General features: G+C 34.7%; 68 protein-coding genes and 1 pseudogene. 36 read left to right on the top strand and 33 right to left on the bottom strand.

Annotated features, from left to right (window positions below; all coding sequences use genetic code 11):
- The 5 genes from ACP6PK_RS17710 to ACP6PK_RS17730 form a co-directional block, all read left to right on the top strand.
- Positions 1–1730, top strand: a 1730-nt coding sequence (locus ACP6PK_RS17710; protein WP_426561290.1) for a DNA polymerase, incomplete at its 5' end; no start/stop codon positions are given.
- Between the two features lie 681 nt (positions 1731–2411).
- A complete protein-coding gene (locus tag ACP6PK_RS17715) occupies positions 2412–2933 on the top strand; it encodes a hypothetical protein (RefSeq protein ID WP_426561292.1) in 522 nt (173 codons plus the stop codon).
- A 531-nt stretch (positions 2934–3464) separates the two neighbouring features.
- Positions 3465–5135, top strand: coding sequence for a sensor histidine kinase (locus ACP6PK_RS17720; RefSeq protein WP_426561294.1), 1671 nt, complete (start codon positions 3465–3467; stop codon positions 5133–5135).
- Positions 5136–5613: 478 nt separating this feature from the next.
- A complete protein-coding gene (clpB, locus tag ACP6PK_RS17725; protein ID WP_426561296.1) occupies positions 5614–8226 on the top strand; it encodes an ATP-dependent chaperone ClpB in 2613 nt (870 codons plus the stop codon).
- A 271-nt stretch (positions 8227–8497) separates the two neighbouring features.
- Positions 8498–9040, top strand: coding sequence for a Uma2 family endonuclease (locus ACP6PK_RS17730; protein ID WP_426561298.1), 543 nt, complete (start codon positions 8498–8500; stop codon positions 9038–9040).
- Positions 9041–9122: 82 nt separating this feature from the next.
- Here the strand turns inward: ACP6PK_RS17730 and ACP6PK_RS17735 are convergent, their stop codons facing one another.
- The gene (locus ACP6PK_RS17735) at positions 9123–9725 is read right to left on the bottom strand and encodes a hypothetical protein (protein ID WP_094676085.1); all 603 of its coding nucleotides are present in this window, start codon (positions 9723–9725) and stop codon (positions 9123–9125) included.
- A gap of 339 nt (positions 9726–10064) precedes the next feature.
- Here ACP6PK_RS17735 and ACP6PK_RS17740 point away from each other — a divergent pair, with 339 nt between their 5' ends.
- Positions 10065–10304: a hypothetical protein gene (locus ACP6PK_RS17740; protein ID WP_426561300.1), complete on the top strand. Its 240-nt coding sequence runs from the start codon at positions 10065–10067 to the stop codon at positions 10302–10304.
- Between the two features lie 225 nt (positions 10305–10529).
- On the opposite strand, the gene ACP6PK_RS17745 is transcribed toward ACP6PK_RS17740, so the two are convergent.
- The 4 genes from ACP6PK_RS17745 to ACP6PK_RS17760 form a co-directional block, all read right to left on the bottom strand.
- Positions 10530–11063, bottom strand: a complete 534-nt coding sequence (locus ACP6PK_RS17745; RefSeq protein ID WP_426561302.1) for a CPBP family glutamic-type intramembrane protease — start codon at positions 11061–11063, stop codon at positions 10530–10532.
- Between the two features lie 40 nt (positions 11064–11103).
- The gene (locus ACP6PK_RS17750; RefSeq protein WP_426561398.1) at positions 11104–11292 is read right to left on the bottom strand and encodes a hypothetical protein; all 189 of its coding nucleotides are present in this window, start codon (positions 11290–11292) and stop codon (positions 11104–11106) included.
- Positions 11293–11310: 18 nt separating this feature from the next.
- Entirely contained in the window at positions 11311–14169 is a 2859-nt protein-coding gene (locus ACP6PK_RS17755) for a HEAT repeat domain-containing protein (protein WP_426561304.1), read from the bottom strand.
- 63 nt (positions 14170–14232) lie between these two features.
- On the bottom strand, positions 14233–14718 hold the full coding sequence (locus tag ACP6PK_RS17760) for a hypothetical protein (RefSeq protein ID WP_426561306.1): 486 nt from the start codon (positions 14716–14718) through the stop codon (positions 14233–14235).
- Positions 14719–15256: 538 nt separating this feature from the next.
- On the opposite strand from ACP6PK_RS17760, the gene ACP6PK_RS17765 reads away from it, so the two are divergent.
- Both ACP6PK_RS17765 and ACP6PK_RS17770 read left to right on the top strand, forming a co-directional pair.
- Positions 15257–16435, top strand: a complete 1179-nt coding sequence (locus tag ACP6PK_RS17765; RefSeq protein ID WP_426561308.1) for an LptF/LptG family permease — start codon at positions 15257–15259, stop codon at positions 16433–16435.
- A gap of 742 nt (positions 16436–17177) precedes the next feature.
- Positions 17178–18977 carry a hypothetical protein gene (locus ACP6PK_RS17770; RefSeq protein WP_426561310.1) on the top strand — a complete coding sequence of 600 codons (1800 nt, stop codon included), beginning with the start codon at positions 17178–17180 and terminating at the stop codon, positions 18975–18977.
- 1042 nt (positions 18978–20019) lie between these two features.
- On the opposite strand, the gene ACP6PK_RS17775 is transcribed toward ACP6PK_RS17770, so the two are convergent.
- Positions 20020–21171, bottom strand: a complete 1152-nt coding sequence (locus tag ACP6PK_RS17775; RefSeq protein ID WP_426561312.1) for a hypothetical protein — start codon at positions 21169–21171, stop codon at positions 20020–20022.
- Between the two features lie 638 nt (positions 21172–21809).
- Between ACP6PK_RS17775 and pgl the strand changes: the two genes are divergently transcribed.
- From pgl to ACP6PK_RS17800, 5 genes are all read left to right on the top strand, one after another.
- The gene (pgl, locus tag ACP6PK_RS17780) at positions 21810–22517 is read left to right on the top strand and encodes a 6-phosphogluconolactonase (protein ID WP_426561314.1); all 708 of its coding nucleotides are present in this window, start codon (positions 21810–21812) and stop codon (positions 22515–22517) included.
- A 255-nt stretch (positions 22518–22772) separates the two neighbouring features.
- Positions 22773–23588, top strand: a complete 816-nt coding sequence (locus ACP6PK_RS17785; protein ID WP_094673533.1) for an FHA domain-containing protein — start codon at positions 22773–22775, stop codon at positions 23586–23588.
- A 332-nt stretch (positions 23589–23920) separates the two neighbouring features.
- Positions 23921–24364 (top strand): FHA domain-containing protein, encoded by a 444-nt coding sequence (locus ACP6PK_RS17790; RefSeq protein ID WP_094673532.1) that lies wholly within the window; start codon positions 23921–23923, stop codon positions 24362–24364.
- 232 nt (positions 24365–24596) lie between these two features.
- Entirely contained in the window at positions 24597–25487 is an 891-nt protein-coding gene (locus ACP6PK_RS17795) for a PRC-barrel domain-containing protein (RefSeq protein WP_426561317.1), read from the top strand.
- 570 nt (positions 25488–26057) lie between these two features.
- Positions 26058–26480: an FHA domain-containing protein gene (locus ACP6PK_RS17800; protein WP_426561319.1), complete on the top strand. Its 423-nt coding sequence runs from the start codon at positions 26058–26060 to the stop codon at positions 26478–26480.
- A 482-nt stretch (positions 26481–26962) separates the two neighbouring features.
- On the opposite strand, the gene ACP6PK_RS17805 is transcribed toward ACP6PK_RS17800, so the two are convergent.
- The 6 genes from ACP6PK_RS17805 to ACP6PK_RS17830 all read right to left on the bottom strand — a co-directional run bounded on the left by ACP6PK_RS17805 (position 26963) and on the right by ACP6PK_RS17830 (position 33500).
- Positions 26963–28213 (bottom strand): DNA cytosine methyltransferase, encoded by a 1251-nt coding sequence (locus tag ACP6PK_RS17805; RefSeq protein ID WP_426561321.1) that lies wholly within the window; start codon positions 28211–28213, stop codon positions 26963–26965.
- Between the two features lie 602 nt (positions 28214–28815).
- Positions 28816–29172: a hypothetical protein gene (locus ACP6PK_RS17810; protein WP_426561323.1), complete on the bottom strand. Its 357-nt coding sequence runs from the start codon at positions 29170–29172 to the stop codon at positions 28816–28818.
- 231 nt (positions 29173–29403) lie between these two features.
- Entirely contained in the window at positions 29404–29661 is a 258-nt protein-coding gene (locus ACP6PK_RS17815) for a hypothetical protein (RefSeq protein ID WP_426561325.1), read from the bottom strand.
- Positions 29662–29870: 209 nt separating this feature from the next.
- Positions 29871–31385 (bottom strand): UDP-N-acetylmuramoyl-L-alanyl-D-glutamate--2,6-diaminopimelate ligase, encoded by a 1515-nt coding sequence (locus ACP6PK_RS17820; protein WP_426561327.1) that lies wholly within the window; start codon positions 31383–31385, stop codon positions 29871–29873.
- A gap of 238 nt (positions 31386–31623) precedes the next feature.
- A complete protein-coding gene (locus ACP6PK_RS17825) occupies positions 31624–31899 on the bottom strand; it encodes a glutaredoxin family protein (RefSeq protein WP_094677753.1) in 276 nt (91 codons plus the stop codon).
- Positions 31900–32765: 866 nt separating this feature from the next.
- Entirely contained in the window at positions 32766–33500 is a 735-nt protein-coding gene (locus tag ACP6PK_RS17830) for a hypothetical protein (protein WP_094677751.1), read from the bottom strand.
- A gap of 2053 nt (positions 33501–35553) precedes the next feature.
- Here ACP6PK_RS17830 and ACP6PK_RS17835 point away from each other — a divergent pair.
- The 4 genes from ACP6PK_RS17835 (at position 35554) to ACP6PK_RS17850 (ending at position 44755) form a co-directional block, all read left to right on the top strand.
- Positions 35554–36924 carry a diguanylate cyclase domain-containing protein gene (locus ACP6PK_RS17835; protein ID WP_426561330.1) on the top strand — a complete coding sequence of 457 codons (1371 nt, stop codon included), beginning with the start codon at positions 35554–35556 and terminating at the stop codon, positions 36922–36924.
- A gap of 845 nt (positions 36925–37769) precedes the next feature.
- Complete coding sequence (locus tag ACP6PK_RS17840) at positions 37770–38834, top strand: ABC transporter substrate-binding protein (protein WP_426561332.1); 1065 nt, start codon at positions 37770–37772, stop codon at positions 38832–38834.
- A complete protein-coding gene (locus ACP6PK_RS17845) occupies positions 38770–40164 on the top strand; it encodes a GGDEF domain-containing protein (RefSeq protein WP_426561334.1) in 1395 nt (464 codons plus the stop codon). The genes ACP6PK_RS17840 and ACP6PK_RS17845 overlap by 65 nt, the downstream gene beginning before the upstream one ends.
- A 307-nt stretch (positions 40165–40471) precedes the next feature.
- Positions 40472–44755, top strand: coding sequence for a PAS domain S-box protein (locus ACP6PK_RS17850; RefSeq protein WP_426561335.1), 4284 nt, complete (start codon positions 40472–40474; stop codon positions 44753–44755).
- A 235-nt stretch (positions 44756–44990) separates the two neighbouring features.
- Here ACP6PK_RS17850 and ACP6PK_RS17855 read toward each other — a convergent pair whose 3' ends face one another.
- Positions 44991–46196: a Coenzyme F420 hydrogenase/dehydrogenase, beta subunit C-terminal domain gene (locus ACP6PK_RS17855; RefSeq protein ID WP_426561337.1), complete on the bottom strand. Its 1206-nt coding sequence runs from the start codon at positions 46194–46196 to the stop codon at positions 44991–44993.
- A gap of 238 nt (positions 46197–46434) precedes the next feature.
- Between ACP6PK_RS17855 and ACP6PK_RS17860 the strand changes: the two genes are divergently transcribed.
- The 6 genes from ACP6PK_RS17860 to ACP6PK_RS17885 all read left to right on the top strand — a co-directional run bounded on the left by ACP6PK_RS17860 (position 46435) and on the right by ACP6PK_RS17885 (position 52773).
- Positions 46435–46650 carry a hypothetical protein gene (locus ACP6PK_RS17860; protein WP_426561339.1) on the top strand — a complete coding sequence of 72 codons (216 nt, stop codon included), beginning with the start codon at positions 46435–46437 and terminating at the stop codon, positions 46648–46650.
- Between the two features lie 311 nt (positions 46651–46961).
- On the top strand, positions 46962–48320 hold the full coding sequence (locus ACP6PK_RS17865; protein WP_426561341.1) for a 16S rRNA (cytosine(967)-C(5))-methyltransferase: 1359 nt from the start codon (positions 46962–46964) through the stop codon (positions 48318–48320).
- Positions 48321–48431: 111 nt separating this feature from the next.
- Positions 48432–48563, top strand: a complete 132-nt coding sequence (locus ACP6PK_RS17870) for a UPF0175 family protein (RefSeq protein WP_426561343.1) — start codon at positions 48432–48434, stop codon at positions 48561–48563.
- A 213-nt stretch (positions 48564–48776) separates the two neighbouring features.
- The gene (locus ACP6PK_RS17875; RefSeq protein ID WP_426561345.1) at positions 48777–49883 is read left to right on the top strand and encodes a hypothetical protein; all 1107 of its coding nucleotides are present in this window, start codon (positions 48777–48779) and stop codon (positions 49881–49883) included.
- Positions 49884–49979: 96 nt separating this feature from the next.
- On the top strand, positions 49980–50747 hold the full coding sequence (locus ACP6PK_RS17880; RefSeq protein WP_426561400.1) for a reverse transcriptase family protein: 768 nt from the start codon (positions 49980–49982) through the stop codon (positions 50745–50747).
- 1066 nt (positions 50748–51813) lie between these two features.
- A complete protein-coding gene (locus ACP6PK_RS17885; RefSeq protein WP_094675301.1) occupies positions 51814–52773 on the top strand; it encodes a 3'(2'),5'-bisphosphate nucleotidase in 960 nt (319 codons plus the stop codon).
- Between the two features lie 251 nt (positions 52774–53024).
- On the opposite strand, the pseudogene ACP6PK_RS17890 reads toward ACP6PK_RS17885, so the two are convergent.
- The 9 genes and pseudogenes from ACP6PK_RS17890 to ACP6PK_RS17930 form a co-directional block, all read right to left on the bottom strand.
- A pseudogene (locus ACP6PK_RS17890) lies at positions 53025–53599 on the bottom strand (Uma2 family endonuclease).
- A 633-nt stretch (positions 53600–54232) separates the two neighbouring features.
- Positions 54233–55402, bottom strand: coding sequence for an NAD(P)/FAD-dependent oxidoreductase (locus tag ACP6PK_RS17895; protein ID WP_426561347.1), 1170 nt, complete (start codon positions 55400–55402; stop codon positions 54233–54235).
- Positions 55403–55804: 402 nt separating this feature from the next.
- On the bottom strand, positions 55805–56248 hold the full coding sequence (gene psbQ / locus ACP6PK_RS17900; protein ID WP_426561349.1) for a photosystem II protein PsbQ: 444 nt from the start codon (positions 56246–56248) through the stop codon (positions 55805–55807).
- Between the two features lie 394 nt (positions 56249–56642).
- Positions 56643–57437: an SDR family NAD(P)-dependent oxidoreductase gene (locus ACP6PK_RS17905; RefSeq protein WP_094671271.1), complete on the bottom strand. Its 795-nt coding sequence runs from the start codon at positions 57435–57437 to the stop codon at positions 56643–56645.
- A gap of 1519 nt (positions 57438–58956) precedes the next feature.
- Complete coding sequence (locus ACP6PK_RS17910; protein WP_426561352.1) at positions 58957–59808, bottom strand: alpha/beta fold hydrolase; 852 nt, start codon at positions 59806–59808, stop codon at positions 58957–58959.
- 114 nt (positions 59809–59922) lie between these two features.
- Positions 59923–61299: a serine/threonine protein kinase gene (locus ACP6PK_RS17915; protein WP_426561354.1), complete on the bottom strand. Its 1377-nt coding sequence runs from the start codon at positions 61297–61299 to the stop codon at positions 59923–59925.
- 217 nt (positions 61300–61516) lie between these two features.
- Complete coding sequence (locus ACP6PK_RS17920; protein WP_426561356.1) at positions 61517–61738, bottom strand: hypothetical protein; 222 nt, start codon at positions 61736–61738, stop codon at positions 61517–61519.
- Positions 61739–61756: 18 nt separating this feature from the next.
- Positions 61757–62770, bottom strand: a complete 1014-nt coding sequence (locus ACP6PK_RS17925; RefSeq protein WP_426561358.1) for a serine/threonine protein kinase — start codon at positions 62768–62770, stop codon at positions 61757–61759.
- 368 nt (positions 62771–63138) lie between these two features.
- On the bottom strand, positions 63139–63372 hold the full coding sequence (locus tag ACP6PK_RS17930) for a hypothetical protein (RefSeq protein WP_094675475.1): 234 nt from the start codon (positions 63370–63372) through the stop codon (positions 63139–63141).
- A gap of 565 nt (positions 63373–63937) precedes the next feature.
- Between ACP6PK_RS17930 and ACP6PK_RS17935 the strand changes: the two genes are divergently transcribed.
- Entirely contained in the window at positions 63938–64519 is a 582-nt protein-coding gene (locus ACP6PK_RS17935; RefSeq protein WP_094675471.1) for a Uma2 family endonuclease, read from the top strand.
- A 613-nt stretch (positions 64520–65132) separates the two neighbouring features.
- Here the strand turns inward: ACP6PK_RS17935 and ACP6PK_RS17940 are convergent.
- The 3 genes from ACP6PK_RS17940 to petC all read right to left on the bottom strand — a co-directional run bounded on the left by ACP6PK_RS17940 (position 65133) and on the right by petC (position 67178).
- Positions 65133–65276, bottom strand: coding sequence for a hypothetical protein (locus ACP6PK_RS17940; RefSeq protein WP_426561360.1), 144 nt, complete (start codon positions 65274–65276; stop codon positions 65133–65135).
- Positions 65277–65529: 253 nt separating this feature from the next.
- On the bottom strand, positions 65530–66507 hold the full coding sequence (petA, locus tag ACP6PK_RS17945) for a cytochrome f (RefSeq protein ID WP_426561362.1): 978 nt from the start codon (positions 66505–66507) through the stop codon (positions 65530–65532).
- A gap of 131 nt (positions 66508–66638) precedes the next feature.
- Positions 66639–67178: a cytochrome b6-f complex iron-sulfur subunit gene (petC, locus tag ACP6PK_RS17950; protein ID WP_426561364.1), complete on the bottom strand. Its 540-nt coding sequence runs from the start codon at positions 67176–67178 to the stop codon at positions 66639–66641.
- 762 nt (positions 67179–67940) lie between these two features.
- Between petC and ACP6PK_RS17955 the strand changes: the two genes are divergently transcribed.
- Positions 67941–68252 carry a DUF3067 family protein gene (locus ACP6PK_RS17955; RefSeq protein WP_426561366.1) on the top strand — a complete coding sequence of 104 codons (312 nt, stop codon included), beginning with the start codon at positions 67941–67943 and terminating at the stop codon, positions 68250–68252.
- A 27-nt stretch (positions 68253–68279) separates the two neighbouring features.
- Here ACP6PK_RS17955 and ACP6PK_RS17960 read toward each other — a convergent pair whose 3' ends face one another.
- Positions 68280–68435, bottom strand: coding sequence for a hypothetical protein (locus ACP6PK_RS17960; RefSeq protein WP_426561368.1), 156 nt, complete (start codon positions 68433–68435; stop codon positions 68280–68282).
- Between the two features lie 1201 nt (positions 68436–69636).
- Here ACP6PK_RS17960 and ACP6PK_RS17965 point away from each other — a divergent pair.
- Both ACP6PK_RS17965 and ACP6PK_RS17970 read left to right on the top strand, forming a co-directional pair.
- Positions 69637–70392, top strand: a complete 756-nt coding sequence (locus ACP6PK_RS17965) for a cyclic nucleotide-binding domain-containing protein (protein ID WP_094675461.1) — start codon at positions 69637–69639, stop codon at positions 70390–70392.
- A 61-nt stretch (positions 70393–70453) separates the two neighbouring features.
- Complete coding sequence (locus ACP6PK_RS17970; RefSeq protein WP_426561371.1) at positions 70454–71929, top strand: mechanosensitive ion channel domain-containing protein; 1476 nt, start codon at positions 70454–70456, stop codon at positions 71927–71929.
- Positions 71930–72756: 827 nt separating this feature from the next.
- On the opposite strand, the gene ACP6PK_RS17975 is transcribed toward ACP6PK_RS17970, so the two are convergent.
- The 4 genes from ACP6PK_RS17975 to tatC all read right to left on the bottom strand — a co-directional run bounded on the left by ACP6PK_RS17975 (position 72757) and on the right by tatC (position 74593).
- Entirely contained in the window at positions 72757–73143 is a 387-nt protein-coding gene (locus ACP6PK_RS17975; protein WP_426561402.1) for a TauD/TfdA family dioxygenase, read from the bottom strand.
- Positions 73144–73152: 9 nt separating this feature from the next.
- Positions 73153–73290 (bottom strand): hypothetical protein, encoded by a 138-nt coding sequence (locus tag ACP6PK_RS17980; RefSeq protein WP_426561373.1) that lies wholly within the window; start codon positions 73288–73290, stop codon positions 73153–73155.
- Between the two features lie 4 nt (positions 73291–73294).
- Positions 73295–73432, bottom strand: coding sequence for a hypothetical protein (locus tag ACP6PK_RS17985; RefSeq protein WP_426561375.1), 138 nt, complete (start codon positions 73430–73432; stop codon positions 73295–73297).
- Between the two features lie 291 nt (positions 73433–73723).
- A complete protein-coding gene (gene tatC, locus ACP6PK_RS17990; RefSeq protein WP_426561377.1) occupies positions 73724–74593 on the bottom strand; it encodes a twin-arginine translocase subunit TatC in 870 nt (289 codons plus the stop codon).
- Between the two features lie 892 nt (positions 74594–75485).
- On the opposite strand from tatC, the gene ACP6PK_RS17995 reads away from it, so the two are divergent.
- A complete protein-coding gene (locus ACP6PK_RS17995) occupies positions 75486–76850 on the top strand; it encodes a CHAT domain-containing protein (RefSeq protein ID WP_426561379.1) in 1365 nt (454 codons plus the stop codon).
- 616 nt (positions 76851–77466) lie between these two features.
- A complete protein-coding gene (locus tag ACP6PK_RS18000; protein ID WP_426561381.1) occupies positions 77467–78015 on the top strand; it encodes a hypothetical protein in 549 nt (182 codons plus the stop codon).
- A 635-nt stretch (positions 78016–78650) separates the two neighbouring features.
- Here ACP6PK_RS18000 and ACP6PK_RS18005 read toward each other — a convergent pair.
- Positions 78651–79646 carry an NAD(P)H-dependent glycerol-3-phosphate dehydrogenase gene (locus ACP6PK_RS18005; RefSeq protein WP_426561383.1) on the bottom strand — a complete coding sequence of 332 codons (996 nt, stop codon included), beginning with the start codon at positions 79644–79646 and terminating at the stop codon, positions 78651–78653.
- Between the two features lie 1882 nt (positions 79647–81528).
- On the opposite strand from ACP6PK_RS18005, the gene ACP6PK_RS18010 reads away from it, so the two are divergent.
- From ACP6PK_RS18010 to ACP6PK_RS18030, 5 genes are all read left to right on the top strand, one after another.
- Positions 81529–81915, top strand: a complete 387-nt coding sequence (locus ACP6PK_RS18010; RefSeq protein WP_426561385.1) for a transposase — start codon at positions 81529–81531, stop codon at positions 81913–81915.
- Positions 81878–82111 carry an IS200/IS605 family accessory protein TnpB-related protein gene (locus ACP6PK_RS18015; RefSeq protein ID WP_426561387.1) on the top strand — a complete coding sequence of 78 codons (234 nt, stop codon included), beginning with the start codon at positions 81878–81880 and terminating at the stop codon, positions 82109–82111. The genes ACP6PK_RS18010 and ACP6PK_RS18015 overlap by 38 nt, the downstream gene beginning before the upstream one ends.
- Positions 82112–82580: 469 nt before the next feature.
- Positions 82581–83090, top strand: coding sequence for a hypothetical protein (locus ACP6PK_RS18020; protein WP_094677483.1), 510 nt, complete (start codon positions 82581–82583; stop codon positions 83088–83090).
- A gap of 680 nt (positions 83091–83770) precedes the next feature.
- Positions 83771–84661, top strand: coding sequence for a hypothetical protein (locus ACP6PK_RS18025; protein WP_426561390.1), 891 nt, complete (start codon positions 83771–83773; stop codon positions 84659–84661).
- A 14-nt stretch (positions 84662–84675) separates the two neighbouring features.
- Complete coding sequence (locus ACP6PK_RS18030; protein WP_094677481.1) at positions 84676–85125, top strand: DUF2996 domain-containing protein; 450 nt, start codon at positions 84676–84678, stop codon at positions 85123–85125.
- Here ACP6PK_RS18030 and ACP6PK_RS18035 read toward each other — a convergent pair.
- Complete coding sequence (locus ACP6PK_RS18035; RefSeq protein WP_426561392.1) at positions 85122–85949, bottom strand: alpha/beta fold hydrolase; 828 nt, start codon at positions 85947–85949, stop codon at positions 85122–85124. The genes ACP6PK_RS18030 and ACP6PK_RS18035 overlap by 4 nt on opposite strands.
- Before the next feature lie 638 nt (positions 85950–86587).
- Positions 86588–86851 (bottom strand): hypothetical protein, encoded by a 264-nt coding sequence (locus ACP6PK_RS18040; protein WP_426561394.1) that lies wholly within the window; start codon positions 86849–86851, stop codon positions 86588–86590.
- Between the two features lie 637 nt (positions 86852–87488).
- Between ACP6PK_RS18040 and metG the strand changes: the two genes are divergently transcribed.
- Positions 87489–89096: a methionine--tRNA ligase gene (gene metG / locus ACP6PK_RS18045; protein WP_426561396.1), complete on the top strand. Its 1608-nt coding sequence runs from the start codon at positions 87489–87491 to the stop codon at positions 89094–89096.
- Positions 89097–89469: 373 nt separating this feature from the next.
- Complete coding sequence (locus tag ACP6PK_RS18050) at positions 89470–90084, top strand: LabA-like NYN domain-containing protein (protein WP_293104224.1); 615 nt, start codon at positions 89470–89472, stop codon at positions 90082–90084.
- Positions 90085–91098 lie beyond the last annotated feature (1014 nt).

Genomic DNA, 91098 nt, shown 5'->3' on the forward strand with positions numbered 1-91098 from the left:
TTTTAGCCGAAATGGAATTTCAGGGAATTAACATTGATATTGAGTCTCTGAAAAAATTATCATCTCAACTGCAAAAAGATGCTCAGAAAAATCAAGTGACTGAGAAATCTTTGTACAAATTATTAGTAAATGTAGAAAAACCTGTAGAATCTGTTTTAGCCGAAATGGAACTTCAAGGAATTAAGATTGATATTGCATCTGTGCAAAAATTATCAAGTCAACTACAAAAAGATGCACAGAAAAATCAACCTCCAGAAAAATCTTTGTACAAATTATTAGTAGATGTAGAACAACCATTAGAATCGGTTTTAGCCGAAATGGAACTTCAGGGAATTAGAATTGATATTGAATATCTCAAAAAATTCTCAATCCAACTGCAAAAAGATTTAGAAGAAATTGAAAAAAGAGCTTGTCAAACTGTCGATAGTCTAACTTTACAAGAACATCTCAAAACAGAAATTCAGAATATAGACCCCAATTCATTTACCAATCAACAAGAATTAAAAAAAGCAATATCCAGCCCTATACTAAAAGCATACATCAGCAAATTATCAAAAGAGCAAAGAGAAAATTTAGCAACTCTTAAAAAACAAATCAATCAAGCAGAAACCAACGACTTATTAAACCTAAACTCACCATCTCAATTAAGCGAACTTCTGTTTGAAATACTCCATCAAAATCAGAAAAAATCTCGAAAAATTAAGACTGGTTACTCCACAGATGTAGTAGTCCTAGAAAAATTACAAACAGAACCAGAACATCACCCCATTATTGATGAAATATTAAATCATCGAACCTTATATAAACTCTTTTCCACTTATGTCGAAGCCATACCAAAATTAGTTCGTTCAGACACTCAAAGAGTACATACAAACTTTAATCAAACTCAAACAGATACAGGGCGTTTATCCTCTTCCGAACCAAACTTACAAAATATTCCCATCGGTACAGAATTTTCTAGGCAAATTCGTCAAGCATTTCTGCCAAAAAAAGATTGGTTATTAGTATCAGCAGATTATTCCCAAATAGAATTAAGAATTTTAGCACATTTGAGTCAAGAACCAGTATTAATAGAATCTTATCAAAATAATCAAGATGTACATACCGTCACAGCAAAACTATTATTTGAAAAAGAGGAAATTTCACCAGAAGAAAGACGAGTTGGTAAAACAATAAACTTTGGCGTAATCTATGGAATGGGAGCGCAAAAATTAGCAAGGTCTGTCAAAATAACAGTCAAAGAAAGTAAACTATTTTTAGAAAGATATAAACAACAATATTCCCAAGTATTTGCCTATTTAGATAACTTGAAAAAACAAGCGATCGCTCAAGGTTATGTAGAAACAATATTAGGTCGTCGGCGTTATTTTGAATTTGAATCTAAAACTCTCCGTGAGCTAAAAGGTAAACAAATAGAAGAGATTAATTTACAGCAATTAAAACTAAGTCAAAATGATGCTCAAATTTTAAGAGCAGCAGCTAATTCGCCAATTCAAGGTTCAAGTGCAGATATTATTAAAATAGCCATGATTAGACTAAATGAAATATTGCAAAATTATCAGACAAAATTATTATTACAAGTACATGATGAATTAGTATTTGAAGTACCACCATTAGAGTCGGAAGAATTGCAACAAGTAATTAAATCTACAATGGAAAATGCAGTAAATTTAAAAGTACCCTTAATAGTAGATATTCATGGAGGTAAAAATTGGATGGAGACTAAATAGAGTCTGTTTAGTTATCAGTTATTAGTAGCTCCTACTTCAGTTGATGAAATAAATATTATTTACCAATGAATAATGGATAATTGATAACTGATAATTAATCCCCAAAAGTTTAAACCCTCTCCTTTTCAATTGATAATACCATGCATGAAAAAAGAATGCTACAAAAAGTGCATCTCTATCAGAGATAGTTAAAAATAGCTGCTAAAAATTCATTATAGACAGCTATATCTATTATTTTCCCTCTTTTATTCAATATTTATTACTTCTTCCTTCTTCCTTCTTCCTTCTTCTCTCTTCCTTGCTTTTACCATTTGTAATAAATATTTATCACCCTTGGTATAATCGCTTGGTATAATAGAGTATTTTCCCTCTTTTATTCAATATTTATTACTTCTTCCTTCTTCCTTCTTCTCTCTTCCTTGCTTCTGCCATTTGTAATAAACATTTATCACGCTTGGTATAATAGATAATTAATAATTGATAATTGATATAACAAGAAAGTTTTCATAATTCATTCTCTATTATTGATTGTTCATTATTTATTATCAATTAATGAATTGTTCTTCATCTCCTCCTCTCCCCATGCTACCCACACTTCCCATCTCGCGATCTTCCCTATTCCCTATTGTTATGTTAGACTCCTGACTGTAGTTGAGCAAAAATTTTTCCTTGGGTAAATCAATGGATACCAAAAAATTAGTTTTAGGTGGAGTTGGTTTTGTATTAGCCAGTGCAATTGTGGCAACTGCTGCCAGTATAGAACTTAGTCTCGAACAAGAACAAGTAATCTGTAAATTGAAAGAGACAGTAGAAGCACAAGAAAAAGCTGGTAAAAAATTGGTATTTTGGCCACTAATTGGAAAAATTAAAGAGAGAGTAGAAGTACCATTTACAGCAAAATTATCTTCTAATACATCTTATACAATCCTAGGAGTATGTGATGATAATTGTAGTGACTTAAATTTAACTCTTAAAAATGAACAAGGTGAAAAAATAGCCAATGATGAAAAAGAAAATGATATTCCAGTAATTTCTTTTACTCCCACGGAAAATAGTGATTATAGGATTACCGCACGACCAGATAAATGTACAACTGAAAAATGTGAATTTGGCATGGTTTTATTTGTACCTAAAAGTGCCGAGTTAGATGTAGCATCCGAGCTACCAGAAGAATTATATCTATTTAAGTTTTGCCAAAAATAAACAACAAATTAGTTCAGGAAAAAGAATTATTTCTGTAAAAATGCTAAATTAATTTTAATCGAACTCAAACTCAAATTATTATACCGAATATCTAACTCTCAAAAATGTGATAATCAGTTACCATAAATGAATCATCCATCACATTCAGAATTCAGCCCTTAGCCCTTAGCCATTAGCTTCATAGTTAAATGAAGTTAACAACTTCTCAGTATAGATTCTACTTTGTTAAAATACCTCTTGGTGGTATGACAACAAAAAAATTTAATTAGGAAGTAATTTTTTTTCTACAATTATCCAGGGTTGAGGGATTGAGAGTTACTCTTGGAAACTAGAGTAGTAAATGTCTTGCAAAAAAGTGCATCTCATGGTAAAGGGGAAAATTATATCAGTATTAACCCCTAGAAGTAATCAAATAATTTCTACTAATCAGGCCGCGTGTGAATATTAGATTAGAATAAAATATACCTATATGATTAGGGCAAAGGAATACCAGAGCAGATGTCATTAACTTCCATATCAAGAAAACAGTCTATGCTCCAGCAAAAAACCGGATCAAAACATTTGCTTGGTAGCATAGGAATCAGAAAAAAAATAGGTTTTGGCTATGCTCTGGCAATCAGTATTGCTACTGTAGGAGTTTTGACAGGGCGAATATTTGAGTTAAATTATAAACATCAAATTAGAACACAAATAGAACAAGCTCAAGAACAAGTAGACTTACTTACAAATCTCACAAAAAAAGTATTAAAAGTTAGTATCCTGCAAAAAGAGTTGCCTAGCTTAATCAATAACCGAACAATTTTAGAAAAAAAAATATCTCTAGAATTATCAAGTTTTTATGAGGTTAATACAATTATTAAACAACTAGAATCGATCCTAGAAACTGAAGATAAAAATCTCAATCAAAACACAGATTATGTTCAGCTTCAAGAATTTATCCAAATCTATGTTAATCCTCTAGAAGTTCATGTTCAGCAATTAGAAAGTTTAATTCAAGAAATTAAACAGATACCACCTCAAACAAAAGTAGAAACTTCATCACTTCCATCACTGAGTAAAATTACTAATAGTGAAGTTGCCATAAAACTAGAAAAATTATCACAAGATTCAGAACAATTAGCTATATTAGCTCATCAGAGAGTAGAAAAAGGATTTAAAGATTATCAAAAAGTAGAAAACTTAGGAATAAAAATATTAATAGCTAGCCTATTACTGTCGGTAATAACTGCAGTAATGATGGCTATCTATACTAGCAAGTCGATCACAACTCCTTTAAAAGTAATAACCAAAGTAGCTGAACAAGTTACAGAAGAAGCTAACTTTGAACTACAACTTCCTGTAACCACAGATGATGAAATAGGAGAATTAACAGTATCCCTGAATGAACTAATTGGTAAGGTAGCAGAATACACAGAGCAACTCCAGGAAGCAAAACTTAAAGCAGAAGCAGCAAACCGTTCTAAAAGTGCTTTTCTAGCTACCATGAGTCACGAACTGCGTACACCCCTCAATGCAATTATTGGGTATAGCGATCTTCTTTATGAGGATGCTATGGAAGAAGGATATGAAGATTTTATGTCCGATCTAGAAAGAATTAAGCTAGCAGGTACACACCTCCTAGAAATGATTAGTGATATATTAGATATTTCTAAAATAGAAGCAGGTCAAGTTACACTTTATTTAGAAAGTATTGAGGTTAATAAGCTAGTTCAAGATGTGGTTGGTACAGCCAAAAATCTTACTGAAAAAAAAGGTAATAAATTCAAATTAGTTTTAGGAAAAAATCTGGGTAATATGTATGCAGATATGCCAAAAGTAAGACAGGTACTGATAAATTTACTGGGTAATGCAGCTAAATTTACAGAGAATGGTTTAATTACACTCCGTGTCGAAAAAGTCAAAAATAAGAAACTAAAAAATAATCAAAATCAAAATTCAGGGTTATTAAATAAAGAACAAAATTACATAGTTTTTCAGGTAATTGATACTGGTATTGGAATGACAGAAGAACAGTTAAAACATATATTTAAACCTTTTACTCAAGCAGATGCTTCTACTACTCGTAGATATGGTGGTACTGGTTTAGGATTAGCAATATGTCAACGTTTATGTGAGAGAATGGGGGCAGAAATTTCTGTAAAAAGTAAGTCTGGAAAAGGTTCGACATTCACTGTTTGGTTTCCTGAAAGGGTAATTATATAGAATTAATAATTAATAATTAATAATTAATAATTGATAATTGAGAATTGAGAGTTAAAAATGAAGGTTTGAGTTATCTAGGAAACAAGGTTTAAGAAAAGGAAAAACTTTAAATATGGTAAATATTTATCCAGCTTTTACACATTCCTATACCAACCGACATGATATAAAGGGGATAAAAAAACAAAAAGCAGTATTTCAAACCTCTCTATTCTAGAAGGTACTGTTAACTGTTTTCGGCTGTCGCCGACATGAATGCGGACGGAGCATTCCGTCAGGAAAAAAGGCAGTTCCGACCCTAGGAGGCTAACTGAAATGACCATTATTTGATTTGGGAAAGATACTAGAAGAAAAGAAAATTAGTGAAATTTGAAATATATCCAAGGGTGAATACCCAATAAAAAAAACGGTTTTTTCTACTAAAATTTATTTATATCTTCAAGTTAAAATTAAAGAAAAACATATAGAAAACCAAAAAATTATGCAGCCAAATAATCCTAACCAATTTACAGAAAAAGCTTGGGAAGCTATATCCCGTACCCCAGACATTGCTAAAACTGCCCAAAATCAACAAATTGAAACTGAACATCTAATGAAAGCTTTGTTAGAACAAAATGGACTGGCAACCAGTCTATTTAATAAAGCAGGAGTTTCAAATTCTAAAGTACAAGAACAAACAGACACCTTTATCAACCGTCAACCAAAAGTCAAAAATACACCCAATAATATTTACTTAGGTCGCAGTCTGGATACCTTATTAGATAATGCCGAAAAATATCGCCAAGAATATAAAGACGAATACATCTCTATCGAACATTTAATACTAGCTTACCTAAAAGACGATCGCTTTGGTAAAAATCTCTATAAAGAATTTAAACTAGATGAAGTAAAGCTCAAAGAAACCATTTCTCAAGTTAGAGGTAATCACAAAGTAACAGATAAAAATCCTGAAGGCAAATATGAAGCGCTGGAAAAATACGGTCGCGACTTGACAGAATTTGCTCGTGAAGGTAAACTTGACCCTGTTATTGGACGCGATGACGAAATTCGACGCACTATTCAAATACTCAGTCGTCGTACAAAAAATAATCCAGTATTAATAGGCGAACCTGGAGTCGGTAAAACAGCGATCGCCGAAGGTCTAGCTCAACGCATCATCGCTGGTGATGTTCCCCAGTCTCTGAAAGAACGCCAACTCATCGCCCTAGATATGGGTGCATTAATTGCTGGTGCTAAATTTAGAGGCGAATTTGAAGAACGTCTGAAAGCTGTTCTCAAAGAAGTTACCGACTCAGACGGTAAAATCATTTTATTTATAGATGAAATTCATACCGTTGTCGGAGCAGGTGCAACCCAAGGTGCAATGGATGCAGGTAACTTACTCAAACCAATGTTAGCTAGAGGAGAACTTAGATGTATCGGTGCGACAACTCTGGACGAGTACCGTAAATACATCGAAAAAGACGCTGCTTTAGAACGTCGTTTCCAACAAGTTTATGTCGATCAACCTAGTGTACCAGATACCATCTCAATTTTACGGGGTCTTAAAGAACGCTATGAAGTACATCACGGTGTGAAAATTTCCGATAGTTCTTTAGTTGCTGCTGCTACTTTATCTACTCGATATATTAGCGATCGCTTCCTCCCAGATAAGGCGATCGACTTAGTAGATGAAGCTGCTGCTAAACTGAAAATGGAAATTACCTCCAAACCAGAAGAACTTGATGAAATAGACCGCAAAATTCTCCAACTAGAAATGGAGAAATTATCACTGCAAAAAGAAAGTGATGCTGCTTCCAAAGAAAGGTTAGAGAGACTAGAAAAAGATTTAGCCAACTTGAAAGAAGGGCAACGTTCTCTTAATGCTCAGTGGGAATCAGAAAAAGGTATCATTGGCAAAATTCAGACTTTCAAAGAAGAAATTGATAAAGTCAATATTGAGATTCAACAAGCAGAACGAAATTATGACCTCAACCGTGCTGCTGAGTTGAAATTTGGTAAACTGATTAACTTGCAAAAACAAGTAGAAGAAGCAGAGGCAAAACTAGAAGCAACTCAAACCAGCGGTCAAACTTTGTTGCGGGAAGAAGTCACAGAAGCTGATATTGCTGAAATTATTTCTAAGTGGACTGGTATTCCCATCAGCAAATTAGTAGAGTCAGAAAAAGAAAAACTACTGCATCTCGAAGAAGAGTTGCATCAGCGAGTTATTGGACAGAATGAAGCAGTGACTGCTGTTTCTGATGCAATTCAGCGATCGCGTGCTGGTTTAGCAGACCCCAACCGTCCAGTTGCTAGTTTCATTTTCTTAGGTCCAACTGGTGTGGGGAAAACAGAGTTAGGAAAAGCATTGGCAGCATATTTATTTGACACCGAAGATGCGATGGTGCGTATTGATATGTCTGAGTATATGGAAAAACACGCTGTGTCTCGTTTAATTGGAGCGCCTCCTGGATATGTTGGTTATGATGAAGGCGGTCAGTTAACTGAAGCTATTCGCCGTCGCCCATATACGGTAATTTTATTTGATGAAATTGAAAAAGCGCACCCCGATGTGTTTAATATTATGCTGCAAATATTGGATGATGGGCGCGTTACTGATGCTCAAGGACACAAGGTTGATTTTAAGAATAGCGTGATTATTATGACAAGTAATATTGGTTCCCAGTATATTTTGGATGTCACTGATGACTATGAGCAAATGCAGCATCGGGTAATGGAAGCTTTGCGTGGTGCTTTCCGCCCAGAATTTCTCAACCGTATTGATGAAACCATTATTTTCCATGGGTTGCAGAAAGAACAATTACGAGAAATTGTGCAGTTGCAAGTTGTGCGTTTAGAGAAGCGGTTAGCTGAACGTAAGATGTCATTGAAGCTTGCTGATGCTGCTGTTAACTTTTTGGCAGATGTTGGGTATGACCCGGTGTATGGCGCAAGACCGTTAAAGCGGGCAATTCAACGGGAGTTGGAAACGCAAATTGCTAAAAGTATTTTGCGGAGTGAATTTAATGATGGTGACACTATTTTTGTGGATGTGGAAAATGAGCGACTTTCGTTGAAGCGGTTGGGTGTAGATTTGGTGAAAGCGAAGTGAAGTCAAAATTCAAAAGTCAAAAGTCAAAAGTAAGATTTTATAGGCTTAAAACTTTGACAATATAGTGATGTCAGGAAATTATTTCACATCTACAGCGTTTTTCATTTCAGTAGACACCAAAGTAGGGACGTTCGCATTTTTGTTATGCAACATCCCTAAAGGGTTATCATTTTTGACTAATAGATATCTCTAAAGATAAAAAATCAAATCAATTCTTTCTTCCTGTTCCCTGTTCCCTGTTCCCTAAAAAAAAGTATGAAAAAATAAATTTATGCAATTACCAACTACTACTAATTCCTTAGACGCTTTTCTCCAACAACCCAACATCGAAACTTCTCCTGCTTGGGAATTTATCCATGGACAACCACAACAAAAACCGATGCCAAGCCTGTTTCATTCCCGCCTCCAGCGCAACCTCGTAAATACCATTAACAATAAAACCCAAGCTTATGAAGCTATTCAAGAACTCCGGTGCATCATTCCTCCCTTATCTCCCGTACCAGATATTGTGGTTGTCAAAAGCGATCGCCTTAGTGATGAAGATGGTCCACCGCAAGGTTCACCCGACTGGATAATTGAAATTCATTCCCCGGATCGACGCACATTAGACCTACAGAACAAAATTCTGCACTGTTTGGGTAACGGGACTCAACTTGCTTGGTTAATTGATATTCAGCGACAGCAAATCTGGGTTTGGGAGAACCAAGAACTACCACTGGTGTTTTCTGGAACTGATATACTGCCGACTCTTGACAATATCTCAGATTTGACAGTGGAAGAAGTAATCGCTATGACTCAACAACGATCAAGCTAGATAGTGGCTAAACGTGGATTTTGCCACAGATACACGGATGATGACAAATAATTAATCCGTTTATCCGTGCCCAAATCTGTGTCTAGTCTTCCTCTTCAACTAATTGAACCAGGTTTTCTAAAGCACCGTAAACCCTGGGAAGATTATCTATAGTAAAATTACCAGAATCTTTGATAAATGTATCTGCTACCAGTTTGCCAAATTGCCATAAGTTACCATCTGTAACTATTCCATAGACTGCCCTTGGGAAGTTATCATTTATTTTTTGTGACGCCAACAACTCGGCTAGACATTGCCCCCAACCTTGTTCAAAATCATTTTTCTTTGCTTCTACAACGATAACAATGGGTTTTTCTAATACTGTTTTACCAAGTTCAGAACGTTGTGAAAAAAGATAGTCTGGTGTTCCTGATAGAGTTTCATCGTAGGAGATACTTTTGCGAATCCAAAATGAATATTTCTGATAATGTTTTTTATATACTTCCCGCAATAGTGGGGAGATTATAATTTCGCTGCGAGATGCTTCTGAGGCAAACAAATCTATGTTTTCTTTGTTAAATTCAAAATCTTTGATAAAAATGTCTGATGGTAATAATTCTTGGTTAACTATGAAGTTCTCTTCAGAGTATTTAATTCTATACTTTTTTTGTACATCGGAGATTGTTTTAAAATCACTAAAAGCCATATTTCAATTCCTCATAATAAATTCTTAAATAAGAAGGCGGGTTTGTCTTTTATATCAAATCCGGTGGCATCGGTGTAATTAGATAGTGAATCTAGGAGTCAGGAGGTAGGGACGTTGCATGCAACGTCCGTACGGAGTCAGGAGAAAAGAGCATTTAGAAAGATTTGCACATTAGCTGGAGATGAAAATTTTTTTATACCGAATTAAGCGGATTTGATATTAGATATTATAATACTTATATTATGTCCATACAAACCCGATTGTTAGTTAAAAACAAAGTAGGGACATTCCATAGAAGATCCCTAGAGGGTTATTATTTTTTACTGAGGTAATATTATTATGTTAGAACAAGTGTTTAATTTAGCTACACAACTTCCTGTTTCTGAACAAATTAGTTTAATTGAAAAAATGATAGTTGAACTTAGGAAAAATAAATCTGCTCAATATTCTTTAATGCCTATAGAAAAGTTACAGTCAGAATTTGCTAAAGATTTAGCAGAGGCAGGATATCAATCAAGAGAGGATATAGTGAATTTAGTACGAGAAGTGAGACAGGAAATTTCACAAGCAAAATTGTAGGGTGTGTTAGACAGCTTAAATTAAGACTATGAAAGGGATTTAGCAATCCGTCGTAACGCACCATTTTAGATGTGTCAGTCCACTACGCAATTCCATTTTTTATGACTAAAACTGTAAAGTCATTGCGACTGGAATGGAGTGGAAAGAAACAATCTCATGGATTAAAGTACAGAATGTTGGGTTTCATTCTTCAACCCAACCTACGCAATTACATCTGATATGATATTAGTTATTCCCATACAATTTTTCTTTACCACCTAACCAATATTGCCAAATCACAACTACTGCCCAATGAATAATTACTGGAACCCACAAACAACCAGTTAATTGATAACCTACTGTACATCCTAAACCTAAAATTCCTGCCAATGTCAAAAAAATTGGTGTCATAAAAGTTGGGTTTCCCTGGGGATGGAAAGTTAGAGCATTTATTGGATGATAAATAATGAATAAAAATAAACTTAACCCTGCCCACAAACACCACACAATAATTGAAACTCTCTCGGTGGGATGAGGCAATAATAAAACTCGAAATATCAGCTCTTCTATTAAAGATGGCATAAAAAATATCACTACCAAGCCCTGAAATAATTCTTTGAGATTCCGAAAACCTCGACTTACTCGCAAAAATCTGGAATTAAAGCCTAATGGTAAGGCGATCGCTCCATAAACTAACAATGTAACCCCTACGACTAACCAATCTTGACTATTCATGGGGCGAGAAGCAAATATTAGACGGTTAATTAAGGTGGAAATCATAGGAAACTGCTCTAAAGTTTATCGAAACACTGCTGTTATATTAGGCGAGTATAAATACTACGACTAATCCTAATAGAAAGCATAACAAGAAAAACAACCAACGAGGTTGTTTTTCTTGAAATGGAGAATGCCAAGCTTGATAAAATTCTGGGTAAGGAAGAGTTTGGGCGCAATTCCAGATTATTTCGTAGCATTTGTTGAAGCGATCTTTGTTAATTAAGTAGCCTATATCTGATAAGTAGTCTTTTCAGGATGTGACGATTTTTGCCATCTGCTCTTCTTCTAAAATTGCCCCTAAGCTTAATGCTGCCATATTGCGAGTATAGTTATCAGAAGTAGACCCCAAAAATTGCACTAAACTATCAATGGCTTTGTGGTTGCCCCTGCCAATTTTCCCTAAGCTTAATGCTGCCATATTGCGAGTATGATCATCAGAAGTAGACCCCAAAAATCGCACTAAACCATCAATAGTTTTCTGACTGCCCTTGCTAATTTTTCCTAAGTTTTCTGCTCCTATATTGCGAGTATAATTATCAGAAGTGGAACCCAAAAATTGCACCAAACCATCAATGGCTTTCTGGTTGCCCATGCAAATTTCCTCTATAATTTCTGCTATTTGTCTGCAAATATGATCGTCAGAAATAGACCCCAAAAACTGCACCAAACCATCAATAGCTTTGTGATTGTATGTACCAATTTTTCCTAATCTTTCTGTTACTTGTCTGCAAATATGATCGTCAGAAGTAGACTCCAACAATCTCAGCAAAGCATTAATCTCTTTCTCATTTCCGGGGTCAATTTTCCCTAAGCTTTCTGCTACTTGTTTGCAAATATGATCATCAGAAGTAGACTCCAACAATCCCAGTAAAGCATTAATCGCTTTCTCATTGCCGGGGTCAATTTTCCCTAAGCTTTCTGCAGCTTGGATGCGAGTATAGTAATCAGAAGTAGACCCCAACAAATGCACCAAACCATCAATGGCTTTCTCATTGCCCATACCAATTTTCCCTAAGCTTTTTGCTGCTTGGATGCGAGCAGGATAATTAGCAGCAGGCCCCAACAAATGCACCAAACCATCAATAGCTTTCTCATTGCCCATACCAATTTTTTCTAAGCTTTCTGCTGCTTCCGTGCGAGTCCAACAATGATAAGTAGACTCCAACAATCCCAGTAAACCATCAATGGCTTTCTCATTGCCCGTGCCAATTTTCCCTAAGATTTGTGCCGCTTGCTTAGGAGTATACTGATCAAAATTAGATCCCAACAATCCCAGTAAACTATCAATGGCTTTCTCATTGCCCATACCAATTATTCCTAAGCTTTCTAGTGCTTTCCTGCGAGTATAGTTATCAGAAGTAGACCCCAACAAATGCACCAAACTATCAATGGCTTTCTCATTGCCGGGGTTACTTTTCCCTAAGCTTTCTGCTGCTTTCCTGCGAGTATAGTGATCAGAAGTAGACCTCAAATTTTGAGTTTCTAGTAAAACATTTGTGGATGCTGCCTTTATTTCTTCAGAATGGTTATTATAACCCATATCAAGCATTTTAGGGACTATTTCATTAGTTTTATTGTAGTCGCTAAGTTCGCCAATTGCATCAGCAGCAATGAGATAAGCCCGATATTTATAAAAACCTTTGATGAAAAAGTTTCTACACCCATCCTGAAAATTAGTTAAGACTTGAATAAATCCTTCTTTCTCTTCCTCCTCCACATCCTCTCGCCCCAACCACAACAAAATTATCTGCTTCCACTGTGGTTCAAAAATTCGATAACGCCTCCCCTTCACAGGTTTATTCTTGTGTTCGCGAGGCAAGAAAAAATCCCAGTGATCGACAGCTACAGCAGCAAAATATTCCTCAAACGTAGCATGAAAAAAAGCATATACCTTTTTCGTGGGTGACTCTGCTGCCACCCCCACATTATTCAGCCATCCAATTTGCAACGCCAGGTAAAACAGAGAATTTTCATCATCAGCATATCCCAATCTCTCAACAATAAAATCCTTCCGCAATCGGAAATGGCCCCCACGAGAGTCAAGATCATCCTTTGCCAACCTGCCCAACCCGCGATCTAGCTCCGGCCGCTTACTTTCCTTAATCGGGAAACGATTAGACTTCCACTGATAAAAATACTCGACAAACTCACGATACAATTCAGCTTTCGTCTCCGGCAAACTTCCTTCATAGAAGTGCCAACGCCAACACAACAGTACCAACCGCAGAGGATTTTGCACCAAATCTCGCACCCGCCCTTTTTCCTCTTTTGCCAACTCCTTCTTTAAGCGATCGCCCTTACTATTCTCAGCCTTTTCAAAAGGCTGCAAAGCTTGCTCTTGCTCCCCCCTTCCCAAGTGGGGTTGGGGGGGATCAAAGGGTTGGGGCGACTCAAACCAATTATCAATAAACTGATGCACCTGCTGAGGATAATCAAAATCCAACAACCGAAAAGTCTCAAAATCAGACAAAGCATTCACATCCGCCTGCCAAACATTCAGACGACAAGTCAACACCACCCGCGCCTTACCCACCCACCCCAAAAGTTGACGAGAAATACTTTGTAAAGTCTGACTGCCAGAAGTAGCAATTTCATCTACCCCATCCAGCAATAACCAGACTCCCCCTGCTTTAAATTGTTCGGTAAAATTATCTTGCACCTTCTGGCGCTGATCTGGAGAAAAAGGCAGCCAAGAATTGAGCAAATAATCCTCAAGACTTCTCAAATTGCCGTCTACAGTCAAATCTGCCAAAGAAACCCACACAGGCAAACCCAACTCTTGCTGCAATATCCAATTCCCAATAGTTTGCAACAGAGTAGTTTTGCCCGCCCCCGGTTCCCCAATTAAAGAAATTCTTTGACCTTGACTTTTACCTTGTTTTTGCTGTAAAATCTCTTTTAAGAAAGTATTGTGGGTAAATCTTTGCTTTTCCTCATATTCGGGTTCATAAAGTTTCGTTCCCTGTTCGGGAGATAACCCATCTTGTTCTCGTTTCTCTGATTTTTTCCGTTCCACCAGTGCCAATGGGACATAAATTTGTTCCCGTCGTTTTTTGGCCTCCTCATCATCGTGAAATAGGGAATTACTGGTTAGTTGATTATTCAGCATTTCCCGACAAATATGTTGCCATTCCTTGAGAGTAAATTCTTTTCCCTGTTCGGGCGAAGTCAGTCAAATGGTAGTTCGTTTGTCAATTTTGTTAATTTTGACTGTGCCACCAACTATCCCATCTTTTCCCATCTCATTTTTTCCAATCGCTATCCCACCTTTTTCCGCCTTAATTTCTTTTACTACTATGTCGGCATTCTTTTCATCTTCCGACTGTAGAGACTTTAACGCTTCTGTAATTTCTTCCACAACCTCAGTCAACTTTGGATGAGGATTTTCCTCTACTGCCGCTGCTAACTCCTGTATTGTTTGCGCCACATCAGCATTAGCTGCTGCCTCCTGCATTTCCAGAAACGCCTGACCATAATCTAAAGGTTGGTCTGGAGCTTTTTCAATAGCTGTCACAGTATCGGGAGATTCTTGTTTCAGACATTTCATCAACTTAGAACTTTTATCCCAGACCACCTGCCCAATATTTTCTCCAGTTTTTTCCAAAGCTTTTGTCCCCAATACAGCAGCTAGCGCCATTGCAATAGTAATAGGGTCCATAATTTTCAGCCTCCTAAAATTGGACTCAGATTAAGTTAATTATTAGATAGTCTTCTAAAATATCCTATTTAATTAGAGCAAATTCAAAACCAACCTACAAAGTTTCAAATAACTATATTGAATAAGAAAAAAATTACCGAAAAATAAAGGTATCAAGCCTCTCCTTTCAAGGAGAAACAAAAAAAATTTTCCTTTTATTCAATCCAATCCGTTTTAGGGAGAGGTAATTATCAATTATCAATTATCAATTATCAATTATCCATTATTGAAGATCGCTTAACCCAAGATTATCAAAAAATTACCCCTGAAGAATACTTAGAAGCAGTCGCAACATCTTGCTCCAGCGATCGACTTTCTTCATCTCCACAATTAACTAAAATCAATTTCCTCTGGCCCACTTTTCAGTTTCGGAACTTTATGATTGAGATTAAGCTAACCTTAGATAATATCCTAAAACATCTATTTTATCAGGGCATAATTAACAGCCAACCTAGCTTTCAATTCTGAATTGTAGAACTTGACCTTAAATCTGAAGTATATGGAGCGTAGTATCTCAAAGTCTTTATTTTTCCTCCACAGATTGGAACCAAAAATTTCAGTCATGGACCGCTACATCATCACAGAATTAATTGGGCCATTCCTCTTTGGTGTAGGATTATTTTCATCTATTGGCATAACAGTGGGGGCAATGTTTGAGTTAGTCCGAAAAGTAACAGAATCTGGACTACCTGTTTCTATTGCCATTCAAGTATTTCTACTCAAAATGCCAGAATTTATTGGTCTGGCATTCCCGATGGCAATGGTACTTGCTACCCTAATGGTTTACAGTCAGATGTCTGGTAATAGTGAGATAGTTGCTCTGCGTAGCTGTGGCATTAGTGTCTATCGAATGGTTATACCTGCGGTCATATTAAGTTTGACTGTAACTGCTTTCAGCTTTGCCCTGAATGAAGTAATTGTACCTAGTGCTAACTATCAAGGCTCTCTCATTCTAGAAAAAACTCTAGACCAAGAAAATCCTCCTTTCAAAGAAAAAAATATTTTCTATCCAGAATTTGGCAAAGTCAAGCAACCAGACGGCAGTCTAGACGATGCACTTACCCGTTTATTCTACGCCGAAAGGTTTGATGGTAAATATATGAAAGGGGTCACTATTTTGGACCGTTCCCAATATGGAGTTGACCAAATTGTGTCCTCCGAATCAGCAACTTGGAACTCAGCGGAAAATATTTGGGACTTATTTAATGGGACAATTTATCTGGTATCTCCAGATGGTTCATATCGTAATATTGTCAAGTTTGACCATCAAAAATTAAAGCTTTCTAGTGCCCCTTTAGATTTAGCAGGAAAAAGACGTACTTACAAACAAATGAATATTGCTCAATCTTATGAATATTTAGACTTAATGCGACTAAGTGGAAATTATCGAAAAGTTGTTAAAACTCAAGTCAGAATTCAACAAAAATTTGCTTTACCATTTGTGTGTTTAGTAATGGGTTTAGTAGGAGCAACTTTAGGAATTAGACCGCAAAGAAGGGCTAATAGAGGTACTAGCTTTGGTATTAGTGTGATAATTATTTTCGGTTATTATTTACTTTCATTTATTACAGGAGCAATGGGGCAAAAAGAAATTTTGACTCCTTTTTTGGCGGGATGGTTACCAAATTTTATAGGTCTTGGAGTAGCAGCATTATTGTTAGTAAGAGCCTCAAGATAATGAATTCAAAATTCAAAAGTCAAAAGTCAAAAGTTAGAATTTTTTTTAACGGGGATTTCTGAAGTTAGAAGTCAAAAGTTATCATTTATATCAAATCCATTAGCAATGAAAGTGTTATCATAAACCGGGTTTGTTGGAGGTAAATTTTAGTATGGTGAGGCATTTAATACAAACCCGGTTTCTATCTTTTTTACACTGATATACCGGGTTTGATATTAGAAGTTAAATTCTTACTTGATTATTTTGATAAAACCAGAAAAAAGACTTAACTGATAACTGATTAATCAGACTGGTTTTTAGACTCAATTATTTTGATAATTCAAAAGTAGAGTTTGCAAATATTGAGTAATTTCAAAATTCAGGGTAATTCAAGTAAAATTTGCCGACGTTTTTATTGTTGAGAAGTAATTTTGTTCATGTCATTTTGTTGATAGAAATAGCACTTAAAGACTCTTATAGCAATCTGCACTTATGTTGTAATATTTTATCGTAGGGGTTTGATTTCCCAACCCAAGCTAAAGAGAGGTTTGGTCTCCAAATCCCTACAGTTTTTTTTCAGAAACCATTTAGGATGAGTATCTCTGAAGAGTATTATTTAAAAGAAATAAAGCCAAAGCCTAGTTATACTAATACTTTTTATTCAAAATTTATAATTATTATAATTTTTCAAAGAAACGATTAACGCCAAACAATAATCAGCAATCATATAATATTTGATAACATCCCTAGTTTATAATAAAATATGTCAAATCCTTTAATATCCAAATCAAAACTCACTAGATTTTTATTGATATTACATCAAAATTTAATCAATCGAAGCTGGATATTTTGGTTGGGTTTAAGTATAGCAGTTGTATTAATTTATGGTATTGAATATCTAAAAGCAGCCTTTGAAACTAACTATATAATCCAAGATGACGCACGCCAACATATATTTTGGATGCGTCGTTTTTTAGATTCGGAATTATTTCCTGAAGACTTAATTGCTGACTATTTTCAGTCAGTAGCACCTTGGGGTTATAAAACTTTTTATTGGTTAATAACATCTCTAGGTATCGACCCAATTTTTTTAGGTAAATTATTACCAATATTTCTGGGATTAATTTCTACAATTTACTGCTTTGGAGTAAGTTTACAAATTTTGCCAATTCCCGCTGTTGGATTTTTTAGTTCATTGATTTTAAATCAAACTTTATGGATGGAAGATGACTTAGTTTCTGCTACTCCCAGAGCATTTTTATATCCACTTTTTTTAGCCTTCTTATATTACTTACTCCGAGGTTCCTTATTTCCTGTTTTAGTAGCGATCGCTCTCCAAGCAGTTTTTTATCCCCACACTGTTTTACTATCACTAACTATCCTAACTATTAGACTCTTCGACTACCATCAAAAGCGGTTAAAATTTACTTCAATTAAATTAAATTATTGGCTTTGGTTAGGAGGAATTATAACTGCTGCAATAATACTTTTACCATACAAATTAACTGCGACTGAATTCGGACCAATTATTACTACTACGGCAGCCAAAATACAACCTATTTTCAATTATGCTGATGGTAAATATGGCAGAGCATTCTTTTTTCATAATAATCCTTTAGTTTTTTGGCTGACAGGACCGAGGAGTGGTATCTTATTTTTAGGATTATTTTCACCAATAGCTATAGCTTCATTACTATTACCTTTTCTACTCAAAAAAGAAAAGTTTCCTCTAGCAAAACAAGTTTCTGACAAAATAGGAATATTAATTCAAATTTTCATAGCATCGGTGGGATTATTTTTCCTAGCTCATATCCTTTTATTTCAGCTTCATTTCCCCAACAGATATATTTACCATAGTATGCGAGTAATAATGCCAATAGCTGCAGGTATTGCTTTGATAATATGGTTGGATAGTTATTTGAAGCAAATTATTTCTCAGCTAGAAGATGGTTTAACTTTCCCACATAAAATATCTATCGGATGTACAACTCTATTATTAGTATTATTCAGTATTGTTCCTTTTTCTCCAGACCTAACCATAGATAATCAATCCTATATTAAAGGCAAAGAAACAGAATTATATGAATATTTATTAGCACAACCTAAAGATACATTAATTGCCTCCATATCCAAAGAATCAAATAATATTCCTAGTTTTGCTCAACGTTCGACATTAGTAGCACAAGAATACAGCTTACCTTATCATACAGGATACTATAGTCAATTTAGTCAAAGAGCCATTGATTTAATTCAGGCTCAATATACTCCTAACCCAGAAGAAGTTAATAATTTTATTCAGAATTATGGGATTAATTTTTGGTTGCTCGATCTAACCGCTTATGATTCTAGATATGTAGCCGATAAAGAATTAATTCGTCAGTATAAATTAACAGATTCAATTGTTTATCAACTAGAGCAAAATCTTATCCCTGCTTTATCAACTACTATGGAAATTTGTACTGTATTAACCAGTAAACGTATAGCACTATTACCAACATCATGTATTAAAAATGAATTGATGAAATTGAGTAATAATAATCCTGAAAATTCTCAAAATATGTGATTGAAATTATCTTTGATTTTATAGGTTGAATACCCCATTATCACTCCTGGTGTCTAAAATTGCTTGGAGTTTAAATCTCCATCGACTTTTTCCTTCTTCCTTATGTATGAAAAATGAATTGATGAAATTGAGTAATAATAATCCTGAAAATTCTCAAAATATGTGATTGAAATTATCTTTGATTTTATAGGTTGAATACCCCATTATCACTCCTGGTGTCTAAAATTGCTTGGAGTTTAAATCTCCATCGACTTTTTCCTTCTTCCTTATGTATGAAAAATGAGTTGATGAAATTGAGTAATAATAATCCTGAAAATCCTCAAAATATGTGATTGAAATTATCTTTGATTTTATGGGTTGAATACCCGATGATCACTCCTGGTTTCTAAAATTGCTTAGGGTTTAATACCATTTCTTAAAAATGTTGCTATGTTTAATTAGGTGGGGTAGGGATTTTGCATACAACCTCCGTATGGGAGTGTGGCAGGTGGTGGGAAGGGACGTTGCACCCAACGTCCGTACACATAAGAATAATTAACATTAACTGGCTAATAATTATCCAAGAATTCTTGGTTGCCTGTGTTAATTAGTTAATAACTGAAGTGTTACCCAAGTACAGCATTTATTTTGGTAATTGGTATAAGTACCCTATCAAGCAATAGGGTTCATATAAGACCAAAACTCATAAACTATGGAACCATTTAGATAAGTTTTCAGACTATAGAACTTTCAAAAAAATCCGTAACTGAGCTGTATTAAATGGAGCTATAGACTCATATACTTTCCTTCTTAATTTCTACAAAAAATCCTTAACTGAACTGTATTTACCCATAAACTTTCTTCTTCTTACTTCTTACCGAATTATTAATTATTAATTATTAATTATTAAATAATTCAGGTTTAAAGCCTCCCCTTGGATAGGGGAAAAAAGTGCTAGGATATTTCCTCATCTTCAATCAAGAGCGGTTTTAACCAGAGGTAATTATCAATTATCAATTATCCATTATCCATTATCCATTAATGAATTATTCCTTCTTCCTTCCTAAAAAGGGTTATGCCAACGCTGGTTATATCCGCGATTATAAAAACTATTATTACGCCTGGAAAAAGGATTATTTGAAGGAGGTTGTGGTAAGCTTTGATTTACCTGATTAGGATTCACTCCATAGTAATATTGCTGTTGTTGATTTTGGGGATATCCTTGATTGTTATAATAGTTAGGCACTCCCCAATTATTCACTCTATTTGCCCTATTTTGATTATTGGCAAAACTACTAGATACTGCTGGTAATGGGGGAAGATTTAGATTAGTAGTTTGTCTTGGAGGAAAATAATTAGACCTTGGTAAATTGGTTGGATTATTTATTTGATTTCTTCCGCCTGATAAATCTGTATAGTAAGGTTTTGGAGGAGTAACATTTATAGTTGAAAAAGGCACACTATAATTGCTTCTTTCCTGAGATTTAGGAATATTAGATGTTGGTCTATTCAAAATAGAAGAAGGTTTAATATCCCTTGGTTTGATTTGAGTTGGGTAGAGGTTAATATTATTTGTTTGAGACTGATAATTTGAGGGAGATTCAGATTTACCTTTGGAACCCAGGTACTCATCCATAGCATTCTGTAGGGTATTGACAGGTTTTTCTGTTTTTTCCTCCTGGTTTGTTTGGTCGAATAAATTCATACTGCGTAATAGGGGGGCAGTAGATGATTGAGTCTTTGGCAGTTGATTTGTAGAAGGCAAATTATTAGTTTGCGCTCTCTCGTAAATATTAATTTTCGGCAGAGGGTTAGCTAAATCTTCTTCAAGTTTTGTCAGATTTTTCTGACTAGCAGATGTATTTTTGGTTTCTCTTTCAGACCTATCTAATAAATTTTTCTGAAAATTTGGTAGAAGATTAATTTGTAGTTGTTGAGCATTTTTTAACTCTTCCATTAAAACTGAAGAATTGCCAATATCGCTTATAATAGAAACTTCTTCAGGAGATAAATTTTCAGTGATAGTATTGCCGTCTGATACTAAATTATCATCATCTTCAATGGTTAACCATTCCGGATTGACTGATAATTCCCAAGCAAATAATAACACTAGAGAAGCTACACCAATCGGTCCCCAAACTAAAGGTTTTGTCAAATGACTAAATCTGGCTCGAAAATAGCGTATAGATTTAGGTAATTTTTTCTTATCAGACATAGGTTTTGTTCCTTCATTTATTATTTTTTAACTGCATTAGTCTGTTCTTCAGTTATAGTAAAATCATTTCATTTTTGTAGACACACTACTAAATTAACATGAATATAATTATTTCAAAATTACTTGTTAATGCCGAGCAACTAGAGAATAAAAAAACTGCTGTGAATTCCCAGATATAGGGCTATGAGAAACTTAGAAGTCAGAAGCTATAATTCAGAAGTAGTCTCTAGTATTCCCTGACTGAGTTTGAGCATTTATAAATTTGCGTAGTGCTATATAACCTTAAGATCCTTCTGAAAATATTTGCTAACTTTACTAAGTAAATATAGTGAGATTGGAATAATTTTTGTTGGTAATATGAAAATTTGATTAAATATTAAGAATTTATTCAGACTTGAGCCAAAGTCAACAAATGTTATTTTTTTTTAAGAATTTGTTGATTGACTGCTTACCACTAAATTTATCTGTCCTGAATTTTTGTAGCTTAAATTTTACCTAGCAAATACTAATATGACTTGAGTGTAATGAGATAAACTGACATCTAAATACAAGTTGCCATAGTATAGCTCCGATACCCAAATTGAGAAATAATCACTATTTTTAATTGGGTGTATACATTAAATCATAACAGAAGTCAAATGAACAAACAGGTTAAATTGTTGCCAAATAAGGAAAAGTTGATCGAAGAAGCTTTGGACATTTGCTTGTCTAAAATTGAAGCAGCGATCGCAGAACGTGGCCAATGTACCATAGCTTTAGCTGGTGGCAATACACCAAGGCCACTTTATGAGTCCATAGCAAATCAAAATTTGCCTTGGGATAAAATTCATGTATTTTGGGGCGATGAACGTTATGTAGCTCCTGACCACCCAGATAGTAATCAAAAAATGGCCAGGCAAGCTTGGCTAGACCAAGTACCCATACCACCCACAAATGTTCATCCTATGGAAACAGGGGCAGGCGATCCAGAAGCAGATGCTGCTGCCCATGATGCTCATTTGCAAGAATTTTTTCAGGTTTCACCAGGGGCATTTCCTAGTTTGGACTTGATTTTACTAGGAATGGGAGGTGATGGTCATACAGCATCCCTGTTTCCTTATACAGATGCCTTAAAAGTAAGCGATCGCCTAATTACCGTAGGCAATAAAGATGGCCAACCACGAATAACTTTCACAGTTCGATTAATTAATCAGGCTCGTTGCGTAATATTTCTAGTTGCTGGTGCAGATAAACAAGAAGCATTAGACCAAGTATTTGCAGAAAAAGCTGATGATATGAATTATCCCAGTCGTCTGATCCAGCCCCAAGGAGAATTACAGTGGTTAGTGACTGGGGTAAATATTTAAACAGTGATTAATCTCAAAAAAATCTAGGAGAAGCAAATTATCAAGTATTGTTGAGGTCAACAACTAAAATATTTGCCTTTATCCAAGAGGTTGGTTGAAAACTCCCACTTTCCTGTACTGTTAACTTTTGACTTTTGAATGCGTGACTTCCCTGAAATGGTATGAGGAATTCCACGTTGTGACTCAAGCACAACGTCGGGAGGATGTTAAAGTTGAGGTACTTTACTTATCTGGCCGATAGCAAGGAGAAGATAAATGATTGTCTGTCCTAATTGCAATCATCAGAATCCTGATGGAGCAAACCAATGTGAAGCTTGCTACACTCCCTTACCAGTAACTACAAATTGTCCTAACTGTGGGGCAATAGTTCAAGCTGATGCTGCTTTTTGTGGTCAATGTGGCTTCGATTTGAAAGTTAGTGCTGGTACAGAGGAAGGTCAAATTTCACCCCAAACAGATCCAGCAGTGATGCCCACTATAGTATCACCTCTGTCTGGTATAGATCCAGGTATGCCTTCGGAAAATATACCTGACCTAGACCCACCAGACCCATTAGTGACACCAGAACCCATAGTATCTGGTAAACTAAACTTAGAAAAATCTAGCAAGCCTAATACTCCGCTTGTTACAGAGGAACCACCACAAACTATTAACGTTGTTACTACCCCTGTTGCTACCCCTGAAGTAAGTTCTCCATCTCCCAGTGGGGGAAAAGCAATTCCGGCAAAGACCCAGTTGCAAAAACAGTCGGCCAAGTTGCTCCATATCAGAACAGATACAGATATTGAATTGCCAGTCAATTTATCTGTGATTCATATAGGTAAACCCAATGATCGAGTACCACCAGATATTGATGTTTCAGGATTTCCTGACTCTGAGGTAGTTTCTCGTACTCATGCTGATATTAGAGTAGAGGGAGATAGTTATTATATTGAAGATACTGGTAGTTCTAATGGTACTTATGTCAACAACACTCCTTTGACAAAAGGAAATAGACATAAGTTAAGACCAGGCGATCGGATATCTTTGGGCAAAGGAGACTTAGTTTCGTTCCTGTTTCAAATTTCTTAGCTCAAGTTTAGATTTCGGGTTAATTAAAATCTTTAGCTTCAGGTTTTCCTATAATTAAGTTCTTCCTGGAGAAATCTGACATATATTAAGGGACTTCAAGAAGTCAGAAATCAGAAGTCTGTTAGTTCCCCATTCCGCAGGAAAGTCAGAAGTTAAAATTAGTCGGAGATTCTTCTCCGCCTTGATGGGCAAAATGTTTTTGGAGGGTTGCTCAAAATAGCCGTTCCAAAAATAACTTCTGACTTCTTAGTTCATATACCTAAGAACCACCATAAAAACTAAATAATCTACAATTATCTCAGGTATTCTACTAAAAATATTAAATAGCAAATGTGATTAGACTAACACTGCTACATCCACTTCAGTCTATGCCAGTCAGAAGTTGGACTTTTGATAATAAATCTGTCATTAAGATTGGGCGTTGCTCAGATAATGATGTGGTTGTTTATAGTTCTGTAGTTTCTCGTTATCATGTTGAATTAAAAGCTAATCATCGAGATTGGGAAATTATTAATTTAGGTAGCAATGGTACATACATTGACGGTAAACCAATCAAGAAAGTTAAGGTAATCAATGGGTTGATAATTAATTTGGCTCTTACTGGACCAAAAATTGCCATATATCTCGACGATCAATCAAAGGGAGTGAATTTTAAACAAAGGCAAAATTCTCCCCAAAAAAATGGTTTAGACAAACCTGAAACTCCTTTATTAAAGGCGATGTTCGATCCCGAATGTGAACAACAAGACTTATTTGAAGATACAAAATCTGAATAGGTTACTTAATGAATGGTATAATTTTTTTAATGGGATTAATTTGATTTTTTTACAACCTTTATTATCTATTATATAAGATTTATCACCCTTGGTGAAATGTATAAATTTTCGATTTTAGGCAATGGGTAATAGGGAAGAGACAGCAAAGATTGTATCTATATTATTTAAAATTTCTTCTTACTTCTTCCTCAATCAATATTTTTCATCAAAACTCTGTGTTAGGAGTAAAATTATGAATAAAATTCCAGAGGTAATCAAACATAGTCAACTGTTAAAGAGATTAGTGCTTGACCGTGAAACAGTTGAAGATCAAGGTTGCATAGAAGAATTATGCCTCGATCCTCAATCTCATCAAGTTATAGGTTTTATCTGTAAATCTGGTTTATTTGGTAAAGAAAAAAAATATTTTGCTTGGCAACAAATTGAGACTATTGGTGCTGATGCTACTCTAGTTAATGGGAAACCACAACCAGATAATTTGGAAAAACACAATAATATTGTCAATATAATTGGTAATGAAGTTTGGACTGATACAGGGGAAAAAGTAGGTTTTATTGTCGAATATATTCTCAATATAAAAACAGGTGCAATAGTTAATTATTTGTTTAAATCTAATGGGTGGCGAGGTGTTTTGGATAGTGTTTATTTACTAGCACCAGAAGCAGTTTCTAGCACTGGAAATAAACGAGTAATAGTAGTAAATAGTGCTGTTGAAAATCCTCAATATTATAGTGGAGGGGTTGCGGAAAAAGTAGTTTTACTTAAGAACTTTTTACAAGCAGATTTAGTCAGAACTAGAGAACATATTGATATAGCACGAGGTGAGGCCAAAAAATTAGCTCTCGGATTTCAACAAAGAGCTAAGGTTGTGAAAAAACAAGCTGAAGAAAAAGCCCAAGTAGTTACAGAACAAGCAAAACAAAAAGTAGAAGATTTTCAAACTAAATCTAGAGAGAAAAAAAATAGGAAAACTCAGACAACTACGGATGAATTTTCTACCAAAATTCAACAAGTAACAACAGTAGCTAAGGAAAAAATTGATGGGGTAAAGTCTCAAGGGATAAAAAATTTTAATTCTTCAAAAGATGAGGGAGAGAAAAATACAAATGATTTATCAATATAGCTATAATTACAGCTATTTTGAGGATGGTAATTTCAGTTATCAGTTATCAGTTATCAGTACCTCTGCAATAAGGAGGCTTGAAATACGGAATATTCTTTTTTTTAATCCTCTTAAAAGAGGAGGCGTAATACCATTTCTCAAAAACTTTTCTATATTTACTTGAGTAGGGGAGTAGGGGAGTAGGTAGGGACGTATCGCTGCGCGACATGTTTTGCTGGCGCATAACTCCGTTAACGGCTGTCGCCGACATGTTTGCGGAGCATTCCGTCAGGAAATGCGGAGCATTCCGGAACGGAAAACGCATTTTTGCCTGTGCAACGTCCGTACAGAGAAGGAAACATAAGAATAATTAACATTAAACTAGCGAAAATCAGCAAAAAAATGATTCTGATTGTACTGAGCGGTTAATAACTGAAGTATCGCCCAAGTATAGCAATAATGCATGGGAATTGGTATAACTACCCAAATTTTTCGGTGAGGTAGAGTTTAATATTAATATCTGTTCCCTATTCCCAGTAATTCCTATTCTCTAAAATATTAAAATTGTCATATATTTAATAATTATTAAAAGTGATTACTTTAGCTTTATTACATCCAACTCAATTAGTTCCTGTTCAACATTGGAGTTGGGGAGAAAAATCATTAATTCGTATAGGTAGAGCAAGTGATAATGATGTTATAATTTACAGTGCTATAGTTTCTCGTTATCATGCAGAAATTTGGGAAGATAAGTCTAGTTGGATTATCATCAATTTTGGTGTTAATGGTACTTATATAGATGATGAACCAATTATTCAAGTATCACTGGCAAATGAGATGATTATTAGATTGGGTAGTTCTGGACCTAAAATCAAAGTTTGGACTCAAGAATTAGCTTCTGAATGTGCGGATAAAAAAAATGAGTTATCTCAAAAAGAAAGATTTTTAACTAATAAAAATATGTCTGAAAATTCCTTGGAAAATGAGTATATTACACAAATAGATTTTGATTAATATCTGGCTGTGTATGAGAAGTTTAAATTCAACAATTAATAATTAACAATTAATTATTAATAAGCACCTATTCTGTAATAGAAGGATTGGCTAAAAGGAACTTTTTTTATTTTTTTCCATAAATGGAGAGGCTTTATACCCCTGAATTTTTTAGTAAATTCTAATAGATAGCAAACAGCAATGGCAAAAAAAAATTCCTAGTTTAAGATTCATTATCAGTCTATTTTGTAAACAGCTCTTTACTTATCTAGAAATAAAGATTATATTCTAGCTGTCATAGTTGTTTTTTGATTAGCTATAGTAATCCTAAATAGGTCGTGATAAATTAAAAAGTAGATAAAAAACTTGAAACTCCAGCCAGTTAAGAGTTCCCTGTTCCCTCCATACCTAAAAAGCAGTAAGATTTTTGCCACGAATATGCGGAGGATTGCTATAGTATAGTGATAAACCAAAGAATTAATATTCAATTAATTATTTAATTTTTATTTTCTCATTCTTGGTGCAATAGTATGTCGATCGACACCATATAGATCGGCAGCTATAGACATATTGAGAGCTAAATTTTCTAATTTTTCTAACTTATATTTTTTCCTTCTAGGTTTAAGTGGTTGAATATTTAAAGCATGAATAATTTCTTCAGCAACTGCTTTTGCTAATAGTGGTGGAACTGAATTACCAACCTGTCTAAAACCATGCCATTTTGTTACATGAAATCTAAACCAATCAGGATATGAATGTAGTCTTGCTGCTTCTCTAACTGTGATACACCTAGGTGTAAATGGATGTATTGGTCTAGGAGAAGTATAGGCACCTCTACTACTTGGGGTTCCTGCTCTGAGAGTATTACAAATACCCTCAGGATTTAGTTTATAAAAGTGACTTACTGATTCAATTTTTCCTGGTTCTGTAGCACTAAATCTTGCTATTGATTTTTCTGTATGTTTTGTGCGTAAACTAGAAGTTAATATTGTCCAGTCGTATGCACGTTTATAAGAATAATTATTATTTAAACGTCTCAAACTACGCAGTTTTCCAGCATATTTACTGGGTTTACGATAATCATTTTCTGCTTTTACCCAATCTATTTCTAGTAATTCTGGATAATTTTCTACTTCTGGTAAATCTCCTATTGCATCCCAGACAGTTATATAGTTTTCTAATTTTTTATCTATTTTAATTTGAGGATAATTTGGTAGTGTTAAACCATTTTGACATCCGAGCAAAAATAATCTTTCTCGATGCTGTGGAACACCATAATTAACAGCATTTAAAACTTGGTAAGGTTGCTGTACTTGATAACCATTTTTATAGAATTTATCAATGACTTCCTCAAGAAAAAATTTGTGTTTTCCTATAGCTAAACCTTTGACGTTTTCTATGACAAAATATTTTGGTTTTAATTCCAAAACTAGCCGTAAAAAATGAGAGATAAGTTCATTGCGCGGATCGTCTAAAGCACGTTTTCCAATCTGAGAAAATCCTTGACATGGAGGACCGCCAAAAATTACATCAATTTCTCTATTTGGAATATTTAATTTCTCTCTAATTTCATCCCCTGTCAGTTCAACAACATTACGACATAATATAGACCAAAAGGGAAAATTAAACTTATGAGTAGCGCAGTGGATAGGGTCTAATTCTACAGAAACAGGTATATCAAATCCTGCTTGTTCAAAGCCAAGGGTCATACCTCCTGCACCAGCAAATAAATCGATACCAATTGGTCGTTGCATAGAAAATTTCAAGATTAACTATTAATCTTAATTAAATTTAACTTTTGCTATTATATCAACTCTATTTCAGCAGTTACCAAAACTCATATAACAAAATTAAATCTGAAATAATTCCATGAAATTACTGTGTTATCGAAGTTTATAGTCTAGAAAATCTTACTTTCGACTTTTGAATTTTGACTTTTAACTTTTAATTTTTATAAAACAGGATTAAATACCCTAAGAATTTAGCCATCAGCTATTAACTTAGTTGAAAAATCAAGCCAAAATTAAAAGTTGCTCTAAAAAGCATATTACCTAATATTTCTTATTAATTATACCAATTCCTAAAAGTAACGCTATAGTTGGGGAAAACTTCAGTTATTAAGTAATTAACACAGGTCGAGTAAATGTTTTACTAATTTGAGCCATGAAGACTGTCAATTATTCTTATTTTTACTTCTCCCGTACGGACTTTGCATGCGAACGTCCCTACACTCCCCTACTCTGAAATAGATAAAGTTTTTGAGAAATGGTATTACTTGGTATAGGATGATTAATAAAGAAAAGCTATTTGCGTAGCATTCCGCAGGAAAAAGTGAAGGGTAATACCTGAATGCTTACTAAATACCTATTTTATACTCTCTAAAATTTTCGTTGGGATTTCCATATATTCTCAAAACCGCTATGGGTTGATTATTTTCGTCTTTCACAACATAATACCATCGAAATTTTGTCTCGTCGTTAATTACTTTTAATAATTCTGGCTTTCCTTGAAAGGCTGCTTGAATTGCTTTTTCGTATTCTTTAGCCACAAATAAACGTTCTAATTTTCTTTTTTCTTTTTTAGCATAAATTCTATTTGATGAATATTGCCAAATCACTGTACTATCTTTTCGATCTGGCAGATATAAAATCATACTATTTACAAAGGATAGTTTTTGCACATTTTTAATTAAATCATTCATTGTTTCTGGCACATTTTTTTGAGGAGAAGCACTTATTTGACTAATTTGTTGTACAAATTTATTTTGTAAATTTTGTATTTGTTCGGCAGTGATTCTTTTAAAGACTTTAGTACGGTGAACTGTAATGCGATAATTGACAAAAGAGAGACTACCAATAATCGCTGAAAAAATAGCAAATATGCCGACAATATAAAGTAAATAAGTAGATTTTGGAGCTTCTGATTTAGGGGTTAAATTTCCTCCTTATTGACTCCGTTGAAGTGAGCTAATAGCAGTCACTATTTCTTGAATACCTAACACTAATGTTATAGCGACACCAAACATACTTAGAGCGACACTGGCAAAAAATATTCCCTGTAAAACATTTTCAACTTGATAACTAAATATATCCCAATTTAGTATATCATCAAAAATTCCTAATACTACTAAAGTCGCACCTAATATTAAGAGAAAAATTGTAATGACGACTGTTAGGGATAATAGTTTTACTTTCTTCAGCATGGTTAATTCTATTAACTTATACCAATTAGATCGGAGATTATTACAGTAAAAATTAAAAAGAGAGGCAATGGGAAAAAATAATATTTTAATTTTTCCTTATTCCCTCTCTCTAAATATTTCATAATTTTAGGTTACTGGCTGTGAAAACAGCTTTTTGTTGTTAATTTGGAAGCTAATAGCTGAAAGCTTACCTTGAAAATGGTAAAATTTTAACTTTTCACTTTTGAGTTTTGACTTAAACCATACTTATTTATCAGAGCATCTCTCGCTTGCTCTCGATCATCAAAATGAATTTTTTCCGTCCCCAGAATTTGATAATCTTCGTGACCTTTTCCAGCTATTAATACCCCATCTCCAGGTTGAGCTTCCTTAATAGCACCATGAATAGCTTCAGAGCGATCGCCTATTACTAAAGGCTTAACTTCTGGAGATATTCCCTCTACAATATCCTCTAAAATTTTTTCCGGGTCTTCAGTGCGGGGGTTATCAGAAGTCACCACAACTAAATCTGATAACTCAGCAGCAATTTTCCCCATTTTTGGTCGCTTAGTCCGGTCGCGATCGCCTCCACAACCAAACACACAAATCATCCGACCAGGAATAAAAGGTCGTGCTGCTTTTAACAAATTCTCTAAACTATCAGGAGTATGAGCATAATCAACTATTACACTTACATCTTGCTCTTCTGTCACTTGTACCTTTTCCATCCGACCAGGTACTCCCGGAAATTCTGATAACTGAGCAACCACCATTGGCAAATCTAAACCCAAATGCAAAGTTGCTCCCACCGCAGCTAACATATTAGATAAATTGTACTGTCCTACCAATGGCAAACTAAAAGGAATCTCCCCCTGGGGAGTATGCAAAATTCCCTTAACTCCCGTGGGTTGATATTCTAAATCTGATGCCCATAAATCAGCAGAAGTGTCACTCGTGCTATAACTCCAAACCCTTTCCGACTCTAGTCTGGCAATTAACTTTTTGCCATAGGGGTCATCAGCATTAACTATCGCGCGACCCTTAAGATAATCGGAACTAAACAGCAACGCTTTCGCCTCAAAGTAATCATCCATATCTTTGTGATAGTCGAGATGATCTTGCGTCAAATTAGTAAATACCGCCACCTCATAAGTACAACCCCAAACTCGCTTTTGATGCAAAGAGTGAGAACTAACTTCCATCACTCCATATTTACTACCTGCTGCTACTGCTTGCGCCAATTGATTTTGCAATTCCACTGGGAAAGGTGTGGTGTAAGCTGCAGTTTCTGCAAATCCTGGCCAACGCGCATAAAGAGTACCAAATAAAGCAGTCGGTAGTTGAGCATTATTCAGGAGAAATTCGACTAAATGGGTAGTGGTGGTTTTGCCGTTGGTGCCAGTGATACCTACCATTTTCATTTTTTGTCCGGGATAGTCATAGAAAGCAGCAGCAATTTCTGGGCAAATTTGACTCATATCAGCAACTGGGATAACACACTCATTTTTTGCCGGATGTTTTGTTGCTGCGGAATGAGAAACTATAGCTCCCACAGCACCATTAGCGATCGCGCTTGACCAGAAGTCTCCCCCATCAACGCGGGTGCCAGGAATTCCTAAAAATAAATCCCCTGGTTTACAAGCATGAGAATTTGTGGCTAAACCTTTAATTTCTGTTTCTAAAGCTTGGTGATTATTGGTAAGTGAAATACTTGGAACTTTTGCTAATAATTCTTTTAATTTCATATTAGGAACTCCGATAATTTTTTAAAGTTTTTTTATCTAGAATTTTTACTTTATTTAGGTTTAATAGAATCTATCAAATATTTGCTAAACCAAATTTTTTTATGGGCGTTTTTTTTCCTCTGGTTATTAATGGCAGATCAAGAAATCTTGTTCTTTAACCCGCCACTTGAACTTTTGATTTATGCAAGAAATTAGGCTGAACAACTATAAGGATTTTTTTGTCTTCTATAACAAAAATTTACAGATATTTTTGTAACATTTGCTGCAATTTTCTCACTGGCATTCGAGGAGAGGGCCGTGGTATCAGCTTTTCGGTTGTTGTATCTGTCTCAAATACACAGAGTACAGGCACTTCATATTGATAAGCTTGGAACCAGTCATCACGGGTGGTAATGTCTCTAACCTCTAGGTTAAATTTACAGGGGTTTTCGGGGTCTTTCAGTATTTCTTCGAGTTTTTCTTGGAGTCCTTCGCAAAGGTGGCAGCCTGGTTTACTGTATAAGATCAGGTTCATAATTGAGATTAAATTCTGGAAAATCTGTTAGTTTAATTATTGTATGATGTGAACTACCTAATACCAAGTGTGATAAATGTTTATTATAAATGGTAGAAGCAAGGAAGAAGGAATAAATATTTAAGAAAAGAGGGAAAATAATAGATATAGCTGGCTAGAATGAATTTCAGCAGCTATTTTTAACTATCTCCCATTGAGATGCACTTTTTGTAGCATTCTTTTTTCATACATGGTATAACACCAATGCTCTTGCTATGGCGTAGGCTTCTATTTTCACAGGGAATTGCATCTAATAAGACTGAAGTTTTACCAGACGACTTATCAATGAATAAGACTTTAAATAAATCAATCCGGTTTAAAGCCTCTCCGTTTCAATGGATAATTAATAATTAGGGCTTGCTGATTAAATCTTAAAGCATTTACAGATAAAGGTTTTAGCCTATTTAGGTCTGGAAAAAGTACCTAGTTTTCAGCTCTTTATACTCAAAAAGTTAGCATTTTGGGTAAGAGTTGAGCAAAAAAATTACTCCCCTACTCCCCCGCTCCCCTACTCCTTAAAAAAGACTTTTTCAGCAAACCCTAATTAGAGAGAGTTTTTATGATCCACTCTCCATTATTCATTATCCATTATCAATGAATGAAATTTCCTCAAAGTAGTATTATTCCTTAAACTGCTAAAAGTTTATACCCAATCAACTTGAAAACTGCTTTCATTAATTGATAATTGATAATGGATAATTGATAATTACCTCTGGTTAAAACCGAGAGGATTGAAGATCAGGAAATATCATTTCTTTTTTTTCCCTTAAAAGGGGAGGCTTTAAACCAGAATTATTTAATTATTAATAATTAATAATTGGGTAATTCTAATTGAATTTTGGACAAAAAAGCTGCAAAATATTACTACGAAAATTCTCCAATTCGGTCGAGGGATTTTTAACTGTAAATGCTTCCGATAAAGCATCAGAAAATAAATTACGTTCAGCCAAAAATTTAACTTTAGCTAAAGCAATAGTTTCTGGTGTAGCTTTTGCTTGTTTTAAACCAGTCTCAAGTTTTTCTAACTCTTGAGTAATCACCTCACGTTGTGGAACATCCATAACTCTAAAAGTCTCTCTTCTGAAATCAGACCAAGAATACTCAGAATAAGGTGAATCAAATACTCTCCAATAATAAGTATTACCAGGTTTTAATGATTCCCCATTGTAAATAATTATTTGCTGATTATCTTGAATTTTTTCAGCCCACAAAACCTGCTCACTATTAGCTGGACGAATTGATATTTGTTCCAATTTTCCTTGCCAAATAAATGTCGGACGAGTATTCCAAATTAATATCGGAGGAGTATCCGAAATTTTCCCCTCGACTTCTATTAAACCAGGAGAAACCAAACACAAACTACCACCTCGAGTAGTACCATCTTTGGGGATTACTGGGGGGTCTTCTGAATCGTGAGAAAATGAATCTTTAAAAACTTTTTTCCACTGATCATTAGTATGATTTTTTTCGGGAATATTTTGTGCTTTAATTACGGATGAAGCTCCCAAAAATGCTATTGTTAGTGAGAGGCAAAATAGCAGTAAATTTAGTTTTTTATTCATAAAAATCCTCTTGTTAATATTTTGGAAAATTTTGAGAGTAGTCAGATAAGGAAGAAAATTGTGGTAATGGAAATGATGCTTTACTGCAAATAAATATCATCATAAAAATTCAGTAAGTGGGAAAGTGTCTGTGTGTCTTGAGTGGGTCTTAATAACGTTTCACAGAAGTTATAAAGTCAGTAGGGGGTGATTTCCTACGGGATGCTCCGCAAATGCTCTTCGCCCCTAATACCATTTCTCAAAAACTTTATCTATTTGAGAGTAGGGGAGTACGGGAGTAGGTAAGGACGTTGCATAAGGGCGTCCGTACCGGAGAAGCAAACATAAAAATAATTAACATAATTACTAGCGAAAATCAGCAAAAAAATAATTCTGATTGTATCGATAAGTTAATAACTGAAGTATCGCCCAAGTATAGCAAGACTTTTGGGAATTGGTATAAGACTCCTGTAGTGGCAAATGGCCATTAGCTACGCACAACTTTCCTATCGGAATGCTCCGCTTTCCATGTCGGCTCAAGCGCCGAAACGTTTTACATGTTCCGTAGGAAAACGCCCCTACCACTAAAATCTTACAACTTAAATATGATTGCTATATTACGTCAATAAATAGGATTTAGAAATAGAAATTCCAAGTATAAGAAAGTTTTTGATAATTAGTATAACCCCTTTATTATAGCACTTTTAAAATCGATAAACTACAGTATTTCAAGCAAACTCAAAGCATTTTTCGACTCCCGAATACCAAGATTTTGTGTTTTACTAATCATAAAAAGCGCTGTCTATCAAGTCTGTTGGTATCGTTTGTGTAAACCTAGGGAAAATATCTGCTCAATAATAGTTTTTCCTTCTTTGTTACTTCTTACTTCCTTACCGAAACTTTGTAATACCAAATTCAAACAAGGCAGTTACATCTTAATTTGTGATTTATTACTACAATAAAAAATTGTAAATCCCATAAATTGTAAAAATAAAACCTTTTTTACTCTTTTTTATTATGTTTTTTTCCCTGTCCCCTATTCCCTGTTCCCTGTTCCCTATGTTGTGACTGTAGCAATATTTTATGAAATTGGTATATAGCGTTTCTCAAGCTTATGAGGTACACAAGCTCTTTAATTTCTTTTCTATTCCTGATTCCTCATTCCCTATTCCCTGTTCCCTCCATACCTGTTCCCTGTTCCCTATTCCCTATTCCCTGTTCCCTAAAACAAACGAATTTTGTACCTCACGCTTCTTGGGAATTGCTATAATACTGATGCTACTGAACATGATTTCACTCGTAAAAATTTTACCGAAATAATTAATAATTAAACAATTAAATAATTAGATAATTGACGCCTTGAAGCCTCCCCTTTCAAAGGGAAAAAGCGGTCGATAGATGGCGAGGTTTCCCGCTCTTGCAGAGCCGCTTCGCTAACGCCATATCTAATCGACCAAGAGAAATAAATATTTTCCCCCTTTGTGTCAATCCTCTCCCTAAAAGGGAGAGGTAATTATCAATTATCAATTATCCATTATCAATTATCCATTATCCATTAATAAACCGATCGCTACATATCAAACAAACCAGATGTCATACTGTTTAGACTTTAGGCTTAACTCAAGCTGCAATATTATCATTTAAACCTTTGTAAAGTCATTCTGTGGAATGTCTCTACTTTGAATTGAGTATAATTATCTAGAATTAATACTATAGTCAACAAAAAAATAGTAAAGACAGAACAAATTATCTAAAAAATAGAACAAAAAATGGAAAGACAGAACAAATTATCTAAAAAATGGAACAGAAAAATGGGATACTTTTTATAAAGTAGTTGTAAAATCAAGAGTTATTTTTGATCAATACTATTCTTGGTCAATATTCGACATAAAATTAAGAGAGTGTTTATAATCATTAACTTACATAAAAAATACCAAATAACTAAATCAGAACTTACGGAGGTGAACCCATAAACCCGGTTTATCGTAGACTTATATTACTCAAAACAACGATTTACCGTAGAAACCGGGTTTATTTGCGTAAGTCCTATAAATATAATAATTAGGTAAAGATAATGGAATCAGAGATAATAACAAATAATATATTAATTGTTGACGATCAAATTCCTAACTTACGAGTTTTAACATCTATGTTAAAGGAAAAAAATTATCAAGTTAGAAAAGCTACCGATGGTGAAACTGCAATTGAAGCAGTGGAAATAGAACCCCCTGATTTAATTATATTAGATATAAAAATGCCAGGTATGGATGGCTATGAAGTTTGTAAATCCTTAAAATCAAACGATGCAACTAAACATATTCCGATTATTTTTATTAGTGCTTTAAGTGAAGTATTTGATAAAGTAAAAGCCTTTGAAGTAGGAGGAAATGACTATATTACAAAGCCATTTCAGGAAGAAGAAGTATTAGCAAGAATCAAAAGTCAGTTAACGATTAAACAACAACAAAATCTCTTAGAAAAAGAAAAAGAAAAGCTCAAACAAGAAATTGGAAAAAGAAAAGAAATAGAAGCAAGTTTATATCAATCTAGAGCATTGATTTCTAGTATTGTAAATAATTCCCTTGATGGGATTGCTGCCTTGGAAGCAGTCAGAAACCATAGAACAGGAAATATAGATGATTTTCGTTGCCTAATTGTTAATCCTATTATGGCTCAAATTTTTAATCAACAACTAGAAGATGTAAGTGGTAAGTTGGTTTTCAAAAGATTGATCAACAAAGTTGAGCCTAATTTATTTGGTGATTTTGTTGGAGTTGTGGAAACAGGAATATCCTGGGAAAAGGATTTTAGTTATGACTACAAGGGAGAGAAAAGATGGTATTCTTGTATAGCAGTTAAGTTGGCTGATGGTTTTAGTGTTACAGTTAGAGATATTACTGAAAGAAAAAAACAGGAATTAGAATTAAATAATTTCGCTAGTATAGACGGTTTAACAGGTATTAGTAACCGCCGTATTTTTGATCGAACTTTAGCGAAAGAATGGCAAACTTGTCAAAGAGAAAAACAACCTTTCGCCTTAATTATTATGGATCTTGACTGCTTCAAAAAATATAATGATTACTATGGTCATCAAAAGGGTGATAATTGTTTAATTCGTGTTGCACAGGCAACTTCTAAAGTTCTCAAACGCCCCAGGGATATTGTTGCTCGTTATGGAGGTGAAGAATTTGCTATCATTTTGCCCAATACAGATCGGGAAGGAGCGATCGCTACTGCTGATATGATTCAACAAGAGATTAAGGAGCTAGGAATTCCCCATGATCGCTCAGAGGTAAGTCCTCTTGTTTCTGTTAGTCTAGGAATTTCCTGTGTGATTCCTACTTCAGAAAGTTCACCGAAGACTCTGGTTGATATGGCCGATCGAGCGATGTATACGGCAAAACAGCAGGGGCGAAATCAGGCGATCGCTTATACTTCTGACTGAAGGTTGTAAGCAATTATACTTGATAAGTAGAGTTTGCTGAAAAACTATAATACCATTTCTCAAAAACTTTATCTATTTCAGAGTAGGGGAGTGTAGGGACGTTTTGCTGCGCAACATGGAAAGCGGAGCATTCCGGAACGGAAAACGCATTTTTGCCTGTGCAACGTCTGTACGGGAGAAGTAAAAATAATGATAATTAATATTAAATTGCCTTAAATCAGAAAAAATATGATTCTACCAAGATAATTACTGAATAACTGAAGTATTAATCAAGTATAGCATTACTTTTGGTAATTGGTAGTAAGTGGTGGGAGTAGGAGTCAGGAGGTAGGGACGTATCGCTGCGCGACATGGAAAGCGGAGCATTCCGGAACGGAAAACGCATTTTTGCCTGTGCAACGTCCGTACAGAGTCAGGAGGAATGGCGAATTTAGAGGAAGTCGTCGGAAGAATTATAAGAGTGATTTTTCTGCATTATGCACCCTAAAATCCTAGCTTTTTAAGCTTTTTAGACCGAAAACCTTGCACTTTTTCCAGACATAAAAATCCTAAAACCTTCATTTGTCAATACTTTGAGATTTATTCAGCAAGCCCTAAGTAGAGCCAAAATAATTTGGCCTACCTACTTAAGAGCAGCACCAAATATACAATTAATTTGGCTTGACTACTTATATAGCAGTCGAAGCAAAGGTTAGGACATTTATAAATTCTGAAACCCTTTGATAGTCTCCTGTTCCCTGTTCCCTGTTCCCTATTCCCTATTCCCTAGCGCTATACTTTTTTACAAAGATCAAGATTTTGTTAAAATACTATAATTTCTGATTAACTCTTTGTGCACTCTATCTATGGGACAAAAATACGCAAAATTATTTGTCAGTCTGTTTATTAGTGGCTTAGTCATTGTCTTGTTCCTAAGTTGTGCTTCTAACTTGACCTTCCGAAAGTTGGAAAGAACAGATCCCTCTGACAAAACAGTTGTTGTAGTTGCCGAAGACCTGCGTAATGGTGGGATAATTGGTGTGGTGGTTGGTATTCAAGAAGCTTGCCAAGCTTTGAATTGGGATGTAAAAATTTTTGACATCAGCAGTTCAGCTACTCTGCGTCATCAGTATCTAGTGGAAGCATTAGCTCTCAAACCAGATGGGCTGATTTTAGTCGGAGGAGATATTGTCTCGATGTCTACATATTCTTATCTGAAAAAATTTGAGCAGCAGCAAATTCCTATTGTGGGTTGGCACGTCGCACCTTACCCAGGGTCAGTACCTAATACCCCTGTCCAAGTCAATGTTACTACCGATTCCCGTAAAGTAGCCTTAGCAGCAGCAGGATTAGTTCAGCCAGAGGAAGGACAAACCGCTGGAGTGGTTGTCTTCACAGATCGCCGGATCAATATTGCTCTGGAAAAAGCGAATCAGATGGTTAAAGCACTCGAAAGTTGCGATCGCTGCACAGTGCTATCTGTTGAAGATATTCCCCTGGATCAAACAGCATCTTTAGTCCCCCCAGCCATTCGTCGTTTACAGAAACGCTATGGCAATAGATGGACTCATTCCCTAGCCATTAATGACTTATATTTCGATCATGCAATTAACGAACTGGTATCCAGCGATCTACCCACCCCCCTCAATATTTCTGCTGGGGACGGTAGTATATCAGCACTATTACGCATGAAACATAAGAGTTATCAATATGCTTCTGTCGCTGAACCACTCTTAATGCATGGCTGGCAGTTGGTTGATGAAATTCACCGTAATTTGATGGGCGTCCCCCCTAGCGGATATGTGAATCAACCTTATGTAGTGACTCAGAAAAATGCTGCCAGCGTGGTAAATTCTAGAGGTTTTTTTGAACCAGATCGCCCTTATCGCCAACTCTATCAAGAAAGATGGAGAGAAAACCAAGATGGCTGAGATGAAGGAAAACAAATTGAAATTTATAAACACCATCAAATTTAGAATGTTACTGGTGTTTGCCATTACTATCGGGGTACTACTGTTGATAACTACTTCTTCCGTCATAGTCATGCAGGTGATTAAACAGACGGTCAATCAATTTATAGAACAAGATTTACCTAGGGTAGAGCAAACAAGAAAGCTTAACCATATAATCGAAAAAATTGCATTGGATGCTCCGAGACTAGCTGAGGCTAAAACAAAATCTTCCCTAAATAGGACTTATAAACATATTGATTCGCTACTGATGGAACTTGAAGATACAGGGAATAAGCTATCTCAGAATAGAGTCAACCCAAATATTGTAGAAATGTTGCTCTTAGGCCAGCAAATTCGCTCTCAAACCCAACTAGGTTTTCAGCTCATGGCAGCTTCTCTAGATTTAGAGCAAGAAAGACTACTCCTGAAAAATCAATTGTTAGAGACCAGTGTAGAGGTATTGTCAGAACTGCAAATCACTGTTAACCAACTGATGGAATTTTCTAACCAATACACCCAAGGAATTATTGATGATTTTGAGGAGGAAAAAAACACTGTTTTTCAGATGGAGCAGTGGGCGATAATATTCATTATCGTTATTAGTCTAATAGTAATTGCGATTGTTGTAGTAATGCAATGGCATATTGTTGAGGGTGGTTTTTCCCAACGGTTGGAGATAATCAGTCAATCTCTGGCTCGTGTACCCAAAACATTTGAGGAAACTGAGATACCTGTTATTGGTAATGATGAAATTGCCCTCATGGCTCGACGGTTAGAAAAGCTTCTAGAAAAAGCCTTGCAAATTCAATTAATGGCAACCACCGATGATTTAACGCAGGTGGCAAACCGTCGCTATTTCTTTCAACAGGTTGACATCGAAATCAAGCGAGCGAAGCGTTCTGGTCGCGAAGCTACCGTGTTAGTGCTAGACATTGACTTCTTTAAAAGTATTAACGACACTTATGGTCACGACGTTGGCGATATGGTGTTGAAGACCGTCGCCAATACCTGTAAGAATTGCGTGCGAATTACTGATATTTTAGCCAGAATGGGAGGGGAAGAATTTGCGATTTTTTCTCCAGAAACTACCCTTGAGGATGGTCAAATCTTGGCGGAACGCATTCGGCGGACGATTGAAATGTTGGAAATCGATCTTTTGGACGGCACAAGAGTCCAAGTTAGCATTAGTGTGGGAGTTGCCAAGCTCTCTTGTTTATGTCTGGATATCAATCAAGCTTTGAAAAAAGCTGATAGCGCTCTGTATAGGGCTAAGAAAGAGGGACGTAATCAGGTAGTAGTTAGTTTTTGATTTATACCAAGGGCGATAATGGATAATGGATAATTGATAATTGATAATGGATAATTGATAATTAATAATTAATAATTGATAATTGATAATTACCTCAAGAAAAACCTTATATAAGGAAATCTCCTAGCACTTTTTTTCCCTATGGAGGAAGGCTAATAAAGCTGAATTATTTAATGATTAATTATTTGGTAAATATTGAAACAAAGAGATAACTGTCTAATACCAAGCGTGATCAGTGTTTGTTACAAATGCTATTTGATATCCACATTTTTGTATAATTCTTGTTTTTTAAACTAACTGGTATAATATGTTATTTTTTTATAAAAATAAAACCAAAATACCCCTTTATTTAATATTAACTGTACAGTTTACCGTTCAAGTTATTGCTATTGTCAGCTTAGTATGTTATCTATCCTATCGTATCGGAGAAAAAGGAATTGGGCAGCTAATTGCCCAATTGATGAGTGAACAAGGAAAGAGTATCGATCAATACCTTGATTCTTATTTGGGTAAGGCACAAGAAATTAATTTGACCAATTTAGAAGCATTTGAGGCAGGGGTTTTAGACCTCAATGATTTTCCAGCACTGGGCAAATATTTTTATAGACAGGTTCGGTTATTTGATTTTGTATTCGTCAATTTTGGAGGGGAAGATGGTTCCTTTATTGGTTCAGGTTATGTCTCAAATAAAGAAGGAATTATAGCCGAAATTCCCAGAAATAATATTGGTGTTTTAACTCAATACAGACTTGATGAGCAAGGTAATAGAACGGAGGTATTGAAGGTCATCAAAAATACTCAAAGAAATAATATGTCTTGGTACACGGATGCAGTTAAAGCGGGAAAACCTATCTGGAGTTCGGTTTACACTTGGGGGAAAGATGCTCTCACAAATATTAGTATTTCCGCCAGCACTCCTGTTTATGGAGAACAACAAAAATTGTTAGGGGTTTTGGGAATTGATATTGAACTTCATCAACTCAGCCAATTTTTGCAACAAGTCAAAGGCGATCGCTCTAGCAGTATTTTTATTATGGAGAGAACTGGTGAAATTGTTGCTAATTCTGGGGATGAATCTCCGGTTGTAATCATCAATGACACACCCACAAGGCTTAAAGCTGTCAAGTCACAAGATCCATTAATTCGTAATGTTACTGAAGCTGTCAAACAAATATATGGCAATAATTTACAAGGTTTATTAGAACCAGAATTGTTACATCTTGACATTTCTATGCCTGTGTGTGTGATGGTCAAGTCTTATCAAGATGAGTATGGTTTAGATTGGATAATTGTCAATATTGTACCCGAATCTGTATTTTTAGGTGAAATTCAGGCTAATGTGCGTCGTACTATAGTATTATGTGGGTTAGCATTAGTAGGAGCGATCGCCTGTAGTCTTTACACATCCCGTCGTCTCGTTAAGTCTTTATCTCAAATAACTCAAGCTAGTCAAAACATTGCTCAGGGAAAACTAGATCAAAATTTTCCTCTAACAATGATTCAAGAAGTAGCAAATCTTACGGAGTCGTTAGAGCAGATGGAATATTCCCTCCGTCAAAGTGAACAGTTAAGACAGAATTACACTCAAAAATTAGAAGCAGAAGTAGCACAAAAAACAGAAGCTCTGAATGAAGCTCAACATATTGCTAAAGTAGGAAGTTGGGAATTTGATGTCACTACTAAAGCATTTATTTTGTCAGAGGAATTATATCGTATTTTTGAAGCTGAGGATCGAGCACCTGTTCCGAGACCAGATTTAACTATTCTACAGGTTCATCCAGAAAGTCAAGAACATTATGAAAAAATAATTATTGCAGCAGTTAAAGCCGATCAGTCTTTTGATACAGATTTGAAAATTATTACCCAAAAAGATAATACTCGCTATATTCAAGCAAAGGGAAAACCTGTTTATGATGACTCAGGAAAAGTTGTTAAATTTATCGGTACAGTTATAGATATTACTGAACGCAAACAAGTTGAAATTGCTCTACAGGAAAGTGAGACTCAATTAAAATTAGCGATGGATATTTCAGGGGCAAGCGCTTGGGAAAGAAATCTGACAACGAATCAAATCTTTTTCTGGACTCTAGCGAATTTATCCTATCCACTCCAAATGTCCTATGAACAAGCTATGGAAGCAGTTCATATTGATGACAGAGAAGCTCTTAACCATGCTCATAAAGAAGCAATTCAGAATCGAGGAACTTTTCAAATTGAGCATCGGGTAATGGATACAGAAAATATTGGTCAATGGCGATGGCTTCAAGTAGCTGCTAAAGTTATAACTAATGCTCAAGATATCCCAGTTCGGATAGTGGGAATGTCTGTAGATATTACCAAACGCAAAGAAATTGAAATAGCTCTGTATCAATCAGAAGTAAAATTTTCAACCATTTTTAAAAGCAGTCCTCAACCTGCTTGGATCGCAACTTTTTCTGACGGACGTTGGTTAGATGTTAATGATAGCTTTAGTCGCGTTCTCGGCTACTCTTACACCGAAGCGATAGGTAAAACTTGTGTGGAAATGAATTTATGGGATGATCTACAGGATTTTGAATATTTCAGAGAAACTTTAACTCAGACTGGATATATTTCTGATTTTGAAGTGATATTTCGGATCAAATCAGGTATAAAGAAAACTATTCTCCTCTCAGCAACAGTAAGTCACTTAAATGGTCAAGATTGTGTAATTGGTGTTTTGAGTGATATTAGCGATCGCAAACAAGCTGAAATTAAACTAGCTCATCAGCAAGAAATGTTAGAAGCTATGAGTTGTCAAGCTCGTATCGGTGCATGGGAATTAGACCTGATTGAGCAAAAACTTTATTGGTCAGCTATAACTAAAGAAATTCATGAAGTTGCACTAGATTTTGAGCCTGATTTAGCAACAGCAATTAATTTTTATCCAGAAGGGGAAAGTCGTAATACTATGATTCAAGCTATGGAAAGGGGGATAAAAAAGGGTAAACCTTGGAATGAAGAATTAAAATTGGTAACAGCAAAAGGGAAGAAAATTTGGGTCATCACGACAGGAAAAGCAGAATTTAATCATCATATTTGCACTAGGTTATATGGTTCTTTTCAAGATATATCTGAGCGGAAACAAGCCGAGCAAGAATTAATTATAGCTAAAGAAAAAGCCGAAGTTGCCAACCTTGCCAAAAGTCGTTTTATTGCCAATATGAGCCATGAATTACGCACACCTTTAAATGCAATTTTAGGCTTTTCTCAAATTCTCAAACATCATATTTATTTAACTCAAGAAGTCCAAGAAAATATCGAGATAATTAATCGTAGTGGGGAATATTTACTCAGTTTAATTAATGATATTTTAGCATTGGCTAAAATCGAAGCCGGAAAACAAAGTTTCCAACCTAAGAATTTTGACCTATATTTTCTTTTAAATGAAATTCAGACTCTTTTTGAAATCAAAGCTGAAGCCAAAAGCTTAGAGTTAATTTTTGAAATAGATAAGACTATCCCCAGATATATCTGCACTGATGAAACCAAATTACGTCAAGTTTTAATTAATTTACTGAATAATGCAATTAAATTTACTTTTGAAGGTGGCATATTTGTCAAAGTAAAAACTCAGGATAGCAAAAATATCTTGCCTGTGTTAGAAACTCAAAAATCTCTCTTAGAAATCAAAAATCCAACAATTAATACTGCCAAATTACTATTTACGGTAGAAGATACAGGGGTAGGGATAGCAGCAGCAGAATTAAATCAAGTATTTGAAATATTTAGTCAAACAGAATCAGGAAAAAAAAGTCAAGAAGGCACAGGTTTAGGATTGTCTATAACCCGTGCTTTTGTAGAATTAATGGGAGGAAATATTACTGTAAAAAGTGAAGTTCAAAAAGGTACTATATTTGCATTTTATATTAAGGTAAATCTAGTTAATTCCACAGCAGTAAAAGCCCAAACAAAAGAGCGTTATCCCATTGAATTAAAACCGAATCAGCCCAGTTACAAAATACTAATCGTAGATGATATCCAAATTAATCGTCAATTATTAATCAAATTACTAGAGCCATTAAAATTTGAACTAAAAGAAGGTATAAATGGTCAAGAAGCAATTGAAATCTGGAAGAATTGGCATCCAGACTTAATCTGGATGGATATGAAAATGCCCGTAATGAATGGTTATGATGCAACTGAATATATTAAAGCCACAAAACAAGGAAAAAACACGAAAATAATAGCCTTAACTGCCAGTGTATTAGAAGAAGAAAAATCAATAATTTTATCAGTAGGGTGTGATGATTTTGTGAGAAAACCTTTCCGAGAATCAATGATTTTTGCAACAATGAAAAAACATTTAGGAGTAGAATATATTTATGCACAAGAAGAGGAGGAAGCTGGAAGCAATAAAATAGAAATTTTAAAACCAGAGGATTTAATGATCATGGCTCCAGAATGGTTAGAAAAGTTGTATTATGCAAGTAAAGTTTTAAATGATGATATGGCTTTAGAGTTGATTGCAGAAATCCCAGGAATACATTCTTTATTAGCTGAGAAATTAACTTGTTTAGTTGAAAATTATCAATTCAAGCAAATTAAAAAAATCATCGAATTAATCTTATGAAAATTATCAGAATTTAGAATTATTAAATTAAGGAATTTTAACGGTTTTCCAGAAATGTTGAATACAAAACTTCTGCGTTCTACCTTGAAGCAAAAATCTCTGTACTTTATATTACAGCGCTTTTCAGATTGATGACCTCAAGTTACAACCAAAACCCTGTAGGGGCAAATGGCCATTTGCCCCTACTGTGTAGAGATATTGGGAAAATATTACCTCAAAACCCTACAACAAAAAATTATTCTGGCAACTTATATTGCCCGACAATTTTCTTAGCAAACTCTGGCACATGAGCCTCTAATTTTTCTGGATGATTCCGCTTTACATAGAGATAATTTCTTGTGAAATGGGAATCAATAGAAAACCGCCCATATTCCAAACCTTTAGGACCAATTCTTTCAATTACAACTCCCATTAATTTTGCGGCCCACATTGGTAAAGTTACAGCTTGGTCATAAGCTGGAATACTTTGTTGAACAGCTTGATGTCTATCTCCCTGAGATATAACAGGTTGAGTATCTAATTGATTCATCACCAAATCTAACATCTCTTTTCCCGTCTCATTTCTAACAGTAATCCACTGCCAACCAAAGGTAGCTCCCATATATCCTACTACTAAATCTGCTAAACCATTTACATAGTCAAAACAACTCAGACAAGAAGGAGCAAAAATATCTTTTAGCTTTTTGGTATTCAAACCAAAAAAAGGTACTTTTTCTATCGAGCCATCCTCATGTTTAAAGTGTACTCTAAAATCTTGCATAAACTCATAATGTACAACAGTTTCTGGAGACTTACTTGTAGTTTCTAAGAACTTTTGCAAACCCTCTCTTGTCACATTATCCACACAAGGAGTTCCCAAAACATAGAGCTTTTCTAAACCTAATTGTTTTTCCACAGCTCGTAATGCTTGAATCTGACAACCAACCCCTATTACTAATAATTTTTTCATGCCAGATTTTTCAATTTCTTCTAATACTGAAAGATTAGGAGAAAGAGTCGGTTTATTAACTTTTGCTGCCAATACTTCCTCTGGAGTCCGAGCAATAACTGGCATTGGTTGAAAGCGGTCTTCTTTCGTGTTTTGCACACAAACCACACCCTCAACAATATTTTGGTTGAGCATTTCACAGGCGATCGTACTCACAATACCAGTCCATTGTGCGCCTTCAATAGGTTGTTTTTTTCGAGCTGCCATCATATCTTGATGAACGCCAAAATAGGTTTCATTTTCCCGATCCAGGTTGCGAGTGCGTCCGTGAGTTTGTTGTTCAAGGTTGTCGAATTGTTGATTAAGAAATGCACAGGCGTCCTTGACATAATGGATATAATATGTATCGCACAAACCACATTCGCTACAGAGTTCTTTAGCAGGACGACGGGCACCTGGTCTGAGAGCTTTAGCTTTCTTGTGTTTAGGGGTGTTTGGAGTTGAGATAGTCATTGAAAATTGATTTGTTAAAGTTAGTGACTTTTATTTAGGATACCCTAGTTAGAGTGACTTTGAATATCATAATAAACAGGCGATCGCTTTGTACCCATTCATCTACAATCAATAATTGCTATAATAGACATTTAAAAATTCTCTTTTTGGGTATTCTAATTTCTGGTTAAACTACCTAAACAGACCTTATTAGCTGTGCTGAAAATAGCTGTCTTGTCTAGTTCTTTACCTTATAATAGTGACAAGTTTTTTTCCAGTATATCCAGGCACTAAGCAAGTTAATAGTCTAATCTTTGCCCAAGTAAATGTTCAGCCTAACCCTCAACTTAGTGCTGACCTTGAGCCAAAAAAGACAAGTCAGCTCACCGAACAAAAAACAGAGGAAAATTCGGAAAATTATGATGAAAATAAAGAGCTAGAAAAGTGGTTAATTTTAATCAAAGAGTTAGTATAATTTTCGGCTTGATTAGTTAAATTAAAATTCATCATAATTTCTCCTAATTTTTTTCTTGATTATAGCAATTTTCAGGTTCATAAACCTGGTTTATAGAATTTATGATTTTAGCAACAATATTAGGGCAATAAACCCGGTTTATTGTTTGGGTAAAAAAGTTAAAGTCATAGCTCCAAATTATGTTATAGTATTTCTCAGACTAATGAGGTACACCTATCTTTATTTCTATTAGACATCTCCAATAATAAACAATAAAATCAATTATTTCTGCCTACTCCCTACTCCCTAATCCCTATTCCCTATTCCCTTTTATGAATAATAACCCCCGTCAATTAGCTTTTATCATCCTCCAAGAAATATATCGAAAACAAGCTTTTGCTGATTTTGCTTTAGATAAATATCTGAGAAAAAATGACTTAATTGATGCTAACCGCAGATTAGTTACAGAATTAGTTTATGGTTGTGTCAGAAGAGAGCGATCGCTTGATGCTATTATCGACGAATTAGCTAAAAAGAAATCTCATCAACAAAACCCTGATTTACGCATTATTCTCCATATTGGTTTATATCAATTATCTTATTTAGAACACATTCCCGAATCGGCAGCAGTTGATACAACGGTTGAGTTAGCTAAACAAAATAAGTTTGCTAAATTAGCTGGTTTTGTTAATGGTTTACTCCGAGAATATATTCGGCGCGACTTGACTATAAATCTGCCAGAAAATCCAGTGCAAAAATTAGGAATATCCTATAGTTTTCCTGACTGGATAATTGAATATTGGATAGAAAAATTAGGTTTAACCGAAGCAGAAGAATTATGTTCATGGTTCAATCAATCTCCAAGTATTGATTTAAGAATTAATCCTCTCAAAACTTCTCTTGAAGAAGTAGAAATAGCAATTAAAAATACAGGTATTTCTGTTAGCAGAATTTCCCAACTTCCCCAAGCATTAAGATTAACTGGAGCAGTCGGTAAAATCCAAAAATTACCAGGTTATAACGAAGGTTGGTCGTCAGTTCAAGATAGTAGCGCTCAATTAGTTAGTTATTTATTAAATCCCCAACCAGGAGAAATAATAATTGATGCCTGTGCTGCTCCTGGAGGTAAAACAACTCATATAGCAGAATTAATGGGAGATAATGGTAAAATTTTTGCTATTGATAAAACTGCTTCTCGACTGAAAAAATTAGAGCAAAATGCCGAAAGATTGCAGTTAAAATCTATTTCTATTTCTACAGGTGATAGTCGAAATTTACCACAATTTATTAATCAAGCTGACCGAGTTTTATTAGACGTACCTTGTTCTGGTTTAGGAACTTTACACCGTCGGGCAGATGCGCGGTGGAGACAAACTTTAGAGAATATTCAAGAACTAGCAAAACTTCAGAGTGAATTATTAGAAACTGCTGCTAAATGGGTGAAACCTGGAGGAATTTTAGTATATGCGACTTGCACAATTTATCCTTTAGAAAATGAGGGAATTATTGAAGAGTTTTTAGCTAATAATTCTGAGTGGGAAATTGAAGCCCCGAACATTGATTTTATAGTTTCTCCTTGTACAGAAGGATGGATAAAAGTTTGGCCTCATAGAGAACAAATGGATGGATTTTTTATGGTTAAGTTAAGAAGGAAGAAGGAAGAAGAAAGAAGGAAGAAGGAAAGATATTAATAATTAGTGCGATTTTTCGGGAACCGTGCATCTTGCTCGCGTGGGTGTACCTCACCCTACTGGACTGTTTTACCTTATAATATAGAAACAAACACAAAAAAAGGAGTAATTATGAATTTAGTTTGTGAACTTCATCAGGGAATTTCTGAAAATGAGGCTAAGTTATTCTTAGCAATAAAATTATATGAAGTTAATAAACTTTCTTTAGGAAAAGCAGCAAAATTAGCAGGATATTCTAAATGAGATTTTATAGAAGTTTTAGGACAATATAAAATCCCTAATTTTAATTATTATGCTGAATAATTGCGGGAAGAGGTAAGTAATGACTGATTTAATTATTGCTGATAGTAGCTGTTTAATCTGGTTAGAAATAATTGGTAAAATAGATTGATTACCGCAGTATAAAAAAAAATATATGTCTTAAAAGAAAAAGTCAAATATTTTCTAATTTTCGATATGGACTTAGATGAAATTATTAAAAATGGTATTGAATACTACGGTCAAAAAAACTACGAACAAGCTATTGAATACTTTAACCAAATTATCAGTTTTAATCCTAACTATACTAAAGCATATCACTACCGAGCTTTAGTTCGGCGACGGCAAAGAGATGACCAAGGTGCTAGAGAAGACTTGAAGCAAGCATCCTTACTTTTGGGAGACCGAGAATACACTGCCATGTCTCAACAAATGCTGGAGTTAATTGGTCGCGATTATCAACACGAATCTCCCCCAATAGAGTATGATGATGATTGGTATTATCAGCAGGATAATTGGATTTTTTATGATGAAAATTGGTACAGTGATTATGATGAATTGTCAGAAATATTTCCCGAATATTTTCCTCCCTCTTGGGAATATGAAACTGATATATTAGATGGATATGCTTGGGCAGGAGAAGAGTTAGAACGACTCGAAAGATGGCTCTGTAGAAAACTAGAACGTGCTTGTTATCTTCATAAAAAACGTGCAATAAATGCCGAATTTAATGAGAATAAATTACGGGAAAATAACTTACCATTATGTAATTCCCATGAAGAGATTGCTGCTGCTATAGGAATTAGTATTTCCGGATTACGTTGGTTAGTTTATTCACAAAAAAAATACCACTATACTAATTTTAAAATACCAAAAAAAACTGGTGGAGAACGAAACATATCTGCACCTATTCCTCAATTGAAAAAAGCACAAAACTGGATTCTAAATAATATTTTAACCAAAATCAAACCACACGATGCTGCTCACGGATTCCGTACTCAATGTTCCATAGTTACGAATGCTCGACCACACTTAGGGAAAGAAGTTATTATTAATATTGACTTAAAAGACTTTTTTCCTTCTATTTCATATAAACGAGTTAAAGGGCTTTTTAAATCTTTTGGATACTCAGAAACAGCATCAATAATCTTTGGTTTAATTTGTACTGCACCAAAATTAAAAGAGATAGAATGGGAAGGAAAACCACATCAATTATTATCCTGGACAGAACGTTATTTACCCGTAAGTATTCACCTATTAGCATTCTGCACGAAATGCGGAATGCTGGGCAAAGAGCTTTTGTAAAGAATCAAGCAATTCTAAGATTAGCTGATGACCAACTTTATTCATAACTTTTAATTCTCTTTAGAGGCTAATTTATTCTTTGCTGATAGCTAATAGCTGACGGCTGAATGCTTACATTTACCCCAGGGTTCTCCCAGTAGTCCAGCTATTAGTAACCTTCTTTGTCGGAAGTTAGATAGCAGGTTAACTGAAATGGCTATAAAATATGGTTTTAATTATACTCGTTATGCTGATGACCTAACTTTTTCTGGTTCTGGAGAGAGTCTCAAATATATTTCTCAGATTCTGAAAAACACGCGATTAATTGTCAGATTCCAAGACTTTGAAATTAACGAAAATAAAACTATAATTATGCGGAAATCTCGGCGACAAGAAGTTACTGGAATTGTTGTCAATAGTGAGTTGAATATTTCTAGAGAAACTTTAAAACGCTTCCGCGCTACTCTATATAATCTTGAGAAATACGGTTTAGAAAATCGACATTGGGGGAACTCTCAAGGTGGTGATATTATTGCCTCAATTGAAGGATTTGCTAATTTTGTATGTATGATAAATCCTCAAAAAGGAGCTAAATTTCAACAGCAAGTAACTCGGATTAAAGAAAAATATAGACCTAAAAAAACACAAGACAGTCTCACTCCCCAACTCATAACTAAATCCGATATTATTGCTTTAATTAATGACGATATCAGAAAGTTGCATTGGAGTAATCGAGATAGGCGAATATATTTAAGGCAAGTTTACGGGAAACAATCACTTCAACAATTTACAGAAGAACAATTGCTGAAAGTACAGCATCATTTAAAAAATCATTTAACAATCAGTATACAAACCCCAATACAAATTTTTTTTCCTGGAAATTAGTCATGTTGACAGGAGTCAGCTTTGTAGTTTTTTAGATGCTTTATCCCAAAAAAATACAGAGGTCGCTCGCTTGGGGTGGAGCAGACTACGGGAACAAAATTATCTTGAAGAAACTTATGAGAAATATATGCCTAAATACTTAACCTACCAAGAGTTACTAGAATTTCTAGAATACTTGAAATCTCAGCCAAGTCCATAATTCTTATTTGAGATATTGTCCAACTCAAGATAAAAGTTATCAAATAGATATCCCTCTATTTTTGAACCATGTTATAGTTATGAAGTTACGCACAACTGTTAATAGGCAAAACAGCCTTGCAATCTGGGCGGTGGAGCGCCGTCCATGTCTTAATGATAACTCTTAATCGCCTGACCATCCGGTTTTCGGCGAATCACCAAAATACTAATATTGTTTGGTGGACATTTACGAAGGGGTAATCTGTTAGCAGGGGTGCGTTGCATTATATTACTTTACCCCACTCAGCGCCAGTAGGGTGCGTTAGGCGCTAGCCGTAACGCACCACTATATAATTCAAAAATCACATAAGGAATTAATGATTAAGTAATCTGTGGGATGGGTTAAGCTTCCCTAAAAAATGGCGGGTTAAGCATTCATAAAAGATGGTGCGTTACGCTTTCCTTTCCTGCGGAATGCTTCGCAAACGAAATGCTGCGCAAACGCTAACACACCCTACTGGACTCTGACTTGAAAATAATCAAGGTAATAAACCCGGTTTCTTGTTTCGCTGCGTAACTCTTATTCACCCTCAATTCAGTAGGGTGTGTTAGGCGCTAGCCGTAACGCACCACTATTAATATTAACTCAAAAATCACATAAGGAATTAATTATCAAGTAATCTGTGGGATGGGTTAAGCTTCCCTAAGAAATGGTGCGTTACGCTTTGCTCAGTGGATTAAAAGATGGTGCGTTACGCTTTCCTTTCCTGCGGAATGCTTCGCAAACGGAATGCTGCGCAAACGCTAACACACCCTACTGGACTTCCCACAATTTTTAACTTGACAAATCTAATATATTCTATGAATAGTACCTAATTTAAAATTACTCATGGCATACGATCGCGAAAAACAAATAGCAATAGAATCTGCCCTAGCAGCAGCTAAACTCTGTGAACAGGTGCGTGGCAATATACCCCCCGCAATGGAAAAGGGCGACAAAAGTCCTGTAACTATTGCTGACTATGGCGCTCAGGCGTTGATTTGCAAAGTTTTAGCTGAGGTTTTTCCGGATGACCCAGTGGTGGGAGAAGAAGATGCAACTGATTTACAGACTCCAGAAATGGCAGAAAACTTGACAAAAGTGACAAATTATGTAAAGGAACAAATTGCAGATGCTACCCCAGAACAGGTGGTACAGTGGATTAACCAAGGTAACGGTAAAGTTGGACCTCGTTATTGGACGTTAGACCCCATTGATGGCACAAAAGGGTTCTTACGTCAAGACCAATATGCAGTAGCATTAGCATTAGTGGAAGGAGGAGAAGTTAAGGTCGGGGTGTTAGCTTGTCCGGCGATGCCAGTAGAAAACAACAAACCAGGAATGCTATATGTAGCAGTGCGGGGTGAAGGGGCAGCAATGATGCCAATAGCAGGAGGCGAACTGACTCCAATTAAGGTTGTGCAGGCGGATGATACTGCTAATCTCCGGTTTGTTGAAAGTGTGGAAAGTTCCCACGGCGACCAAGATCGTCAGAATGCTGTAGCAAAAGCAGCAGGTATTACCGAGCCATCAGTTAGGGTAGACTCCCAAGCAAAATATGGTATTGTGGCATCTGGAAAAGCTGCTTTATATTTGCGTTTGCCCTCACCGAAGTCTCCAAACTACCGAGAAAATATTTGGGATCATGCTGCTGGAGCGATCGTTGTTGAGGAAGCAGGAGGGCGCGTCACTGATCTAAATGGTAAACCTTTGAATTTTGCTGATGGCTCGAAAATGGTTGATAACCGGGGTGTGGTTGTGAGTAATGGGATAATTCATGACCAGGTTTTATCTGCTTTAAAAGAATAGACATCTGTATAATTCTAGTAGTGGACTGACACACCTTAAATGGTGCAATAGATGTAGGTTGGGTTGAGGAACCGAAACCCAACAAAAATTTTGCTCCCCTACTCCCTTACTCCCCCACTCCCCTACTCCCTAATGCACTAAATTAGTTGTGTCGGTCCAGTAGGGTGCGTTAGGCGGCTAAAATTTAGACGGTGAAAGGTATTTAACAATCCGTCGTAACGCACCATTTAATATGTTTCGGTCTACTAAAACTATGTTTCCCCAAAACTGACATCTTCATACAAATTATCAATGCTAGTACGAAAGTCAATGCTTGCTAGGTGAATTTCACTGCCTTGAGTGTAGGTATGTAATACCCAAAGTCCCTCTGCATTACGACGGAAGCATTCCAAACGTTGGCGTTTTTGGTTAATTAAGACGTATTCTTGTAGAGTTTGTAATTGCTGATAGTTAGCAAATTTGTCACCCCGATCAAATGCTTCTGTGCTGTCAGATAAAACTTCCACTATTAAACAAGGATATTTTTTATGGTTTGTCAATGCTTGATCTCTCTGGCATCACAAGTTACCATGACATTGGGATAGTAGAATGTATTGGCAGTTTCTATATGAGCTTTCATGTCTGACATATAGACGCGACAACCACTGCCTCGCAGAAAATTTCTTAATGCTGAAGCTAGGTTGAGGGAAATTGTGACATGGGCATCACTAGCACCTGCCATTGCGTATACTTGTCCGTTAATGTATTCGTGTTTGACGGAACTTATTTCTTCTCCTGCTAGATATTCTTTAGGAGAAATGTTATTTGTATTTTGGTTAGCAATCATAATTTTCGAGATCAAGATATTATCATATAAGCGATAAAAAAGTTTTTGTTTGTAGTATTGCTCTAGCCCGAAGTATAGATATAGATATTGCTCAAACCCTACAAACTTTAATTATAAAAACTTAAATTAAGTACAAATCTATATATAATAGAAAATCTAGTGTAGCAATCAGGAATGAGATGTGAAAAAAACTGTAGGGGTTTGGAAACCAAACCCCATTAGACTACTCCAAAAATGACAAATAAAATCAATTATTATCCATAAATTATCAATTATTCTCTCCTGTTCCCTATTCCTTCTTCCTTCTTTTCTGGAGATGTCTATTATGTTGGCTAGGGTTTGGAGACCAAACCCCTGCAATAAAATCTTACAACCTATTTAGGATTACTATAGTTGTAATAATTACATGAAAGGAAGGAAAATAAGAATAGAAAAACATGGTCATTTCAGTTATCAGTTAACAGTTAGCCTCTGATCGGAGGAACTCCGTTAACAGTTATCAGTACCTCTATGGAATAAGGATGCTTGAAATACGGAATATGCTCTTTTTTTTATCCCCTTAAAAGAGGAGGCTTTAGACCAGAATTTTTCGATAACAGCAATAATTTAACTTCTGAATTCTAAATTCTGACTTCACTTCACAATCATTTTCTCAACTGCTTCTGCTGTCGCCGGAGCTAACAACACTCCATTCCGATAATGACCAGTTGCTAACAACACATTTTTAAACCCTTCTAAATAACCAACTGCAGGAGCTGCTTGACCTTCTGGGCGAGGTCGCAAACCAGACCATTTCCTGAGAATAGTTGCATCTGCTAAACCCGGACAAAAACTAATTGCTCTCGCCATCACCGTATCTAATAAATTGGAGTCAGCAACCACTTCACCAATATCGTTGGGGAATTCAACTGTTGCTCCCACCCAATATTCATTTTCTGTCACTGGTGCAATATTCACGTCATCCCCAGTTATAACTGGCTGAAAATCTGGGTTTCCTAAAGGTGCTGGCACTTGCAAATGTACGGCTTGACCTAATACAGGTACAATGGTAAATCTATTATCAACATTAGATTTGCGCTTCAGTTGCAGGGACTGTAGTTTACCTCCTTTTATTCCTTGCAAACATGGTAATGAACCCAACCCCGCAGCAACAACTAACCAGTCAACATCTGCTAAAGCAGGAGCTTTTTTTGTTTCATCTAAACTTTTTATGTGTACTTGACGACAACTAAATTCGTTTTTGGGATGGGAAATAGTTTTATATTGCGCAACAGTAACTCCAAAATGAAACTTGACACCATTTTGTTGAGCAGCTTCGACTAAAGCTAAAGTTAACTCAACAGGGTTAACTTGTAAATCTTGGGGAGAATAAATAGCTGCTGTAACTTCGGATGTTTGGAGTTGGGGGCAGCGATCGCTTACTCGTTCCACATCCCACATTTCTAATGGCAAACCGTCTGCTTCCCGAATATCTATTAATCTTTGCCATTTATCTAGATCGTCTCCAGGCAAACATAACTGTACAATACCTTGACGGTTATGGGAAATAGGGCGATTGATTTTTGCTTCTAACTCAGGAATTAAACTGTGATAAGTTTCCACGCTCATGCGCCTCATTTTCCAAGGTCTACCTTTAGCTTTTTGACTAATAACTCCCATCAAAACACCTAAAGCAGCACCCGTAGATGCTTGAGCTGGCATTTGTTTATCTAAAACTGTAATTTTTAAACCTTCTATTTTGCTAAGTTGATAAGCGATCGCCGCTCCAACTATTCCACATCCAATAATTACTATATGACTCATTTTTTTTTCTAGGGAGTAGGTGTGATTTCAGTTATCAGTTATCAGTTATCAGTTATCAGTATCTCTGTTTGAAACATCGGGATTGAAATACGGAATCTTCTTTTTTTCTCATCTTATGACGTAATACTAATTAACTAGATGTCACAAATAGTTTCGCTCCTTTAAATGTTAAATAATTGCCTGAAACTGTTGTATTATCAAACTTTTTAGCCGATAAAATTGAGTTTTATGACTTTTGACTTCTGTAAATCTGTAAAGATGAAAAAAATGGTAGGGGTTTGGTTTCCAAATCCCATTTTTGCTTAGGTTGAGAGACCAAACCCCTACAGTAAAATTTTACAACCTAATTATTAAGATTGCTATAGTTTTGACTTGAGCTGAAAGCTGAAAGCTTATAGCTATTTAACTATCTTTTGGCACTAAGCCTAAGAAAGTATCAAAATCAGCTACTGCTTTTTTGTACTCACTCAGAGCTTGCTTTTTATCCCCTTCTGCTGCTGCTACATCAATGTCCTCTAAGTCTTCAAATACTTGTTTTGCTGCATCCAGCACAGGTGTTTTGTCTTTTGCCAATAGTAGACTTTGGGTCAGATAATTAGTCTTACTCCGCAAATCTCCCAATGGCCCGTGGATAAACGTATCTACATTTATCCATTCTTCCTGTTGAATTAGGCTTTCTAGTTCACTCATGCGATCGCGCAAAGCCACTATTCTGGCCGTATATTGTTCAATTTTCTGTAATTGAGCATCTGAGTAGGTTGGCGGTGGAGTTGGAGAACTACAACTCGCCAAAAATGCTACTAATAGTGCCATTACCCATGCTACTATCGACCGTTTGTTTAACATAATCCTCTTTTATTTGTCAAGTCTAATCTTAGTATTCTATTCTTAGATTTAAGATGGAAATGACCATTTTGGCAATAGATAACTATATTTATAGAAGCCATTTGGTATCTTGGTAAAAGTAAGGGTTTTTGGCTCTTGAGTCAGGAGTCGTAGGGGCAATTCGCTCTTCGCCCCTATAGAATTCAGGAGATCGAGAGTAGAATCTAGGCCCCTCTATTCACCATCTCGCCATCTCCCCCACTCCCCTACTCCCTTTTCATAGAGCCAAAATGGGTTCTATAAGACTGTGCATTTAGGGCACAGACATTGGTAAATTCTGTTAGCTGATTAGCTGAACATTTAGGCAGGAAAAACTTAGTGATAGACTACTTTTGACTTGCGCGTAGCACTATACTTACTTATTTTGGTCAAAACTTTTAAACTGTTTTTCTACTACACCAGCTAAAGTCTCTCGTGGAAGGAAACGAGAAGTATTAACAATTACTTGATTTAACAATCCTCCTGTAACAACATTAGATTGATTTTTTTCTAATGCCTGAAGAGCATCTCGTACTACCTCTTCTGCAGAGGTCAATTTTTCCATGGAAGTTTTTCCTCCAGACCCCGGAAATTCTGCTCTCTGGAAAAAATCTGATTCTGTAGGTCCAGGACAAAGGGCTAATATCTTCACTCCTGAATCTTGATTTTCTGCCCACAAAGCCTCACTAAAACTTAAAACAAATGCCTTTGTTGCACCATAAACGGACATATAAGGCAAAGGTTGAAATCCACCAATTGAAGCAACATTAATAATTCCACCAGATTTGCGTTGTTGCATTCCTGGTAAAAATAAATGTGTTAATTCTACTAAAGCAGTAATATTTAATTGAATCATATTTACTTGCTTTTCTAGAAGTCTTCCAGCAAAATTTCCATAGTCACCAAAACCAGCATTATTAACTAATAAATCTATAGTTAATCCTTTCTGAGAAACTGCTTCAAATAGAGACTTTGTTGCTCCTGATGCTGTTAAATCTTGAACTATTACATCAGTCTGAATTTGATATTTACTCTGTAAAGTATTTGCTAATTTTTGTAGTTTATCTTCGGAACGAGCAACTAATACTAGATTGGTTTTTATTGCTGCTAATTCTTGAGCAAAAGTTTCACCTATTCCAGAGGAAGCGCCTGTAATTAATGCAGTTTTCATTTGGCTTAAAATCAAATCAGATTTTTATATTTTTGTCAATTAATTATACTTCATCTGCAAAATATAGTAAAAATTAATGTAAAATTACTATAGAAATCCTCCGATCGGTTGTGGTATTTTGGGAGTATTTAGGAGTCAGGAGTCAGGAGTCAGGAGTCATAATTTTCAAGTTTTTCAGCTCTTTTTAATTATTAAAAAACTTATTACAACCAATTTAGGATTGCTATATTTTAGTTGACTTCTAATCATTTTTACTATGGCAAAATTAGAGGAGCTTTTCTTTCCTGGGGAATGCTGCCTCTTGCAGAGAAGCTACGGTTTTTCGTATAGGGAATGCTCCGCTTTCCATGTCGCGTAGCGTTTCCCCTGTCGCCGATATGAAAAACGCACTTTGTGGGGAACGCTAAATGCCATATCAAATCGACCAAGAGAAGAAAAAAATGCCCTTTTAACCAATCCTTCTATTACAGAAGAGGTAATTAATAATTATTAATTATTGAAAGGCAGTCTTAAAGGAAACAGATGCGTATATTAATCAGGCAGAGGTACAAATAAACTGAAAACAAATATTAGCTAACTATTAGTATAGCAGGAAATAGGGAAGAGGAAACTGTGTAAAAAAAAATCCTAGTATTAAGATTATTCGTCAGTATATTACCTGGTTTTTGTGATTATTTAATGTTCTTTTTACTTCTGTAGCATTACTAATTAACAATTAATCCATTCGGTTTAAAACCTCTATTTTTGTAAGCATTCAGCTATTAGTTATCAACTCTAATAAATATAGCAATTCTCAAGAAGCGTGAGGAACAAAATTCTAGGTTTTAGGGAACACTTAACTGGGAAATAAGGAATAGAAAAGAAATTAAAGATAGGTGTACCTCATAAGCTTGAGAAACGCTATAATATCCCAATCTTAAGAATAACCTTTAAATGAAAATAGCATGTAATTTCAGTTTTTATATAGCAATCCTAAATAGGTTTTGACAAAGAAAAAAGTAGATAAAAAACTTAAAAGTCCTCCTTTTTCCCTAAAAGCGGGATAGTTTTTATACACAAATAAAATAGGATTGCTATAGTAAAATTAAATTTACCTCAATTAAAAAAGCTTTTATCTAAAACTCAAATAAATAGCTGTTTTTGCTAGGGCAAAGCTTTCCTATCGGAATGCTCCGCAAACGCACTTCGGCTATCGCCGACATGAATGCGGAGCATTCCCTATACGAAAAAACGCAGTTACGACCCAGGAAGCTAGCTGACTGCTGTTTGCGCAGAATTCCGTAGGAAATGTTTACCTGCTTTTAATAATAATAGGACTTACGCATGAGGTACGAAAAACAGGGGTTTGAGATTGCTATCCGTTCCGGACTGCTCCGCAAACCCTTCGGTCGCAATGACGAAAATACGTTGCAGTTGCGTAAGTCCTGAATAAAAAAAAGAAATAATATTTCCTTATATTCAATCAAGAAAGGTTTTAATCAGAGGTAATTATCAATTATCTATTAATAATTATTAATTATTAATTATCCATTTTTCGCCTCAAAAATAAAAGCAGTTCATCTATAATATTTCCTGACCAATGTTCCTGGGGATAATGTGCAGCATCTGGCAATTTAACTAAAGTTCCATTTTCACAAATATTAGCTAAATTTTCCGCTTGACTAATATCTAACCAAGGGTCTTTTATTCCCCAAATAATTAATGTTGGTTGCTGCCATCCTTTAAAACCAGATTCAATTTCTGCCATTGATTTTTTTAAGTCTAATTTTTGCACAATTGCTAATATTGCTCTACCAGCAGCGGAACTTTTTAGATAGGGGCTACGATAAATTTCTAAATCTTCATCGGCAACTGTTAAACGACTTCCTTTTTCTAAAGTTCTATCTACAAATAGAGGGTCTTGAGTCAGCATATCTCCAATAAAAGGTATCCCTAATTGTTGGATTTGCCAAGGTAATTTAGCAGCAGTAGAAAGAGGAGTATTTAAAATAGTTAAACGTTCAATTTTTTCTGGATTTCGTAATGCATATTGTAAACCTAATGAACCTAAAAATCCTTGCACAACTAGATAAAAACGGTCAAGTTGTAGAGAATTAATTAATTCTGCTAAAGCATTAATAAAAGTCTCTGGTGTGTAAGGAAAATCTCTTTTATCTAGTTTCGGAGATAAACCACAACCTATCCAGTCAGGAGCGATCGTCCGATAACCTGCTTGAGCTAATTCGGGCATTATTATAGTCCAACTATGGCTTTGAGAAGGTAAGCCATGTAATAGTAAAACTGGCAATTTATTTGTTTCGCTATCTGGTTTAGCTTCCCGATAAAACCATTCGAGGGAATTGACTGTTATATTTTTTTTCTCAATTGACACTTGTTTTCTGAATTTTTTGACTAATATACGAATTTTGGTGATTATATCATTTTATGGATAACAGGGGGCGGGGAATATAAATTTCCTGTTTACTTTTCCCTAATTCAATAATTTTTATTCTGTTTTTTTGAGACTTTCCTGAGTTTTTAATTCTTCCAGAAAATCTCTAATTTCAGCAACTAACCATTCATTTTCTACTGATTGGAGAAAGCCACCAAACTTATAGTTTTTTACACCTATTTCTGCATCTACAAACAAAGAGCAGCTTTTGATTATTCTATATTCTTTATCATCTAGCTCATAATAAATATCTCCATAATCAAGTTCAATTTTGTATATATCTGCTGTTTTTCCTCGATTTTTATGACTATATACCAAAAATTTCCAGTGAATAAAAAACTCATTTTTATCTATTTGGATTTGAATTTTGCTAAATAAAGACAAAAAATCATCCGTGAAGAAATATAAAATTACAAGAAAAAAACTTACAATCAAAGACCTTGATATAAAGAGAATAAATAGAACGATTATGATATAAAAAAATAAGGGAAGGATATTGTCTTGATAAGGTACAGAGGGAATATTAATAATTAAGCTAGTAGATGTTTTTTCCAACGTTACTCGACTTCCAACAGGTTTTGTATGAGAAGATTGTACTCCATAATAATCATCATAAACAATTTTTGACTTATTACTAAGTAGATTCAAAGCTTCTCTTGCCGACTTAAATCTATCTTCCCACATCGGTTCTAATATTACTTCTAACCAATTAGCAAATTTAGGTGAAATTTTTACACAAGAACGAACATCAATCTTCATTCTTTTTTGAGGTAGTTCATCTGGGAAACGATGAGTCAATAAATACAATAAAGTTCCGCCTAAACTATATAAATCTGAAGTACAATTAGCTTTTCCTTTTAACTGTTCGGGAGGCATATATCCAATAGTTCCCACAAAAGTTCTACTCAAATAAATCGTATTTCTATAAATATCTTTAACTGCTCCAAAATCCACTAAAAATATTTTTCCATCAGGTTGTAAAATCACATTTTCTGGTTTAATATCCCGATGAATTATTGGTGGATTTAATTGATGTAAATAAATGAGAATTTCTAATATTTGAATTGCCACTTGTTTGACTTGTAATTCTGTGGGATGCCAACCTTGTTCCACCCAAGTTGCTAAAGAGTTTCCCGACACTAATTCCCGAATTAAATAAAACCGTCTATCTTGCTTTGTATCAATATAAAAATAATTCAAATATTTAGGAATTTGAGGATGATGCAAATTAGCAATAACTCTAGCTTCCCTCTCAAATAGTTCTAATATTTTCCAGTCTTTTGCCTGTCGTAAAGAAACAACTTTAAGTGCAACTCGCTGATAATTTATTAAGTCTTCTGCTTCATAAGTAATTCCCATGCCACCTTTTCCTAAAGAAGTAACAATTCTATATCGTTGGGCAATAATATCATTAGGTTGGTGTAGAGTCATTTTCCTTATCTTATAAAAAAATATTTGCTGTTTTTTGCCAAAACTAGAAAATCCAAATCCTTTCCTTTTAAGGGGATGAAAAAAATATTTAACTCAGTATTTCAAGCCTCTAGGTTTACTCGAATTTACTGATAAATGATAACTGAAATTACTCTGTCAACTTTTGATTATCCAAGAATTTTTATTCTGGTTTTTTGAGCATTTCCTGAAATCTTAATTATTGTAGAAAATCTCTAATTTCAGCAAATAACCATTTTCGTTCTTTTTGACTCAGCATATAGCCAAATTGATACTTCTGTTGGTGTTGTGCTTTCAATAAATCAAATGTTATGTATGTTGTATTTTCACCATATACATCAGTTTCTAAATAAACTTTCTTTATATCTTTTGTTTTAGCTGTAATAGAACGGCTAAAAAACCAAAAATTCCAGTTAATCACAAACTCATTATTAGTTATTTATATATAATTTCCCAGATATAACCTAAACAAGAGTAAGCAAACAAAAGTCATCATCAAAATTATATTCCCATTGAATAATACTAATAAAAATGTGTACATAATACATAATAAAATAGTTATCAAACACAAGAAAATTAGACCTTCTGTTGAAGAACCCACAGTCTGAGAATATTTAACTCCATAATAATCATCATAAACAATTTCTGATTTGTTACTAAGTACATTTAAAGCTTCTCTTGCCGACTTAAATCTATCTTCCCACATCGGTTCTAATATTACTTCTAACCAATTAGCAAATTTAGGTGAAATGTTCACACAAGAACGAAAGTTTATTTTCATTCTTTTTTGAGGCAATTCATCTGGCGAACGATGGGTTAATAAATACAATAAAGTTCCACCTAAACTATATAAATCTGATGCACGATAAGCTTTTCCTCTTAACTGTTCCGGTGGCATATATCCAATAGTTCCAACAAACGTTCCACTCAAAGACATTGTATTTCGGTAAATATCTTGAACTGCACCAAAATCTACTAAAAATATTCGACCATCAGGTTGTAAAATAATATTTTCCGGTTTAATATCTCGGTGAATTATTGGTGGATTTAGTTGATGTAAATAACTCAAAATTTCTAAGACTTGAATTGCCACTTGTTTAATTTGTACTTCTGTTGGATGCCAACCTTTTTCTACCCAAGTTGCTAAGGAATTTCCCGAAACTAATTCACGAATTAAATAAAATCGTCTATCTGGCTTTGTATCAATATAAAAATAATTCAAATATTTGGGAATTTGAGGATGATTCAAATTGGCAATAACTCTAGCTTCCCTCTCAAAAAGTTCTAATATTTTCCAGTCTTTTGCTTCTTGTAAAGAAACAACTTTAAGTGCTACTCGCTGATAATTTTTCAGGTCTTCAGCTTCATAAGTAATTCCCATTCCACCTTTTCCCAAAGAAGTAACAATTCTATATCGTTGAGCAATAATATCATTAGCTTGGTGTAGATTCATATTCCCTATCCTATAGAAAAATATTTGCTGTTTTTTACCAAAACCAGAATATCCAAATCCTCCGTTTTTAAGGGGATGAAAAAGCGGTCGTTTTCGGCTAAGAGCCGAAACGCCATATCCAATCGACCAAGAGAAATATTCAACTCAGTATTTTAAGCCTCTGGCTTTAGTCGAAGGTACTGATGACTCAATACGGTTCAGATAATACCAAAACTCCTATGATATGGAACTACTAGATGAGCTTTTCAGATTACAGAAATGCCAAAAAAAATTATTAACTGAACTGTATGGACTGATAACTGTTAACGAAGTTCCTCCGCAGGAGGCTAACTGTTAACGAAGTTCCTCCGATAGGAGGCTAACTGAAATTACTCTATTAAATTTTGATTATCCAATAATTTTCCTTCTGGTTTTTTGAGCCTTTCCTGAAATCTTAATTCTTCTAGTTCTAGAAAATCTCTAATTTCAGCAAATAACCATATTTGTTCTTTTTGAGTCAGGATATAGCCAAATTGATATTTCCTTCTAGCTTTGAATAAATCAAATGTTATATGTGTTGTTTTTTTACTATCTAGGTTACTAATAAGTAAATCTTTTTCCAAATAAACTTTCTTTATATCTTTTGTTTTAGCTTTAATTGTACGACTAAAGAAACAAATATTCCAGTTTATAAAAAACTCATTTTGAGAGATTTCAATATAATGTCTAAAGGCAAATTTTCAGAAAGGTAAGTAAACTAAATTCCCTATAAATAAACCTAATAAAGTCCCCAGCGACTCAATTCTATCCCTACTGAATACTCTTAAAATAAATAACTTAATCAGACAAACTAGAACAGCCATAAAACACAAGAAAATTTGCCCTGATTTTGAAGAATCTAAAGATGGAATCTTAATAATTAAGTTTCTAGACGTTTTTTTCAGAATAACTAAACTGCCTGGAGGTTTTTGATAAGTCATGTTTGCCATTCTCCTATTAAACCCTAATTTTCATTATTATAAACTGACATTTATTTCTACAAATTTCATCAATTTGTTTACGGATAAATGAAAATTTATAACTATATTCAACCTTGACACAAAATTAATTGTATATTTATTAGCAGGGTTAGAATATAAGAATATTTGTGCTAAAATAAATCCAAAAAATATAATGGCATAATATCTAATGGTTGCAGAAATTAAAACTGAAAAATCCTATTCTCCAGAAGAATACCTTTCTTTAGAGATTGACTCAGAAGAAAAACATGAATATATTAATGGTGAAATTATTTCTATGACAGGTGCTACTCCTAATCATAACAAAATAGCAGGGAATTTATATGCAGCGTTAAACTTGGCATTAAAACATCAACCTTATGATGTTTTTATCACAGATCAACGACTTTGGATTCCTACAGAAAAAATCTATACTTATCCTGATGTAATGATAATTGAAGGCGAATTACAATTTCAGGAAGGAAGGCGAGATACTCTAACTAATCCTGTAATTATTGCGGAAGTTTTATCAACATCAACTGAGGGTTTTGATAGAGGTAAAAAATTTGCTGCCTATCGTACAATTCCCACTTTTAAAGAATATATTTTAATCGACCAATATACAATGCAGGTTGAACAATTTACTCAAACAGAATCTAAGCAATGGTTATTATCTGAACATCGAGGAGAAGATAGTAAATTATCTCTAAAATTTATTGGTTTTGAGATTAGTTTAGCTGACTTGTATGACAAAGTTAATTTTGATTTATGAACCTAATTTGTTGGGTTTCTTTCCTATACAGTATTTGGAATTTATGATAGACTATTTTATTTTTTTGTTGAATAAAAAATCATTTACATAGACAAGTAACCCCAACTAACTTTTATGCTATCACAATTTTTGTAAGGATGCAATTGAAAATCCCTTTACCTGCGATTTTTTTCTGAAGCTTTAGAAAATGAAGGTGTTTATTATTTTTCACTAAGGAGCGAGCGAGGGGTGGAAAGATTTGATGAGGAAAAATTTCTAAATATTTGATTGTCTCTTAAGCAAGGGGAATTTAGTTGAACAATAAGTCATGCGCATAGACGAGGAAACACATATATTTTTTTATTCCATCACAATTTTTGTAAGGATGCAACTGAAAATCCCTTTACCCGCGATTTTTTTTCTGAAGCTTCATAAAATGAAAATGTTGGTGATTTTCCAATGACGAGAGATAGATGGAAAGATTTAATGATGGAAAAAATCTGATCCTAATCTTAAAAGCAGGGGATTCATTAATTAATAATGGATAATGGATAATGGATAATTACCTCACCGTAACGGAATTCAATATAAGGAAATATCAGCACTTTTCTCAATGGGAGATTGGATATGGCGTTTAGCGTTCCGCACAACCCGCGTTTTTCATGTCGCGCAGCAAAACGACCGCTTTTTCTTTTGAAATAGAAGGCTTTATACCTTTATTTGTCGGTAAGGGAGCATCTTTCAATCTTTTTGCTGTATTGCCTTTATTCCAGTTCAAACTCGTAACTCAAAAATTTAATCCTGGGCAAAGATACCAAATAGACATATCCAATCATAAAAAATCAAATAAATTATCGCACATAAATCATTAATTATTTCCCCCTACTCCCTACTCCCTGCTACCTTTTTATGGAGATGTCTAATGACTTTTATAAATATCAAAAGGAGCAAAGCTTCAGAAATGAACTTCACCTCCACTCCCAATACTTTGCTCCCTATGAGTCAATTTTTCAAGACAAAACTCAGACCACCTAGAAATTCATTTCGGCAGCTTGAACTTTCTCCACTTGTTTCTTCTTCAAAACCAACATAATTTGAGCTAACATAACCAAGGCAAAGAATGCCATCAACCACTTAACTCGATTTGCATCTTGCAGTACAATTTCAGCATCTGCTTGACCAAAACCACCAACATTGGGGTCATTAGTAATAACTTGACCTGCTTCAACAGTATCTCCTAAACCAACCAAAAGTTCAGGACCAGGAGGCACTGTATCTACAACAGTCTCACCATTAGCAGTTTCGATGGTAATTTGATTACCTACATATTCTTCAAAAGTAATATCAGTAATCTTACCACTGGCAGCCGCATTATAAATAGTATTATTGCTCTTATTACCAGCAGGATAAACTTGACCCCGACCTCGGTTTCCACCTACATGAACGGCATATTTACCAAAGTGGATAGATGTATCAGTGGCCGGATCAGGAGATAATACTGGGAAAACAATCTCTTGATATTCTTCCCCTGGTATTGGCCCAACTAAAATAACGTTTTCTTGGTCTTCCGCATAGGGTTGGAAGTACAGACCAGAAACTTCTTCTTCCCACTCTTCAGGTATTCTGTCTTCAGGTGCAATTTTGAAGCCTTCAGGCAACATTAGTACAGCACCAACATTCAAACCACCTTTGCTACCGTCACCTAAAACTTGTTGAACGTCAGTATCATAAGGGATATTAACAACAGCTTTAAATACTGTATCTGGTAGTACAGACTGAGGTACTTCTACTTCGGTAGGTTTAGCACCAATGTGACAGTTAGCACAAGCAAGTTTGCCTGTAGCTTCTCTAGGAGTTGCCGGAGCAGTTTCTTGTGCCCAGAATGGATAGGCATTTGCTGCCGGGGAACTTGTGAGAAATAGTGATATGGAAGCGATCGCTACTAACATTGTCTTGGCGATCTGCTTAACAAAACTACCCCATACGGCTGATAAATTTATTTTTGACATTACTTATTATGTCTTCTCTCAAAAATCAAAAACTTTTACAAATTTTACGTTATACCACCATTAACCATCAGGGGTATAACGGATAGCAGCTTTCTGCTTCAATGACTGATTATTTATCAGTCAAAAATTTCTTAAGCCCACCAAGGATCTTCCCCAGTGCGGAAATCTGTTTCTTCCCATTTAGTAAAGACCAGTTTATCATCACTAACATTGGTATGAACTAATGCTAGAGATAAAGGTGCTGGCCCTCTCACTACTTTTCCTGTGCTGTCATACTGAGAGCCATGACAGGGACAAATAAATTTATTCTCACTACCGTTCCAAGGTACAACACACCCTAGATGAGTACATACTGCATTTAACCCATAGTCAGCTAAGGTTTGGTCTCCTTCGATCACTACATAAGTAGGGTCTCCTTTGAATCCTTGGGCTAAAGTTCGTTCTCCAGGGTTATGACTGGCTAAAAACTCACTGACTATAATATCGTTACCAAGGGCATCTTTTGCTGTTACTCCACCACCAGCTCCACCACTTGATGGAGGAATAAAGTAGTTAACGACTGGATATAGGGCTCCGAGAGCTACCCCTGTTACAGTCCCAAAGGTGAGAAGATTCATAAATTGGCGACGCCCCATATCGGGTACATCTGGTGTTCCTTCTGCTTGAGCCATGAATTACGTTGGTTGTTTTTTGTTAATTTACGTTTCTATTTTTGAATTATGTGCAGAGTTTGTAAGTTTATAGACAAATATTTATGACTTAACTTACTTTTCCTGGTGTTATCCTGAATGGAATTACTCCTAATTCCTCTATTCCATCAACATAAGCATTTGGAACTGCATAAGCATATTGGTATTGTAACTACCGTTGAGGTCAGGATTGATTAACAAGCCATACGGACAAGTTGACAATCTTCTATTAGATAGAACAATTCTGCCTTAAGGCCGTTTCCTGATTATTATTACATTGTTTTAACTTCTACTGTTATTATTAAGAAATGTAAATATTTTGCAGGCAAGTAGCAATAGATGCTTGAATTATAAATCAAAAATTTTTATATTATAACACAAGAAGACTCTAATGGAAACTCAACTCAATAGGAAATCTTAAGTGTGGATATGACAAAAAAATGATATAATTTTCTTCTCTTTTCAAAGGGATAAAAAAGGAAATTTTGGATTTTTAAGCCTCCTAATTCAGTAGAAGGTAATTTTAACTTTTGCGTAGCATGACCTAGAAAAGTTCTGACCTAGGAACCTAACTGATATAGCGCGTACTGCTAAGGAATAGGGAATAGGGAATAGTAGAATGTCAAAAGCTTTTCCTACGGAATGCTGCGCAAACAGGATTTATAAATATCAGATACCTTAATGCGTAACGCTATAACTGATAACTAATAACTAATAACTTATAACTTATAACTTATAAATGAAATGACAGGCGAAGAATTACACCAATTATTATTGGCAAAGTGGGGTAAGTCTTATGATATTCAACTACGACGGACAAAAGGCAAAATATTTGTGCAGGTCATGTGGAAGTATTTGGAACAAGCATCCTTTCCCATGAAAGAATCAGAATATTTTGCCCACTTAGAAGCGATAGCCACCTATATAAATGGTTTTGGTGGTGGAGAAACTGTCAAGAATTATATTGAGAATACAAACGAACGACCAAGGTTAGGTAAAGTAGTGAGTATTCCTTTAGACTTAGGAGAGAGAGCATCAGAATGGATGGTAGAATAATTTTAATTTGACAGAAAAATCAAAAGGCTACAAAATTCTTAAGCCTATTGGTACATCTCGATCTGGTTGTATTAGGGCAACTTCTCCATGTTCCATCACTACTCCTAGAACCAAAACTTCGGACATAAAGTTAGCGACTTGACGTAGAGGTAAATTTGTAACTGCTAAAATTAGTTTCCCCACTAAATCTTTCTTGGGGAATATAGACTTTTGTTAATCCAGCGCTAGATTTTTTTATCCCCAATTTACCAAAATCTATCCAAAGTTTATAAGCTGGTTTTATAGTTTGAGGAAATTCTTTTACAGTGATAATTTTTCCTACTCTTATTTCGATATTTTGAAAATTATTAGAAGTGATTTGTAAACATTCAGCCGTCAGCTCGCCTCTTGCCTCCTGCGGAGGAGCTGGGCTAACAGAGGATCTGCCTCTTTCAGAGGCAGTTACGACCCAGGAGGCTACCTGACCGCTAATAGCTAAATGCTTACAGTGATTTGAGTCATTTTTTCATCTTCTCTGAGCAATAATAGTATAAATTAGTTAACTATTTTCAGTCTAAAATTGCCTATATCTCTAAAATCGTAAATAAAGTATAGTTGAAGGTATTTATTGAGATTATACAAAAATTTGATAGTTATAAAAATAGTTTCATAATTAGCCCAAAGTAGACTATTTATTTATCTTTAATATTGTTTCCAGATAATTTCCCTCAAAAAGTTAGGATAAAAGGCAGAAAAGTACAGAAAAATCAAGGGAAAATTATTCTTTCTACTTTCTCTGTATCCCCACACTCCCCACACTCTGCTTTTTTCAGCACATCTTAATTAGGAATAGAACCTAAGTATTTCCTTCGGAATGTTGTGAAATAACCTTCAGCTTTTAGCTAGATTATAATTTGCTCATCTTCTATTAAAACAGAAATTATTATTTATATATTTCAGATAATTTATACTTCTACCCGCAAGGGAATAGGTAGGGCTTGCTGATTAAATCTCAAAGTATTTACAAATAAAGGTATTAGTCTTTTGAGGTTTAGTCTTTTTAGATATGGAAAAAGTACCTAGTTTTCAGCTATTTGTACTCAAAAAGTTAGCATTTTGGGCAAGATAGTAGCCCAAAAATTACTCCCCTACTCCCCCGCTCCCCTACTCCTTAAAAAAGACTTTTTCAGCAAACCCTAGGCAATAAGAGCAGCATACTTTTAAAGAGTGTTATAATTTATAAATGTCCTAATCTTTGCTTCCACTACTATATAGCATAAATAAAACCATATTTAAAAAATAATTTTACCAAAAATAATAAGCATTATTAAAAGACTCAACCCCTTTCATTCTGACAGTATTAAACCAGATATGATACAAATATGTGGAATAAAAAAGGATAGGGATGATGAATGAGGTAGTAAATACTTTACTAAAACTAGAAGTCTTTCGTGAATTTTACACAGAGGAAATTCAAGCAGTAAGTAACTATATATCTTGCCACCAATTCTTAGTAGGACAAGTGCTAATGAAAAAAGGAGAAATAGGAACTTATCTAGGAATTATTCTCCAAGGGGAAATTAATATTGTCGAAGATTCAGAAATATTAGTAACTCGAAGTAGGGGAGAATTATTAGGAGAAATAGCATTAATTCAGTCACAACCAAGAAGTGCTAATGTGGTAGCTGTTAGTCATGGAGAAGTAGCTGTAATTCGCTTTGATGATATTGAGAAAATTAAGAATACTCATCCGAAAATTGCCATTAAATTAATTAGTGTTTTCACAAAATCAACTTGGCAAAAATTGCCAGAAAGTCAAACAAAAAATAAAAATAATTATATAGTTATAATTGCCAATCAAAATGAATACTATCCAGTCATAGATTTTATTGTAAAACATCAAGCTTTTTGGCAAAATCATCCAATAGCAACTACCCCGAAATTAGCCCAGATTTTATCTACAGAAATTAAGAGCGACATCAACATTGGAAAATATCTAGATTATCAAAGGTTGATTGGAACAGAAACAGCAGTTGGTTCCCTGATTATGTCAGGAAATGTATCAGTAGTTATCTATTTAAGAATACCCATATTAGCAGTGAAAAAACAACTGAATATAGAAGCATTTTTAATGTTATGTGACGTTTGTCAAGTACCTTGAGCAACAAACCTATCAACAGCAAAGGCTATTCTATCTTACCTAGAAAAGGATTAGGTCAAACATGATGAATTGGATATTTATAGAAATAGCAAATATATTTAATTTCTTAGTTCAAATCTTTCAAACAGAGATATTTCAATTAGGCAACCAATCATTCTCCATCAAAAATATTACTGAAATAATTTTATCAATCATTATAGTAATATTCCTCTCCCGCACAATAAAAAAGTGGATGAGTGAATGGATATTAGTTAATCTAGGAGTAAAAAAAGGTACAAGAGAAGCGATCGCCACTATTATTAATTATATAATTACAATAGTTGGGGTTTTAATAGTTTTGCATAACACAGGCATTGACCTAACCTCAATTACTGTAATTGCTGGTGCTTTAAGTATTGGTATAGGTATCGGACTTAAAAATATTGTTAGTAACTTTATTAGTGGTTTAACAATTCTGATTGCCCAACCAATTAAAGTAGGAGATTTTATTGAAGTTGATGACTTATCAGGAATAGTAGAAAAAATTTTAATCCGGTCAACTTTAATCCGGACTCTTGATGGTATTTTTGTTATTTTTCCCAATAATTGTCTGGTAGAAAAAGATATTATTAATTGGAGTCACAGAGACCCAAAATGTCGTCTACATATTCCTATTGGAGTTGCTTATGGTAGCGATACAACTTTAGTAACAGAAGCACTTTTAGATGCAGCTAGAAAGGAAAAAAAAGTCTTATCAAATCCTTCGCCAAAAGTTTGGTTTAAAGGGTTTGGAGATAGTGCTTTAAATTTTGAACTATTAGTTTGGATTAAATATCCTCCTCTCACAGATCCAATCAAAAGTTCTTTAAATTTTTCAATTCACTCAGAATTACGTTCCCGGAATATTGAAGTTCCTTTTCCCCAAAAAGATTTACATATTCGTAATACTAAATATTCAATTCAAAAGCATCAAAAAGCAGGATTAACTACTGTTCAAAAAAATCAGATAAACCAGTCAATTTCCCTGGTAAAAAATCAACCAAAGACTAAATATAAAAGCTCAGAATCGAATTTACGAGATTTATTACGACAGATTAGTTATTTCAGGAATTGTAATATTATTGAACTACGAGATGTCATTGAAAATGGATATAGAAAAATTATTCCTAGAAGTGAAATAATCTGTAGAGAGGGAGAACCAGGAGACTCATTTTATATAATACTTTCAGGGTCAGTGGAAGTCTTTTCAGAAAAAGCAAATAAATATATTACGACTAGATACCCAGGAGAATTTATTGGAGAAATGTCACCACTTTTAGGGATTACTCGTACAGCTAGTCTTCGTGCTGTAGAAGATACGATATTATTTGTAGTAGACCAAGAAAATCTACAAAATCTTTTGGGAAAACATCAAAGACTAGCAGACAAAATTCCTGAAGAATTATCCCAACGTTTAGAGACCTTAAAAAATTTAGGATTACTCCATGACCAAACAACTTCTCAAAAAACAGCTTTGGTTTGGGTAAGGAACCGAATTTATAATTTATTTGGCATCTAAAAGAAGGAGTCAGGAGATAGAATTCAGGAGTCAGAATATTCTACAAATACCTAGGCAAAATCACCACTTTATTTTTGTCACTATGGAAGTAACTAGGCTTTGCTGAAAAAGTCTTTTTTAAGGAGTAGGGAAGTAGCGGAGGAGTAATTTTTTTTCCAACTATTGCCTTTTATACTAACTTTTTAAGTATTAAGAGCTGAAACAGGCGTACTTTTTACTGACCTAAAAAGGCTAAAACCTTTATCTACACATAGATATTTTAGCCTTTTTTTATTTCTGGGAAAAAAGAGCAATCTGTTCGCTACTAAAAGCTCAAAATACCCAAAATTTATCCTGACTCCTACCCTCAGCAAAAGACTTTTTCAGCAAACTATATTTTTAGTAGAGTTGAGAAGCTGGAGTAACTTTTTCCGTACTATCAAGAAAAAAGATGTGCATTAATCTTTGGTCATTTTCGTAGATATGCCAAGGTGTTCCAGTATGAAGTATTTCTCAATTATTCCAGATACCAAAATCTCCTACTTCCCATTTGAGAGAAAAAATATTTTCTGGTTGAGTACCTGGAGTTAAAAACTTCTCTATTAATTCCTGACTTGGTTCAGCTTCTATTCCTTCAATTTTCCAGCAGAATGTACAGTTAAAAACAAAGCATTCTTGCCTTTTTTGTTTGGATTATTACTGGGTGTATTCTAGCAACTTTAGGGGGATTAAAATTTTTCATAGAAGTTTTAATATCATCTATTGGATGCATACATACCTTGAGGTTCAGGTTTAAAATTCATAGTAGGACAATAGCAAACTTTCATTTGTAGAGCTTTTTTTTGCAGTTATGCTGTTAGAACTTCATAAGCTTTTATGGAACTACAAAAAAGTGTTTCACCTCCTTTTTTCTGTACAATTACTGCATACATAGCACTCACAACTGGAGGGGTATCAAATATACTATTAAAATCAGTATGCGAAACACGAGAATATTTAAAGACCTCACCAGCAGTAAGTGTAAATTCGTGCCCATAGTGATTAAATGAACCGTATCCATAAAGAGAAAATAAGGGCGGATAACCAGGTAGTTTTTTATAGAATGGGGCAATATTTCTCCCTTCCTTAACTGCCTGAATATCATGGGGAAACTTAGTAAGAAAATCAATTTCCATCTCTGGAGTTAACTGCTGATTTTTAAACAATAGTAATGAATATTTTTCAAATCCTGCTATTAGGGTTTCCTACTGTTGATATGATAAAGATTTTGATAGGTCAATTCCAACTACTTCTGCTCCGAAAGATAGCTCTTTTCCAAATTGATTGTGTAAAGGCTTAAATGAGGGTAATGTTTGATTAGGGTTTTCTAGTTTGATAGACATTTTTCTAAGATTTTTGACTAATAACTCGACTACTGATAGATAAACCTACTTCTGCTCCGAAGCATAGCTCTTTTCCAAATTGATTGTGTAAAAGCTTGAATGAGGGTAATGTTTGATTAGGGTTTTCTAGTTTGATAGACATTTTCTAAGATTTTTGACTAATAACTCGACTACTGATAGATCCACTAAATATTAGACTTCTTGCAGAAGTCAGGGAATAGGGGAGATGAAATTGTTGATTCTATTAAAGGAGTTAAAACAGTTCCTAAAACTCCAGAACCTAACAATATATATATTGCCAACCAGAGAGCATTTGTTGAGAACTGACTATTGCAATAATACCTAACAATAACTGTAGAAATCCCCAAGGAAAAATTATAAAATTTCACTGCCAGTGTGACAACTACTAATAATTAAGTCAAGGCAGTATTTTTTATTTCCCTATCAACTTAACAACCAAACTACCTCCCAGATAAAGAGCAACTACTGCTCCACCCAATAAACTTTGAGTCAAAGGGTCAGTTGAAGGAGTTAAAACCGCTCCTAAAACTGCAGCTCCTAACAATACATATCTCCAACCAGAAAGCATTTGTTGAGAAGTAACTATTCCCACAATACCTAATAAGAATTGTAGAATAGGAATTTGAAATGCTAATGCCGTACTAAACATTAATAACAAGACAAATTCAAAGTATCTTTCAATTGACCATGCTTGCTCTACTACTGCCGAACCATAACCAATAAAAAATTTCAAAGCTGCTGGTACAATTGCAAAATAAGCAAATACTAATCCCAATCCAAATAAAACTGTAGAACCTAAAAAAATTGGTCCGAGAAATCTTCTTTCTCTAATAGTTAAACCAGGTAGGACAAACTTAACTATTTGATAAAGTATAAAGGGACTTGCTAAAAGAAGACCACTATATGCAGCTACTTTAATAGTGACAAAAAAGTATTCTCCTGGAGCGAGTTGGAGAAATTTTACTCCCTGGGCAGGAATTTCTAGAAATTTGACAATGGGTTTAACAACAATAAAGCAACTAATAATAGCTACTACTACTGCTATTAAAGAATAAAATATCCGCATTCGTAACTCTTCGAGATGGTCAAAAATAGACATCTCAACTTCATCAGGAACTTGGTCGAGATAATCATTTTCTTCTGAATTTTGGCGATCGCCTAAGTCTTGCGAAGGAATATTGTCTACTCCATCGGACTGAATCTGTGGCTCTTTTAAACTTATAGGTGCTAAATTATTGTTATTTGAATCTTCTGGAGGAGTATTATTTTCTAGAGATGTCATTTTAGTTATCAATTATCAGTTATCAGTTATCAGTTATCATTACCTCCTATTTTATAGGAGGCTTGAGATACTAAAGTTTATTTTTTCATCCCCATCCAAGGGGAGGCTTGAGACCTTATTTTTTGGTCAGGTTTGTTTTAAATTTTAGATTAATTATACATCAAAGCTCTGATTTTTCATAGTATAGACTATTGTCTAGATATTAGTAAGAATATCAATTTTATCTCATCTGATTTCTGTGTAAATGAGGCAAATTAATTATACTTGAAGGAAAGCTAAGGAATAAGAATTTTATTAGTTACATAATTTACCGAATTATTAATTATTAATAATTAAATAATTCGCGCCTTGAAGCCTCCCCTTGGATAGGGGAAAAAAGCGGTCTTTTTCGGCGCTTGAGCCGACATGTTTGCGGAGCATTCCGTCAGGAAAACGCTTTCCTACGGAATGCTAACGCAAACGCGACATGAATTGCTCGCAGTCCGTCAGGATGGGATGCTGTCTCGGCTAAGAGTCGACATGAAAAGCGTTAGCGTTAGCGCAGCTCCTCTGCAAGAGGCAGCGGCTCTGAACTCTTCGGGAAACCTAGCCATATCCAATCGACCAAGAGAAGAAATAATATTTCCTCATCTTCAATTCCGTAACGGTTTTAACCTTCTTGTAATTATCAATTATCCATTATCAATTATCAATTATTGAAACAGACTGAAGTTTAACTTATTTAAGCTTTGCTTTTTAATTTCTTTATTTTTTTGAATTCTAAATCCTCAAGATCAGGAAAATACAAAAGCCAACTCTTGACACCAAAAGTAAAATTACTATACTTAGGCTATGCATAAATTTTAGATTGAATCATAATTGATAGAGTTGGAAAAAAAAAGGAAGTTAAATTATGTTTAACAATAGATGGAAGAAAAATCTAATTTTATCCTTCCTATTTATATTAGTTTTCTTAAGCACCATTAGCTTAAATATTTTCCTACCAAAAAAACCAGCATTTGCTATTCAAGAATCTGAGTGGGATAAATTATTAGAAACTCAGGCTGTCCAAGAAATTGTCAATAGAATTGAGCAAACTTGGGAAAAAGCTTATGAAAATTACTTTGGTGCAAATCTCTCAAGTTTTACCTTGACTGCTGAAACTATCGCTAAACAACTTTATCTATGGCAATTTCAAATTGATAAAAACCCTGCCGTTGTCTGGGTATGGCCTCGCAAAAAACAAATACAATTAGTGTTAATCACTGCCAATCAAATACCAGTTATATACAGTATTACTGATGCCGAGCGAAAAACTGTATTAAATACAGTAAAAATGTTAGCTGGAGAAATCATAGATCCAAGAATGCGTCACACAGAATCATATCTCAAACCAGCTCAAAAACTTTATCGGTGGATAGTCACTCCCATTGAGTCAGAATTAGAAAAGCAAAAAGTAGATACTATTATTTTTTGCTTAGGACCTGGTTTACGCAGTTTACCATTATCCGCATTACATGATGGAAAAAAATTTCTCATAGAAAAATATAGTGTTGCTCTTATTCCGGCTTTTAATATGATTGAAACTGAATATAATCCCAGAAAAAATATGCAAGTATTAGCAATGGGAGCATCAGAATTTATTGACCATCAATCTCTACCTGCTGTACCAACAGAGTTAAAAGAAATCACACAAAAATTGTGGCAAGGAGAGGCATTTATTAACCAAGACTTTACAGTTGAAAATTTACAAGAGCAACGACAAAAACAGAAATTTGGAATTATTCATTTAGCTACTCATGCTGAGTTTAGGTCAGGTCAACCAAGTAATTCTTATATTCAATTTTGGCACAAAGAAAAACTGGAACTAGATGATATAAGAAACTTGAAATGGCATCAACCAAAAGTAGAGCTATTAGTTCTAAGTGCTTGTAAAACTGCCGTGGGAGATCAACAAGCGGAATTAGGTTTTGCTGGTTTAACCGTCCAAGCTGGAGTTAAATCTGCTCTAGCAAGTCTTTGGTATGTTAGTGATGTAGGAACTTTAGCTTTAATGAATGAGTTTTATCAAAATTTTCAGAAAATTTTACTTAAAGCAGAAGCGCTTCGACAAGCCCAAATAGCAATGTTAAAAGGGAAAGTAAGTTTAAAAAAAGGTGAGTTATATGGTTCTAATAGTCGAGTCAAATTGCCACAAGAATTAGCAGAATATACAGATGAAAATTTATCTCATCCCTATTATTGGGCAGCTTTTACTATTATTGGTAATGCTTGGTAATATCCAAATTTTTGCCGTCGGACAATTAGGAGCTGACTAAATCATTCATTTGATATTTTTGAATAAGTTTTTTCTCAACTAAATATAGCAATCCTCCGCATATTCGTGGCAAAAATCTTACTGCTTTTAGGGAACACTTAACTGGTTGGAGTTTCAACTTTTTTATTGACTTTTTAATTACCCGCAACATAAGCGCGGATTGCTATAGATAGTTTAAAATCAACTATCATTTCCTGCTGTAGCCATTTTTGCCTCCCACTTAGGCAGATTGTTACTCCCAGGCCCATAATACTATAGTTTTTTTATACCCCACCTTCCGCACGTCAAGTTGTAACATTAAAAGTAGTATAAAAATCCCGATCTCGCTAAGTATTTATACTATGTCAATCATCGTCATTGACCTTTCTCAGCAGTCAAATTTTTAGTAGAAATTAAGCATAAATACTTACTTGATTGTTTAGTCATTAAGTTACAACTATGATTTTCTCCTGAATTCTGACTCCTGACTCCTGACTCCTGAGTCCTTTTTCAATACTACATTTTGTTGTACGGAATGTAGGTTATACTATTCTTTTATCTGTTATACTCAAAAACCATTCCGAAATAGTTTAGGCCCATGTCAATTGGAACAACAGAAGCAGCATTTCTCTTAAATATTTCTACTGCGAGACTCAGACTACTTTTAAAACAAGGTCGCGTTCTTGGAGCAGAAAAAGAAGGCAGATTTTGGAGGATTCCTCTAAATAGTCGGGGAATGCCAGAAATAACCACTGGTCTTAGAGGTCCACAGGGAACTTGGAACAAAGGACAGCGTACAGGCAATACCTTTATTCATATTGTACGAAGAGTAATTGATGCTAACCGAGACCACGGTACAAGCGATCCAGCTATTTCTGTCAAGCAAGGCGATCGTAATGATAGATGCCACGAAGTTGAAATAGTAGGACCTTGCAAAATCGTCTACCGACCTCACAAGCCCAATCGTAGTCAGGCAGGGGGAGCCAGGCTGTGGATTGAGGTCGAGCCTCACGTTAAAATTATCCGTAAAATCTTTCCCGATTGGGAAGCGTCCGAACCAACTGCTGAATTGGTTGAAGGGTTGGCCGAGCCTAACGGTAGCTACATAACCACCGAGCATAACCTGAGCAATATTGCCGTTGCCTAACTATAACCACTAATTTTTTTGTTTTATTGTGACTGCCCTATTTATTTTTCTTCTTGGGGTAAACTTTGCTATGTTTGAACTTTACATATTTTGTGAAAAAATTTCATCATTAAGGAAAAAAACTAACTTTTTCCAGACCAGAGGATTAGAATTTCAGAAATTTTTTCTATTTTTATCAGAAATATTTATTTAATCAAAAAATAAAAAATAAAAACAAATTACTAATGCGCAATAGTTTTGGCCTTTTAGTGGTAAAGTTTTAGGGAGAATCTATATCTATGCGATGTGCAACTTTCTACGAAAATACCACGGCTTATACCCATAAGGTTGAAAAGGTTCTTTTTAGAAGTCGCTAAATTTAGTAAGTTAGGAAAAGTTGCACATGGCGTTATATCTATATCTATATAAAATAAGGCAAAAGAGTTAGAGAAGGAGAGAAATTTGAAAACTCTACTTTTTATCAATTCATCAGCAACTCCTAATTATGGTTTGCTGAATAAATCTCAAAGCATTTATAAATAAAGGTTTTAGCCTTTTAGGTCGAAAAAAAAATTCAGGTATAACGTCTAAAAATGCTCAAAAAGTTAGCATTTTGGGTAGACCAGGGTAAAAAAATTACTCTGCTGGATTTGATATTAAAATTCTGGTTTTAAATCTCTTCCCATTAAAGCTTCCACGGCTTCTTCTGGAGTAATCTTACCATTCAACAATAGAAAAACTTGACTAGAAATAGGCAGAGTAATTTCCTCCCTATTAGCAATATCAATCAAAACATTTGTAGTATTAACACCCTCAGCAGTACCAGGTAATTCCTCTAAAATTTCCTCCAAACTTTTTCCCTGTGCTAAACCATAACCAACCCGATAATTTCTACTCAAATAACTACCACAAGTTGCCAACATATCTCCTAAACCAGATAACCCAAAAAAGGTTTCAGTTTTTCCACCTAAATGAGTACCAATACGAATAATTTCTGTCAAAGCACGAGTTAATAAAGCTGATTTAGCATTAGTACCAAGTTCCAAACCATCACAAACTCCACTAGCAATAGCAATGACATTTTTTAAAGTTCCACCTAACTCAGTACCTATCGGATCGGAACTACTATAAACCCGAAATAAACCAGAAGCAAAAATATTTTGTACCGTCGTTGCTGCTCCCTTATTTTTACTAGCAACTACCGTTGCTGCTGGTAATTTATCATTAATTTCTTTTGATAAATTAGGACCTGATAAAACTACCACAGGATTATGAGGAAAATTAGCTTCCCAAATCTGAGAAGGAGTACGAGTTGTTTCTGGGTCTAATCCTTTTGTAGCAGTAATAATAATTACTTTTTTTGGTAAACCAATCTTTTTAATTTTCTCAGCAATTTCATTAACTCCTTTCATAGAAATTGCCGAAACTATTATATCAACATCCTTTAGTACCTGTTCTAAACTGACATTTAAGCTACGAGACCATAAATATATTTCATGTTGATTATGAATTGCTAATTTTGCTAAAGCTGAACCCCATGCACCTCTACCTAAAATTGCTAAAGTTGCTTTTTCAGTTGATATTGGATAAGCAGATTCTAAAGTTGTAATAACTTCTCTTCTTTTATCAGCTTGAGATATTTTATTTGTCATAATTTATTGATTTAATCTATGTAAGCATTTCCTTTCCTGCGGAATGCTGCGCAAACGGAATGCTGCGCAAACAGCGGTCAGTGGTCAGCCGTCAGCTATCAGCTATTATTTTTGGTGCGCGATAAAAGCTTTATTAATGTAAGCATTCAGCCGTCAGCCGTCAGCTATCAGCTAAGGTTTTTATAGGGGTTTTCACTCATGTTGACTTGCATTATTTCTGCCTTATGCCTTCTACCTTTAAGCCAAAATATCTATATTCTATGAATCATGAAAAGCGCGCTTACTATGAATGACAATATATTCAATTTTTGTCAAAGGCAATAGGGAATATAAAATCTAGATACACAACAACTTATAATTTCTTAACTCCTAGCATTTTAAAAAGCTGTTTGCGTAGCATTCCGTAGCTGATAGCTGAGTGCTTACTTATTAATTGAGCCAGAATTAAATCTTACTACAAAAGCTAGCTCCCTTTACCTTAAAGTCCATATTAATTTAAACACGTTCTTTAGTGGCATGGTATTATTGCTGTTAACGCAGTTCTTGCACGGGAGGCTAGCTGACAGCTAATAGCTGAATTTTTACTAATGTATTAATGAGTTTTGGTATATAGCAACCAGATTTTTATTGCAGATAAAAAATCTCTTGGAATGAGGGGTCTAGAATGATTTTTGACTATGCTATTAAGGGTAAAATTTTACGGAACTAAATTTATATCAAATTTATTCCGCTCAAGAATTGCCTTGACTTCAGTCCAGGGAGTGTCATTTCAGTTATCAATTATTAGTACCTCCTGCAATAGGGAGACTTGAAAACCGGAATTTTCTTTTTCATCCTCTTAAAAGGCGAGGATTGATACCTTATTTTATTTTTATGTTCAAAAATAAAGATATTTTTTGAATTTTCTATAAATTTGAGTTTGCTATAAAGCGGATGTTTTATGAAATCATGGTGCTTCATCAAACTCAGACTCAGGAATGAGAATTTTCTTATCTACAAAAGCAGATTATCAACAGGTAATACCAAATCTCAAAAATTTGCTATATATCCTGAAAAGGATATGTTATGTGGTAGGTTTTAGCTGTTAGGAAGTTTAGGCAAAATTTTCAAGTATAAAGTAGTTGTTACAAAGCACCATTAATGCCTGATAAATGGTATAATAAACATGGTACATAAATATAGTCTTATGTAGTCAAATAATGTCAAATCTCTTCGTTTATTGCTACAAAAGAGCTACTAAGTATTTGACAAAATTTAATAAGTCTCGACCTTATGTTTAAGGGTATAATGAAATTGGCTGGCAAGTCAAGAATAAATAATAATAAAAACTCATAAATGTTCCCAGCCTTTAGTAATTTTAACTCCTTGATTTATGAAATGAGTTGAGAGACATATTATTCAAAAAAATCATCGGTTTTATCCTGAAATTGACCGACTTTGTTTCTTGTATAAAAATCTCTTAAACTCATGCTAATTATTTAGTTCGTCAGTCTTTTATATTTGAAAAGATTTATCTTTCCTATTATGACCTGCAAAAAACACTTTCTACTCAAGTAGACTATAAAGCAATGCCAGAATCGAGTATCTCAACAAATATTGATGATTTTAGAGAGAAAAACCAAAAAGCTTTTTAGCCGCGAACGAAGTTTATAAACAACACCTATCAAAGTTTAATGCTCCTCCTCGTCTTCGGTGGATATAAAAATAAAATAACACCGAAGAAATATTGTAATTTATACGAAACAAGCCATCAGCAAGAGGCAACTAAAACAAGGAATTATTAATCCTTCTCAAACTGGGATTTATCTAAAAACATTAGTACCTACTTCACGCTCTTAAACAAGTTCGTCTTGTCCCTAGACTGAACCATTATGTAATTGAGGTGATTTATGATAAATGGGAACAACAATACGAGCTAGAGGAAAATCGTTATGCCAGTATTGATATTGGATTAAACAATTTAGCTACATTTTCATGTCGGCGACAGCCGAAACCTTTAAGGGCGCCGGAATCAAACCCAAGAGTGATAAATGGCAGACCGTTAAAATCTATCAATCAATACTATAACAAGGTTAGAACCAGTCTTCAAGGTCTGCTAAGAGAAAATCAATCAAGTCAGAGACTAAGAAAACTAGCGAATAAAAGAGAATTTAAAATCAATGATTATCTGCATAAAACATCTCGTTTGATTATTAATAGCCTCATCACTCAGAAAATAGGAATTTTGATAATTGGCCAAAATCAGGAGTGGAAACAGGAGATTAATTAATTTAGGAAAAAAGAACAATCAAAATTTTGTTCAAATTCCCTATACTAAGTTAATAGAAATGTTATCTTATAAAGCCAAAATGGTAGGAATTCAGGTAATTTTAACCGAAGAATCTTATACTTCAATTGCAAGTTTTATGGATAATGATGCAATTCCTGTGTACTTAAACGGTGAGAAAAATCAGTCAACTTTATAGTGCAAAAAGGGTGAAACGGGGAATGCAAATCGCACAGGTGGTGGAAGATTGATTAATGAGTTACGTTAATGGTTCTTTGAATATTATGAGAAAAGCAATCCCAAATGTATTTGACCATGGGATAGAGGAGCCAGTGCGTTGGGCGGGTCTCCCGACTTAAAGCAACTGGCGTGGTGTTGTAGTACATCCTGGGTCGGAGCTATGCTAACACGAGCGTCAAGGTAAAACTGGCAAAATAAGAATATGTCATATTTGACTATATTTTTATGAATTATAAGCAGACAGAAAGCTTCCCGATAATAGGGGATATGATTTAAACATAAATGTGAAAATTTCCTATTTCTACAACTCGGTTTGCTTGATAGAGTTTCCTAGGCCATCAGAAAAAATTAAATATACACAAATTGTGCAATTTTAAGGGAAAATTATAACAACAACCTCAAGTATAAATTTATAGGAGAGATGTCTAATGAGATTCGGTCATCGATTACCAAAAATATTAGCCCCAATATTAATTACCCTATTACTATTAACTTCTGCTTGTGGTGGAGCTAAACAACCCAGTCGTTTCGATCAAGCCCAACAACAAAGTAAAACAGAACGTCCCTCCGAAGCTAAACAAGTAACAGGTGGCAGTCTAAACAAATATTTCCCATCCTCCAGTGGGGACTATAAATTAAACTATGCTCAAGAGAAAAAAGGCTTTGCTCAAGCAAGTCTCAAAAAAGATGGTAAAGAAGTAGCAGTTATGTCTATTAATGATATTTCTGCTTCCCCTACTGCTGCCAACAAATTCCAAAATAGCAGCAAAAAAATCGGAGGATATCCAGCAGTAGAACAAGGTAAAACTACTACTGCTGTATTAGTAGATAATCGTTTTCAGGTAAAAGCTCAATCAAAAGACCCCTCATTTACAGCCAGCGATCGCGAAGCATGGCTACAAAAATTCAATCTCAGAGGTCTATCTAGTCTCAAATAGAAGGGAATAGGGTTCATTAATGGATAATGGATAATTACCTCCATAAAAACCCTAAAGGAATTGAAGATCACAAAATCACAATTTCTTTTTTTCTCTTGAACTTGAAATAGAAGGCTTTATACCAAATTGATTAATTATCCATTGGTAAATAATTGATAATTTCTCTACGATAATTGATTTAATTTTTTATTGTTGGAGATGTCTAATCAAAAAAATCCTGCCCCAATACTGAAAAAAAAGCGTCTTCCTCTATTCACTTTTAACTAGGGAATAAGGAATAGGTATGGAGGGGGAAATAATTGATAATTTCTCTACGATAATTGATTTAATTTTTTATTGTTGGAGATGTTTAATCAAAAAAAATCCTGCCCCAATACTCAAAAAAGCCTCTTACTCTATTAACTAACTTTTAGGTATTGGTAATTGGTGGGATAATTTTCTACTTGGGGTAATACCGATCTCTGACTCTGGTTAAATATTTAGAGGTATTAGAAACAGATTACTCTTAAAATTTCATCTCTTGATTTACCAACGCCAAGTTTGAATTTTTAACCAAGAAATACCATCTCATACCTCCCCAGTAATGGGGATAAAAAAGGAAATTTCAGATTGTCTTGCCTCCAACTTCAGCCAGAGGTACTGATAACTGATAACTAATAACTGAAATTAAGGAGCCTTAAATGAGTAAACCAATCTTTGAATTAGTAGATGAACTACCCACTGACAATATTACAATTAAAGCTTTACGCGCCCTAGACTTTGTTGTTCCTGGAGAGTGGGATAACTTGGTAGGATTTGAAAATACTATCCGCACTGTAACAGGGGAAGACGACGAAGACCTAATTCAGCAAATAGGCGATCGAGCTGTAATTCTCTTCAATGACAAAGCTCAAGGATATCAACGTGCTTTGTGGCTATATCAAACTGTGAGTGGAGCAGGTCGTGCTTTAGGTGCAGCTTCCCTAGCTAATATGGTTGGAGATAAAATACCTCTGGTGGGAGGTTTGTTAACTAGCCTTACTCCTAAACCAGGAAAAGCCCAAACTATCGATCTATCTCTAAAAGTAGTTGCAGAATTATTAGGTTTCTGTTCCATAAATGGCATTCCAGGAGATAGTATTGGTGATTTTGTCGGCGCTTTAGGAGATTATAGTGGAGAATCTTTGATGCGGTTAGCAGCTTTAGTTTGTTTTGATGGTTTAATTCCTTTAGGGCCAGATTTTCTAGGTGCAGCTGCTGAATGGATAGAAGGACTTTCTACCTCAGACTTAGAAGAAAACGAAGGCTTCCGGGGAATTGAGGAAGCTATTCCAGGAGATGATAAAGATAGTAAGTTGGGCTTTATTGGGGAAGCTTTCGGCTCTGTTTCTGGTTGGATGGGAGATTTTGTCAGCGATCGGGGCATTACACCAGAAAATGTGGCCAATAGCTTGCAAAGTTTCGTAGAATTTAGCGATGATAAATTGGACTATTTGGCTGCATTCCTAGATATGAGTACCAATTATTATGAACATACAGGAGTTCAAACCCTGGCTCGTCGTTTAGTAGAACGAGCTTATGCAGAAATTTAACTAAGGAAGCATTTATGGCAGAAGAACAAGAAGCTAAAAAAACTGAAACTAAACCTGCTGGAGGCAAGGTAAAACCAGAAAAGCCCCCAGCAGTTGAAACTAAACCGTTTGCTGAGTTTATGCAGCAAGATTATTTGCCAGCTTTACAGCAAGCTTTAACCAAAGAAGGTATTGAGGATCTCGATCTAAATCTAGTTAAGCAAAAACTACCTATGATTGGCTTTGGTTCATCTGAAGAATGTTGGCAAGTGGTGGGTAAGTTTAAAAAAGGCCAGCGTCAGTTCAATGTCTATTTTCCCAAAAAGGATATTAAAGGCCCTAGAGCTTTCTCTTGTGCTGATAATGGAGCTAAACCTGCTACCTTAGAACCTTTTTTAATTGATGAACGTAAAATTACTCTGAACTTATTGGTGTCTGGTGTGATTCAACGCTTGAACGCTCAAAAGTGGCTTAGTTTAAACTAAGTATTTAATGTAGCAGATACTCTCTGTGTTTCTGCTACATTAAATTTACTGCCCCATCGGCCTTGAATAATTTCGTAAAGGTCTACGTCTGCTTCTAACAAGCAGGCGTGGCCACTATTAGGGAGAATAACAATTTGAGCTTCAGGCAAATACTTGACTAAAAACTTAGCTTGTGATATGGAAGGAAAAATTCTATCCGCGGCACTAGCAATAACTAATACAGGCTTTTTTAAACTTTTTAGTTGATTTTTGTTTAGTTGGAATGAACGCATTAACTCAAATCGCCAGATGGCAGTCTGCTGAGAAATTGACTGCATAGCTTTGAGTAGTGCTTGACGCTCCTCTCGTTCTATCCTCCCTAAAGCTCCTAAAAAGGGTAAAGTTGCCGTTATAGATAATTGATATAAATAGGTTGGTAGATATTGAGTAAGATATGAGCCATATTTTACTATAGGTTCTTGACTAAATGAAGTAGCTGAATTAACTAAAATTAGTTTGTCTAATAATTCAGGATTATGGAAGGCAACTTTTAGTGCTAAACATCCTCCAAAGGATTCTCCACATAAATAAACAGGTCTTTTGGGTGCTAATTCCTGTTCAATTTTAATCAAGTTGATTGTTCTCTCCAATAACCAATCCCAACTCGATAAATCATTTTGTGGGATACTCAGACAACGAATATCAAAAGCAGTTGATAATCTAGAAAGTTGCGCTCTCAACAATTTACCTGTACCGTCCATAGCAGGTAGAAAAATAAATAAAGGTAATTCTGGTTTAGAGGCGGTTGGCCTTAAAAAACTAATTTTACTACTTCCTACTTGCATGATTGAATACAGATATAAATTAGTAATGATTGATAAATTAATAACTAATAGTTGAGATATCTAAGTAAATTTTCATTCCGCTTATACTTTGATGAGATTTTTATTTTTTTGTGATTTACCTAATTATTACTTAATAATTAGTAATTTTTTGTTTTATTTGAGAAAATAACAATATTAGCAATCACAAAATTAAGAAATATTCAAGGATTAAACACATTCTTCTGACACTAAATTGGTAATTTATTGGCTAATATAATTAGTTATATCATTAACTAAATGTTTAGCATATTTCCCTTGATATTGCCGATGATGTGAAGTTATCACCCAAAATGGACAATGGAACATCATATTAGAGCGTTGATCAACTATTGCAAAATGCCATCTAGATTCATCGAACAAAGGTTCTGAAAGGTCAAAAAAAACTTAATAATTTCAAGGGTATTCTTGAAGAAATTAACTGCTCATCAGATGAAGCGATAGCTACTGTTCATTAATGGATAATGGATAATGGATAATGGATAATGGATAATTACCTCTCCCTCAAAGGGAGAGGATTGACTAAAAGGAAAAAATTTATTTTTTTCCCCTTGAAAGGGGAGGCTTTTAACCTGAATTATTTAATTGATAATTATTAATTATTAATTATCCGGTAATATTGCCAGATTTGATACTGGCGCTCCCAGAGCCAAATGGGCAAATCCTCTTTGACAATCACCAATAAAATTAGTAGGAGTAAATTTTATCATAGGTGCAGCACCTTTTGGAAACACTCCAAATAGTTGGTGAGCTTCTAATAGTTTTATTGCCTGTTGAAAAAAATGCTTTTTTCTCTGAGTAGGATGATCTAAAGGAAAACCTCCTAAACCAGTCACCACTTCCCGTAGCAAAGGTACTTGGCTCATATAGTGATGGCAGGCAAATCAGATTGGACGATTAAAGGCCACTTTCATTAATTGATAATGAATAATGGATAATTACCTCTGGTTAAAACCCTAACGGAATTGAAGATAAAGAAATCTCCTAACACTTTTTTTATCTTGAAGTAGAAGGCAATAAAGCCGAATTGATTAATTATCAATTATCCATTGGTAAGTAACAAATGGTCTATAGAACTACCATGGTTACTTCCAAGTAACACGCCTCTTGCTAAAGGAATTTGGTCTCCATTATGAAAAAAGTTCTACTAGAGTAGCTAAGAACAAACGGGAAATTAAGATACTCTTAATTTGCTTGGCTCCCCATTTTGTCTCTAAATAGAGATTCAATTCTAGATTTTGAATAAATAAATATTCTGTAAGAATAATAACATCAAAATACCAATAGTTAAAATTTCTTTGAGAAATTATAGAAGAACAATACAACAGCATTACTGTTAAGGTAAGGGATATTATTGGCTTGATTAGCTAATTATAATCAAGTTAATTTAGTTCAGCAAACAAGTAGTTAAGCTAAGTAGTTAATCAAGGTCGATACTACTAGACTTCAAAATAATTATCACCATTGCCAGTTTAAATCAAAAGTATTTAAGTCGGATTTTCCATGAAAAACAACATATATACAAATACAAATACCTTTGCCATCACAACTCCCCTTTACTATGTTAACGATTTACCACATATAGGTAGTGCTTATACCACTATTGCAGCCGATACGGTAGCTCGTTTTCAAAGACTACAAGGTAGATCGGTGCTGATGATTACTGGTACAGATGAGCATGGCCAGAAAATTCAAAGAACAGCTCAAAGCAAAGGAAGATCCCCGAAAGAACACTGTGACTCAGTAGTTACAGGATTTGAATCTCTTTGGCAACAACTAAATATTCAGTATGACCGTTTTAGTCGTACTACTGCATCTAACCACGAAAAAATTGTCAAAGAATTTTTCCAAAGAGTTTGGGATCAAGGCGATATCTACTTAAGTCAGCAACAAGGATGGTATTGCGTATCTTGTGAAGAATTTAAAGAAGAGCGAGAACTTCTAGAAGATAAATATTGTGCTATTCACACTAACCAAAAAGTAGAATGGCGCGATGAGCAAAACTACTTCTTTCGTCTCTCTAGGTATCAGGAACAACTAGAAGCTTTCTACCAACAAAGGCCAGAATTTATTCAACCCGAAAGCCGTCGGAATGAAGTCTTAAGCTTTGTCAAACAAGGATTACAAGACTTTTCAATCTCTAGAGTTAATGTAGATTGGGGCTTTCAACTACCTATCGATCCCAACCATACCATATATGTTTGGTTTGATGCTCTATTGGGTTATGTTACAGCCCTTTTAGATCCTGATAGTGAACCCACCCTAGAGAATGCTTTATCAAAGTGGTGGCCAATTAATCTGCACCTAATTGGGAAAGATATATTACGTTTCCATGCTGTTTATTGGCCAGCAATGCTAATGTCAGCAGATTTACCTCTGCCTGAGCGTGTATTTGGACATGGATTTTTGACCAAAGATGGCAAAAAGATGGGGAAATCATTAGGCAATACTTTAGATCCTTTTGAATTAATCCAAAAGTACGGCTCTGATGCAGTTCGTTATTATTTTCTCAAAGAAATTGAATTTGGAGTTGATGGTGATTTTAGTGAAACCCGGTTTATCAATGTGCTCAATGCTGACTTAGCAAATGGTTTGGGGAATTTACTAAATCGTACCCTGAAAATGGCTCATAAATACTTTAATGGTCAAATTCCTAATATTAATGGTGAGAAAATAGAGGTTTCTCATTCACTTAAAAAAATAGGTATTAGTTTGGGTGAAGAAGTTACTCAAGCTTATGCTTCTTTGGCTTTTAGTAAAGTTTGTGAAGCGGTATTAGTTTTGGCTAGAGCCTGCGATAAATATATAGACGAAACTGCTCCGTGGAGTTTATATAAACAGGGTCAATTAGAAACTGTAGCAGAGGTGTTATATTCTGTGTTGGAGTCTGTTAGATTAGCAGCTTATCTTTTATCGCCGATCATTCCTAATATTAGCAATGCTATCTATCAGCAACTAGGTTTCTCAAATGATTTTAACGATAAATCAGTAATTAATAGTTCAGAAATTTTTGTTAAACAAGTAAGTTGGGGCACTCTACCAGGAAATCAAATTCTGGGGCAACCTCAACCTGTTTTTCAAAGACTAGAACTGATAGAAACTGTTGCTTAAAAAGCTAATATTAATTAATTGATAATGGATAATTGCTTCTGGTTAAAACCATACGGGAATTGAATATCGGGAAATATCCTAGTGCAGGATGGCAGAAATAACTGACCAGTTACAAAATCGGTCAGCCTTACTAACCAATAATGGTTGAATTTTGAATTTTGAATTTTGAATTCCGCGTAGCGGCACTAGCACTTTTTGATCCTTAAAAGGATAGGATTTAAACCTTTAGGGATTAATTATCAATCATCTATTATCAATCATCCATTGGTAACTATTGTTTTTTCAAATTACATAGCCTGTTTTTTCTCTTACAAATTATCTTCTGATTAAGAATTAAATTTCTTTATTTCATAAAAAACTGAGGTTAAAAACAATGTTGAATCATCAACAAATACAAATAGAGTGTAATGAAATATTTACACCAGAACAAGTTCTAGAAAATCGTGGCAAAGTAGCTATTTTTATTGATGGATCTAACTTATTTTATGCTGCTTTGCAGTTAGGAATTGAGATAGATTATACGAAACTTCTTTCACGTCTTACAGGAGGTTCTCGTCTCCTACGTTCTTTTTTCTATACTGGAGTAGATCGTACTAATGAAAAACAGCAAGGATTTTTGTTGTGGATGCGTCGTAATGGTTATCGGGTAATTTCTAAAGACTTAGTACAATTACCAGATGGTTCTAAAAAAGCTAATCTTGATGTAGAAATTGCTGTTGATATGATGGCTTTAGTAGGTTCTTATGACACTGCTGTATTAGTTAGTGGAGATGGAGATTTAGCCTATGCTGTAGATGCTGTTAGTTATAGAGGTGTTAGGGTTGAAGTTGTTAGTCTTAGAGCTATGACTAGCGATAGTTTGATTAATGTTTCTGACCGTTATATAGATCTGGAACAAATTAAAGAAGACATTCAAAAAACTTCAAAATCTCCTAGTTATACCTATCGTCCTCTATCAGCTATAGGTTTGATGGATGAACATGATTAAGGATAATATTTGGTCTGATTTAACTTAGAAAATTTGTCAAATTTTAGAACAATAATTAATTTAAAAGTGGTGTGAATTTTTGTTGAGTTTAGTAGATTAATACCTAGATCATTTTTATGTCTAGGTTTGAGAAATAAATTAGAGCAAAAATTAAATATTACTTAGCTACAAGGAAAGTTGGAAAACTGAGCATTATTCAAGTGAAAACTGGAAAAATTTCTGCTTATGATGAAAAACTTTCCTTGAGTTTTTATTTTGAAGGTATAGCATTTATCATTATAGATAGCAATTCTATTTTAGTTGTCATATTTTGGTAGTAGTTAGGAGTCAGCAGTCAGCAGTTAGGATTCATAAGTCATAATTTCAAATGCTTTTAGCTTAAATTAACTACTATAAAACTTCTGACAAAATATTTCGAATTACTATAAAAATAAGTATTATTTTTAAAAGTCTTCCTCTAGTTGTTAGTCAGCCAAAATAAGGTTGATTCATAACTAAAGTTACCAAATAATTAATCATTAAATAATTCAGGTTTAAAGTCTCCCCTTGGATAGGGGATAAAATCAAAAATTTTCCTTTAAGGTAAGCATTCAGCTATTAGCTGTAATTATGAATCAAGCAAATCTTTTAACTTATAGTACATTTTCAAGCCAGAAATTGAAATTGAAGTAGAAAAACGAGGTTTGAGTTGTCAACCCATATCATATATTGTGTGGCTGGGAATGTAGATATTTCCGGGAAGCTGATAGGTAATAGCTGACGGCTGAATGCTTACTATTTTAATTTGGTAGAAAAAACATTTATAACTGAAAAATTTGGGTAGTTATACCAATTCCCATGTATTAATGCTATACTTAATTAATACTTCAGTTATTAAGTAATTACCTTGAGAGAATTACCTTTTTGCTGATTTGAGACAATTTAATCTTTGATTATCCTTATTTTGACTTCTCCCGTACGGACGTATCGCTGCGCGACATGTTTGCGGAGCATTCCGGAACGGAAAACGCATTT

The sequence above is a fragment of the Dapis hubbardiae BLCC-M172 genome (assembly GCF_050016015.1).
Classification (GTDB): domain Bacteria; phylum Cyanobacteriota; class Cyanobacteriia; order Cyanobacteriales; family Microcoleaceae; genus Trichodesmium.

Coding starts and splice junctions, on each gene's coding strand:
- ACP6PK_RS17870 (WP_426561343.1), top strand. CDS start 48,432: ATGAATTTAGTTTGTGAACTTCATCAGGGAATTTCTGAAAATGAGGCT.
- ACP6PK_RS17730 (WP_426561298.1), top strand. CDS start 8,498: ATGCAATTACCAACTACTACTAATTCCTTAGACGCTTTTCTCCAACAA.
- psbQ (WP_426561349.1), bottom strand. CDS start 56,248: ATGTTAAACAAACGGTCGATAGTAGCATGGGTAATGGCACTATTAGTA.
- ACP6PK_RS17820 (WP_426561327.1), bottom strand. CDS start 31,385: ATGAAATTAAAAGAATTATTAGCAAAAGTTCCAAGTATTTCACTTACC.
- ACP6PK_RS18005 (WP_426561383.1), bottom strand. CDS start 79,646: ATGACAAATAAAATATCTCAAGCTGATAAAAGAAGAGAAGTTATTACA.
- ACP6PK_RS17850 (WP_426561335.1), top strand. CDS start 40,472: ATGTTATTTTTTTATAAAAATAAAACCAAAATACCCCTTTATTTAATA.
- ACP6PK_RS18035 (WP_426561392.1), bottom strand. CDS start 85,949: ATGCAAGTAGGAAGTAGTAAAATTAGTTTTTTAAGGCCAACCGCCTCT.
- ACP6PK_RS17760 (WP_426561306.1), bottom strand. CDS start 14,718: ATGGACCCTATTACTATTGCAATGGCGCTAGCTGCTGTATTGGGGACA.
- ACP6PK_RS17970 (WP_426561371.1), top strand. CDS start 70,454: ATGATGAATTGGATATTTATAGAAATAGCAAATATATTTAATTTCTTA.
- petA (WP_426561362.1), bottom strand. CDS start 66,507: ATGTCAAAAATAAATTTATCAGCCGTATGGGGTAGTTTTGTTAAGCAG.
- ACP6PK_RS17885 (WP_094675301.1), top strand. CDS start 51,814: ATGGCATACGATCGCGAAAAACAAATAGCAATAGAATCTGCCCTAGCA.
- ACP6PK_RS17925 (WP_426561358.1), bottom strand. CDS start 62,770: ATGAATCTACACCAAGCTAATGATATTATTGCTCAACGATATAGAATT.
- ACP6PK_RS17835 (WP_426561330.1), top strand. CDS start 35,554: ATGGAATCAGAGATAATAACAAATAATATATTAATTGTTGACGATCAA.
- ACP6PK_RS17715 (WP_426561292.1), top strand. CDS start 2,412: ATGGATACCAAAAAATTAGTTTTAGGTGGAGTTGGTTTTGTATTAGCC.
- ACP6PK_RS18050 (WP_293104224.1), top strand. CDS start 89,470: ATGTTGAATCATCAACAAATACAAATAGAGTGTAATGAAATATTTACA.
- ACP6PK_RS18030 (WP_094677481.1), top strand. CDS start 84,676: ATGGCAGAAGAACAAGAAGCTAAAAAAACTGAAACTAAACCTGCTGGA.
- ACP6PK_RS18000 (WP_426561381.1), top strand. CDS start 77,467: ATGTCAATTGGAACAACAGAAGCAGCATTTCTCTTAAATATTTCTACT.
- ACP6PK_RS17830 (WP_094677751.1), bottom strand. CDS start 33,500: ATGAATAAAAAACTAAATTTACTGCTATTTTGCCTCTCACTAACAATA.
- ACP6PK_RS17980 (WP_426561373.1), bottom strand. CDS start 73,290: ATGTCTATCAAACTAGAAAACCCTAATCAAACATTACCCTCATTTAAG.
- ACP6PK_RS17785 (WP_094673533.1), top strand. CDS start 22,773: ATGATTGTCTGTCCTAATTGCAATCATCAGAATCCTGATGGAGCAAAC.
- ACP6PK_RS17865 (WP_426561341.1), top strand. CDS start 46,962: ATGAATAATAACCCCCGTCAATTAGCTTTTATCATCCTCCAAGAAATA.
- ACP6PK_RS17875 (WP_426561345.1), top strand. CDS start 48,777: ATGGACTTAGATGAAATTATTAAAAATGGTATTGAATACTACGGTCAA.
- ACP6PK_RS17765 (WP_426561308.1), top strand. CDS start 15,257: ATGGAGCGTAGTATCTCAAAGTCTTTATTTTTCCTCCACAGATTGGAA.
- ACP6PK_RS17935 (WP_094675471.1), top strand. CDS start 63,938: ATGGTTGCAGAAATTAAAACTGAAAAATCCTATTCTCCAGAAGAATAC.
- ACP6PK_RS17795 (WP_426561317.1), top strand. CDS start 24,597: ATGAATAAAATTCCAGAGGTAATCAAACATAGTCAACTGTTAAAGAGA.
- ACP6PK_RS17840 (WP_426561332.1), top strand. CDS start 37,770: ATGGGACAAAAATACGCAAAATTATTTGTCAGTCTGTTTATTAGTGGC.
- pgl (WP_426561314.1), top strand. CDS start 21,810: ATGAACAAACAGGTTAAATTGTTGCCAAATAAGGAAAAGTTGATCGAA.
- tatC (WP_426561377.1), bottom strand. CDS start 74,593: ATGACATCTCTAGAAAATAATACTCCTCCAGAAGATTCAAATAACAAT.
- ACP6PK_RS17740 (WP_426561300.1), top strand. CDS start 10,065: ATGTTAGAACAAGTGTTTAATTTAGCTACACAACTTCCTGTTTCTGAA.
- ACP6PK_RS17915 (WP_426561354.1), bottom strand. CDS start 61,299: ATGACTCTACACCAACCTAATGATATTATTGCCCAACGATATAGAATT.
- ACP6PK_RS17755 (WP_426561304.1), bottom strand. CDS start 14,169: ATGCTGAATAATCAACTAACCAGTAATTCCCTATTTCACGATGATGAG.
- ACP6PK_RS17825 (WP_094677753.1), bottom strand. CDS start 31,899: ATGAACCTGATCTTATACAGTAAACCAGGCTGCCACCTTTGCGAAGGA.
- ACP6PK_RS17745 (WP_426561302.1), bottom strand. CDS start 11,063: ATGATTTCCACCTTAATTAACCGTCTAATATTTGCTTCTCGCCCCATG.
- ACP6PK_RS17985 (WP_426561375.1), bottom strand. CDS start 73,432: ATGTCTATCAAACTAGAAAACCCTAATCAAACATTACCCTCATTCAAG.
- ACP6PK_RS17965 (WP_094675461.1), top strand. CDS start 69,637: ATGATGAATGAGGTAGTAAATACTTTACTAAAACTAGAAGTCTTTCGT.
- ACP6PK_RS18040 (WP_426561394.1), bottom strand. CDS start 86,851: ATGAGCCAAGTACCTTTGCTACGGGAAGTGGTGACTGGTTTAGGAGGT.
- petC (WP_426561364.1), bottom strand. CDS start 67,178: ATGGCTCAAGCAGAAGGAACACCAGATGTACCCGATATGGGGCGTCGC.
- clpB (WP_426561296.1), top strand. CDS start 5,614: ATGCAGCCAAATAATCCTAACCAATTTACAGAAAAAGCTTGGGAAGCT.
- ACP6PK_RS18025 (WP_426561390.1), top strand. CDS start 83,771: ATGAGTAAACCAATCTTTGAATTAGTAGATGAACTACCCACTGACAAT.
- ACP6PK_RS17770 (WP_426561310.1), top strand. CDS start 17,178: ATGTCAAATCCTTTAATATCCAAATCAAAACTCACTAGATTTTTATTG.
- ACP6PK_RS17855 (WP_426561337.1), bottom strand. CDS start 46,196: ATGACTATCTCAACTCCAAACACCCCTAAACACAAGAAAGCTAAAGCT.
- ACP6PK_RS18020 (WP_094677483.1), top strand. CDS start 82,581: ATGAGATTCGGTCATCGATTACCAAAAATATTAGCCCCAATATTAATT.
- ACP6PK_RS17815 (WP_426561325.1), bottom strand. CDS start 29,661: ATGCTGAAGAAAGTAAAACTATTATCCCTAACAGTCGTCATTACAATT.
- ACP6PK_RS17955 (WP_426561366.1), top strand. CDS start 67,941: ATGACAGGCGAAGAATTACACCAATTATTATTGGCAAAGTGGGGTAAG.
- ACP6PK_RS17720 (WP_426561294.1), top strand. CDS start 3,465: ATGCTCCAGCAAAAAACCGGATCAAAACATTTGCTTGGTAGCATAGGA.
- ACP6PK_RS17895 (WP_426561347.1), bottom strand. CDS start 55,402: ATGAGTCATATAGTAATTATTGGATGTGGAATAGTTGGAGCGGCGATC.
- ACP6PK_RS17805 (WP_426561321.1), bottom strand. CDS start 28,213: ATGCAACGACCAATTGGTATCGATTTATTTGCTGGTGCAGGAGGTATG.
- ACP6PK_RS17995 (WP_426561379.1), top strand. CDS start 75,486: ATGTTTAACAATAGATGGAAGAAAAATCTAATTTTATCCTTCCTATTT.
- ACP6PK_RS17775 (WP_426561312.1), bottom strand. CDS start 21,171: ATGTCTGATAAGAAAAAATTACCTAAATCTATACGCTATTTTCGAGCC.
- ACP6PK_RS17905 (WP_094671271.1), bottom strand. CDS start 57,437: ATGAAAACTGCATTAATTACAGGCGCTTCCTCTGGAATAGGTGAAACT.
- ACP6PK_RS17735 (WP_094676085.1), bottom strand. CDS start 9,725: ATGGCTTTTAGTGATTTTAAAACAATCTCCGATGTACAAAAAAAGTAT.
- metG (WP_426561396.1), top strand. CDS start 87,489: ATGAAAAACAACATATATACAAATACAAATACCTTTGCCATCACAACT.